The organism is Streptomyces sp. NPDC033845 (assembly GCF_055576225.1).
On the sequence record NZ_JBVIRI010000012.1, the window covers coordinates 1 to 113,201 of the forward strand.

Genomic DNA, 113,201 nt, shown 5'->3' on the forward strand with positions numbered 1-113,201 from the left:
CGGCGCGGGCCGCGCGGGCGGCGCGGGCCGCGCGGGCGGCGCGGGCCGCGCGGGCCGCGCCGCCCGCGCCACGGGTCCGGCTGCGCCGCGCGGGCCGGTACGGCCGGGGCCGGCCGGGGCCAGACCGGGCGGCAGGGGCCAGGCCGGTACGGCGCAGGCCAGGGCCGGCCGCCCGGGCCTGGCCTGGCCCCGGGCGAAGCCCGCTCCTGCCCGCTCCGGCGCGGGCGGCGCCGCCACGGGTCCGGCCGCGCCGCGCGGGCCGGTACGGCCCGGGCCAGGGCCGGCCGCCCGGGGCCAGGCCTGGCTTGGGCGAAGCCCGCTCGTGCCCGCTCCGGCGCGGGCGGCCCCGCCACGGGTCCGGCCGCCGGGGCCCCGGCCGGTACGGCCGAGGCCAGACCGGGCGGCCGGGGCCGGGCCGGTACGGCGCAGGCAGCGCGGGGCGTCGCAGGTGGCGCGGGGCCGCACGGGGTGGCGCCGCCGCAGGTCCGGCTGCGCCGCGCGGGCCGGTACGGCCGGGGCCGGCCGAGGCCAGGCCAGGCGGCAGGGGCCGGGCCGGTACGGCGCAGGCCAGGGCCGGGCGCCCGGGGCCAGGCCTGGCTTGGGCGAAGCCCGCTCGTGCCCGCTCCGGCGCGGGCGGCCCCGCCACGGGTCCGGCCGCCGGGGCCCCGGCCGGTACGGCCCGGGCCAGGGCCGGCCGCCCGGGCCTGGCCTGGCCCGGGCGAAGCCCGCTCCGGCGCGGACCGGCGCGGCGCGGGTCGGCGCCGCTAAGCGGGCCGGTTGCGGCGGGGGAGGACGCGTGAACCCACCACGCCCGGCGCCAAGGGCGCCGGGGTCGGGGGCTCTCCGGCGCCGGGGGCGGTCGACGGAGCCGACGGGCCCGGGGGCTCCGGGGACGGCGGGGCCGGTTGCGGCCCGGCCGGGGAGGCCGTCGCTGCGGCGGGAGCCCGCCGGGCCCGTACCGAGCCGGAGGCCGGGATCACCAGGCCGTGCACCGGGGCCCCCGGGCCGACGGGATGGGGGCCCGGGCCCGGAGCACCGGCGCCCGGGCCGAAGGCCTCGGGAGCCGGGCCACGGCCGGAGGCCCGGGTGGCCGCGCCCTGCCACGGGGCCTCTGGGCCGGAGGCCTCGGAACCCGGGCCCTGCCCCGGGGTGGGCGGGCCGGAGGCCTGGGGGGCCGGGGCCATGGCCGCCTGGCCCGAGGCCTCGGGAGTCGGGCCCTGCCCCGGGGTGGCCGGGCCGGAGGCCCGCGTGGCCGGGCCGGGCCATGGGTTCTCCGGGGCGGAGGCCTGCATGGCCGGGGTCTGTGCGGGGGTGGCCGGGGTGGAGCCGGGGGGCTGGTCGGTGGTGGGGAAGGAGGGGATCAGGGTGCCCGAGGCCTTGCGGAGGGCGGCCCAGCGGAGTTCCCGGACCCCGCTGACGTGCCACGCCTCCCCGCCCACCGGCTCGGATCCGCCCACCGGCCCGGACCGCCACAGCTGCACCCCCACCGCCACCGGCACGGCGATCCCCACCGTCCACACGACGGCCGCCCCGCCCACCGTCCACCACACCGGCCCGAACCCGGCCAGCGCGCCACTGCCCAGCGGCCCCCCGGCGGCGCCGGCCAGCCCGCCCATCAGGGCCCCGCAGACCAGTCCGCCGAGGGCCGCGGTGAGCGCCGTCTCCCCGTACGAGACCTCGCGCGGGCGGCGTACCGCGAACCAGCCGACCACCAGGCCGGCGACCACCGGCACCGCCATCGCCGCCCAGGTCAGCGGGGTTCCCGGCCCGGCCGAGGGCAAGGCGGCGAGCAGCGGGAAGCGGGGCAGGGCGGGTGAGCCGGCGAAGGCCAGCGGGGTGGCGGTGGCTCCGGCGCCGAGGGCGAAGCCGGGCCCGAGCCCGTAGGCCGCACCCCACACCGCCGCGTTCGGCATCAGCGCGAGCGCCAGCAGCAGGACCGCGAACCGGCCGGACCACACGCCGGTCAGCTGGAGGAAGGACTGCTGGACGGCCATCGCGTGCCAGACCAGCGATCCGCCGACCAGCAGGGCCCCGCCGCCGACCAGGGTGAGCGCCCCCGCGCTGCCGGCGCGCAGCGCCAGCGCGTATCGGGGGCGCGTGAACATCTTCCGCGCGCCCCCCGGGATCAGGGACGGCAGCCAGGAGGGCGAGGCCGCCCACACCCCGGCCGCGGCGGCACCGGCCGCCACCAGCGGCACGTGCCAGGCCGCGCTCAGCGGGTCGGCCGGCATCGGCCCGCCCGCCGCGTAGACCGTGGCGGCGGCGCCCACCATCAGGTATCCGCAGGTCACCGCCGAGAACACGGCGCTGCCCGGCAGCCCGCCGTCCTCCACGGCGAGCCTGGCGGCGCGCCGGATCAGCAGCACCGGGAGCACGGCCAGCAGCAGCGGGGTCAGCCCGACCGGCGCGGGCACCCCGGACAGGGTGTCGTACCTGATCAGCTCGGTGCCGTGGGCGAGGAGCCACAGCCCGGCCGCCACATGGAGCGCACCGCCGGGTCCGCTGTCGGGGTAGGGGGAGCTGATCCACAGCACCATGACGAGCACGGCCAGGGAGCCGAGCCCGAGTCCGGCGGCCACGACGCCGCCCAGTACGCAGGCCGCGGCCGCCGGCGAACGGCGTCGGCCACCGGCCCGCAGGGGCGTCGGCAACGACGTCCCGCGTTCGGTCACTTGGGTCACCCCGCCATGGTCCCAACGACACGCGCTGTGGACGCGTAACAGGCGAATGACCGTGGTGTCGCCCAATATACGGTTATGTACTTTATTGCCCAGACCTGCCGGGGTGTGGCATGACCCAGAGCGTGGACACGGCCGCGGAGCCGGCTGCCCTCCCGTCGCCCAAGGAACGCCGCAGACTGCGCGAATCCGGTGAGCTGACCCATGACGAGGTCGCGGCGGCGGTCGGGGTCACCGCGAGTACGGTCCGGGCCTGGGAGTCCGGCCGGTCGGACCCCCGGGGCCGCAAGCGCGAGGCGTACGCCAAGCTGCTGGCGGACCTCCGCAACCCGCCCGCCGCCGCCCCCGGAGCCGACCCGGGGACCGCGCCGGAGGACGCCCCGGACGCGGCCCCGGATCCCGGTGCGAAGGCGGCCGGCCCGGCGGCCGGTGAGCCGAAGACCCGGAAGGACGGGGCCGCACCCGCCACCGGTACCGGACGGGCCCTCACCAGGGGCGGCGCCCCCCAGCCCGCCCCGACGGCCGGCACCCGCCCCAGGACCGGCGCCAAGCGCCCGCCCTCGCCCCCGGCCGCCGAACCGGCGGCCCGCCCCGCCGCCACCCCCACTCCGGCCCCGGCCCCGGCCCCGGCCGCGACACCGGCCGCGACAGCGGCCCCGTCACCAGCAGCCTCCGCGCAGGTCACGCCCACGCCCCAGCAGCCCACGGCCCAGCAGTCCACGGCCGGGGAACCCCCGAGCGACCAGCAGGCGGCCGGGGCGCAGGCCGCCGACGAGCAGGCGGCCGAGCCGGAGGTGGCGGCGGCGGCCGTCAGCGCCGTACAGGCCTTCGACGCGCTCCACCAGTGGGCGGCCCCGGCCCTGCTCCGCCAGGCCTATCTGCTCACCGGCCACCGCGTGCTCGCCGAGGAGGCCGTGGATCGGGCGTTCCAGCGAGCCTGGGACCGCTGGCCTGAGGTCGCCACCGACCCCGACCCGATCGGCTGGGTGCGGGCGGCGGTGCACGAGTACGCGCTCTCCCCCTGGCACCGGTTCCGCCGCGCCCCCAAGCAGCCCGACCGGCCCCCCGCCGACCCGGCGGACCGCGAGCTGCTGTCCGCGATGCTCGCCCTGTCCCCCGGCCACCGCCGGACGGTCCTGCTCTACGACGGCGTGGGCCTGGACCTGCCCGACACCGCGGCCGAGACCGAGGCCAGCACCCCCACGGCCGGCAACCGGCTGCTGCACGCGCACACGGACCTCGCCGCCCGGCTTCCGGAGCTGGCCGAGGTGCCGCCGGAGCGGCTGTCGGCGGTGCTGCGCGACCGGCTGGGCGCGCTCGTCCCGGCGGTCCGGCTGGAGCCGCGCCCGCCGGCCCAGGTCCGGCGGGCGGGCGAGCGGCGGGGCCGGTTCTGGACCCGCGCGGCCCTGGCCCTGACGGCGGTGATCGCCGCGGCCACCGCGTACACCGCGGTCACCGCCCCGACCCGGTACATCCCGCACGAGGCGCCCGGCTCCAGCGTCTCCGGCGTACCGCCGCTCCCCGGCCCGCAGCGGCTCAGCGAGGAGTCCCGGCAGCTCCGGGAACGGCTCCGGTCCGTCCAGGACGCGGGCCCGGAGCGGCTGGTCCCCCGGACCGGCTGACCCCCGGACGCGCGAACGGGCGTGGCCCGCGACCCCCTCGGGGGTCGCGGGCCACGCCCGTGTTCACCGTGGTGCCGGCGAGATCAGCCGTTCAGGATCTCGCGGGCCAGCTTGGCGGTCTCGGTCGGCGTCTTGCCGACCTTCACGCCGGCGGCCTCCAGGGCTTCCTTCTTGGCCTGTGCGGTGCCGGAAGAGCCGGAGACGATCGCGCCCGCGTGACCCATCGTCTTGCCCTCGGGGGCGGTGAAGCCCGCGACGTAGCCGACGACCGGCTTGGTGACGTTCTTCGCGATGAAGTCCGCCGCACGCTCCTCGGCGTCGCCGCCGATCTCGCCGATCATGACGATGAGCTCGGTCTCCGGGTCGGCCTCGAAGGCCTCCAGGGCGTCGATGTGCGTGGTGCCGATGACCGGGTCGCCACCGATGCCGACGGCGGAGGTGAAGCCGATGTCACGGAGCTCGTACATCATCTGGTAGGTCAGCGTGCCCGACTTGGACACCAGACCGATCTTGCCGGGCTTGGTGATGTCGCCCGGGATGATGCCGGCGTTGGACTGGCCGGGGGTGATCAGACCCGGGCAGTTCGGGCCGATGATCCGCGTCTTGTTGCCCTTGGCGGTGGCGTAGGACCAGAAGGCGGCGGAGTCGTGCACCGCGATGCCCTCGGTGATGACCACGGCGAGCGGGATCTCGGCGTCGATCGCCTCGACCACGGCGGCCTTGGCGAAGGCCGGCGGGACGAAGAGGACGGAGACGTTGGCGCCCGTCTTCTCCATCGCCTCGGCGACCGAGCCGAAGACCGGGACCTCGGTGCCGTCGAAGTCGACGGTGGTGCCGGCCTTGCGCGGGTTCACGCCGCCGACGATGTTGGTGCCGTCAGCCAGCATCAGCTTGGTGTGCTTCATGCCCGTGGCACCGGTCATGCCCTGGACGATGACCTTGCTGTCCTTGTTGAGGAAGATAGCCATGTGAGTCTGTGACCTCTGCCCTTACTTCGCAGCCGCGAGCTCGGCGGCCTTGTCGGCCGCACCGTCCATGGTGTCCACGCGCTGGACCAGCGGGTGGTTGGCGTCCGACAGGATCTTGCGACCCAGCTCGGCGTTGTTGCCGTCGAGACGGACGACGAGCGGCTTGGTGACCTCTTCGCCCTTGTCCTTGAGCAGCTGGAGCGCCTGGACGATGCCGTTGGCGACCTCGTCGCAGGCGGTGATGCCGCCGAAGACGTTGACGAACACGGACTTGACGTCCGGGTCGCCGAGGATGATCTCCAGGCCGTTCGCCATGACGGCGGCGGAGGCGCCACCGCCGATGTCGAGGAAGTTGGCCGGCTTGACGCCGCCGTGGTTCTCGCCCGCGTACGCGACCACGTCGAGGGTGCTCATCACGAGACCCGCGCCGTTGCCGATGATGCCGACCTCGCCGTCGAGCTTGACGTAGTTGAGGCCCTTCTCCTTGGCGGCGGCCTCCAGCGGGTTCGCGGCCGCGTGGTCCACGAACTCCTCGTGGCCGGGCTGCCGGAACTCGGCGTTCTCGTCCAGCGAGACCTTGCCGTCGAGGGCGATGACCTCGCCGGAGGCGACCTTCGCGAGCGGGTTGACCTCGACCAGGAGGGCGTCCTCGGCGATGAAGGTGTCCCACAGGGTCACCAGGACCTCGGCGACCTTCTCGGCGACCTCGGCCGGGAACTTCGCCAGGGCGACGATCTCGCGGGCCTTCTCGATGGTCACGCCCTCGTTGGCGTTCACCGGGACCTTGGCGAGCTTCTCCGGGGTCTCCTCGGCGACCTGCTCGATGTCCATGCCGCCCGCGACCGAGGCCATGGCCAGGAAGGTGCGGTTGGTGCGGTCGAGCAGGTAGGAGACGTAGTACTCCTCGACGATCTCGGGAGCGGTCTCCGCGATCATCACCTTGTGGACCGTGTGGCCCTTGATGTCCATGCCCAGGATGTCCGTCGCGCGGGCGACGGCCTCGTCCGGGGTGGCGGCCAGCTTCACGCCACCGGCCTTGCCGCGGCCACCGACCTTCACCTGCGCCTTGACGACCGACTTGCCGCCCAGCCGCTCGGTGGCCTCGCGAGCCGCCTCAGGCGTGTCGATGACTTCACCGGCCAGCACCGGTACACCGTGCTTGGCGAAGAGGTCCCTCGCCTGGTACTCGAACAGGTCCACGCGCGTCCGTCCCTTGTCTTCAAAGATTCGCAGTGATCGCGGTTGTCTGCGTGGGCGTGCCGCGCGGGCAACGTGACGGCGCTGTCACAAGGGGAGCGCACACGGTGACCGTGGACGCGGCATGTCCGTCCCGCAGGTTATCCCCGTGGGCCGTTGGTCCCTAAATCGCAGATCACACCTGAGCGGTGATACCTGTCACAGATCGCCTCACGGCCGGGGCGCCACTTCGTGCGATCTCACCAACTCATGAATCCCTGAACGCGGACACGGCACGCCTGCGCTGGCTGTCGTGGGAGCGGACCACCAGGAGCCGGTCGGCGCCCGGGACGGCGTACATGGCGCGGATGTCCCCGCGGTCCTCCACCTCCTTCGGGAAGTGCCGGTCGTCGACCTTGCCGCCGCTCTCCAGGTCGAGGCGGTGCAGGTCCTGGCCGTCCACCCGGCGGCCCTTGGTCAGCAGGACGCTGACCCGGTCCCCGGCGGCCGCGACCGCCTCCACCTCCTCGCCCCGGTACCCCCGGGACCACTTCACCTCGCCGGTGGCGAGGTCGAAGGCGGTCAACCGGTCGCGGGCGGCCCCCTGGTGCGGGATGCGGGCGACGGTGACGAGGACGCCCCCGTGCACCACGGCGAGCGCCGCGTCCCGCTCCCCGGTGGCCAGGGTGCCGTGGTCCCCCTCGATGTCGATCCGGGTGGCGGGCCGGCCCGACCGGTCGAAGCCCAGGTAGGCGTGGAGGCCGCGGGCCGCCGGGTCGCCGACCCGGAGCAGCAGCGGATCCGCGGACATCACCCGGTAGCCCGCCCGTGCGCCCGCCCCGGACTCGGCGACCCAGCGCACCCTGCCGTCCGCCGCACCGAAGGCCGCGACCCGAAGCGCCCCCGCCCGCCCGGCGGGCCACGAGGCCCCGGCGGGCCCGGCGGCCGAGGCGGCTCCGGCGACGCCGGGCGCCGGGGCGGCCGGAGCGGGCGGGGCGGCCGGAGCGGGCGGGGCGGCCGGGCATCTCAGGACCGCAGTGACCTGGGTGCCGGCGGCGGCCACGGCGGACGGCTCGCAGCCGGCCGGGACGGGCGCGAGCCAGCGCCGCTCACCGGTCCTCGGGTCCAGGCCCCGCAGCACCTCCCGGCCGGAGGCCCGGTCGAGCACCACCGCGACACCGGCCCCGGCGGCCACCGACCCGGCCTCCCGGACCGGGGCCACCGGGGTGCTCCACAGCTCCCGGCCGTCGGACAGATCGACCCCGGCCGCACGGGCCGGCACCTTCCCGGGATCGCGGGGATCGAAGCCCGCCCCGGCGAGCAGCAACACGGCCACCCCGCCCTCCGCCCGGCTGGACACGGTGGCTATCCGCTCGCTCCCCGGCACCCGGTACAGCCAGCGCCTCCTGCCGTCGGCCAGGGCGAACCCGGCCACCTCGTCGTACCGGGCCCGGACCAGCGTGTCCCCGGCCAGCCAGGAGCCGTTGCCGTACGGAGCCCCCGTCCGGTCGTACGGCGCCTGCCACACCACCCGGACGCTCTGACCGGGGAAGTAGCCGAGCAGCGCGGCGCATCCGGCCCCGAGGCCGCCGATCAGCGCGGCCACCACCAGTCCCAGGACCGCCCCGGTCCGCCAGGCCCGCGCCCTGCCGGTCGTCACCGCCATCAACTGCTCCCCCCGTGGCCACATTTGATCGATCCGTCAGGCTACGGGAAGCTCTCTCCGCTCGATCGCGGCCGCCAGCACCTCCGGGAACCGGTCGGGGGTGCAGGCGAAGGCGGGCGCCCCGAGGGCGGCCAGGGCGGCCGCGTGCTCCCGGTCGTAGGAGGGGGCTCCCTCGTCGGAGAGCGCGAGCAGGGCCACGAACCGCACCCCGGAGGCCTGCATCGCCGCGACCCGTCGGAGCATCTCGTCGCGGATGCCGCCCTCGTAGAGATCGCTGATCAGGACCACGACGGTGTCCGCGGGCCGGGTGATCTTCGTCTGGCAGTAGGCGAGGGCGCGGTTGATGTCGGTGCCGCCGCCCAGCCGGGTGCCGAAGAGCACGTCCACCGGATCCTCCAGCCGGTCCGTCAGGTCCACCACCGAGGTGTCGAAGACGACCAGCCGGGTGGCGAGCGACCGCATGGAGGCGAGCACCGCGCCGAACACCGAGGCGTAGACCAAGGAGGCGGCCATCGAACCCGACTGGTCGATGCAGAGGACCACCTCCTTGCGCACCGCCCGGCCGGCCCGGCCGTAGCCGACCAGCCGCTCGGGGACGACGGTGCGGTGCTCGGGCAGGTAGTTCCTCAGGTTGGCCCGGAGGGTGCGGTCCCAGTCGATGTCCCGGTGCCGGGGCCGGCTGATCCGCGCCGACCGGTCCAGGGCTCCCGTGAGGGTGGTGCGGGTGCGGCTGGCGAGCCGCCGCTCCAGCTGCTCGACCACCCGGCGCACCACGGCCCGGGCGGTCTCCCGGGTGGTCTCCGGGATCGCCTTGCCGAGCGAGAGCAGGGTGCCGACCAGGTGCACGTCCGGTTCCACGGCCTCCAGCATCTCCGGCTCCAGCAGCAGGGCGGACAGTCCGAGCCGGTCGATGGCGTCGCGCTGCATCACCTGGACCACCGGGGCGGGGAAGTAGCCGCGGATGTCACCGAGCCAGCGGGCCACCGAGGGGGCCGAGGCGCCCAGTCCCGCCGACCGCTCCCCCGGCCGGCCGGCCGGGCCGCCGGGCGCGCCGTCATAGAGCGCGGCCAGCGCCGCGTCCATGCCCGCGTCCCGGCCGGTCAGGGCGCGGCCGGTGCCGTCCGCCTCCCCTCCGCCGAGGACCAGCCGCCACCTCCGCAGCCGCTCCCCGTCCCCGCCCGCCGTGCGATCCTCGCGATCCGTGCGGTCCGTCGTGGCCGTCATCGGTGCCTCCCCCTGTGTGGCTCGTGGCTCGTGGCTCGTGTGGTGTGTGGTGCGGTCAGCCGGTCGCGCCGAGGAGCAGCCGGACCAGCGGGACCACGGCGGCCGCCCGGGCCTCGTCCAGTTCCGGGCCGAAGCCCTCCGGGGCCTCGCCGGAGCCGGGGCCGGGCCGGCCGCGGCCGGGCCCCCGCCGGACCAGCTCGCCCAGCGAGCGCCGCGCCCCCGGCTCGTATCCGCCGAACGTCCGCCGCAGCAGCGGGAGGACGTCCTCGAAGGCGCTCGCCGGTATGCCCGTGAGCCAGTCGTCGATCAGACCGAGCAGCCGGTCGTCGTGCAGCAGCAGGGTGCCGCCGCCGGTGCCGCCGGCGAAGCCCTCGATCCAGCCGGCCGCGGCGGCGGGACCCGCCGCCGGGGAGAGCGCCAGGCCCATCAGCCGGGCGGTGTCCCCGGGGGTCAGCCGGCCCTCGTCCAGCAGCAGCCGGGCCGCCCGGCCGCGGATCTGCCCGGGGACCCGCTCCCGGCCGGCCAGGGTGCGCAGCACCCCCGCCCAGCGCTCCCCCAGGGCCGGGCCCCCGTCACCGTCGTCCAGCAGGGCGACCGCCCCGTGCACGGCGTCCAGATGGCCGCGCAGTTCGGCCGCGGCCTCGCCGTCGAGTCCGGCCGAGCAGGCGGGCGGCAGGGCCACGCAGATCCGTTCGGCGATTCCCTTCGCGACGGTGCCGAGCGCGGCCGTGTCGGTGCCGCGGACGTCCCCGTACCGCAGGGAACGGGCCAGTGCGGGCAAGGCCTTGGCCAGCCGGGCCACGTCGGTGTCCAGGGCGGCCCGGTCGGCGAGGGCCCGCAGCACGGCGGGCAGGGCCTCGGACAGCCCGGCCAGCAGGCAGTGTTCGGCGAGGGCGGTGACCTCGCCGAGTTCCCCGGCGGCGGCCGCGTCCGACTCCGCCCTGGCGGTGGCGGCGGCCGGGACGGTGTTGCCCCAGACGGCGGCCTCGGCCACCCGCACCGACAGTTCGGGCTCCCAGCACAGCCGCCAGGTCTCCCGGAAGGTGCCGGTGCCGCCCCGGGAGGCGGTCGGTGTGCCCCAGCCGATGCCGAGCAGCCGCAGCCGGTGCAGCAGCAGGCTCCTGGCCGCGTCGGTGTCCTTGCGGAGGTCCAGCTCCAGTTCCCGCTCGCGGGCCTCCGGTTTGAGCCGCAGGGAGCGCTGGAGGCGGTTGAGGTCGCGCTGGAGCGGGACGGTGGGCGCGCTCTCGGGGACCTCGCCGAGGACCTCGCCGACCACCAGCCGGTCCTCGATCAGGCCCAGCGGGACGTCGGAGCCGTCGCACATCACGGCCCGGGCGGCCTCCAGGGTCTCGGCGAGGCCGGCCAGCGGTCGGCCCCGGATCGCGGCCAGGGTCCCGGCGAGCCGGACCGCCTCGATCACATGGGCCGGGGAGACCGGCTTGTCGGCCTCCCTCAGCAGTCTGGCGATCCTGGTGAGCCAGCGCTCCACGGGCCGGTCGGGGGCGTCGAAGAGATGGGCGTACCAGCCGGGCGAGGTGATGCCCGCCCCGTATCCGCCGGCCCGGGCCAGCCTGCGGTGGGTCCAGGGGACCCAGGCGGTCTCCACCTTCGTCCGGGGCAGTCCGGAGAGCAGGGCCCGGTCGGCGGCCGCGGTGGTCCGGGCGCGCAGCGCGGGGACGTGCCAGGCCCCGCAGACCACGGCGATCCCGGTGCCGAACTCCCGGGTGGCGGCCCGGAGCCTCTGCCGCATGTGGGCCTCGCGGAGCAGGTCGCGGGGCCGGCCGCCGTCCCCGTGGGCCTCGCGGAGGGCCGTCATCGCCTCGGCGATCGCCTCGAAGGGGGCCAGCGGGTCGGCGGGGCCGGTGCCCCGGTGCTCGACCACGTCCTCCCACCAGCGTTCGGGGTCCTCGTATCCGGCGGTCCCGGCCAGGACGGCGAGCGGGTCCAGCCGCACCGGGGCGGTTCCGCCCGGGCCGTCGGGTCCCTCGTCGGGCCCTGCCGGGCCGGCCTGCGGCTCCTCGGCCAGGGTGTGGGCGGCGGGCAGGTCGATGAAGCGGACCGGGACCCCGGCCCCGACCGCCCAGCGGATCGCCACCCATTCGGGGGAGAACGCGGCGAGCGGCCAGAACGCGGCCCGGCCCGGGTCGGCGGCGGCGTGGGCGAGCAGGGCGACCGGCGGGCGCAGTCCGGGGTCGGCGGCCGTGGGGATCAGGGCGTCCGCTTCGGGCGGGCCCTCGATGAGGACGGCGGCCGGGCGGGCGGCGTCCAGGGCGGCGCGGACGGCGCGGGCCGAGCCGGGTCCGTGGTGGCGGACCCCGAGGAGCAGCGGTCCGCCGGGCGGCGCGGTCATGCGCTCACCTCGCGGCAGGCGCGGTAGAAGTCCTTCCAGCCCTCCCGCTCCCGGACGACGGTCTCCAGATACTCCTGCCAGACGACCCGGTCGGCGGCCGGGTCGCGGACCACGGACCCGAGCAGTCCGGCGGCCACGTCGGAGGGCCGCAGGACCCCGTCGCCGAAGTGCGCGGCGAGCGCGAGTCCGCCGGTGACCACGGAGATGGCCTCGGCGGTGGACAGGGTGCCGCTGGGCGACTTGACCTTGGTCCGGCCGTCGTCGGTGACGCCCTCGCGGAGCTCCCGGAAGACGGTGACCACCCGGCGGATCTCGTCCAGGCCCTCGGGGGCGGCGGGCAGCTCCAGGGCGCGGCCGAGCTGTTCGACCCGGCGGGCCACGATGTCGACCTCGGCCTCGGCGGTGGCGGGCAGCGGCAGGACCACGGTGTTGAAGCGGCGGCGCAGCGCGCTGGAGAGTTCGTTGACCCCGCGGTCCCGGTCGTTGGCGGTGGCGATCAGGTTGAACCCGCGGACCGCCTGCACCTCCGAGCCCAGTTCGGGGATGGGCAGGGTCTTCTCGGACAGGACGGTGATCAGGGTGTCCTGGACGTCGGCCGGGATCCGGGTCAGTTCCTCGATCCGGGCGGTCATGCCCTGGGCCATGGCCCGCATCACGGGGCCGGGCACCAGGGCCTCCCGGTCCGGGCCGTGGGCGAGCAGCCGGGCGTAGTTCCAGCCGTACCGGATGGCTTCCTCGGGGGTGCCGGCGGTGCCCTGGACGAGCAGGGTGGAGTCCCCGCTGACGGCGGCGGCGAGGTGTTCGGAGACCCAGGTCTTGGCGGTGCCGGGGACGCCGAGCAGGAGGAGGGCGCGGTCGGTGGCGAGGGTGGTGACGGCGACCTCGACGATCCGGCGGGGGCCGACGTACTTCGGGGTGATGGCGGTGCCGTCGTCGAGGGTGCCGCCGAGCAGATAGGTGGAGACGGCCCACGGGGACAGCTTCCAGCGGGGCGGCCGGGGCCGGTCGTCCTGGGCGGCCAGGGCTTTCAGTTCATGGGCGAAGGCGTCCTCGGCGTGCGGGCGCAGCGGTTCGGTCCCGGTGCCGTTCTCGGTCGTGCTCATGGGTCCCCCTCCGGACTCGGCAGCCCGGTCCGGCTGCTGTCTCCCACCGTGCACCACCCCACTGACAACAGCCGCTGCTGTGGGTGTCGTTGCTGGTCAGAGCGATTGTCAGTGGGGATCCCTACGGTGGTTCCCATGACTGAGCAGGGGGTCCGCTGGACGGCGGAACAGGTACTGGCTCTGGCTCCTGACGAGGCGTCACGCAAGGCGGGGGGCAGGCTCGGCGCGGCGGCTCCGTGGTCCCGGACCGGAGCTTCCGCTTCCGGTTCTTTGTGGGGGTGGTGCGAGGGCAGCGGGAGCACTCCGTACCGGACGGTGGTGGACCTGACCGGGCCGGCGTACTCCTGCTCCTGCCCGAGCCGGAAGTTCCCCTGCAAGCACGCCCTGGGGCTGCTGCTGCTCTGGGCCGCCGAGGGGCTGGGGGAGCCCGCCGGGGTGCCGGACTGGGCGGAGCAGTGGCTGGCCGGCCGGGCCGAGCGGGCGGCCGCGGCGGCGGCCCCCGCGCCGGCCGTCGCCGACCCGGAGGCGGCCCGGAAGCGGGCCGAGCGGCGGGCCGCCCGGATCGGCGCCGGGGTCTCGGAACTGGAGCGCCGGCTGGCCGACCTGCTGCGCGGCGGCCTGGCCGGCCAGGAGCAGTCGGGATACGCCCCCTGGGAGGAGACCGCGGCCCGGATGGTCGACGCCCAGGCCCCCGGACTGGCCGCCCGGGTGCGCGAGTTGGGGACCATCCCCAGTTCCGGTCCGGGCTGGCCGGGCCGGATGCTGGAGGAGTGCGCGCTGCTCCACCTGCTGGACCGGGCCTGGCTGGGGGTGGCCGACCTGCCCGCCCCGCTCGCCGCCACCGTCCGCACCCGGGTGGGCCTCCCGGCGGCCGCGGAGGGGACGGCCACGGCGGGGGCGGCCGGGGCCGCGGGGGCGGCCACGGTCCGGGACCACTGGCTGGTCCTCGCCCAGTACGACACGGCCGCCGCCGACGGCCGGCTGACCACCCGGCGGATCTGGCTGCGCGGCCTGGAGAGCGGACGGACCGCTCTGGTACTGGACTACGGCCCGCCCGGCAGGCCGCCCCGGCTGGCCCTGCCGGTCGGGCTGGCGGTGGCGGCGGAGGCCCGGTTCCGGCCCGGGTCGGCGGGACTGCGGGCCGACCTCGGGGAGCGGTCCGCAGCCCCGGCCCCGCAGGCCGGACCGCCGCCCGGGGTGAGCGCGGGCACCGCCCTCGACGGGTACGGCGCGGCCCTGCGCGAGGACCCCTGGCTGGAGTCCTGGCCGGTGGTGCTGGGTCCGGTGGTGCCGGTCCCGGGCGAACCGGGCTGGCAGCTGGCCGACGCCGACGGCCGGGACGCCCTGCCCGTGCGCCTCGCCGGGGGGCGGGAGCGATCGGGCCTGTGGCGGCTGGCCGCACTGTCCGGGGGCGGGCCGGTGACGGTGTTCGGGGAGTGCGGTCACCGGGGGTTCGTGCCGTTGACGGCCTGGCAGGAGGGGAGGGGGGAACCGGTATCGCTGGCGTGAGCGAGGACAACCACGCGACCTGAGGACCGAGGGGCTCCGCCCCGGTCCCGCGGAGGGGGCGGGACCGGGGCGGCACCGGCGACAGTGGGAGGGGAACCCATGAACGACCCGGAGGAACGGCACGGGACGGACGAATGGCGGGACTGGGAGGGACTGGTCGGCGCCGCGCTGCTGGGCACCGACCGCAGACGCGGCGGCGGCCCGGGGGAACTGCTCGCCGAGGCCGCGGTGCGGACGGTGCGGCGGCGGGCCGGACTGCGGCCGGCCGTGGCGGGGGCCCGGCCGGAGCCGGCCGGGGCCGACCCCCGGCCGGAGCCGCCCGAGCCGGCCCGGCTCCGGCTGGCCCAGCTGCTGGCCGGCCGGGGCGGGGCGGGGGCCCGGCGGGGTTCGGCCCCCGATCTGACCGAGTTGCTGCCCCAGTGGCTGGCCGCCGCGGGCCGGCACGGCTACCGGGCCCCGGCCGCCCTGCTGCCCGCGCTGCTGGACGCGGCCCGGGCCCGTACCGATCTGCGGCCGCAGGCGCTGGCCCTGGCCGGGCCCCGGGGGCGCTGGCTGGCCCGGCTCAACCCGGACTGGCGGTTCGCGCTGCGCGGCGGGGCCGGCGGCCCGGAGCTGCCCGACCCCGGGGACCGGGCGGCGGTCTACCTCCTCTGGGAGGAGGGCCTGTTCGCCGAGCGGGTGGCCCTGCTGACCACCGTCCGGGCGGCGGACCCGGGAGCCGCCGCCGACCTGCTGGCGGCCACCTGGCCGGCCGAACGGGCCGAGGACCGGCTGCTGTTCCTGGACTCGCTGCGGGCGGGGCTCTCCGAGCGCGACGAGCCGTTCCTGGAGAAGGCGCTGGGAGACCGCAGCCGCAATGTGCGGGCGCTGGCCGCGGAACTCCTGTCGGCGCTGCCCCGGTCCGCGCTGGCCGGCCGGATGGCGGAGCGGGCCCTGGCCTGCGTGGGCCCGGAAGGGGTGGTCCCGCCGGCGGTCTGCGACGCGGAGATGGAACGGGACGGGGTGATCAGGCGCCCGCCGGCCGGTCGGGGCGAACGCGCCTGGTGGCTCGGCCAGTTGGTGGAGGCGGCCCCGCTGCACCGCTGGTCCGGGCGGTTCGGCGGCCTGGGTCCGGCGGAGATCGTGGCGGCACCGGTGGCCGAGGGCTGGGCGGAGGAACTGCATGCCGCCTGGTGCCGGGCGGCCGTCCGGCAGCGGGATCCGGCCTGGTCCCGGGCCCTGCTGGGCGCACCCGCCGACCCCCCGGCGGCCGGCCCCGGCACCGCCTCGCTGGCCGAGCGGGCCAAGCTGCTGGAGACCCTGGAGGAAGGGGAACGCGCCTCCTGGGTGGCGGGGTTCATACGGGCGCACGGACTGTCGGAGGCCTTCCAGCTGCTCGGGGTCTGCTCGGTCCCCTGGGCCGGGGAGCTGGGCCGGGCGGTGGTCGACGCGCTGGAGCGGGCCCGGGAGGCGGGCGGCTATCCGTGGAGCTTCAGCGGAGTGATGGGACTCGCGGAGCGCTGCCTGGACCCGGCGGAGGCCGGCCGGCTGGAGGCGGCCCTGCCGCCCGCCCCCGAGGACCCGGCGGCGGGCGGCGCGGAGGCGTACTGGTCGGAGGCCTTCCAGCGGCTGCTGGCCACACTCCGGCTCCGCGCCGCCATGTTCTCCGAACTGGCCCCACCGGGACCGTGATCCGCGCCCTGCCGCACCCGGACGGGCGGGGCGGCGGCGGCCGTGCGAAGATCCCCGGCCATGGACACGCGAGACGGCACGGGAGCAGTCGGCGGTACGGGGGCGGGGGGCGGGGAGGAACGGCCGGTGGCGCTGGTCACCGGGTCCGCCTCGGGGATCGGGGAGGCGGTGGCCCGCCGGCTGGCGGCGGACGGGATGCGGGTCGTCGTGCACTCCCGGCAGAGCACCGCGGCCGGGGAGGCCCTGGCGGCCGAGCTCGGCGGGACCTATCTGCGGGCGGACCTGGCGGTGGAGGAGGAGGCCCGCGGACTGGTCGAAGCCGCGCTCGCCCGCTTCGGGCGGCTGGACGTCCTGGTGAACAACGCGGGCATCAGCCGGCCCATCCCGCACGAGGACCTGGCTGCGGCCACCCCGGCCGCCTGGCGGGAACTGCTGGAGGTCAACCTGATCGCCCCCTGGGTGCTCTGCACCGCCGCCCTGCCCGCGCTGCGCCGGGCACCGGCCGGCGGCAGCATCGTGAACATCACCAGCCATGCCGGAGTGCGCCCCAAGGGATCCTCCGTCCCCTACGCGGCGAGCAAGGCCGCCCTGAACCACGTGACCCGGCTGCTCGCGGCCGCGCTGGGCCCCGAGGTGCGGGTCAACGCGGTCGCGCCCGGGCTGGTGGACACCCCCATGACCAAGGACTGGACGGCGGTCCACGCCCTGTGGCGGGACCGGGCGCCGATGCGCCGCCCGGCCCGGCCCGCCGATGTGGCCGACCTGGTGGCCTCGGTGATCGCCAACGGCTACCTGACCGGCGAGGTCATCATCCTCGACGGCGGGCTGAACCTGACCTGATCAGGCCCGGCAGGCCTGATCAGGCCTGCCGGACATGGGCGTTGACCCAGTCCACGATGGCGGTGGTGGTGGCGCCGGGGGTGAAGATCTCGGCGACGCCCTTCTCCTTCAGCGGGGCGATGTCGTCCTCCGGGATGATCCCGCCGCCGAAGACCTTGATGTCCTCCGCGTCCCGCTCCTTCAGGAGCTCCAGCACCTTGGCGAACAGGGTGTTGTGGGCGCCCGAGAGGATGGACAGCCCGATGGCGTCGGCGTCCTCCTGGATGGCGGTGTCCACGATCTGTTCGGGGGTCTGGTGCAGGCCCGTGTAGATGACCTCCATGCCCGCGTCGCGCAGCGCACGCGCGATCACCTTCGCGCCGCGGTCGTGGCCGTCGAGACCCGGCTTCGCCACCACCACACGGATCGGACCGGTCACACCCATCGCACTGCCTCCCGAGTGAACGAACGTTAAGTACAGCATCCCGCACGACACCGTTTCGCGGTCAACCAGGAGGGGGAAATCACAGAGCAGGCACCGTACGGGGTGCAGCGCCACCGTGCCGACAGCCGCCCGGCACGGTGGAGCTGTCGGCGCATCGCGGGGAGGGCTTCTCATGGGGCTCTCCTTCCCGCACGCCCTCGCCCTCCCGGTGTCCGGTGCCGCGCTGCGGGCCGCCGCGCTGGAACTGCTGGTGCTGGCCGGCCATCTGCTGCTCTACCCCACCGGGATCCGGCAGGAGGCAGTGACCCCACCGGAGCCGGAACCGGACCGCGCCACCGGGGCATCCCGGACCCGGACACCCGCCCTGCTGCTGCACGGGTTCGCGGACAACCGGTCGGTGTTCGTCCTGCTGCGGCGCGCCCTGGCCGGACCCGGCGGGCGCCGGGTGGAGACGCACAACTACTCCCCGATGACCCTGGATCTGCGGGCGGCCGCCCGGGACCTGGGCCGGCGGGTCGAGGAGCTGTGCGCCCGCACCGGCCGGGACCGGATCGATCTGGTGGGGCACAGCCTCGGCGGTCTGATCGCCCGCTACTACGTGCAGCGCCTCGGCGGGGACTCCCGGGTGCGGATCCTGGTCACCCTCGGCACCCCGCACTCGGGCACCACCGTCGCCCCGTTCATGGACGCGCACCCGGTGGTCCGGCAGCTGCGTCCGGAGTCGGCGGTGCTGGCGGAGCTCCGGGCTCCCGCTCCCGGCTGCCGGACCCGGTTCGTCGCCTTCTGGAGCGAGTTCGACCGGATCACCGCGCCGGCCGCCTCGGCCCGTCTCGACCATCCGGATCTGATCGTGGAGAACGTGCAGGTCACCGGTATCGGGCACCTGGCCATGCCGGCCCATCCCACGGTGATCGCAGCGGTCCGCCGGGCCCTGGACGGACCCCTCCGGGCCCCCTCCGAGGCACGGAAGCCGGCCTCCGGAACCGCCTCCGGATCCACCTCCGTCGCCTGAACCACGGGCCACCGAGAGTCGAACGGATTTCGAACTCAAGGCCAAGGGTCTCCCTCCGGCCGACCGAAAGGCGGCCGAATGCCCGGTTCCTGAGGGGACGGAAGCCGTCGAAGATTGTCGTCGCTGGTGACCGCCGGGTACAGTCACGCCACTGCTCTCCTCCGGGGTCTCAAACCCCCGGCCACCCAGGCCCCCCACTGCCGAGGCGAAAGAGAAGTTGGTGAACGACCGCCCCTCGTCGGGCCAGTACCCGGATAACGGTTACGACGGCCTTACCACCACCACTTTCGCTGGTGACAGCTCGTACGCTTCCTTTGAAACGCAGGCTCAGGGGTTCGGCCCCATGGGCGGGTTCGCCCCGTACGCCGCCTCCTACGAGGCCACCGGGAGCTACGACACCACCGCCTGGGCCTCGGCCGCCTCGGCCATCCCCACGCAGTCGGTCCCGCAGGACGCCACCGGTCAGTGGTACGCCCCGGAGCAGGCCGCGGCAACCGAATATCCGGCGCACACCGGATACTCCGCCCCCGCCGCGCCCTCCGCCTACGGCGAGTACACCGGATACCCTGAGTACCAGCCGGTCCAGACCGACCCCCTCGGCCACGAGAGCCACGAGGGCTACGACCTCTACGGCAACTCCGCCGACCAGAGCGGCCACTGGGCCCTGCCCGGCTACGGCACCGCCGCCCTCGGCACCGAGACCGGCGCCTACGACGCCACCGCCTGGAACACCGCCGCCCCGGAGTACCCGCTCGCGCAGGAGTACACCTACCAGCAGGACTCCTACCAGCAGGACGGCTACCAGCAGGAGGCCTACCCGGCGGCCGAGACCGCCGAGGACACCGCCGCCGCCCCCACCCCGACCGCCGTCTTCGAGGTCATCACCCCCGAGCAGGACCAGCGGTTCGAGCAGGACGGGCGGTTCGAGCCGTACGAGGAGTACGAGCCGGACCCGGACCCGGCGGCCGGGACCCTGCACGCCGCCGAGACCCAGACCATGCCGCAGCAGCCGGCCGCGGACGAGCCCGGGCCGGCCCCGGTGCCGCGCGCCGCCCGCCGGGCCGCCGGCAAGAACGGCAGTGCCAAGAGCGGTGGCGGGAAGAGCGGTGGCGTCGGCCGTTCCGCCGCCCCGGTGGCCGGCGGCGGCCGTCGCCGCACCCCGGTGAAGGCCAAGCGTTCCGCGCTGCTGACCGTGGCCGTGCCCTCGGCCTGTGTGATGGGTGTCGCGGGTGTCGCCGCCGCCTCCGTCGGCGGTCTGACCGGTGGCGCCGACAAGCCCGGCGACGAGATCGTCACCGCCTCCGCGCCCGACCCGGCCTCCATCAAGCCGCTCGCCGCGAACAACAAGCTCGACACCCAGCTCGCCGCGCTCAGCGCTGACGCCGGGGACTTCGCGGACCGGGCCAGCCGCACCCAGGAGCGGATCGACCTCCGGGTGCGCCAGGAGGTGGAGCGCAAGAAGCGGGCGGAGGAAGCGGCCCGCAAGGAGGCGCTCCGGCCCAAGTTCGCGCTCCCGGTCAAGCGGCACGGTCTGAGCGCCGGGTTCGGCCAGTCCGGCGGCATGTGGATGTCCGTGCACACCGGCATCGACTTCCCGGTCGGCTACGGCACCCCCGTGATGGCGGCCACCGACGGCACCGTGCGCACCCAGTTCAACAGTGCCTACGGCAACATGGCCATAGTGACCTCACCCGACGGCACCGAGACCTGGTACTGCCACCTCAGCAGCACCAAGATCCGCTCCGGCAAGGTGCAGGCCGGCGATGTCATCGCCTACTCGGGCGACTCCGGCAACTCCACCGGCCCGCACCTGCACTTCGAGGTGCGGCCCGGCGGCGGGGCCGCCATCAACCCCGCCACCTGGCTGCGCAGCCACGGCCTGAACCCGAACTAGGCCGTCTCCTCTAGAGCTTCTCGACCGGCGCGTAGCGCAGCAGCAGCCGCTTCGGCTTCTCGTCCCCGAAGTCCACGGTGGCCTGCGCGTCCGCGCCCGCTCCCCGGACCTCCATGACCGTGCCCAGACCGAACTGGTCGTGGGTGACCCGGTCCCCCACCGCCAGCGCGATCACCGGCTTGTCGGCGGTCCGGCGGGTGGCGAAGCCGGAGGGACCGGACTTGGTCCGCGAGGAGGACAGGAACGCCTCCGGGGAGGTCCCGAACGAGGACCTGCCGGTCCCGGAGCCGGAGCCGCGGCCGCCGGTGATCGGGCCGGCCGGCTTCTGCACCGCGCCGGTCCGCTTCCACGACAGGTACTGGTCGGGGATCTCCTCCAGGAACCGCGAGGGCGGGTTGTAGGAGGGGGTGCCCCAGGCGCTGCGCATGCTGGACCGGGTGAGGTAGAGCCGCTCGCGGGCCCGGGTGATGCCCACGTAGGCGAGCCGGCGCTCCTCCTCCAGTTCCTTGGTCTGGCCCAGGGCCCGCATGTGCGGGAAGACCCCGTCCTCCATGCCGGTCAGGAACACCACGGGGAACTCCAGGCCCTTGGCGGTGTGCAGGGTCATCAGGGTGATCACCCCGGTGCCCTCGGTGTCCTCGTCGGGGATCTGGTCGGAGTCGGCGACCAGCGCCACCCGCTCCAGGAACTCGGCCAGGGTGCCCGCGCCCTCGGCGCCGTCCTCGCTGCGGGCCTGCTCGAATTCGAGGGCCACGGCGGCGAGTTCCTGGAGGTTCTCGATCCGGGTCTCGTCCTGCGGGTCGGTGGAGGCCTGGAGTTCGGCCAGATAGCCGGTCCGCTCCAGCACCGCCTCCAGCACCACGGCGGGGCCGGCGCCGGAGTCCGCGATGGTGCGGAGCTCCTCCATCAGCACGTTGAACCGCTTGACCGCGTTGGTGGAGCGGGCGGCCATTCCGTACGCCTCGTCCACGCGGCGCAGCGCCTGCGGGAAGGTGATCCGCTCGCGCAGTGCCAGGGCGTCGACCATGGCCTCGGCGCGCTCGCCGATGCCGCGCTTGGGCACGTTGAGGATCCGGCGGAGCGGGACGTTGTCCTCCGGGTTGGCCAGCACCCGCAGATAGGCGAGGACGTCCCGGACCTCCTTGCGCTCGTAGAACCGGACGCCGCCGACCACCTTGTAGGGCAGGCCGACCCGGATGAAGATCTCCTCGAACACGCGGGACTGGGCGTTGGTGCGGTAGAAGATCGCCACGTCGCCGGCCTTGGCGTCGCCGGCGTCGGTGAGCCGGTCGATCTCCTCGGCGACGAACTGGGCCTCGTCGTGCTCGGTGTCGGCCACGTATCCGGTGATCCCGGCGCCGGTGCCGGCCTGGGTCCACAGGTTCTTGGCGCGGCGGTTCTCGTTGCGCTCGATGACGGCGTTGGCGGCGGAGAGGATGGTCTGGGTGGAGCGGTAGTTCTGCTCCAGCAGGATGGTGGTGGCGTCCTGGTAGTCCTCCTCGAACTGGAGGATGTTGCGGATGGTCGCCCCGCGGAAGGCGTAGATCGACTGGTCGGCGTCGCCCACCACGCACAGTTCGGCCGGCGGCAGGTCCGGGTATCCGGTGCCGACGAGCTCGCGGACCAGGGTGTACTGGGCGTGGTTGGTGTCCTGGTACTCGTCGACCAGGACGTGCCGGAAGCGGCGGCGGTAGTGCTCGGCCACCTCGGGGAAGGCCTGGAGCAGGTGCACCGTGGTCATGATGATGTCGTCGAAGTCGAGGGCGTTCGCCTCGCGGAGCCGCCCCTGGTAGAGGGCGTAGGCCTGGGCGAGGGTCTTCTCGAAGCCGTCGGCGGCCTGGCCGGCGAAGGCGTCCTCGTCGATCAGCTCGTTCTTCAGGTTGGAGATCTTGGCGTTGAACGACTTCGGCGGGAACTTCTTCGGGTCGAGGTCGAGGTCGCGGCAGACCAGGGCCATCAGCCGCTTGGAGTCGGCCGCGTCGTAGATCGAGAAGGAGGAGGTGAAGCCGAGCCGCTTGGACTCGCGGCGCAGGATCCGGACGCAGGCGCTGTGGAAGGTGGAGACCCACATGGCGTTGGCGCGCGGGCCGACCAGGTCCTCCACGCGCTCCTTCATCTCGCCGGCGGCCTTGTTGGTGAAGGTGATCGCGAGGATCTGGCCGGGGTGGACCCCGCGGGCGGCGAGCAGGTGGCCGATGCGGTGGGTGAGCACCCGGGTCTTGCCGGAGCCGGCGCCGGCCACGATGAGCAGCGGGGATCCCGCGTGGACCACGGCGGCGCGCTGCTGCTCGTTGAGCCCGTCGAGCAGGGTGGCCGGGTCGATGACGGGTTTGGGGGCGCCGTCCCGGTAGTACCGGTCGCCGCTCATGGGCGCGTCGAACCGGCCCCCGAAGAGGTCGTCCGCGCCCGTCTCGGGGGCGTGGTCCTCGGGCGGCGGGGGCGGCTCCTCGGGGGAGGGGGTGAGGTCCGCCAGGAAGCTGTCGTCAAAGAGGCTGCTCATCGCTTGACGAGTCTAGGGCTCGTCGCCGACAGCCGGGTCCGGCCGCCGGAATTCGGCCCCGTACCCTCGGGCGCATGGATGTCCTCATCAATGTCTTCGTCGGCCTGCACATCATCGGCATCGCCTCGCTGCTGGGCGGTTTCCTGACCCAGATGAAGGCCATGGGGGCGGGCACCGCCCGGTTCGTCCCCGCGATGCTGCACGGTGCGCTGACCATGCTGGTCACGGGTGTGGCGCTGGTCGGGTTCCGGGAGATGGACGGCGACCCGGTGAACAACGTCAAGGTGGGGGTGAAGCTCGCCCTGCTGTTCGTGATCCTCGCGCTGGTCTACGTGAAGCGGGACGAGGAGCGGGTGGAGAAGGGGCTGTTCGCCACGGTCGGCGGTCTGACCATGGTCAATATCTTTATCGCCGTCCTCTGGAACTGATCGGTCACATCCGATCAGTTCGGGGCATCTCGTCATCTCCCCGTTACCTTCGGGTTTAGCGTCCTCCCCCAAGACGAACGGAAGGACGCCCCCCGTGGCCAGTCATCGAAAGCCCAGGCAGCGCCCGCTCTCCGGCGGCACCCTCCGCAGGGCCGCCACCCTCGCCCTCGCGGGCGCTGCCACCGCCACCGCGTTCGAAGGGTCCTCCCACGCGGAGCCCCGGCTCACCCCGGCCCAGGTCAAGGCCGAGGTGGACCGGCTCTACGAGGAGGCCGAGGCCGCGACCGAGCGGTACAACGGGGCGAAGGAGAAGACCGACCGGGCCGAACGGTCCCTGACCGTGCTGCGCGAGCGCACCGCCCGCAAGACCGACCGGCTCAACACCGCCCGCAACGCCCTGGGCTCGCTCGCCGCCTCCCAGTACCGCACCGGCGCCCTCGGCCCGGCCGTACAGCTGGCCCTGGCCGACGACCCCCAGGAGTACCTGGACCGGGCCGCCTTCCTGGCCCGCACCGGGGACCGCCAGGCCGCCGGGATCGCCGCCGTGCGCCGCCAGCTCGGCGAGGTCGAGGCCCTGCGCGCCCAGGCCGCCGCCCAGCTGGCCGAGCTCCGCGGGGAGCAGGCCCAGCTCGCCCGGCACAAGGCGGCGGTGGAGTCCAGGCTGACCGCCGCCGAACGCCTGCTGGCCCGGCTGACCGCCGAGGAACGGGCCGCCTACGAGGCGCAGGACCCCGACTCCGGCCCCGCCGCCCGGCCCGAACCCCCCGCGCCCCGGCCCGGCGCCACCCCGAAGGCCGACCCGGCCCCTCCCCCGGCACCCGGCGGCTCCCGGGCCGCCCGCGCGGTGTCCTTCGCCTACGGGGCGATCGGCAAACCGTACGTCTGGGGGGCCACCGGACCCGGGTCCTTCGACTGCTCCGGACTCACCCAGGCCGCCTGGCGGGCCGCCGGGGTGGCCCTGCCGCGCACCACCTACACCCAGATCAACGCCGGGCGCCGGATCAGCCGCAGCCAGCTCGCCCCGGGCGACCTGGTCTTCTTCTACTCCGGGATCAGCCATGTCGGGCTGTACATCGGCGGCGGCAAGATGATCCACGCCCCGCGCACCGGCTCCACGGTCCGGGTGGCCCCCATCGACTCCATGCCCTGGGCCGGAGCCTCCCGACCCGCCTGACGGGCGGGCGGGGTGCTCAGACCAGGCGGCGGGCCGTGGCCCAGCGGGTCAGTTCGTGGCGGTTCGACAGCTGGAGCTTGCGGAGCACCGCCGAGACGTGCGACTCCACCGTCTTCACCGAGATGAACAGCTGCTTGGCGATCTCCTTGTAGGCGTAGCCGCGGGCGATCAGCCGGAGCACCTCCCGCTCCCGCTGGGTCAGCCGGTCCAGGTCCTCGTCCACCGGCGGCGCGTCCGTGGACGCGAAGGCGTCCAGCACGAACCCGGCCAGCCGGGGCGAGAACACCGCGTCGCCCTCCTGGACCCGGAACACCGAGTCCACCAGATCGGCGCCGGTGATCGTCTTGGTGACGTAGCCGCGGGCGCCGCCCCGGATCACCCCGATGACGTCCTCCGCCGCGTCCGACACCGACAGCGCCAGGAAACGCACCGGGTCCACCGCGGCGGCCATCAGCGGGGCGCACCGCCGCAGCACCTCCACCCCGCCGCCGCCGGGCAGGTGCACGTCGAGCAGCACCACCTCGGGCCGGGTGGCGGTGATCACGGTCACCGCCTGGTCCACGTCGGCCGCCTCGCCGACCACCTCGACCCCGGTCCGGGCGGTCTCGCCGATCTCCGCCTGCACGCCGGTACGGAACATCCGGTGGTCGTCGACGAGCACCACCCGCACCCGTCGCTCCACTGCCGCCTCGCTCATTGCGTGCCCGCCCTCTCCATCTCCAGCTCGACTTCCGTACCCCCGCCGGCCGCGGACCGCAGCCGTGCGGTCCCGCCGTTGCGCTGCATCCGGCCGATGATCGACTCTCGCACGCCCATCCGGTCGTCCGGGACCGCGTCGAGGTCGAAGCCCGGCCCCCGGTCCCGTACGGACACGAACACCGTCCGGCCCTCCACCTCCGCGAACACCTGCACCGGCCCGCCCTCGCCACCGTACTTGGCCGCGTTCACCATCGCCTCGCGCGCGGCCTGCACCTGGGCGGCCAGCCGTTCGTCGAGCGGGCAGTCGCCGACCACCACCACCTCGATCGGGACCCCGTGGTGGTCCTCCACCTCGGCGGCGGTCCGCTTCACCGCCTCCGCCAGGGTGTCCGGCTCCTCCGCCTCCTCCTTGCCGGTGCCCTCCGGCCGGTACAGCCAGTTCCGCAGCTCCCGCTCCTGGGCCCGGGCCAGCCGCCGGACCTCCCCGGGGTCCTCGGCGTTCCGCTGGATCAGGGTGAGGGTGTGCAGCACCGAGTCGTGGACGTGCGCGGCGACCTCGGCCCGCTCCTGGGCCCGGATCCGCATCAGCCGCTCCTCGGACAGGTCCTGGGTCATCCGGATCAGCCAGGGGCCGGCCAGCAGCGCCACCCCGACCAGGACCGCCAGGGTGGCGGTCAGCACGTTCCCCAGCTGGGCGGCCGAGCCCCGGACCACGATGAACACCGTGAGCCCGACCCCGACCAGGGCCACCCCGGCGAACGCCCGGCCCACCTGGAGCAGCCGGGCGTTGCGGCCGGCCGCCGCCGTCCAGTGCGCCCGGCGGGCGTTGTCGGCCTGCCGCCACACCAGCACCACCCCGGCGCCGACCAGCAGGGTCGGCCACAGGTAGCGGCCGGACTCCCCGCCGACCTGCACCTTGGCGATGAAGATGGACACGCCGACGGCCAGCACCACCAGCGCCACGATCTGCCCGGTGTCCGGGCGGCGCAGCCGTCGACGGCCGTCGGCCAGGGTCTCGAAGAGGGTGCCCTCGGCGGGCTTCCCGCCGACCCCGAGCGGCACGAACACCCAGAACGCGGCGTAGAGCAGGACGCCCAGCCCGTCGCCGAAGACGAACAGGCAGAAGAAGGCCAGCCGGACCCAGATCACCGGCAGCCCGAGATGACCGGCGAGACCGCGGGCGACCCCGCCGAGCATCCGCCCGTCGGCACTGCGGTAGAGCTTGCGCTGCGGCTGCTCCTCGGCGTCCGACGGGTGCGGGGTACTGGCTGCTGCGACCACTGGCATGCTCCCGATGGTCACACGCGGGGGCGGGACGGGACATCAGGGCAGCCCCCCACTCCTCTCGGGGGTTTCTCAGGGTCGCGCCAGGGTCGGGCCGGATACCGGCCGGTCCGGGCGGCCGTCACCATGGACCCATGACCGACGTGCACACCCCCGCGCCCCCGGGGCCGGCCGGACCCCCGGCCGCCCCGGACGGCCGCCCCCCGCTGCGCCGCAGCAAGCGCGACAAGGTCCTGGCGGGCGTCTGCGGCGGACTGGGCCGGTACTTCGACCTCGACCCGGTGGTGTTCCGGGTGGTGCTCGGGGTCCTCGCCGTCACCGGCGGCCTCGGTCTGATCTTCTACGGGTTCGCCTGGCTGCTGCTCCCCGCCGAGGGGGAGGAGGACAACGAGGCGAAGAAGCTGCTCACCGGACGGGTCGAGGGCGGCACCCTGGCCGCCGTGCTGGCCGCGCTGGTCGGCTGCGCGGTGTTCCTGTCGCTGCTGGACAACAGCGGGCTGACCTTCTTCTCCGTCCTGGTGGTCCTGGCCGTGGCCGGTGCGGCCCGCTGGTCCCGGCGCCGCCGGACCGTGCCCGCGGCCGTCGCCGAACCGGCCCAGACCCGGTCGGCCGGGGCGGGCGAGGTGCCCCCCGAGACCCAGGCCCCGCCCACCCCCGGCGGCCCCTCCTGGTGGAAGGACCCGCTCAGCAAGGACGGGGCGCCGGGCAGCGGCTACCTGTGGGGGCCGGCCGGGGACTCCGCCGGAGCGGACACCGGCTCCGGACACGACAGCGGGGCGGCCGACCGCTGCCGGCCCGCCCGGCCCCGGCCGCGCGGCGGGATCGGCGGCCGCACCTTCGTGGCCGCGGTGGCGGCCGGCGCCGCCGGCACCTCCGCCGCCTGGCACGGCCATCCGCTCGGCCACGCCCTCCAGATCGGACTGGCCTGCGCGCTGGCCGTGTTCGGCCTGGGCCTGGCGGTCAGCTCCCTCCGCGGCCGGACCGGCTTCGGGACCGTACTGCTGTCCCTGCTGACCGCCGCCCTGCTGGCCGGGGCGGCCGCGCTGCCCCGGGACATCGGCACCGACATCCGGCGCACCGAGTGGCGGCCCGCCGCCGTCTCCGAGGTGAAGCCGGTCTACCGGGCGGACACCGGCATGGCCACCCTGGACCTCAGCCGGCTGGACGTGGCCAAGGGCAGCACCCTCTCGGTGACCGCCTCCCTGGACGCCGGGAAGCTCAAGGTGGTGCTGCCCCGCGAGGTCACCGCCCTCGCCGACGTCCGCGTCCGGGTCGGGGACATCCAGCTGCCCGGCGACCGGGCCGACCGGATCGAGGGGATCCGCGACCAGAGCAGGGCGGCGACCCTGCCGCCCGCCGCCGGCACCGAGGCCGGCGGCACGATCGAACTGCACCTGACGGCCGGTGTGGGACAGGTGGAGGTGGCCCGTGCGGCGTCATGAGTTCCAGCCCGGCCGGCTGATCGCCGGCCTGGTCCTGCTGGTGGCCGGAGCGCTCTACCTGCTGGACGCCACCGGCGAGGCCGACCTCGCCTGGTGGGTGATCGTCCCGATGACCGTGGGCGGACTCTCCCTCGCCGCCCTCGCCGGCCTGGTCACCTACGCGGTCCGGCGCGACCGCCGGGACCGGATCAGCCCGTCCAGCGACCAGTAGGCCGCCCCGGCCAGCACCAGCGGCAGCCAGGCGATCAGATAGACCAGGTCGTTGCCGTAGTAGTAGGGGGTGACCTGCCAGCTGACCGTCAGCCACAGGGACAGGCTGATCAGCGCCCCGCCGAGGGCAGCCACCCGGGTGAACAGCCCGGCCAGGGTGCCCAGTCCGACCAGCAGCTCCCCGATCGCCAGCACCACCGCGAAACCGGTCGGGGAGTTCAGCGCCAGGTCCACCAGCCCGGGGACCGCCGAGGTGTCCCGCACCCCGCGCATCAGGTCGCCGATCGACCCGGGGCCGGAATCGGAGAGGAACGCGGAGTCGGTGAGCTTGTCCAGACCCGCGTAGACGAAGGTCACGCCGAGGAAGACGCGCAGCGGCAGCAATGCGTACCGGGAGGCCTGCTCCCTGAGATCGTTTGGGGTCACGTCCCCATCTCTACCCCGTTCACTCCGCCACGTCGATGCCGCAGCGGTTGGATTCCACCCCCGCCGCCGTCACCACCTGGACGTCGACCCGCCCCGGCTCCACCTCGGCCGGCACCGGGACCACCAGCACCGTGTCGGAGGGGTTGGTGAAACCCCCCGCCACCGGGACCAGCGGAACGTGCACATGGACGGTGCCGATGCGTACCACCAGACGGGCCAGCATCTCCGGGGTGTGCGCGCCCGGCGGGACGAAACCCACCCCGCGGATCTCGATGTCGTCACCGGTGCGGACGGCCGCGTCCAGGTCCCCCGGCTCCCGGGTCCGGACCACCGACAGCACCAGCGGCCGGCTGCCCTCGGTGAACTTGGCGGCCAGATAGACGACCGCCGACAGGGCGACCAGCAGGGCCAGCGCCCAGGGCAGCCGCGGCAGCCGGTCGGGGAACCGGGCCAGCGACACCGCCGCGTAGGCCAGCACCACCGTGGACACCAGCACGTACTGGGCGTCCGGCAGACTGCCCCGGCCCGAGTCGTCGGTCAGCAGGTCGGCGCCGCGTGGCCGGTCGGCCGGCAGCTTCTGCAGCCGCTGCCGCAGGATGCGTGCCGCCACCACCCGGCGGACCAGCACGGCCGCCCCGGAGGTCAGCCCCACCACCGCCAGCAGCGGCAGCGCCCGCCACAGCTCCAGACCCGCGTACAGGGCGTCCCGTTCGGCCCCGGGCGCGGAGGCGGCCAGCCGGAGGGCCGGCAGCAGGGTGGCGAACGCGGTCAGCACCACCCAGGCGGCGGGCACCGTCTTGGAGGTGGACAGCCGGTTGTCCTCCCCCACCAGCGGGGCCAGCAGCCCGCCGCGCAGGCTCTGGGCGCGGGCCGCCGCGGTGAGCAGTCCGGCCAGCAGCAGCGCGGCCAGCAGTCCGGCGGTCCGGGCGGTGGACCAGCCGGTGCCCAGCGCGGTGCCGACCTGGACCACCAGCAGCACCCCGGCCGCGATCCACACGGTGAGCACGGCCCGCCGGGACAGCAGGTACAGCCAGGAGTGGCCGGCCTCCCGGCCCCGGTCGGCGACGGTCCGCGCGGACACGGTCAGCTCGTCCGACACCCACTGGCGGGAGGCCCCGGCCGAGCGGGCCACGGCGGCCGGCAGTCCCTCGCCGGCGGCGAACCCGTCCCGCTTCTCCTGGAAGGCGCGGGCCGCCCGGCGGTGGCCCTCGCGCGCCCCGTGCGGGCAGTCCTCGCAGGTACAGGCGCCGCCGTGGGTGGTGCGGTGGATCTCTTGGACAGCCACGAGCGTGCCGCCTCCCTGAACTTCTCAAACTCTGAACTACGGTGCGATGCCTGCGAATTGTGCACCACTGCGACAGTGCTCCGGTTTGCGCGCGATGTCAGAGCGGGTGAGGGGCCGTCCACGGTGTTGACGCGGCCGCGGCCTCCCGCTCCCGGAGCGGCTGGTAGCTCACCCAGGCCGCGAGGTCCGAACCGAACCGCTCCCGGGTCGCCAGGGCCGCCCGGTGGTCCACCGGCACCGGCTTCCCGGCCGCCCGCGCGAGCAGCTGCACCTGCGCGGCCCGCTCCGCCGCGACGAACCACCACACGGCCGCGTCCACCGACCCGCCGACCGTCAGCAGCCCCCGGTTCCGCAGGATCAGCGCCTTGTACGGGCCGAGGGCGCGGGCGGTCCGGTCCGGGTCCTCGGCCGGCCCGAACTCGTCGAGCAGCGCGTGGTCCTCGTAGAACGCGCAGGCCTCCTGGCTGACCGGGGCGAGGAGCTCCCCCAGCGCCGCCAGGGCCCGGCCGTGGGGGGCGTGGGTGCGGACCACCGACACCACCTCGGGGCGGGCCCGGTGGACCGCCGCGTGCACCGCGAACGCGAGCCCGTTGACCCGGCGGCCGCCCTCCCGGACCCGCCCGTCCCCGTCGACCAGCAGCAGGTCCGCCGCGGTCAGCCCGCCGAAGGCCCGGCCGAACGGGTTCACCCAGTAGCAGTCCTCGAACTCCGGGTCCCGGGCGGTGACGTGCCCGGACACCCCGTCCTCGAAGCCGAGCCGGGCCAGCACCCGCAGCGCCTGGGCCAGCCGCTCCTTGCGGTGCGCCCGCTCCTCGGCCGGGCCGGGGTGCACCGGGGGCAGGTCGAACCCCAGCCGTTCCACGGGCACCGGCTCCGGCGGTTCCGTCCGCTCCTGCATGGGCCCCTCCTTCGGTCGCGGCGGCAAGGTACCGGCGCCCCCGCGAACAGGCCAGAGGAACGACGGAGCCGCCGCCCCCGAAGTGGGGGGACGGCGGCTCCGGTTCAGGCCCGTGGGGCGGGGAGGACTACTCCCACTCGATGGTGCCCGGCGGCTTGCTGGTGCAGTCGAGGACCACCCGGTTCACGTCCGCGACCTCGTTGGTGATGCGGGTGGAGATGCGGGCGAGCACCTCGTACGGCATCCGGGTCCAGTCCGCCGTCATCGCGTCCTCGGAGGACACCGGCCGGAGCACGATCGGGTGGCCGTAGGTCCGGCCGTCGCCCTGCACGCCCACGCTGCGGACATCGGCGAGGAGGACCACCGGGCACTGCCAGATCTCGCGGTCCAGACCGGCCGCGGTGAGCTCGTGGCGGGCGATGGCGTCGGCCTCGCGGAGCAGGTCCAGACGCTCCCGGGTGACCTCGCCGACGATCCGGATGCCCAGGCCGGGGCCGGGGAACGGCTGGCGCTGGACGATCTCCTCGGGCAGGCCCAGCTCCTGGCCGACCATCCGGACCTCGTCCTTGAACAGCTGCCGCAGCGGCTCGACGAGCTGGAACTCCAGGTCCTCGGGCAGTCCGCCGACATTGTGGTGGGACTTGATGTTGGCGGTGCCGGTGCCGCCGCCGGACTCCACGATGTCCGGGTACAGGGTGCCCTGGACCAGGAACTCCACCGGGGTCTCGTCCGGGGCCTCGGCGACGATCTCGGCCTGGGCCTGCTCGAAGACCCGGATGAACTCCCGGCCGATGATCTTGCGCTTCTCCTCGGGGTCGGAGACCCCCTTGAGAGCGTCCAGGAAGCGCTCCTGCGCGTCCACCACCTTCAGCCGGACCCCGGTCGCGGCGACGAAGTCCTTCTCGACCTGCTCGGTCTCGCCCTTGCGCATCAGGCCGTGGTCCACGTACACGCAGGTCAGCTGGTTGCCGATGGCCTTCTGGACCAGGGCGGCGGCGACCGCGGAGTCCACGCCGCCGGACAGCCCGCAGATGGCGCGCTTGTCCCCGACCTGGGCGCGGATGGCCGCGATCTGCTCCTCGACGATGGACCCGGTGGTCCAGCTCGGGGCCAGTCCGGCGCCGCGGTAGAGGAAGTGCTCCAGGATCTGCTGGCCGTGCGTGGAGTGCATGACCTCGGGGTGGTACTGGACCCCGTACAGCTTCTTCTCGTCGTTCTCGAAGGCGGCGACCGGGACCACGCCGGTGGAGGCGGTGACGGTGAAGCCCTCGGGGGCGGCGGAGCAGGCGTCGCCGTGCGACATCCACACCGACTGGTTGTCCGGGGTGCCCTCGAAGAGGGTGGAGCCGGGCTTGCTGACGGCCAGCTGGGTGCGGCCGTACTCGCGGGCGCCCGTGTTGTCCACGGTGCCGCCGAGGGTGACGGCCATCAGCTGGAAGCCGTAGCACATGCCGAAGACGGGGACCCCGGCCTCGAACAGCGAGCGGTCGAGCCGCGGAGCGCCCTCCTCGTACACGGAGGACGGGCCGCCGGAGAGGATGATCGCCTTGGGGTTCTTGGCCAGCATCTCGGCGACGGGCATCGTGCTCGGCACGATCTCGCTGTAGACCCGGGCCTCACGGACGCGGCGGGCGATGAGCTGGGCGTACTGCGCGCCGAAGTCGACTACGAGGACGACGTCCGGCGCGGCGGAGGGTGCTACTGGCACGGGGCGGCCTTCCGGCGGAAAGGGTGGTGTTTTGTCGATTCTAACGGGGGAGCCGCGCCCCCTTTCGTCTCACCATCCGAACCCGGTTGACCGGGCGGGGGACAGAAGGCCCATAATGCTTCCGTGCGCAAGCAGCTGAGCTTCCTCTTTACCTATGGCACCGGCCGGTCCGGTCGCCATGGGTCATCGTGATGCTCGCCTGAGCCGCTGACTTCCCAGAGCGCCCCGGTCCGACAGGACCGGGGCGCTCCGCGTTTCCGCTCCTGCCGGCAGAACCACGAACCGTCGAGGAGAAACCATGAGCACCACCATCGCCGCCACCTCCCCCGAGCAGCTGATCGCCGGGTCCCGTGAGCGGATCGACGCCATCGACGACCGGATCATCGGGCTGATCCAGGAACGGATGGCGGTCTCGGCCGTCATCCAGGAGGCCCGGATCTCCTCCGGCGGGCGCCGGGTGCACCTCTCGCGCGAGATGGAGGTGCTCCAGCACTGGAGCGACGCCCTGGGCAAGCCGGGCACCGCCCTGGCCATGACCCTGCTGGAGCTGAGCCGCGGCCGGGTCTGACGGCGGGGTCCGCGGGCGCCCGTTCGTCACCCGTCCGGATCGTGACCGCCCCGGAGGGGCTTCGTTGGTGAGGTTGTCACGCGTGGCCCGTGACCGGACGGCAGGGGACAGCAGCCCGGTCATCTCATGAAGGACGGCCGGTTCCGGGGACGCCCGGGGCCGGCCGTTCCGCCGGACGCACCGGAACCGGAACACGAGGGCGGGACCGCACTCCCCCTCCGAGCGCGGTCCCGACGATCGCACCCAGATGACAGCCGGTCGGCCGTGAAGGTTGTACGGCCGACCGGGACTTCTCTTGTGACCTGTGTCACACACCTAGGGCCGGGGCTGCCGCTTCGGCGGGACCTCCGGGACGGCCAGGAACGGCAGCCGCAGCGCGCCGAACGCCTCCTTGGGCACCGCCGGGGAGGCCGGTTCCACCGCCGCGAGCCGGGCGTAGGCCTCGCCCTGGGCGGGCCGGGGGTCGGCCTCGCCCTTGTTCGGCCAGTAGGACATGGCCCGCTCGGCCTGCGCGGTGATGGTCAGCGACGGGTTCACCCCGAGGTTCGCCGAGATCGCCGAACCGTCCACCACCGAGATCCCCGGGTACCCGTACAGCCGGTGGTACGGGTCGACCACGCCCTCCGCCGCGGAGCCGCCGATCGGGCAGCCGCCCAGGAAGTGGGCGGTGAGCGGGGTGCCGGTCAGCTCCCCCACGTTGCTGCCGGGGAAACCGTTGATCTCCTCGGCGAGCAGGGTGGCCGTGAGGGTGGCCTCCTCGATCTGGGTGGGGTTGGGCGCGCCGTGCCCCTGCCGTGCGGTGAGCAGGCCCTTCCCCAGGCCGCCGGGCTTGCGGTAGGTGGTCAGCGAGTTGTCCACCGACTGCATGATCAGGCCGATGATGGTCCGCTCGGACCAGCGCCGGGTGGACAGCGAGCGCAGCAGTTGCAGCGGGTGGGCGGCGGTCCTGGCCAGCCAGGCGGCCACCCGGTGCTTGCTGTAGGGGACCTGGAGGATGGTCATGAACCCCATGGCGTTGGAGCCCTTGCCGTAACGGACCGGCTCGATGTGGGTGTCCCCGTTGGGGTGCACCGAGGAGGTGATGGCCACGCCCTTGGTGAAGTCCACCCGCCGGTCGCCGCCGTGCCTGCGGTGGTAGCGGCGGTCGTCGGTCTGGGCGCCGACCAGGCCCTCGGAGTTGGTGCGGGTCAGCTCGCCGAGCCGGTCGGACAGCCGGGGCAGTTCGCCCCGGTCCTTCATGGTGTGCAGCAGGGTCTGGGTGCCGTAGGTTCCGGCGGCGACCACGACCCGCGGGGCGCGCAGCACCTTCACGGGGCCGCGGCGGCGGCCGTCGGTGGGGACGGTCCGCACCCGGTAGCCGCCGTCGGGGTGCTCGGCCAGGGCGGTGACCGTGGTCATCGGGTGGATGACGGCGCCCGCGCGTTCGGCGAGGTACAGGTAGTTCTCGTTCAGGGTGTTCTTCGCGCCGTGCCGGCAGCCGGTCATGCACTCGCCGCACTCGGTGCAGGCCTTCCGGGTGGGTCCGGCCCCGCCGAAGTAGGGGTCGGGGGCCTCCCGGCCGGCCGCCGTGGTGGCGGTGCCCTCGGCGTCCTGCTCGTCGCCGAAGAAGACCGCGACCGGGGCAAGGTGGAAGCTGTCCGCGGCGCCCATCTTCTCCGCGACGGCCTTGAGGTGGACATCGGCGGCGGTCATCGTCGGGTTGAGCCGGACGCCGAGCATCCGCTTCGCCTGGTCGTAGTACGGGGCGAGCTCCTCGTGCCAGTCGGTGATGCCCGCCCACTGCCGGTCCTCGAAGAAGGCGGCGGGCGGCACGTACATGGTGTTGGCGTAGTTGAGGGAGCCGCCGCCGACCCCGGCGCCGGCCAGCACCATCACGTTGCCGAGCAGGTGGATGCGCTGGATCCCGTACAGGCCGAGCGCCGGGGCCCACAGATAGTTCCGCAGGTCCCAGCTGTTCTTCGGCAGGTCCTCCCGGGCGTACCGGCGGCCGGCCTCCAGCACGCCGACCCGGTAGCCCTTCTCGGTCAGCCGCAGTGCCGCGACCGACCCTCCGAAACCCGATCCGATGACGATGACGTCGTAGTCGTAGTCGTCACGGTCGTTGTCCTGGTGCTGGTGCTGGTGCTGGTCGAACGACACCGCTGTGCCTCCTGGGCTGACAGCTAACGCAGACGGAAGGACTTCATGAGCTTCAGGCCCCGGTTCATCAGGGCCGCGTACTTCTCGTCGTCCAGGCCCAGCGAGGGGGCCATCGGGAGCAGCCGCTGGTGGGCGACGGTCTGCGCCTCGGTGAACTTGAGGATGCCCTCGGAGCCGTGTCGGCGGCCGAGGCCGGACTCCTTCATGCCGCCCATCGGGGCCTGGGCGCTGCCGTAGGCCGGGGCGTACCCCTCGTTGATGTTGACGGTGCCGGTGCGGAGCCGGGTGGCGACGGCGTGGCCGCGCCGGGCGTCCTTGGTCCAGACGCTGGAGTTCAGTCCGTACGGGGTGGCGTTGGCCTCGGCGATGACGGCGTCCTCGTCGGTGAACCGGTAGACCGAGACGACCGGGCCGAAGGTCTCCTCGGCGCAGACCGCCATCGGGGCCTCGACCCCGTCGAGGATGGTCGGCTCGTAGAACAGCGGGCCGATGTCGGGGCGGGCGACCCCGCCGGCGACCAGGGTGGCGCCCTTGGCGACGGCCTGGTCCACGTGCCGGCGGACGTTCTCCAGCTGGCGCTCGCCGGCCAGCGAGCCCATGTCCGCGCCGTAGGCGAGGGAGGCGCCGAGCCGCATGGCCCTGGTGCGGGCGGCGAACCGCTCGACGAACTCGTCGGCGATCGAGGCGTGCACGTACAGCCGCTCGATGGAGATGCACAGCTGTCCGGCGGAGGAGAAGCAGGCCCGGACGGCGCCCTGGGCGGCCTTCTCCACATCGGCGTCGTGCAGCACCAGCATGGCGTTCTTGCCGCCGAGTTCCAGGGTGACCCCGACCAGCCGGTCGGCGGCGCCGCGGGCGACCTCGCGGCCGGTGCGGGTGGAGCCGGTGAAGGAGACGTAGTCGGCGTGCCGGACCACCTCGGGGCCGACCACCGGGCCCTCGCCGAGGACCACCTGGAAGACCTCGGCCGGCAGTCCGGCCTCGATCAGCAGTTCGCGGGCCCACAGGGCGGTCAGCGCGGTCTCGGTGTCGGGCTTCATCACCACGGCGTTGCCGGCCACGAAGGCGGGCAGGGCGTCGCCGACGGAGAGCTCCAGGGGGTAGTTCCAGGGGGCGATCTGCCCGATCACCCCGCGCGGCTGGCGCAGCTCGGTGACCTTGGTGAGGACGGGCACGGCGCCGGTGTGCCGGCGGGGGCCGAGGTAGGAGGGGGCCTTGCGCCCGTAGTGGCGGGCGGCGACGACCACCGCCATGACCTCTTCGTAGGCGTGCAGCCGGGCCTTGCCGGTCTCCAGCTGGATCAGGTCGAGGACCTCGGCCTGCCGGGCCAGCACCAGGTCGTGGAAGCGCAGCAGCACGGCGGCCCGGGCGCGGACCGGCAGGGCGGCCCAGGCGGGCTGGGCGGCCCTGGCCCGTCCGAAGGCGTCGGCGACGTCCTCGGCGGTGGCCTCGGGCAGGTCGGCCAGCTTGGCCCCGGTGAGCGGGGTGTGGTTGGCGGTGCGGCCGGACCCGTGGACTCCGCGGGTCAGCCGGGCGACCAGGTCGGGGGTCACCACGTCGGCGGCGGTGCGCGCGCCGGCCGGTGCCGCGGCGACCGGGTTGGTGGGAGCGGGGGGTGCCGGGGCGAGCGAATCCGTCATGCGGGTGAGCGTATTGCTCCCCGCACCGCTTTGGGTACCCATTGGTAACCACGAGATGAGTTTTCCGCCAGTGAACACTGGCGCGGTGGGGCGGGTCGGGTGCCGCGGCGGCCCGACCGGCCCCGTCAGCCCGCTCAGCCCGCCGGGGCGGGCTCCCAGCCGCTGAGCATGGTCTCGAACCGGGACCGGGTGGTGGACCAGCCCTCGGCGGGGCCGGTCATGTACAGGGCGTACTCGGTGCCGTCGGCCGCCACGTACATCTGGTCGACGGCCCGGCGCGGGCCCGGATGGTCGGTCCGCTCGGTCCAGGTGAACTCCCAGACGGCGGCGTCGGGGCGGCCCTGGAAGGCGTTCCGGCCCAGGGACAGCCGGTCGTAGCCGGGGAGCCGGGCGCGCAGGGACTTCTCCACGTCGAGCAGGTGCGCGACCGTGTCCGGGAAGTCCGGGGTGCGGTCGATGCTGATCCGGAGCCGGTGCCGGCCGCCGTCCGGGCTGTAGTCGATCTGCTGCTTGTCGGTGGTGCGCCGCCAGCCGTTCGGGACGAGCAGGGTGAACCCGGCCGGGTCGGTGACCCGGCGCCAGCCGTCCGGGACGGAGACAGGGCCGCCCGACCGCCCCTTGCCGTCACCCGGGGACGGGTCACCGCTCGCGGCCGCCCGGCCGTCGGTCTGTCCGGTCCCCTGCCCCTTCTCCCGGTCGAGGTACGTGACCACGCCGAACACCCCGCCACCGCCGAGCAGGGCCGCCACCAGGGCCACGGCGGCACCCCGCCGCAGCCGCCCGGCCCGGGAGCCGGCCGGGGGTGCCGGCCGCACGGGCGCGGGCATGGACATGGGCGCGGACATGGGCGCGGGGGCGGGCATCGGTGCCGTCATGGGTGTCGTCCCGGGATGCGGGGCGAGGTGCGGGGCGGGGTGCGGGGCGGGGTGCGGGGCGCCGAGGTGCTCCGGGGCACCGGCCCGCTCCTGGGCGGTGAAGCTCCGCGTCGGGACGTACGCCTGCGCGGCCCTCGGTTCGCGGCCCTCCATCGCCTCCAGCAGCATCCGCTCGGCCTCGCCGGCCGACGGCCGGCCCGCCGGGTCCTTGCACAGCAGCGCCGTGATCACCGGCCCCAGGGCGCCGGCCTGCCGGGGCGGCGGCGGCTCGTCGTTGACCACCGCCTGGAGGCTGGAGATCGGCGAGGTCCGCCGGAACGGGGACCGGGCCTCCACCGCCGTGTACAGGGTGGCGCCGAGCGACCACAGGTCGGAGGAGGGGTCGGGGGCGCCGCCGGTGACCCGCTCGGGGGCCAGGTAGTCGATGGAGCCGACGAGTTCGCCGGTCCGGGTGATCGAGGTGTCCCCCTCGATGGCCGCGATCCCGAAGTCGGTGAGCAGCACCCGGCCGTCCTTGGCGAGCAGCACGTTGCCCGGTTTCACGTCCCGGTGCAGCACTCCCACGGCGTGCGCGGCCCGCAGGGCCCCCAGGACGTGCAGGCCGATGCGGGCGGCCTCGCGGGGTTCGATGCGGCCGGCCGCCTTGGCGGCGTCGGCGAGGGAGGGCCCGTCGATGTACTCCATGACGATCCACGGACGGTCGTCGTGTTCGAGGACGTCGTGGACGGTGACCACGGCGGGATGGGCGATCCGGGCGGCGGCCCGCGCCTCCTTCTGGGTGCGGGCGTGCAGTACGGCCCGGTCGGCCTCCGCGACGTACAGACCGGCCGTCAGTTCCTTGACCGCCACCGTCCGGTGGAGCAGTTCGTCATGGGCCCGCCACACCTTTCCCATGCCGCCGCGGCCGATCGGCTCGGCGAGCCGGTACCGGTTCGCGAGTACGTCGCCTTCGCCTGTCCTGTGTTCCACGAAACCTCGCCGCTCTGTGCACTTCGGACGCCAGGTTACGGAGCGCGCGGGTATGGCCGGAACCAAGCGGGGTGAGTAGGGCCGCACTGTGACGCAATCGCCGTAATGACGGGCGGTCAGATGCGGTTCGTACGGCAGCCGGCCGGGGCCGGCGGGCCTCAACGCCCGGGAAGGTAACTCCCCGTGGCTCTCGCGTGCACCTCGGTGACCTTCTCCTGCCCGTCCTGCGGGCCGAGCACCATCACCACGTGGTAGCGGCCGCCCAGCGCCACCACGTGGTTGCGGACGAACAGACTGCGGCCGGTGGCGTCGGTCCAGGTGTAGGTGCCCTCGGCGGACAGCTTCTGCCCCACCCTGGTCTGCTTGGTGCCGGTGGAGGTGGCCCAGGTCGAGTACCGGAAGGGCTCCAGCTCGCGCTCCTTGTCCTTCTGGTAGGCGAGCGGGTCCGGATTGCCCTGGTAGGCGTCCCGGCCGGGGACGACGATCAGCTCGTAGTCCCCGTCGGAGTAACGGACCTGTCCGGCGTCGTTCTTGGCGCTCCGCTCCCAGCCGGCCGGGACCAGCACCTCGAAGCCCTCCGGGTCCTGGGCACTGGTGTAGCCGGCCGGGGCGGGGGCGCTGCTGCGGGTCGGGCGGTCGCCGGGTTCGGTGGAGGCCTGCGGATCGGGGGTGCTGCCGCCCCGGGTGGGCGCGCCCGAGCCGCCGGGCGTGGCGGCCGGTCCGGACGGCTGGGTGCCGGTGCGGGTCGGCCCGGGGCCCGGTCCGGCGCTGCCGACCGGCTCCTGGTTCGCGCCGGGCAGCAGGAACACGGCGTACGCGACCACTCCGGCGAGTCCGACCAGGACCCCGAGCAGCAGGTTGCGGCCGAGGGAGCCGGCCCGGCGGGGCCGTCGGGCCCCGGCCTCCTGGCGGTGCCTGCCGTGGTGGACCTCGGCGCGGCGGCGCACCGCGGGCAGCCGGGCCGGGTCGGCGGGCGGCAGCACCAGGGGCTCGCCGCCCTCCGGTTCGGGCGCGGACCGCACCAGGGAGCGGAGCCAGCCGCGGAGTTCCTCGAAGTCGGGTCGTTCGGTGGGGTCCTGGCGCAGCAGGGACTCCACCACGGGCCGCAGCGGCCCGCATTCCTCGGCGAAGGCGGGCGGCTCCACGCAGACCAGCTCGACGAGTTCGGCGGCGCTCTCCTCCGGGTAGGGGGCGTGCCCCTGCACGGAGCGGTAGAGCAGTGCGCCGAGCGCCCACAGGTCGGTGGCCGGGCCGACGGGTGCGGCCAGCTGCCAGGTGCCGTGCACCGGGCGGGCCTGCTCGGGCGCCCAGCGCTCGGTGACCGCTCCGACCACGGCGATCCTGGTCTGGCGGGCCCGTTCGGCGGCCAGCCCGCTGCCCGCCTTGCCCTGACCGCCCCAGGCCTCCCGGCCGGTGCGGTCAGACCGGTCGGAGCGGTCGGAGCGGTCGGACCCGTCAGGCCGGTCGGTGAACCCGGAGAGCTCGGGCCGCGGGTGGCCCGGCTGCGGGCCGGGGGCCTGCGCAGGCACCGGGGCCTGGTGCCGGAGCTGGGCCGCCTGCCATGAGCCGGAGTCGGGCCGCGGCCCGCCGGGCACGACGGCCTCTCCCGGGTGCTGCCCGGCCGGGTCGCCCGCGGGTGCGGTCCTGGGCGAGGGCAGCGCGGCCCGCCAGGCGTCCTGCCCCGTGGGCTCCGTGCCGCCGCCCGGCGCCGCCGGGGCGCCCTCGGCGCCCGGGAACTCGTGGGGGTGCTGGGCCGCCCGGGGCTGCCGGGGTTCGGCGGCGGTGTGCGCGGTGGCCTGCTGGTATCCCTGGGGAAGGGCGAGTTGGGCGGGCAGGGCCCGCCGGGCGTAGGGCAGCGGAGGCACGGCGATCGGACCGCCCCGGGTCTCCTCCCCGCCCGTCCCCTCGCCGTCGCCCCGGCCCTCGCCCGCCGCCGTCCCGCCCGGCTCCGGACCGGTGCCGCGGGCCGGGGCGGAGCCCTCGTGACCGGCGGGCGGCCGGTGGCCTTCGTCGACCCCGTGGCGGCTGTGCGTGCCGTCCGGCCCCTCCGGGGCGGCCGGCAGGTGCTCCGGGCCGGGGCCCGTGGCGCCGCCGGTGTCCTCGGGCCGGGTGTCCGGGGTGCGCGGGCCGGTCCCGTACGGGTACGAGTAGCCCTGCGGCAGCTTCGATCCGTGCGGCCTCGGCTCCGGCCCGGGGCCGGCCGCGGCCGCCGCGCGGCGCTCCTCGCTGACCCGGGCCGCGGCGGCCTGCGCCCCGGCCCGGTAGGCGGCGACGGCACCCGCCCGGGCGGCCGCCTTGAGGTCGGGCCGGTCCTCGCCCCGGAGCTGCCCGGGGGTGATGCGGTCCGCGTAGACGGGCCCCTGCCCGGTGTCGTCGGGCCGGCCGGCCCGCAGGGCGGCGGCACCGGTCCCCGGCCCCTCCCCGGTGCGCTCCGGCGGTCCGGCCGTCTCGGGAGCACCGCCGAAGGCCGCCCCGGGCGGCAGCGCCGCCCCGGGACCCGGCTGCCCGCCCGCGGGCGGATACCCCTCCGGCGGCCGGCCGGCGGCCCCGAGGGGCCCGGCCGGAGCGTCCCAGCCGGGCGCGCCCGGGGCACCCGGCACCGGCAGCAGGGCCGGCCCGGGCCGCTCGGCCGGATAGGCCTCCAGGGACGGATAGGGCCCGACGGAGCCCGGGTCAGTGATGGCGGCGGGGGCGTTCCAGAGCGGGCCGGGGCCGTCCGCGGGGGGGACCGGGTCGTAGCCGCAGAGGGCTTCCTCCGCCGCTCCGGCCGCCAGTCCGGTCAGGACGACCCGCCCGTCCTCGCAGACCAGCACGGTCCGCACGGTGATGTTCCGGTGCGTCCAGCCGTGCGCGTGCAGCACCCGCAGGGCGGTCAGCACGTCGGAGGCTACCTCCGCCGCCCGGTACGGGCTCAGCGGCTCCTCCGCTATCAGCGCGGCCAGCGACCGGGCGGGGACGAGTTCGCTGACGATCCACAGCGAGCCGTCCTCGGCGAACACGTCGAAGACCTGGTCGAGCCGGGGGTGGTCGGGGATCCGGGCCGCCGCCTGCGCGGCCTCGATGGCCCGGCGCACCGCGGGCAGTTCACCGGCGCCGCCCGGCCAGGGTCCCGGGCCGCGGCCGGCCGCCGGATGGCCGCCGTCGAGCAGTTCCGCGTCCACGACCTCGGGCAACGGAACCTGCCGGACCAGGACTTCCTGCCCGCTCCGGGTGTCGAAGGCCCGGGTCTCGATCAGCTCGTACTCGTCCGAGGGCGGCAGCGGCAGCCGGTAGCGGTCGGCGAGGATGCGCCCCGAGTAGTCGTCCACTCCGCCTCCCCCGAGCCGAATCCGCCGATGACCGGGGCATGTTCCCCCGCGGCCCCGCTGACACGATACGTCGCAGGACCCGCCCGCGTCCCGGACCTTGCGAGTCTCCCCCGCACGGTCCGGTCCCGCTCCCGGCCCGGTTCAGTCCTTGGGCTGGAAGGTGGCGAAGGCGGTGTTCCGGAGCTGGGTGCACTCCGGGCCGTTCCACTGGTCCGCCGCACAGGTGATCATGATGGCGTAGCCGTGGGTGTCGTCCACCTTGAAGCCCCGGTTCAGCACCCGGACCTTGGTGCCGCCCTGGGTCCGCTCGAACTCCCAGTCCGCGACGGTGGGATAGCCGCGGTACTGCACCGGCTTGATCCCTATCGTGTCGTAGTCCCGGCTGGTGACGGCGACGTTCTTCGCCAGGTCGAACCAGGCCTTGGCCGCGTTGTCGCCGGGCTTCGCGTTGAAGTCGACCTGGAGCCGCGGGAAGGAGTCGGTGTTCCGGGCGAACTTGACCCCCGACTTGACCCCGGCGATCCCTATGTTCCGGAAGTCCGAGGGCATCGCTATCTGGAAGTGGAACCCGGCTTCGGTGACCAGGGTGTATCCGGCGGGCAGTGCGGTGCCGCCGGGGATCTGGGAGCCGTTGCCCTGGGTGCCGGCCGTACCGGAGCCCTGCCCGGCCGAACCGGAACCCGAACCGGATCCGGAACCCGAGCCGGAACCCGAGCCCTGGCCGCCCGAGTCGGCGCCCTGGCCGGCGGGGCCGGAGCCGCCCGAGCCGCCGGAGGCGGAGTCCTGGCCCGCGGGGGGCGTCTTGCCGTCCTTGCCCTCGCTGCCTCCGGCCGAGGGCGAACCGGACACCTTGGGGTCCGGGTCCTTCCCCGCGCCGTCGCCCTTCGTGTCGTCGCCGCCGAGGGCCCAGACCAGCAGGGATCCCAGCACCGCCAGCACCACCACCAGGGCGGCCGCGCCCAGCACCAGGGTGCGGCGCGGGACCACGTCGGTGAGCGAGGCGATGACCGCCCCGGGCCGCTTTCCGGGTCCGGACCCGGTCGGGGAGCCGGTGACCACCGCGGTGTCGGCCCCGGTGGCCGGGGTCTTGGTCCCGGAACCGGACGGGGTGCCGCCCGCCGGTGCCTCGGCCGCGCTCGCGGCGGCCGCCGCCGCGGCGGCGGCGGCCGCCTTGCGGGCCGCCTTCAGGGCCTCCCGGGCCCGCTCCCGCTGTTCCCGCTCCCGCTTGGCGGCGGCCTTCGCCGCTGCCTTCTCGGCGGCCTTCTCCGCGGCCTTGTCCGCCGCGGCCTGGTCGGCGGCGGCCTTGGCGGCCGACAGGGAGATCACCCGGGTCTGGTCGCCCGCGGGCTTCGCGGGCGCCGGCTCGGGCGCGTTGACCACGGCGGCGAGCAGGGCCCGGGCCCCGGCGTCGTCGAGCCGCTGCTCGGGGTCGCGGACCAGCAGGCCGTAGATGACCTCGGTCAGCGGTCCGGCGTTCTTGGGCGGGTCGACCGGCTCGGTCATCACCGCGGTGAGGGTGGCGAGCGCCGACCCCTTGTCGTACGGGGGCACGCCTTCGACCGCCGCGTAGAGCAGTCCGCCGAGCGACCACATGTCGGCGGGCGGGCCGGGCTTCTGGCCGCGGGCGCGCTCCGGCGAGATGTAGGAGGGGGCGCCGACGAGCATGCCGGTGGAGGTGACCGAGGGGTCGCCCTCGACCTGGGCGATGCCGAAGTCGGTGAGCACGACCCGGCCGTTGTCGGAGATCAGGACGTTGGACGGCTTCACATCGCGGTGCAGGATGCCTTCGCCGTGCGCGGCCTTGAGCACGTCGAGGACGGCGAGGCCGACCTCGGCGGCCCGGCGGGGCGTCAGGGTGCCCTTGTCCCTGATGTATTCGGCCAGCGAGGAGCCCTCGATGAGCTCCATGACGATCCAGGGGCGGCCGTCCTCGTCGACCACGTCGTAGACGGTGACCGCGCCGCCGCTGCGGATCCGGGCGATCGCCTTCGCCTCGCGCAGGGTGCGGGTGATCAGCCGGCGCTTCTCGTCCTCGTCCACGCCGGAGCTGAAGCGGAGTTCCTTCACGGCGACGGTGCGGCCGAGGATCTCGTCCACGGCGCGCCAGACGGTGCCCATGCCGCCCTTGCCCAGGACCCGGTCCAGCCGGTATCGACGGGCCAGCAGGCGCCCCTCGTCCTCGGCCGTGTCCCCAGTGACCCCCTTGACGGCGGTCCCCGAATCCCCCTTGCCGCCCTGCCCCTTGACCAGCTTGGCCCCGCCCGCCTTCGGCGCGGCCACCACCGCCTCCGGCTCGGCACCGGCAGGCTCTTCGTCGGCGGCCTCGGCCTCGGCGTCGGCCTCGGCCTCGGCAGGCTCCGGCGCGACGGCCGCGGGCTCCGGTGCGGCGTCCGCGGGCTCGGCGGTGGCAGGCTCGGAACCGGGCTCAAGCGGAGCCGAGGGCCCCGGGTTGGCTATGTCCGGCTCCGTCGGCTTCGCCGACGCTGGCTCCGGGGGGCTGTTGTCGCCCTTGCCCCCACCGGAACCAGAGGGCGTGTGCTCCGGCTTCGACATGCGTCCCCTCTGCGATCGTGCCGCCCGCTCCGGCCGGCCCGGCATCCGCCGGGTCCCGACGTAACCCGCCCCGGCCGGACCCTCATTGTTGCTCACTCCGGGACGGACGGGCGCCGGGGGTCCACGGTTCCCCGGCGCCGCGGGAGCACGAATTCCGGACGCGGCTCACAACGGGACGATGTCAGGGGCTCCCAGCCGGGCCGCGTCCGCCGTCTGGTCGTCGGGCTGCCGCTGCGATTCCCGCTCCGCCTGCACCCGCTTCTCGTAGTGTTCGACCTCCCGGTCGATCTGCCCGCTGTCCCAGCCCAGCACCGGGGCCATCAACTCGGCGCATTCCCGGGCCGATCTGGTCCCCCGGTCGAAGGTCTCGATGGAGATCCGGGTGCGCCGGGTCAACACGTCGTCCAGATGCCTGGCCCCTTCGTGGGACGCGGCATAGACGATCTCGGCCCGCAGATAGTCGTCCGCCCCGGCCAGCGGCTCGCCCAGCCCCGGATCCTCCGCGATCAGCTCCAGCAGCTGTTCGGTCATCGAGCCGAACCTGTTCAACAGGTGTTCCACCCGCACCACATGAAGGCCCGTCCGGGCCGCGATCCTGGCCCGCGCGTTCCACAGGGCCCGGTACCCCTCGGCGCCGACCAGCGGCACGTCCTCGGTGACGCACTCCGCCACCCGCTGGTCCAGGCCGTGCACCGCCTCGTCCACCGCGTCCTTGGCCATCACCCGGTAGGTGGTGTACTTGCCGCCCGCCACGACCACCAGCCCCGGCACCGGGTGGGCCACGGTGTGCTCCCTGGACAGCTTGCTGGTGGCGTCGGACTCCCCGGCCAGCAGCGGCCTCAGCCCCGCATAGACCCCCTGGACGTCGTCCCGGGTGAGCGGCACCGACAGCACCGAGTTCACATGCTCCAGCAGATAGTCGATGTCGGCGCTGGAGGCCGCCGGATGCGCCTTGTCGAGGTCCCAGTCGGTGTCGGTGGTGCCGACGATCCAGTGCCGGCCCCAGGGGATGACGAACAGTACGGACTTCTCGGTACGCAGGATCAGCCCGCTGGTCGAGTGGATCCGGTCCTTCGGGACCACCAGGTGGATGCCCTTGGACGCACGGACGTGGAACTGGCCGCGCTCGCCGATCAGCGCCTGGGTGTCGTCCGTCCACACCCCGGTGGCGTTGACGATCTGCTTGGCGCGGATCTCGTACTCCCCGCCGCCCTCCACGTCCTGCACCCGGGCGCCGACCACCCGCTCGCCCTCCCGGAGGAACCCGATCACCCGGGCCCGGTTGGCGCAGTGCGCGCCGTATCCCGCGGCCGTCCGGACCAGGGTGGCGACATAGCGAGCGTCGTCCATCTGGGCGTCGTAGTACTGGAGGGCGCCGACCAGGGCGTCCTTGCGGAGGCAGGGAGCGACCTGGAGGGCCCGCCGGCGCGAGAGGTGCCGGTGCACGGGGAGTCCGCGGCCGTGCCCGCTGGACACCGACATCGCGTCGTACAGCGCGACGCCGGAGCCCGCGTAGAACCGCTCCCAGCCCTTGTGCTGGAGCGGATAGAGGAAGGGCACCGGTTTGACCAGATGGGGGGCGAGCCGCTCCAGCAGCAGGCCGCGCTCCTTCAGGGCCTCCCGCACCAGCGCGAAGTCGAGCATCTCCAGATAGCGCAGGCCGCCGTGGATCAGCTTGCTGGATCTGCTGGACGTGCCCGAGGCCCAGTCCCGCGCCTCCACCAGCCCGGTGGACAGCCCGCGGGTGACCGCGTCCAGCGCGGTGCCGGCCCCCACCACCCCAGCGCCCACCACCAGCACGTCCAGTTCCCGCTCGGCCATCCGGTCGAGCGCCTCGGCGCGCTGCGCCGGTCCGAGTGTCGCTGTCCTCACCGCTGCCTCCCGTCGGTGTGCGGGTCGCCCCGCTCACATCCCCCGTTGACCTCAGTCTGACCTCGCGCCCACACATCAGCCACCGCCTGTGGACAACACAACGGCGACCAGCGACCCCCAATGCGACACATCGGTCATATATACGCCTAGTCTGACATAGCGCCAGCTTCCCCTGTCCACAGGACTTGCGCGCACCACCCCCTCATGTCAGGGAAGGGACGGCACCGCCATGCCCGCAGATCTCGCCGTCATCGGACTCGGCCACCTCGGCCTGCCGCTCGCCCAGGCCGCCGTCGCCGCCGGAATCGAGACGGTCGGCTACGGCTGCGGCCCCGCCACCGACACCACCCTCACCGCAGCCGAGGTCCGCCGCATGTCGGCGGCCGGCTTCCGGGTCACCACCAACCCCGTAGAACTCGGCCGGGTCCGCACCGCCGTCATCTGCGCCCCCACCCAGCTGGGCCCGGACCGCGCCCTGGACCTGTCCTCGGTCGGCGAGGCCGCCCGGGCGCTGGCCGCCCGGCTGCGCCCGCACACCACCGTCATCCTCGAATCCGCCGCCCACCCCGGAGTCACCGAGGACTACCTGCGGCCGCTGCTGGAATCGGGCTCCGGCCTGCGGGCCGGCCGGGACTTCCACCTGGCCTACTCCCCCAGCCGCTTCGACCCGGGCAACCGCACCCACCACTTCGCCAACACCCCCAAGGTCATCGGCGGCCTCACCCCTGCCTGCACCGAGTCCGCGGCGGCCTTCTACACCCGGCTGACCGAGAAGGTGGTCCGCGCCCGGGGCCTGCGCGAGGCGGAGACCGTCCAGCTGCTGGAGACCAACTACCGGCACGTGAACATCGCCCTGATGAACGAGATGGCGGTGCTCTGCCACGACCTCGGCGTGGACCTGTGGGACGTGATCCGCTGCGCCGAGACCAAGCCGTACGGCTTCCAGGCCTTCCGCCCCGGCCCCGGGGTCGGCGGCCACGGCGTCCCGCTCGACCCCACCTACCTCCCGCACACCACCCGCACCCCCGGCCACCCGCTCCGCATGGTGGGCCTGGCCCAGGAGATCAACGACCGGATGCCGCAGTACGTGATCCAGCGTTGCGCCACCCTGCTGAACGAGCACGGGAAATCGGCCCGCGGCGCCCGGGTGCTGCTGCTCGGCGTCACCTACAAGCCCGACCTGGCCGACCAGGAGGGCTCCCCGGCCCGCGAGATCGCCAGCCGGCTGCTCGACCTGGGTGCCGTGATCAGCTACCACGACCCCTTCGTGCCGGGCTGGCGGGTGCGCGAGCAGCCGGTCCCGCGCGCGGACTCGCTCTACGAGGCCGCCGCCAACGCCGACCTCACGATCCTGCTCCAGCACCACCGGACGTACGACCTCCAGGGCCTGGCGGTCAAGGCCCAGCTGCTGCTCGACACCCGCGGCGCCAGCCCGGTCGGCGCCGCCCACCGCCTCTGACCCGGGTGTCGCAGCCGCCTGCTAGCCTGCGGCATCGCTTATCTCGCGCTTATGCCGCCTGTACGGGCGTGCCTCGGCGTGCCCGTTTCCGATCCCTTGGGGGGGATTCCCATGAGCCAGTCCTTCCAGCCGCCCGCGCCCGACTCCCTGACCCCGCCGCCGGCGGCCGCCCCGGTCCGCACCGGCAACCTCGGCCTCGGCCTGCTGGCCGCCCTCGTCACGGCCGTCGTATCCGCCGGCGTGTACGGCGGCATCATCGGCGCCACCAACCACCAGATCGGCTACGCGGCCCTCGGCGTCGGAGCCCTCGTCGGCTTCGCCGCGGGCAAGATCGGCGGCCACAACCCGCTGCTGCCGGTGGTCGCCGCCCTGCTCTCGCTGGCCGCCGTCTTCCTCGGCCAGATGTACGGCATCGTGCTGATCGGCGCCGACGAGGCGGGCGTGAGCACCGGCGAGGTGCTCGATCTCGGCTTCTCGGTGCTGCTGGACATCTGGAAGGAGGCCGCCGGCCCGATGGAGTTCCTGTTCTTCGGCATCGGCGGCTACGCGGCCTTCCAGACGGCCCGCAAGACCGGCGCCTGACGGCGCCGACCGGCACATGCCGAAGGGCCGGCTCCCCGCGCGGGGAACCGGCCCTTCGTACGTCCGTGCGGGGCCTCAGCGGCGGTGCTGGGAGTCCGCGACGGTGACCTCGACCCGCTGGAACTCCTTGAGCTCGCTGTAGCCGGTGGTGGCCATCGAGCGGCGCAGCGCGCCGAACAGGTTCATGGACCCGTCCGGGGTGTGCGAGGGACCGGTGAGGATCTCCTCGGTGGTGCCGACGGTGCCCAGGTCGACCTTCTTGCCGCGCGGCACGTCCTCGTGCACGGCCTCCATGCCCCAGTGGTGGCCCTTGCCGGGCGCGTCGGTGGCACGGGCCAGCGGGGAACCCATCATCACGGCGTCCGCACCGCAGGCGATGGCCTTGGGCAGGTCGCCGGACCAGCCCACGCCGCCGTCGGCGATGACGTGCACGTACCGGCCGCCGGACTCGTCCATGTAGTCGCGGCGGGCCGCGGCCACGTCCGCGACGGCGGTGGCCATCGGGACCTGGATGCCGAGCACGTTGCGGGTGGTGTGCGCGGCGCCGCCGCCGAAGCCCACCAGCACGCCGGCCGCGCCGGTCCGCATCAGGTGCAGGGCCGCGGTGTACGTGGCGCAGCCGCCCACGATGACCGGGACGTCGAGCTCGTAGATGAACTGCTTCAGGTTGAGCGGCTCGGCCGCGCCGGAGACGTGCTCGGCGGAGACGGTGGTGCCGCGGATCACGAAGATGTCCACGCCCGCGTCGACCACGGCCTTGGAGAACTCGGCGGTGCGCTGCGGGGAGAGCGCGGCGGCGGTGACCACACCGGAGTCGCGCACCTCCTTGATGCGCTGCCGGATCAGGTCGGCCTGGATCGGCGCGGAGTAGATCTCCTGGAGACGGCGGGTGGCGGTCTCCTCGTCCAGCGAGGCGATCTCGTCCAGCAGCGGCTGCGGGTCCTCGTGGCGGGTCCACAGGCCTTCGAGGTTCAGCACGCCGAGACCGCCGAGCTCGCCGATGCGGATCGCGGTCTGCGGGGAGACCACCGAGTCCATGGGGGCGGCCAGGAACGGGAGCTCGAAGCGGTAGGCGTCGATCTGCCAGGCGATCGAGACCTCCTTCGGGTCGCGCGTACGACGGCTCGGGACGATGGCGATGTCGTCGAACGCGTACGCCCTGCGGCCGCGCTTGCCGCGCCCGATCTCGATCTCAGTCACGTGTGGTGGCCTTTCCCTCTGGGTCTGCCCGTCCAGTATCCCCGAACCCCGGAGCCGCGCGTTCCCACCGACCACGGAACGGACGCCGGAGGGCGGGCCCGGTGGTCCGGGCCCGCCCTCCGGGTCGTACGACGCGCTCGCCGGGCCGGTCAGCCCTTGCGGGAGTAGTTCGGGGCCTCGACGGTCATCTGGATGTCGTGCGGGTGGCTCTCCTTGAGGCCGGCCGAGGTGATCCGGACGAAGCGGCCCCGGTCCTGGAGCTCGGGGACGGTGCGGCCGCCGACGTAGAACATCGACTGGCGCAGACCGCCGACCAGCTGGTGGACCACCGCGGAGAGCGGGCCGCGGTAGGGCACCTGGCCCTCGATGCCCTCGGGGATGAGCTTGTCGTCGCCGCCCACGCCCTCCTGGAAGTAGCGGTCCTTGGAGAAGGAGCGCTGGTCCCCGCGGGACTGCATGGCGCCCAGCGAGCCCATGCCCCGGTAGGACTTGAACTGCTTGCCGTTGATGAAGAGCAGTTCGCCCGGGGACTCCTCGCAGCCGGCCAGCAGCGAGCCGAGCATCACCGTGTCGGCGCCCGCGACCAGGGCCTTGGCGATGTCGCCGGAGTACTGGAGGCCGCCGTCGCCGATCACCGGGACGCCCGCGGCCTTGGCGGCGAGGGAGGCCTCGTAGATGGCGGTGACCTGCGGGACGCCGATGCCGGCGACCACCCGGGTGGTGCAGATGGAGCCGGGGCCGACACCGACCTTGATGCCGTCGCAGCCGGCGTCGATCAGGGCCTGGGCGCCGTCGCGGGTGGCGATGTTGCCGCCGATGACGTCCACCGAGGAGTTCGACTTGATCTTGGAGACCATGTCGCCGACCAGCCGCGAGTGGCCGTGCGCGGTGTCGACCACGATGAAGTCGGCGCCGGCCTCGATGAGCGCCTGGGCGCGCTCGTAGGCGTCGCCGGCCACGCCGACGGCGGCACCGACCAGCAGCCGGCCGTCCTTGTCCTTGGCGGCGTTGGGGTACTTCTCCGCCTTGACGAAGTCCTTGACGGTGATGAGGCCCTTGAGGATGCCCGCCTCGTCGACCAGCGGCAGCTTCTCGATCTTGTGGCGGCGGAGCAGCTCCATGGCGTCCACGCCGGAGATGCCGACCTTGCCGGTGACCAGCGGCATCGGGGTCATGACCTCGCGCACCTGGCGGTTGCGGTCCGACTCGAAGGCCATGTCACGGTTGGTGACGATGCCGAGCAGCTTGCCGGCCGGGTCGGTGACCGGGACGCCGGAGATGCGGAACTTCGCGCACAGTTCGTCGGCCTCGCGCAGGGTGGCGTCCGGGTGCACGGTGATCGGGTCGGTGACCATGCCGGACTCGGAGCGCTTGACCAGGTCGACCTGGTTGGCCTGGTCGGCGATGGAGAGGTTGCGGTGCAGCACGCCCACGCCGCCCTGCCGGGCCATGGCGATGGCCATCCGGGACTCGGTGACCTTGTCCATCGCGGCGGACAGCAGCGGGACGTTCACCCGCACGTTCCGGGAGATGAGGGAAGAGGTGTCGATCTCGTCCGGCGCCATGTCCGACGCGCCGGGGAGGAGGAGCACGTCGTCGTAGGTCAGCCCCAACGTCGCGAACTTGCCGGGTACTCCGTCTACGTCGCCGTTGACAGTCATGACACCTTCCCAGATGGTCTTGCTCAGCGCGGATGTCCATGCTAACGGGAGCGCGGGGCGTCTCATTCCACGATGAAGATCGACCGGGAGTTCTGTCGGTTCATACGAAGTTATCGCTCGGTCGAGGTCACTGCTCGGCGAGCGCACGCAGCCGGCTCAGCGCCCGGTGCTGGGCGACCCGGACCGCGCCGGGGGACATTCCGAGCATCTGCCCGGTCTCCTCGGCGGTCAGCCCGACCGCCACCCGCAGCACCAGCAGTTCCCGCTGGTTCTCCGGCAGGTTCGCGAGCAGTTTCTTGGCCCAGGCCGCGTCGCTGCTGAGCAGCGCCCGCTCCTCGGGGCCCAGCGAGTCGTCCGGCCGCTCGGGCATCTCGTCGGAGGGGACGGCCGTGCTCCCGGGGTGCCGCATGGCGGCCCGCTGGAGGTCGGCGACCTTGTGGGCGGCGATCGCGAAGACGAAGGCCTCGAAGGGCCGGCCGGTGTCGCGGTAGCGGGGCAGCGCCATCAGCACGGCGACACAGACCTCCTGCGCGAGGTCCTCGACGAAGTGACGCGCGTCGCCGGGGAGCCGGGAGAGCCGGCTGCGGCAGTAGCGCAGGGCGAGCGGGTGGACATGGGCCAGCAGGTCGTGGGTGGCCTGCTCGTCGCCCTCGACCGCGCGGCGCACGAGCGCGCTGACGGCCCCGGGACTGCCACCCTTGGCGGATCCCGCGGATCCCGCGGATCCCGCGGATCCGGTGGGGCCGGTGGCCGCGGGGGACCCCTGGGCCTCGTCGTCGCGCATCAATCCATGGTGCCTTGACGCCGGAGCGTTCGCGGCACCGTGGCCCGTGTTGTGCGTCGAAGCGTTATGAGCGGGCGCACCTGAACTCATGGCTTGAGCCCTCCCCTCCCGCTCGGCCGAATGGTCCCGGGGAAAGCTCCCCGCGGACTCCACATCTCCAAGCATGCGGCACGCCCTCAAGGATGCGGCATCGCGCACGAAGCGACACGTCCCCCGGATTGTGCCTCGCCAATCCCCGGCTGCGCACCGGATCGGACCGGACGGGCCGTCGCCGCCCCGTCCGCCGAGGGCGGACGGGGACCGCGGGGACGCCCGCCAGGGGGCGTCCGCGATCAGCGGACCAGGCCCCAGCGGAAGCCGAGCGCCACGGCGTGCGCCCGGTCCGAGGCGCCCAGCTTCTTGAAGAGCCGGCGCGCGTGGGTCTTGACGGTGTCCTCGGAGAGGAACAGCTCACGGCCGATCTCCGCGTTGGAGCGTCCGTGGCTCATGCCCTCCAGCACCTGGATCTCGCGCGCGGTGAGGGTGGGCGCGGCGCCCATCTCGGCCGAGCGGAGCCGGCGCGGGGCGAGACGCCAGGTCGGGTCGGCGAGCGCCTGGGTGACCGTGGCCCGCAGTTCGGCGCGCGAGGCGTCCTTGTGCAGATATCCACGGGCCCCGGCCGCGACCGCGAGGGCCACGCCGTCGAGGTCCTCGGCGACTGTCAGCATGATGATGCGGGCGCCGGGGTCGGCCGAGAGCAGTCGGCGGACCGTCTCGACTCCGCCCAGGCCGGGCATCCGTACGTCCATCAGAATCAGATCGGAGCGGTCGGCACCCCAGCGGCGGAGGACTTCCTCTCCGTTGGCGGCCGTCGTCACACGCTCGACGCCGGGCACGGTGGCCACAGCGCGACGGAGCGCCTCTCGGGCAAGCGGGGAGTCGTCGCAGACGAGGACGGAAGTCATGACCGCCCTCCGCAGCTGCTGATGCGCGTCACCTTGAGCCTCCAGGCTGGTACGTATCGTCACCTGTGCGGTCGATGCTCTCGGACACCTGTCCGGGAACTTCTTCTTTCAACCGCCTTCGCACTCTCAACGATGGTCACTCGAAAGAGTTACGGGTCGGACGGACACCTTCGGCACTCTACGTGAGGAAGCGAACACGACGCGGGCACCACGTGCCGCGTGTCCTCCATCTGGAGCTATGCCCTATTTGGCGGCTTTCCTTCCGTTTGGGCCGTGTCTGAGGCTAGATTCCCAATGAGTCATATTTACATCTACTCCGACAGTAGGTGTGGAGACATGGACCGTATCCGCCTCAGTACCGGCACCAAGAGGACTAGCAATGGCAGATTTCTCCCGCCTCCCCGGACCGAACGCCGACCTCTGGGACTGGCAGCTCCTGGCCGCCTGCCGCGGGGTCGACAGCTCCCTCTTCTTCCACCCGGAAGGCGAGCGGGGCGCGGCCCGGAGCGCGCGCGAGACCTCGGCTAAAGAGGTCTGCATGCGATGCCCGGTGCGCTCGGAGTGCGCCGCGCACGCTCTCGCCGTCCGCGAACCCTACGGAGTGTGGGGCGGCCTCACCGAGGACGAGCGCGAGGAACTGATGGGCCGCGCCCGGCACCGCCTCATCCCGGCCAGCAGCGTCACCGGACCGACCGCGCCGCACTGAGCGCCGTTCGGGGAAGCGCCCGGAGGAACGTTTCCCCGAACCGATCGAACCGATCGAACCGATCGGACCCACCGAACAGACCGCAGAGACAGCACAGACCGCACAGACCCGATCCGGGCCGTCGTCCCTCAGCGGGCGGCGGCCCGCTCCAGCTGGTCCAGGGTGGCCGCCACGGCCGGCACCCGGGCCAGGTCCGGCAGGGTGAGCGCCACCACCTCGCGCTCCACGGCCGGCTCCACCGCCACCGTCCGCGCGCCCTTGGCCCGGACGGACTCCACGGCCAGCTCGGGCAGTACCGCCACCCCGAGTCCGGCGCCGACCAGCCCCACCACGGCCGGGTAGTCGTCGGTCGCGAAATCGATGCTGGGGGTGAATCCGGCGCTCTCGCAGATGTCCACCAGATGGCGGCGGCAGCGCGGGCAGCCGGCGATCCACGGTTCCTCGGCCAGCTCGGCCATCCCCACCCGTTCGGCCCCGGCCAGCCGGTGGCCCTCGGGCACCAGCCCGACCAGCCGGTCGGTGAGCAGCGGTCGGACCACCAGGTCGTCCCACTCCCCCGCCTCGCCCGGCGCGGCGCCGTAGCGGAAGGCCAGCGCCACGTCGCAGTCGCCCTCGCGCAGCATCTGCACCGAACGCGGCGGCTCCGCCTCGACCAGCGAGATCCGGGTGCCGGGGTGCTGGGCGCGCATCGCGGCGAGGGCGGTGGGCACCAGGGTGGAGCTGCCGCTGGGGAAGGAGACCAGCCGCACCCGGCCGGCCCGCAGCCCGGCGATGGCGGCCACCTCCTCCTCGGCGGCGGTCAGCCCGGCCAGGATCCCGGCGGCGTGCCGGACCAGGGCGTCGCCGGCCTGGGTGAGCCGCATCTCCCGCCCGGCCCGGACCAGCAGCGGGGTGCCCGCCGACTGCTCCAGCGCCTTCATCTGCTGGGAGACGGCGGGCTGGGTGCAGCCCAGTTCACGGGCCGCGGCGGAGAAGGAGCCGGTACCGGCCACGGCGCGCAGGACCCGGAGATGACGTGCCTCGATCACCTGTCGAGCATAAGCCCCGCTTTGACGAACGGGCCGTTGTCGGCGCCCGCCTTTGACGGCCGACCGGGTGGGACACCCTCTACCGTTGACCCCATGCACCTGATCTCCCTGAACCTGGGCCGGGCGACGGCCGTGGACTACACCGACTCCGGGATCGGCGTGACCGGCATCGGCAAGCGCCCGGTGCCCGGGCCGGCCCGGGTCTTCTCCCCCGGCCCCAAGGGCACCGCCGGGTCCGGGGTGGAGGGCGACGAGATCTGTCAGCTCCGCCACCACGGCGGGGACCACCAGGCCGTCTACGCGTACGCCCGCGAGGACCTGGACTGGTGGGAGGGCGAGCTGGGGCGCGAGCTGACCCCGGGGCTGTTCGGCGAGAACTTCACCACCTCGGGCCTGGACGTCAACGGCGCCCTGCTGGGCGAGCGCTGGCGGGTCGGCCCGGACCTGCTGCTGGAGGTGGCCTCGGCCCGGATCCCGTGCCGGACCTTCCAGGGCGCGCTGGGCGAGCCGGGCTGGGTCAAGCGGTTCACCCAGGCCCGGCGGCCGGGCGCGTACCTGCGGGTGGTCGAGGAGGGGTCGGTCTCCCCGGGCGACGTGATCGAGCGGGTGCACCGGCCGGACCACGAGGTCACGGTGGAGTTCTGGTTCCGGGCCTTCACCACCGAGCGGGCCCTGCTGCCGCGCACCCTGGCGGCCGGTGCCGCGATGGAGCCGGAGGCGCACGAGGCGGTCCGTACGTACCTGGCCAAGTCCGGGAACCCGGCGCGGGGCTGACACCGCGTCGGTGCGGGTGCCGGGTGGCCGACACGATCCCGGCGACACGGACTAGGTTGCGCACATGACGACTGCGTTGATTACGGGATCCACGGCGGGCATCGGCGCCGCCTTCGCCCGGCGGCTCGCCGCCCAGGGGCACAACCTGGTGCTGGTCGCCCGCGACACCGAGCGGCTGGGCGTCCAGGCCACCGAGCTCCACGACCGGCACGGCATCGAGGCCGAGGTGCTGACCGCGGACCTGTCCACGGAGGAGGGCATCGGCGCGGTGGAGGCGCGGCTCTCGGACCGCACCCACCCGGTGGACCTGCTGGTCAACAACGCGGGCTTCGGCAACAAGGGCCGCTATCTGGACGTGCCCATGGCAGACGAGCTGACCATGCTGAAGGTGCATGTGGAGGCGGTGCTGCGGCTGACCTCGGCGGCCACCGGGGGGATGCGGGACCGCGGCCGCGGCGGGGTGATCAACGTGGCCTCGGTGGCGGCCTTCCTGCCCCGGGGCACGTACGGGGCCAGCAAGGCGTGGGTGGTCCAGTTCACCCAGGGGGCGGCCAAGGACCTGGCCGGTTCCGGGGTGCGGCTGATGGCGCTGTGCCCGGGGTTCGTGCGGACCGAGTTCCACGAGCGGGCCGGGATGGGCACGGACAACATCCCCAGCTGGATGTGGCTGGACGCGGACAAGCTGGTGGCCGACGCGCTGGCCGATCTGGCCCGCGGCCGGGCGGTGTCCATCCCGGACCCCCGGTACAAGGCGCTGATGGGGCTGGTGAAGCTCACCCCGCGCGGGCTGCTGGGCGGGGTGTCCTCCCGTACGGGGCGGAAGTACGGCCCCCAGTAGGACATCCGGGCGGCATCCGGGCGACATCCGGGCGGTTCCATACCCGCGCGTACGGAATAAAATGGACGCGCCCCATTCGCCCCGGACTCCCGGGAGACGGCCATGAATTTCGTACAGGTGATCGACTACGAGACGAGCCGGTTCGACGAGATGAGCGAGCTCGTCGACCGGTGGGCGGCGCAGACCAGGGGGCGGCGGACGGCCACGCACACCATGGTGGGCCGGGACCGGGAGGCCGCCACGCACTATGTGAACCTGATCGAGTTCCCCTCGTACGAGGAGGCCATGAGGAACTCCCGGCTCCCCGAGACCGACCGGATGTTCCGGGAGATGATGGCGCTCTGCGAGGGGATGCCGCGGTTCAGCAACCTGGACGTGGTCCGCGACGAACAGCTCAACAAGCACCTGGTGAACCGGGTGTTCGAGGAGGTCGTCGGCGAGGGCCGGATGGACGTCCTGGACGAGTGCTTCGCGGTGGACTACATCGACCACGACATCGGCCGGCCGGAGAGCACCGTGATCGGGCGGGAGGCCGCACGCGAGAACATGGCGCAGTGGACCGGGGCCTTCGACATGGCCATGGAGCCGCTGGCCCAGCCGGCCGAGGGCGAGTTCGTCACCACCGTGTGGGACTGGACCGGTGTGCACACCGGGGAGTTCATGGGGATGCCGCCGACCGGGAAGACCTGCCGGATGTCGGGCACCACCACCTTCCGCTGCGTGGACGGTGAGATCACCGAGGGCTGGTGGCACTACGACCTGGGAGGGCTGATGCGGCAGCTGGGCGTCACCGGCGCGACCGGCCCCGCGTCCTGAGCCGGACCGGCGCCCGGGCCGGGCACGCGGAAGGCCCCGCTCCGCGAGTGCGGGGCGGGGCCTTCCGGACGGGGAACCCGATCAGTGGCTGTGGCCGTGGCCGTGCCCGTGACCGTGGCCGTCGCCCTCTTCCTCGGCCGGCTTCTCGACGACCAGGGTCTCGGTCGTCAGCAGCAGCGAGGCGATGGAGGCGGCGTTCTCCAGGGCGGAGCGGGTGACCTTGACCGGGTCGATGACCCCGGCCTTGATCAGGTCGCCGTACTCGCCGGTGGCGGCGTTGAAGCCCTGGCCCTTGTCGAGCTCGGCGACCTTGGAGGTGATGACATAGCCCTCCAGGCCGGCGTTCTCGGCGATCCAGCGCAGCGGCTCGACGGCGGCGCGGCGGACGACGGCCACACCGGTGCCCTCGTCGCCGGTCAGGCCGAGGTTGCCCTCCAGGACCTTGACGGCGTGCACCAGGGCGGAGCCACCGCCGGAGACGATGCCCTCCTCGACCGCGGCGCGGGTCGCCGAGATGGCGTCCTCAAGACGGTGCTTGCGCTCCTTGAGCTCGACCTCGGTGGCGGCGCCGACCTTGATCACGCACACGCCGCCGGCCAGCTTCGCCAGGCGCTCCTGGAGCTTCTCGCGGTCCCAGTCCGAGTCGGTGGACTCGATCTCGGCCTTGATCTGGTTGACGCGGCCGAGGACGTCCTCGGAGGAGCCGGCGCCGTCCACGATCGTGGTGTCGTCCTTGGAGACGGTCACGCGGCGGGCGGAGCCCAGCACGTCCAGACCGGCCTGGTCGAGCTTGAGGCCGACCTCCTCGGCGATGACGGTGGCACCGGTGAGGGTGGCCATGTCCTGGAGCATCGCCTTGCGGCGGTCACCGAAGCCCGGGGCCTTGACGGCCACCGCGTTGAAGGTGCCGCGGATCTTGTTGACGACGAGGGTGGAGAGCGCCTCGCCCTCGACGTCCTCGGCGATGATCAGCAGCGGCTTGGAGCCACCCGCCTGGATGACCTTCTCCAGCAGCGGCAGCAGGTCCTGGATCGAGGAGATCTTGCCCTGGTTGATCAGGATGTACGGGTCGTCGAGGACGGCCTCCATACGCTCCTGGTCGGAGACCATGTACGGCGAGAGGTAGCCCTTGTCGAAGGCCATGCCCTCGGTGAAGTCGAGCTCCACTCCGAAGGTGTTGGACTCCTCGACGGTGATGACGCCGTCCTTGCCGACCTTGTCCATCGCCTCGGCGATGAGCTCGCCGATCTGGGCGTCCTGCGCGGAGAGCGCGGCCACGGCGGCGATGTCGGACTTGTCCTCGATCGGGCGGGCGGTCGCGAGGAGCTCCTCGGACACGGCCTTGACCGCGGCGTCGATGCCCTTCTTCAGGGAGGCCGGGGAGGCGCCGGCGGCGACGTTGCGCAGGCCCTCGCGGACCAGCGCCTGGGCCAGCACGGTGGCGGTGGTGGTGCCGTCGCCCGCGATGTCGTTGGTCTTGGTCGCCACCTCCTTGACGAGCTGGGCGCCCAGGTTCTCGTACGGGTCGTCGAGCTCGACCTCGCGGGCGATCGTGACACCGTCGTTGGTGATGGTGGGGGCGCCGAACTTCTTGTCGATGACGACGTTGCGGCCCTTGGGGCCGATCGTCACCTTCACCGTGTCGGCAAGCTTGTTGACGCCGCGCTCAAGGGCGCGACGGGCGTCCTCGTCGAACTTCAGGATCTTCGCCATGGGAGCGGTTCAGCCCTCTCGAAAAATCTGGTGTCTAACGAGCAGCGCCCCTAGCCGCCCGGCAAATCAGCGGGGTGACCAGGGGCGCAGCTCACAGCATTTTGATGCGGGGTGAATTACTTCTCGACGATCGCGAGGACATCGCGAGCCGAGAGGACGAGGTATTCCTCGCCGCTGTACTTCACCTCGGTGCCGCCGTACTTGCTGTACAGAACGATGTCGCCGACGGTGACGTCCAGCGGGAGACGCTGGCCGTCCTCGAAGCGACCCGGACCGACCGCGAGGACGACGCCCTCCTGGGGCTTCTCCTTCGCGGTGTCCGGGATGACCAGGCCGGAGGCCGTGGTCTGCTCGGCGTCGAGCGGCTGGACCACGATGCGGTCCTCAAGCGGCTTGATGGCAACCTTGGAGCTGGCGGTCGTCACGATCCGACCTCCCCCTTCGGAGATCTCACGGGGTTAACTGTCTGAGGTGGCGACCAGGTGGATCCGTCGTCGCGGGTGCCGGACCTGCCCGTCGCTGTGTTGGCACTCGCCGGTGGTGAGTGCCAGGCCCGAGACTATTCCGGCGATTAGCACTCGGTCAAGCGGAGTGCCAATTCAGGCCGGAGGGCGTTGCGGAATCCACCCTTCCCGGGGGCCGGGCGGCGGTGCGCCCGGGGCGTGGGTGGCGCAGGCCACCGGGCGCGGCGGAACCCCGGCCCCGGCCCGCGCGTCGTAGGGGATATGAAGATAAAGCCACCCAATGCCGAGCAGACCGGACGGAAGGGCTCCGCACCGTGCGGGGACTGAGGCCCTCGACGGTGCCGGGCGCCCGGCGCCGCACCGAGGCACTGCTGCTGGTCCTCGTGGTGGCGATCGCCGTCTTCGGCCACGCCAACGCGGGCCTGGCCATGAACGGCGAGCTGCCCGCCAACCTCAGCGGGTTCGCGATCAGCCTCTCGTTGCTCTCCCTGGTCGGACATCTGGGCGTCCGCCGGTTCGCCGCCTACGCGGACCCGCTGATCCTGCCGCTGGCCATGCTGCTGACCGGGATCGGGCTGGTGCTGCTGCACCGGCTCGACCAGTCGTACATCGAGCGGTACGGCGCCGAGGCCAACGCCCCGGGGCAGCTGCTGTGGACGGTGGTCGGGGTCGCCGCCTGCGTGCTGGTCGTGGCGCTGCTGAAGGACCACCGGCTCCTCCAGCGGTTCATCTACCTCACGATGGCCGTGGCGCTGGTCCTGCTGATCACCCCGGCGTTCATGCCGGCCGACACCTACGGCGCCAAACGGTGGATCTTCATCGGGCCGTTCTCGCTGCAGCCCGGCGAGTTCGTGAAGATCATGATCGCGGTGTTCTTCGCCGGATACCTGGTCGTCCACCGGGACACGCTGGCGCTCGCCGGACGCAAGTTCCTCGGCATGCGGCTGCCGCCGATGCGGCAGCTCGGACCCATCGTCACGGTGTGGATCGTGGCCATGCTGGTCCTGGTCTTCGAACGCGACCTCGGCACCTCGCTGATCTTCTTCGGGGTGTTCGTGGTGATGCTGTACGTCGCGACCGAGCGCACCAGCTGGATCGTCTTCGGCGTCCTGATGGCCGCCCTGGGCGCCTTCGTCGTCGGCTCGACCGAACCGCACGTGAAGAACCGGGTCCAGGCCTGGCTGCAACCCATGGCGATCTTCCTGCCGGAGGAGCAGCGGCCCAAGGGACTCACCTCGGACCAGTCCGCCCAGGCCCTGTTCAGCTTCGGCACCGGCGGGATCTCCGGCACCGGCCTCGGCCAGGGCCATCCCGAGCTGATCCAGTTCGCCGGCCGCTCCGACTTCATCCTGACCACGGTCGGCGAGGAACTCGGACTGGCCGGGGTGATGGCGATCCTGATCCTCTACGCCCTGCTGGTCCAGCGCGGCCTGCGGATGGCCCTGGGCGCCCGCGACCCGTTCGGCAAACTGCTGGCCGTCGGCCTGTCGGCCGCGCTGGCGCTCCAGGTGTTCGTGGTGGCGGGCGGTGTGACGGGCCTGATCCCGCTGACCGGCAAGGCGCTGCCGTTCCTGGCCAAGGGCGGCTCCTCGCTGCTGGCCAACTGGATCATGATCGCCCTGCTGCTGCGCATCAGCGACAGCGCGGAACGCCAGCGCGAGGCGGACTCCCGCCCGGCGGACGGTGTCACGGCCGAGCCGGAACCGGTCGGGGTGGCCGCTGCGGCGGGGGCCCCGCCGGGGCGGGGGTAGCAGCGGGGGCTACAGGTAGTCCTCCAGGCGGCCGATCCGGAAGCCCTGTTCCTGGATGCGGCGCAGCATGCGGGTGGTCATCTGGGTCTCCGTGCTGCCCTTGAGTTCGGCGGGGCCGCGGAAGTGGGCCAGGATGATGTCGCCGGGGCGGAGGGCGGAGCCCTCGGCGTACTGGAGGTCGTGTATCTGCATCGACACCCGCCACAGCACCAGCGCCCGGGCGCCGCAGTCCTTCGCGGCCCGCAGGGTGCGGTCGTCGTAGTTGCCGTAGGGCGGGCGGAACAGGCCGGGGGCGGTGCCGAAGCGGGCGTGCAGGCGGTCGCGCTGGCCGCATATCTGGGCCTTCTGCGCCTCGTACGGCAGGGTCCTGAGGTTCGGGTGGGTCAGCGTGTGGTTGTTGATCTCGCTGCCGTTGCCCTGGTCGCGGAGCCGGGCGAAGTGGCCGTAGTCGGAGGAGGCCACGCTGTCCGTGAGGAACATGCTGATCGGGAGCCGGAGTTCGGCGGTGAGCCGGAGGAACTCGGGGTCCTTCTCGGCGCCGTCGTCGAAGGTGAGGAAGACGGTCCTCTCCCCCGCCGGCACGGGTATTCGGTCCACCACCGGCACCCTCCCGGGCGCCGCCTTCGGCAGGTTCGCCTTCCGGGCCGGGGCGGGCGCGAACTCCAGCGGCCGGGAGAGTCCCCAGTGCCTGTACGCGTCGCCGGGCCCCGGCGGGGCCGTCGGGCGGGCCGAGGGGGGCCGGGGGGACGGGGAGGCCGGGGCGCTGCCGCCCTGGACCTCCTCCGTCGCCTTCCGGCCGAGCCGTTCGATCGGGTCCACGCTCTCCCCGCACCCCGCCAGGGAGAGCGCGAGCGCGCCGGCCGCCAGAAGTCCGGCCGTCAGCCGGCGCGCGCTGATCACAGGTAGTCCTCCAGGCGGGCCACGGCGTATCCCTTGTCCGTGACGGTCTTCATGACCTGACGGATCATGTCAGGCATGGTGCCCTTCCAGTCCTCGCGCCCCCGGAAGTGGGTGAGGATGATGTCACCGGGGTGGATGTCGCGGTCCCACTCGCGGTAGTCCATCTTGTCCGGGAAGACCTCGGCGTTCCACAGCGGGACGTGCTTGATGCCGCAGGACTTGGCGGCGCGCAGGGTGTCCTCGTTGTAGTTGCCGTACGGCGGCCGGAAGACGGTGGGCCGCTTGCCGAACTGGCGCTGGATGGTGTCCTGCTGGCCGCAGATCTCCTGGCGCTGCTTCTCGTAGGAGAGCGCGGGCATGTAGCGGTGGTTGAGGGTGTGGTTGTTGAGGGTGACGCCGGCCTTCTGCATCTGCTGGAAGTACGGGTAGTCGTCCCGCACCAGGTAGTCGCTGAGGAAGGCCGTGTAGGGCAGGTCGAGTTCCTTCATCATCTTCAGGAACTCGGGGTCCTTCTCCGCCCCGTCGTCGATGGTCAGGAAGACGACCTTCTCCTCGGTGGGGACGGTGGTGAACACCGGCGGGAGGTCCTCCTGGCCGTCCACCTCGAAGCCGTCGCGGGTCCCGATCTCCGGCTTGGCCGCGGGGGCGGCCGGGGCGGTCAGCGGGGTCCGGGCGAGGCCCCACCGCTTGGCCGCGGCGATACGGGCCTGCTGCTTCTGCCTGGCCAGGGCGGCCGGGCTGAGGGGGGCGGCGGCGGCGCCCGCCTCGCCGCCCTTCTTGGGCTGGGCCGGTGCGCCGGTGTCCCCGGAGCTGCCGCAGGCGGTGCCGAGGGCGGCGACCAGCACCGCGGCCAGCGCCACCCCGAACCGGCCGCGGGTCCCGGCGAACGCCTGGGTCTTTTTTCCGTTTTTTCCTACTAGCTGCATAGCTGGGGATATTGTCATCGCACACCACGGGGTCCCGGACGACACCTCGGCCGGATCCGCACCTTCCACCGGCTGGCGCACAATGAGCCGGTGGACCACCGAGATTTCGCCGCCCTGCTCACCCCCGAAGGCCGCGCCCTGCTGGACTCCCTGCGCGACCACGACCCGGCCCGGGAGCTCGCCCTCGCCACCCGGCTGCGCCGGGACCACCCGGCCGGGCTGGTCTCCGCCGCGCTGGGGCAGGCCCGGCTGCGGCAGCGCGCGGTGGCCAAGTTCGGTGCCGAGGACGCGTACCGGATGTTCTTCACCCCCGGCGGGGTCGAGATGGCCACCCGGGCGAGCGTGGCCGCGTACCGCGCCGAGCGCTTCTCCGCCCTCGGGGTGCGCAGCCTCGCGGACCTCTGCTGCGGGATCGGCGGGGACGCCGTCGCGCTGGCCCGGGCCGGCATCCGGGTGCTCGCCGTGGACCGGGACCCGCTGACGGCGGCGGTGGCCCGCGCCAACGCCGAGGCCCTGGGGCTGGCCGGGCTGATCGAGGTGGTCGAGGCGGACGTGACGGAGGTGGACACCTCCGACTACGACGCGGTCTTCCTGGACCCGGCCCGGCGCGGCGGCCGTGGCCGGACCTTCGACCCCGAGTCCTACTCCCCGCCGCTCTCCTGGGCGACGGCGAAGGCCCGGTCGGCCCGCCACGCGGCCGTCAAGATCGCCCCCGGGATCCCGCACGAGGCCGTCCCCGCCGAGGCGGAGGCCGAGTGGATCTCCGACCAGGGCGATGTGAAGGAGGCCGTGCTCTGGTTCGGCACCCGGCCGGGGGCGGTGCGCGCCACGCTGCTGCCCGGTCCCCGGTCGCTGTGCCCGGAGGCGCCGCTGCCGGACCCGGCGGCCGGGCCGGTCGGCCGCTGGCTCTACGAGCCGGACGGGGCCGTCATCCGCGCCCATCTGGTGGCCGAGGTGGCCGCCGAGCTCGGCGGCCGGCTGATCGACCCGACCATCGCCTACATCACCGCGGACGAGCTGCGGCCGACCCCGTACGCCACCGCGTACGAGATCACCGATGTGCTGCCCTTCGGGCTGAAGCGGCTCAAGGCGCTGCTGCGCGAGCGCGAGGTCGGGGTGCTGACCGTGAAGAAGCGGGGGTCGGCGATCGAGCCGGAGGAGCTCCGGAAGAAGGTCAAGCCGCAGGGGCGGAACTCGGCGACGGTGTTCCTCACCCGGGTGGCCGGGGCCCCGTCCATGCTCATCGGGTCGCCCGCCGCCCGGGCCCGGTGAGGGTGCGCACCGCCCACCGGTAGTGCGCGGCGGCCTTCCCGGCGCCGAGCAGCCCGGTGATCCAGAGGATCGTCCCGAGGCCCATGAGGTAGGCGACCTCCCCGTACGTCTCCCCGCCCGGCCGGGCCGAGGCGGCGGAGCCGAAGGACACCCACAGGCCGAGGGCGCAGAGCACGAAGGAGCTGAGCAGCCAGCCCAGGCTGCGGCCGGGGGCCCGCAGCCGGGCGTCCGCCGCCGGGTCGCGGCCGGCCGGTCCGGGGTCCGAGTCGGCCCAGGCGTGCAGGAGTTCGCGGACCTCGCGGTCCCGGCGGGCTCCCCAGGCGAGCCAGAAGGAGGCGGGGACCAGCACGCCGAGGCCGAGGGCGGCGAAGACGGCGCCGATCAGGGTGCCGAGGCCGTCGGCCTGCTCGAAGGACATCAGGGCCATGCCGAGGAAGGACCAGCCGAAGGCGAACACGGCGGCCGCGGACCACAGCAGCAGCAGCCGGGTGACGCCCAGGCTGTGCCGGGCGAGTTCGCCCAGGAACCGGGCCCGGTCCGCCCGGAGCGCGGCCTCGTCGTACCAGGCCCGCAGGTGCGCGGGCGGCGGCGGGGGCGGCAGGTCACGGCGAGGCATGCGCATGACCATAGCGGGAGCCCGCCGCAGGACCGGCGGACTCCTCCGGGACCGCGTCAGGTCACCGACTCGAAACGCCAGCGGTGCACCGGGCGGGTGATCAGGTCCGGGGCCGGCTCGGGGAGTTCGGGGAGCTCGGCGGCCAGGGACTCCGCCTCCCACCAGGTGATGACCAGCACCCGGTCCTGCGGGGCCCGGAACACCTCGCGGCGCAGCGGTTCGCTCGCCAGGACCCGGGAACGGGCCCATTCGAGCAGCTCGTTGCCCCGCCCGGCGGTGGCCCGGGCCTCCCACATCAGCGCGACGGTGGTGCTCACGGGTACAGGTTGTCCTTGCTCAGCTCGTGCACGTGGTCGTGGTCGTGGGTGTGGCCGTGCCCGTGGGTGTGCCCGTGGCCGTGGGTGTGCGAGGTGCCGGGGACGTGCGGTTCGGTGACGGGGAGGGAGGAGTCCGCGGAGAGGTCCCAGTCCGACGGCGGCCGGTTGCGGGCCACCATCTCGGCGCCCAGCGCGGCCACCATCGCCCCGTTGTCGGTGCAGAGCTTGGGCCGCGGCACCCGCAGGACGATCCCGGCGGCGTCGCAGCGCTCCTGCGCCAGGGCCCGCAGCCGGGAGTTGGCCGCGACCCCGCCGCCGATCATCAGATGGTCCACGCCCTCGTCCTTGCAGGCCCGGACGGCCTTGCGGGTGAGCACGTCGACCACGGCCTCCTGGAAGGAGGCGGCCACGTCGCGGACCGGCACCTCCTCCCCGGACTTCCGCTTGGCCTCGATCCAGCGGGCCACGGCGGTCTTCAGCCCGGAGAAGGAGAAGTCGTACGCCGCGTCGCGCGGGCCGGTCAGTCCGCGCGGGAAGGCGATGGCGGTCGGGTCGCCCTCGCGGGCCAGCCGGTCGATGACCGGTCCGCCGGGGAAGCCCAGCTGGAGCACCCGGGCGATCTTGTCGAAGGCCTCGCCGGCCGCGTCGTCGATGGTGGCGCCCAGCGGCCGGACGTCGGAGGTGATGTCCGGGGCCAGCAGCAGCGAGGAGTGGCCGCCGGAGACCAGCAGGGCCATGGTCGGCTCCGGCAGCGGCCCGTGCTCCAGCTGGTCCACGCAGATGTGCGAGGCCAGGTGGTTCACGCCGTAGAGCGGCTTGCCGAGGGCGTAGGCGTAGGCCTTGGCCGCCGAGGTGCCGACCAGCAGGGCGCCGGCCAGGCCGGGTCCGGCGGTGACGGCGATGCCGTCCAGGTCGCGGGCGGAGACCCCGGCCTCCTTCAGGGCCCGCTCGATGGTGGGGACCATCGCCTCCAGATGGGCGCGGGAGGCGACCTCGGGGACCACTCCGCCGAAGCGGGCGTGTTCGTCGACGCTGGAGGCGACCGCGTCGGCGAGCAGGGTGGTGCCCCGGACGATGCCGACGCCGGTCTCGTCGCAGGAGGTCTCGATGCCGAGGACGAGGGGTTCGTCAGCCATGGTTCTCACTTCGCACGGAAACGGAGCTTGCGGGGTCGGACAGGCGCATCACGAGCGCGTCCACGTTGCCGGGCTGGTAGTAGCCGCGGCGGAAGCCGATGGGTTCGAAGCCGAACCGTTCGTAGAGCCGCTGGGCGCGGGTGTTGTCCACCCGGACCTCCAGCAGGACCTCGGCGCATTCGAAGGCGGTGGCGGCGCGCAGCAGATCGGTGAGCAGCCGGGCGCCGAGCCCGGTCCCCCACTGGTCGCGGGCGGCCGCGATGGTCTGTACGTCGCCGAGGTCCCCGGCGGCGGCCAGCCCGGCGTAGCCGACCAGGCGGCCGGTGTCCCGCTCCTCGGCGACCACGTAGCGGCGGGTGGCGCGCGGGCCGCGGGCGTGGGCCAGCTCGGACCAGAACATGCCGGCGGACCAGGCGTCCTCGGGGAACAGCTCGTGTTCCAGTTCCAGCACCGGCTCGATGTCCCACCAGCGCATCTCGCGCAGCGCCACCTCGGACGGGCCGGGGACGGACGCTCCGGGGCCGGACACTTCGGGGACGGACGCTTCGGCGGCGGTCACTGGGGGGTGACCACCTTGTAGTTCTTCGGGACCTGCGCGTCGGGGCGGCGCAGGTAGAGCGGGACCGGCGGCAGGAAGGCGTCCTCGCGGCCGGCCGCGAGGAGTTCGGCGGCCAGGGCGGCGAGGGCGGCGGCGGACTGGTGCTCGGGGCCGCGCGCGTCCGGGAACACCTCGGGGTAGAGGAGGGCGCCGGCGCCGACCGCGGGCAGTGCGGCGACCCGTTCGGCGATGTCGGCGGGCCGGTCCACGGCGGGGTCGCCGACCCGGGTGCGCGGGTCCTCGTACCGGGCCCAGTAGACCTCCTTGCGGCGGGCGTCGGTGGCGACCGTGAAGGGGCCCTCGATGCCGGCCGCACCGGCGGCGTACGCGAGTCCGTCCAGGGTGCACAGTCCGTGGACCGGGACCCCGAGGACGGAGGCGAAGGCGGCGGCGGTGACCAGGCCGACCCGCAGTCCGGTGTAGGGGCCGGGGCCGGTGCCCACGACGATGCCGGTCACGGCGTCGAGTTTCAGGCCCGCCGCGGCGAGGACCGCGTCCACCGAGGGCAGCAGCAGCTCCCCGTGGCGGCGGGCGTCCACCTCGTTGGACTCGGCGAGGACGGACTCGCCGTCGTGGAGGGCGACGGTGACGGCGGGCGTGGCGGTATCTACTGCGAGCAAGAGCACGCGAACAGCCTACGACTCCGGGGACGGCGGCCGCCCGCGCCCGTTGCGCCCCGATCCCCGGGGCCCCGGCTGCTACCTTCGACCCAGGTCTGGATCAGGGGAAGCACGGGAGGCGGAGCAAGGTGGCAAGCAGAAGCTCGGGAATCGTGGCCGGGCTCACCGCGGCGGCCGTCGCGGCGGTCGGCTTCCTCGCCTACCAGGCCCAGGCCAGCGCGCCCGCGCGGCCCGCCGTCCAGGCCCAGCAGCCGAAGACCCCGCCGGCCACGGCCCCGCAGGACCCGGCCAAGCCGGTGGCGGTGCCGCCGGATTCGGGCCTCGGCAAGCGGGTGGTCTACTCGGTGGGCCAGAAGCGGGTCTGGCTGGTGGAGGCCCCGGGCGCCACCGGGGCCGCGGCGCGGCCGAAGAGCTTCCTGGTGAAACCGAGCACGGTCCACCCCAAGCCGGGCAGCTATGTGGTCACGTCCCGGTCGGGCGCGGTCACCGGTTCGGACGGGGTGCCGATCGAGCACGTCGTGCGGTTCACCAGCAGCAAGGGGACCGTCATCGGGTTCAGCGCCCGGGTGGACGGGGAGCTGCCGGAGCCCGATCCGAAGAAGCGGACCGGCGGCATCCGGATGAGCCGGGCCGACGGGGACCTGATGTGGGCCTTCGCCACGGTGACCGCCAAGGTGGTCGTGGTCCCGTAGCGGGCGCACCGGCGCCGCGAGCACCCGTGGCGCCGCCATCACCCGTACGGAGGAGTCCGCCGCGCTCAGGCCGCGGCGGCGGGTCCGTCCGGGTCCGCCGCGGGGCCGCCGTCCCGGGGCGCGGGGGTGGTCTTCGGGGGCGTGGACACCGCGCTGGCCGCCGCGCCGGCGGCGAGCAGGGCCTGCATCGTCAGCCCGAAGGGGACGAGGGCGGGGCCGGGGCGGCGGGGCGCTTCCCCCCGGTCTGCTGCCGACGTGGCCGACATGGCTGCCTCCTGCATCCTGCGTCCGGATACACCGAAGTTAGGTAGCCCTAACCCTGTTCGCTACCATGTCACCACGCGCCCCGGCACCCGCGCAATATGTTCCCGACGAGTTGTCGGTACCTTTCCCGGCCGAGCGGCCGCGGAGACCGGCCTCAGGCCGTCTCGGTGAGCGCGGCCAGCTGGTCCGCGTCCCAGCGCGCGCCCACGCCCCGGACCGTCACCTCGCGGACGTCGTCCAGCACCTCCTCGTGGCCCACCGCCCGCGCGATCACCACGTGCAGCCGGTCCTCCGACAGCTCCTCCACCTTGCCGTCGCCCCACTCGACCACCACCACCGACTCGGGCAGCGACACGTCGAGGTCCAGGTCCTCCATCTCGTCCAGCCCGCCGCCGAGCCGGTACGCGTCCACGTGCACCAGGGCCGGACCCCCGACCAGCGAGGGATGGACCCGGGCGATCACGAAGGTCGGCGAGGTCACCGCCCCGCGCACGCCCAGCCCCTCGCCCAGTCCACGGGTCAGGGTGGTCTTGCCCGCGCCGAGTTCGCCGGTGAGCAGGACCAGGTCCCCGGGGCGCAGCAGGCCGGCGATGCGCCGGCCCAGGTCCTGCATGCCCTCCGGGGAGTCGACGGTCAGCCCGACCGTGGCGGTGTCGGCGGTGGTGTCGGCGGTGGTGTCTGCGGTGCCGTCGGCGGTCTCAGCCGCCCGGGTGTGCGGTGCTTCCATGGGAGCCAACGGTAGTGGCTCCGGGCACCGCGCCCGCCCGCTCCAGCAGGTCCAGCAGCAGCCCGGTGACGGTCTCCGGATGCTCCAGCATCAGCAGGTGGCCGGTGTTCTCCAGCACCACCAGCTCGGCGTCCGGGAGTTCGGCCTTGATGGCCTCGCTGTGCTCCGGCGGGGTGATCATGTCCCGGTCCCCGGCGACCACGGTCACCGGCAGTCCGGCGAAGGCCCCCAGCGCGGCCGACTTGTCATGGGCCGAGAACGCCGGGAAGAACTCGGCGACCACGTCGATGGGGGTGGCCTCGATCAGCCGCTCGGCGAACCGGGCCACCCCCGGGTCCACGTCCCGGGACCCGAACGAATAGCGCTTGATCATCCCGGCGAACAGGTCGGCGGTGGCCCGGCGCCCCCGCTCCACCAGCTCCACCTGGGAGCCGAGCGCGCGCAGCACCCCCGGCAGCACCCGGCGCACCGCGCCCATGCCCAGCGCCGGAAGTCCGTAGGTGACCTCGTCGAGCCGGCCCCCGGAGGTGCCGGCCAGCAGGACCCCGGTCACCCGTTCCCGGACCAGCTCGGGGAACTGGTCGGCCAGCGCCATGATCGTCATACCGCCCATGGAGTGCCCGACGAGCACCAGCGGGCCCTCGGGCGCGGCCGCGTCGATAACCGCCTTCAGATCGCGGCCGAGCTGGTCGATGGTGACCGGCTCGCCGTCCGCCTGGGCCAGCCCCCGGTCCGAACGGCCGTGGCTGCGCTGGTCCCAGTACACCGAGCGGACCACCCCGCGCAGGGCGGCCCGCTGGAAGTGCCAGGAGTCCTGGCTGAGGCAGTAGCCGTGGCAGAAGACCACCGTCACCGGGGCGGCCGCCCGGTCCCGGCGCAGCGGGCGCCGGCGGCGGGGCTCGGCGGGCGGTTCGTCCACCTCGTAGTGGAGTTCGGTGCCGTCCTCGGCGCGGGTGGTGCCCTCCCGGCCGCGCAGCGAGCCGTACGGGCCGGTGGCGTCCAGGGCCACCCGGGCCTTCATCCGGATGCCGCGGCCCACCGTCAGCCGCTCCACCGCGACCCCGGCGGCCGCGCCCGCGGCCATGACCCCTATCGCGGCGCCCGCCCAGCCGGCCTTCCGCCAGTTCTCGCCCACGCCGCCCGTCCTCACTCGGCCGTGATCAGCCGTTGCGGTACACCCGGGGCACTCGCCCACCGATACGGGTGACGATCTCATACGCGATCGTGTTCGCCGCTTGAGCCCAGTCCTCGGCGGTGGGTTCGCCCTGCTCACCGGTGCCGAAGAGGACCGCCTCGTCGCCGGCCCGGACCCCGTGCCCGCCGCCGCCGAGGTCCACCACGAACTGGTCCATGGCCACCCGCCCGGCGGCGGTGCGGACCTTCCCGCCCACCAGGACCGGGCCGCGCCCGGAGGCGTGCCGGGGGATGCCGTCGGCGTAGCCGGCCGGGATCAGCGCGAGGGCCGTCCCGGCGGAGGTGGTGTAGTGGTGACCGTAGCTGACGCCGTGTCCGGCCGGCACGTCCTTCACCAGGGCCACCGAGGCCTTCAGGGTCATCGCCGGGCGCAGCCCCAGCTGGGCGGAGGTGCCCAGCTCGGGGGCCGGGGACACCCCGTAGACGGCGAGGCCGGTGCGGACCAGGTCGAAGTGGCTCTCCGGGAGGGTCAGGGTCGCGGGCGAGTTCGCGATGTGCCGGACCTCGGGGTCCACGCCCTCCTTCTCGGCGTACGCCAGCATGTCGCGGAACGCGGTGAGCTGCAGCTGGATCGAGGGATGGCCGGGCTCGTCGGCGCAGGCGAAGTGCGACCACAGCCCGGTGACCGTGACGGTGCCCTCGGCCTGCGCGGCGACGGCCGCGCCGACCAGTTCGGCCCAGTCGGCGGGCTGGCAGCCGTTCCGGCCGAGGCCGGTGTCCGCCTTCAGATGGATCCTGGCCGTACGCCCGGCCGCACGGGCGGCGGCCCGCACCTCCTCCAGGGCCCACATCCCGCTGACCGACACGTCCACGTCGGCCTCGACGGCCTCCCGCCAGGGGCCGCCGGGGGTCCACAGCCAGCACATGATCCGCCCGGTGATCCCGGCGGCCCGCAGTTCGAGGGCCTCCTGCGGAGTGGCGGTGCCCAGCCAGGCCGCCCCGGCCTCCCGGGCGGCGCGGGCACAGCGGACGGCACCGTGCCCGTACGCGTCCGCCTTGACGACGGCCATCAGCTCGGACCGGGGCGCCCGGTCGCGCAGGGCGCGGACGTTGTCCCGTACGGCGTCCAGGTCGATCTCGGCGTGCACCCGCAGTCTCTCGTTCATCGGGCTCAGTCTCTCAGACCCCCTCGCCCGCCCCCGGCCGCCGGACCCCCGCGCGCCCCTGGCCAGCACCGACCGTCCCGTACCTGTGTCACCTCGCGGGCCGGGTCAGGACAGGCCGCGCCAGGCCCTCGGCAGGGCCAGGGCCACCTCGTGGGCGGTGGTGGGGGCGCCCTCGGCGGCCAGCGAACCGGCCCGCCCGTGCAGATGGGCGGCCACCGCCGCCGCGTCGAAGGCGTCGAGGCCGGCCGCCAGCAGGGCGCCCGCCAGCCCGGACAGCACATCGCCGCTGCCCGCCGTCGCCAGCCACGGCGTGCCGGTCCGGTTGACCCGGACCGGGCGGGCCGGGTCCGGATCGCAGACCAGGGTGCCCGCGCCCTTCAGCAGCACCGTCGCCCCGTACCGGTCCGCCAGCTCCCGCACCGCCGCCAGCCGGGCCGCCTCCACCCGCTCCCGCGCCACGCCCAGCAGCGCGGCCGCCTCCCCCGCGTGCGGGGTCAGCAGGGTCGGCGCGGTCCGTGCCCGGACCGCCTCCGGGGTCAGCCCGCGCAGCCCGTCCGCGTCCACCAGCAGCGGCACGTCCGGGTCCGGCAGGGTCACCGGACCGGACCCCAGACCCGGACCGAGCACCCAGGCCTGCACCCGGCCCGCCCCGATCAGCACCTCCGGATAGCGGGCCAGCACCGCCTCGGACGCCGGCCCCAGATAGCGGACCGCGCCCGCGCCCCCGCGCAGCGCCCCGGCCACGGCCAGCACGGCCGCCCCCGGGTACTGCGCGGACCCGGCCGCCACCCCGACCACCCCGCGCCGGTACTTGTCGCTCGCCGCGGTCGGCGACGGCAGCAGCCCCCGCACCTCCGCGTCCTCCAGCGCCTCCAGCGCGGGCGGGCCCAGATACGGCCCCAGACCGATGTCCACCAGACGGACCTCCCCGGCCCGGGAGGCGCCCGGTTCCACCAGCAGCCCCGGCTTGTACGCGCCGAAGGCCACCGTGAGCTCCGCGGTCACCGCCGGCCCCGCGAGCTCCCCGGTGTCCGGGTCCACCCCGCTCGGCAGGTCCACGGCCACCACCGGCACCCCGGCCGGCAGCGCCGCCACCAGCGCGGCCGCGGCCGGCCGCAGCCCGCCCCGGCCACCGATCCCGACCAGGGCGTCCAGCACCAGATCGGCCCGCTCCGGCACCCGCTCCGCCACCCGGCCGCCGGCCCGCAGCAGCGCCGCCAGCCCGGCCGGATGCATCCGGGCCGGATCCACCGGCACCGCCCGCACCGCCGCACCGCGGCGGGCCAGCAGCGCCCCCGCGAACAGGGCGTCGCCGCCGTTGTCCCCGGACCCGACCAGCAGCACCACCCGCGCCCCGGACACCTTCCCCAGCCGGCCCGCGCAGACCGCGGCCAGCCCGGCCGCCGCCCGCCGCATCAGGGAGCCCTCCGGGAGCAGCGCCATCAGCTGCCGCTCGGCGGCCCGTACCTCCTCGGCCCGGTACGCGCTGCGCATCCGCTCAGCCCTCCGCGATGACCACGGCGGAGGCCACCCCCGCGTCATGGCTGAGCGAGATGTGCCAGCCGGCCACGCCCAGTTCGGCCGCCCGGGCCGCGATCGTCCCCTTCACCCGCAGCCGGGGCCGGCCGCTGTCCTCCACGTACACCTCGGCGTCCGTCCACAGCAGCCCGGCCGGCGCGCCGAGCGCCTTCGCCAGGGCCTCCTTCGCCGCGAACCGGGCGGCGAGCGAGGCGATACCGCGCCGCTCCCCGCTCGGCAGCGTCAGCTCCGAGTCGACGAACAGCCGGCGCGCCATGCCGGGTGTCCGCTCCATCGCGGCCCCGAAACGGTCGATCGCCGCCACGTCGATCCCCACGCCGATGATCACAGCAGCCCAAGCCCCTCTGTTCCCGCGCCTGTTACCGCGCCCGATCCCTCTCCGGTACCGCCGGCTATTCGACGGTGACGGACTTGGCGAGGTTACGCGGCTGGTCGACCTCGTTGCCGCGCGCGGTCGCCAACTCGCAGGCGAACACCTGGAGCGGAACCGTGGCCACCAGCGGCTGGAGCAGGGTCGGGGTGGCCGGGATCCGGATCAGATGGTCGGCGTACGGCGCCACCGCCTCGTCCCCCTCCTCCGCGATCACGATGGTCCGGGCCCCGCGCGCCCGGATCTCCTGGATGTTCGACACGATCTTGTCGTGCAGCACCGAACGGCCCCGCGGCGACGGCACGACCACCACCACCGGCAGGTCCTCCTCGATCAGCGCGATCGGCCCGTGCTTCAGCTCGCCCGCCGCGAAGCCCTCGGCGTGCATGTACGCCAGCTCCTTCAGCTTGAGCGCGCCCTCCAGCGCCACCGGATAGCCCACGTGCCGGCCCAGGAACAGCACGGTGTCCTTGTGCGCCAGCGACCGCGCCAGCTCCCGCACCGGCTCCATGGTCCCCAGCACCTCGTCCACCGCGCGGGCGATGTCCGACAGCTCGCGGACCACCGCCCGGATCTCGTCGCCCCACTTGGTGCCGCGCACCTGCCCCAGGTACAGCGCCACCAGGTAGCAGGCCACCAGCTGGGTCAGGAACGCCTTGGTGGAGGCCACCGCCACCTCCGGACCGGCGTGCGTGTACAGCACCGCGTCCGACTCCCGGGGGATGGTCGAACCGTTGGTGTTGCAGATCGCCAGCACCTTGGCACCCTGCTCACGGGCGTGCCGCAGCGCCATCAGCGTGTCCATGGTCTCGCCCGACTGCGAGATCGCGACCACCAGGGTGCGCTGGTCGAGGATCGGGTCCCGGTAGCGGAACTCGCTGGCCAGCTCCGTCTCGCAGGGGATCCGGGTCCAGTGCTCGATCGCCAGCTTGGCGATCATGCCCGCGTGGTAGGCCGTACCGCAGGCCACGATCACCACCTTGTCGACCTCCCGGAGCACCGACACCGGGATCCGGACCTCGTCCAGGGTCAGCGAACCGCTCCCGTCGATCCGCCCCAGCAGGGTGTCGGCCACCGCCTTCGGCTGCTCGGCGATCTCCTTGAGCATGAAGTAGTCGTAGCCGCCCTTCTCGGCCGCCGAGGCGTCCCAGTCCACGTGGTACGCCCGCACCTCGGCCGGCGCACCGGCGAAGTCCGTCACCGTCACCCCGTCCCGCCGCAGCTCCACCACCTGGTCCTGGCCCAGCTCGATCGCGGACCGGGTGTGCGCGATGAACGCGGCCACGTCCGAGGCGAGGAAGTTCTCCCCCTCGCCGACCCCGACCACCAGGGGGGAGTTCCGGCGCGCCCCGACCACCACGTCGGGCTCGTCCGCGTGCACCGCGACCAGGGTGAACGCCCCGTCGAGCCGCCGGCAGACCTGCCGCATCGACTCGGCGAGGTCCCCGCTGGCCGAGAAGGCCTCCGACAGCAGGTGCGAGACCACCTCGGTGTCCGTGTCGGAGTCCAGCCGGTGCCCGCGCTCGGCCAGTTCGGCGCGCAGCGCCGCGAAGTTCTCGATGATGCCGTTGTGGACCACCGCGACCCGGCCCGCGTTGTCGAGGTGGGGGTGGGCGTTGAGGTCGGTCGGCCCGCCATGGGTCGCCCACCGGGTGTGCCCGATCCCGGTCGAACCGGCCGGGATCGGCCGTCCGACGAGTTCCTTCTCCAGGTTGACCAGCTTCCCGGCCTTCCTGACGGAGGCCAGCCCGCCGTCCGCGAGGACGGCGACCCCGGCCGAGTCGTAGCCGCGGTACTCCAGCCGCTTGAGTCCGGCGATGACCACATCGAGCGCCGACTGCGCTCCCACGTAACCCACAATTCCGCACATAGGCGGCAGCGTACGCCCGGGAACCGCTCCTGCCCGGTAGCCGAACAAGACGAAAACCCCGCCCCGGCGATTCCACCGGGACGGGGCCGGGCCGCATGCCCGCGGGCCCGGGTCAGCCCAGCTTCTTGGTCTGGGCGTCGATCAGGGCCTTCGGCTGCTTGGTCTCGCCGACGCCGACCGTGGAGATCCCGGCCAGGGTGTTGCCCTTGCGGACCAGCACCAGCTGGGTGACGAGCTTGTCCTCGCCCTCGCCGACGGTCACCGTGTACGCGGCGGCCTCGTCGCCACCGGTCACGGCGGGGCCCGGGGCGATCGAGGTGACCTTGGAGGACTCCCCGCCGAGGGTGGCCGTGTAGCCGCCCGCGCAGGCGGTGGCGGCGGTCCGGACGGAGGCCAGGGCCTCCTCCGCGCCCTTGCCGTCGTACGAGGCGAGGTTGACGGCGCTGACCGAGGTCCCGGCCAGCGCGTCCATGGCGGCCTTGGCCTTCTCCTCCGCCGAGGCGTTGGCGTCGGGGGCCTTGGGAACGCCGGTGGCGCGGGTGCGGGCCGTCCCGGAGGGGGTGCCGATGTCGCCGAAGGACTGGGCCGCCACCAGCACCTTGCACTCGGGCTTGTCGCTGGTCGCGGCCTTGCTCGCGGCGACGTCGGCCTGGCCGGCCGGCTGGAACTTGTACTCGGCGGTGTCCGCCTGCGCGACGATCACCGAGGCGAGCTCCGCGTCGGTCCTGCCCTTGGCGCCGGAGTCGGCGGCCGGCGCGGACGCCGAGGCGGAGGCCTTCGTGTCGTCCTTGGCGGCGTCCTTGCCGGAGTCGCCGTCGGAGCCGCCGCAGGCCGTGGCCAGCAGGGCGAGGGAGACGGCGGAGGCGGACAGCACGGAACGGCGGAGCAGGGTGTTGCGCATGGGACGGATTCCCCCTGGGGAAGGTGATGGACTGACGCTGATCTGCCGCCGGACCGGCGCGGGACACCGGCCGCCGGGGCACAGTTGATCAATGTACGAGTCGGGCTCCCCCGGCACCCGCGAATATCCCGATCGTGACAGCTGCGATACGCGCCCTCCGCCCAATCGAGACCGGACCCGGCACAACCCCGCGGCCACGTGACCGACCCCACCATCCACAACCGGCCCGCACCCCCGACAATGGCGGTGTGATCACTTCGCCGCCACGAAGCGCACCCGGCAGGGGCCATCGCACCGCCGATGTCTCGCCGTACCTGGACCTCACCCGCGCCGAATGGAGCGCCCTGCGCGAACGGACCCCGCTGCCGCTGACCGCCGACGAGGTGGAACGGCTGCGCGGTCTGGGCGACGTCATCGACCTGGACGAGGTCCGCGACGTCTATCTGCCGCTGTCCCGGCTGCTGAACCTCTACGTGGGCGCCACCAGCAATCTGCGCGGCACCCTGAACACCTTCCTCGGCGACGCCGGGAACGGCCACGGCGAGCAGCCCGGAACCCCGTTCGTGATAGGGGTGGCCGGTTCGGTCGCCGTCGGCAAGTCCACCGTGGCCCGTCTGCTCCAGGCCCTGCTGGCCCGCTGGCCCGAGCACCCGCGGGTGGAGCTGGTCACCACCGACGGGTTCCTGTATCCGATGAAGGAGCTCCAGGAGCGCGGGCTGCTGTCCCGCAAGGGTTTCCCCGAGTCCTACGACCGGCGGGCCCTCACCCGCTTCGTCGCCGACATCAAGGCCGGCAAGGACGAGGTCACCGCGCCCGTCTACTCGCACCTGATCTACGACATCGTGCCGGGCGAGCGGCTGGTGGTGCGCCGCCCCGACATCCTGATCGTGGAGGGGCTGAACGTGCTCCAGCCCGCCCTGCCGGGGAAGGACGGCCGGACCAGGGTCGGGCTCGCCGACTACTTCGACTTCAGCGTCTACGTGGACGCCCGGCCGGAGGACATCGAGCGCTGGTACCTGAACCGGTTCCGCAAGCTGCGCGAGACGGCGTTCCAGAACCCGTTCTCCTACTTCCGGAAGTACACCCAGGTCTCCGAGGAGGAGGCCCTGGAGTACGCGCAGACCATGTGGCGGACCATCAACCGGCCCAATCTGCTGGAGAACGTGGCCCCCACCCGCGGCCGGGCGAACCTGATCCTGCGCAAGGGTCCCGACCACAAGGTCAGCAAGCTGAGCCTGCGGAAGCTCTAGCGGGGGCCTGCGGCCCGTAGGGTGCGGGCATGCTGCATCTGCGGATGATCATCCCGCCGGACCGGACCGACCAGGTCGTCAAGGCGGTCACGGCGACGGTCGGCACCACCCATCTGGTGGTGCTGCCGGGCGCGGCCCGTGTCCCCGAGGGCGACCTGGTGCTCTGCGACGTCGCCCGGGAGGCGGGGGACGAGCTGTTGCGGCGGCTGCGGGAGCTGGGGATCGACCGGGACGGCTCCATCGCCGTGGAGGACATCGACCTCTCGCTGTCCCGGCGGGCGGACGCCGCCGAGAAGGAGGCGCCCGGGGAGCCGGCCGACGCGGTGATCTGGGAGCAGCTGACCGAGGCCACCCACGAGGAGTCCACCCTCACGATCACCTACGCGGCGTTCATGGTCCTCGCGACGATGATCGCGGCCTGCGGTGTGGCGCTGGACAACGCGATCCTGATCGTGGGCGCGATGGCGGTGGGCCCGGAGTTCGGGCCGCTCGCCGGGATCTGCACGGCCGTGGTGCGGCGGGCCCCCCGGCTGGCGGCGCGCTCGCTGATCGCGCTGGTGGTCGGGTTCGCCGTGGCGATCGCCGCGACCACCCTGTTCAGCCTGGTGATGGACGCCCTGGGGCTGTTCGAGGAGGGCATGCTGGACGATCCGCGGCCCAACACCAGCTTCATCTGGCAGCCGGACCTGTTCTCCCTGGTGGTCGCGGTGCTGGCGGGGGTCGCCGGGATCCTGTCCCTCACCTCGGCGAAGGCGGGGGCGCTGGTCGGGGTGGCCATCTCGGTGACCACGGTGCCGGCCGCCGCCAACGCGGCGGTGGCGCTGGGCTACGGGGACCTCGGCCAGATGTGGGGTTCGGGGGTGCAGCTGGCGCTCAACCTGACCGGGATCATCGTGGCCGGGGTGCTGACCCTGTACGCGCAGAAGCTGCTCTGGCGCACCCAGCGCGGCCGGTGGCTGCGCCGGGCCAAGGCCTGACCGGGGGCCGGGGCCCGGGGGACGGCCGGCCGGGGACGGGCGAGGGCCCTGCCGCGGCCGGCGGCAGGGCCCTCGTCGACGTACCGGTGCCGGTTATCCGAGCGCGGACTTCACCACGTCGGCCAGCCGGCCGGCGATCGAGCGGGCCTGCTCGATGTCGGCGGCCTCCACCATCACCCGGACCAGCGGCTCGGTGCCGGAGGGGCGGAGCAGTACCCGCCCGGTGGTGCCGAGCTCGCGTTCCGCCTCGGCGACCGCGGCGGCCAGCTCGCCGGAGGTGGCGACCCGGGAGCGGTCCACGTCCGGGACGTTGACCAGGACCTGGGGCAGCCGGCGCATCACCGCGGCCAGATCGGCCAGCGGGCGGCCGGTGGCGGCGATCCGGGCGGCCAGCATGAGGCCGGTGAGGGTGCCGTCGCCGGTGGTGGCGTGGTCCAGGATGATCACGTGCCCGGACTGCTCGCCGCCCAGGGCGTAGCCGTTCTCCTTCATCGACTCCAGCACGTAGCGGTCGCCGACGCCGGTCTGCACCACCTGGATGTCCTCGGACTCCATGGCCAGCTTGAAGCCCAGGTTGGACATCACGGTGCCGACCACGGTGTTCTTGCGGAGCTGTCCGGCCTCCCGCATGGCGAGCGCCAGCACGGCGAGGATCTGGTCCCCGTCGATCTCCTGGCCGGCCGCGTCCACGGCGAGGCAGCGGTCGGCGTCGCCGTCGTGGGCGATGCCCAGGTGGGCGCCGTGCTCGACCACGGCCTGCTTCAGCGGTCCGAGGTGGGTGGAGCCGCAGCCGTCGTTGATGTTGAGGCCGTCCGGCTCGGCGCCGATGGTGACGACCTCGGCACCGGCCCGGGCGAAGGCCTCCGGGGAGACCCGGGCGGCGGCGCCGTGCGCCTCGTCCAGGACGATCTTCAGTCCGTCCAGCCGGTTGGGGAGGACGGCGATGAGGTGGGCGATGTACTTGTCGAAGCCCTCGTCGTAGTCGCTGACGCGGCCGACCCCGGCGCCGGTGGGGCGCTCCCACGGGGCACCGGTGCGGTGCTCCTCGTAGATGGACTCGATCTTGTCCTCCAGCTCGTCGGCGAGCTTGTGGCCGCCCCGGGCGAAGAACTTGATGCCGTTGTCGGGCATGGCGTTGTGGCTGGCGGAGAGCATCACGCCGAGGTCGGCGCCCAGCGCACCGGTGAGATACGCCACCGCCGGGGTGGGCAGCACACCGACGCGCAGGACGTCCACGCCGGCGCTGGCGAGCCCGGCGACGACGGCGGCCTCCAGGAACTCGCCGGAGGCCCGGGGGTCCCGGCCGACCACCGCGGTGGGGCGGTGCCCCTCGAAGGTGCCCGCTTCCGCGAGCACATGGGCTGCCGCCACGGAGAGGCCGAGCGCCAGCTCGGCCGTCAGATCCGCGTTGGCGACACCGCGTACACCGTCTGTGCCGAAGAGTCGTCCCACTATTGTCCTCCGAGTTCGCGCTATGACCGCATGTGATCGCTTGTGGCCGCTTGTAACAGTTGTACGCCGCTTGTGGCGATAAACGAACCGCCCCGGCAGCACAGAGCGTGCCGCCGGGGCGGTTTCGTGCAGAGCAGCAGGCGGAGATTAACGCTTGCTGTACTGCGGAGCCTTACGGGCCTTCTTGAGACCGGCCTTCTTGCGCTCGACCGCACGGTCGTCGCGGGAGAGGAAGCCGGCCTTCTTCAGCGCCGGGCGGTTGTTGTCCACGTCCGCCTCGTTCAGCGCACGGGCCACACCGAGGCGCAGGGCGCCGGCCTGGCCGGACACGCCGCCACCCGCGATGCGGGCGATGACGTCGTAGCGGTTGTCGAGTTCGAGCACCTTGAAGGGCTCGTTGACTTCCTGCTGGTGCACCTTGTTGGGGAAGTAGTCCTCAAGGGTGCGACCGTTGATCTTCCACTTGCCGGTGCCCGGAACGATCCGGACGCGGGCGATGGCGTTCTTGCGACGGCCCAGGCCGGCGGCCGGCTGGGGGTCGCCGAAGCGACCGGCAAGGGACTCGGAGGTGTAGTCGCCCTCAACGGCTTCCACAGACTCGGTGGTGTACTCCTCGACGTTGCCCTCGAACTCGTCGACGGGGGTCGTCTCGGCGGTGGTCTCGGCCACGATGCTCCTCAGAATTTTCTACGTCTTGGGGGTGGCCGGAACTACTGCGCGACCTGGGTGATCTCGAACGGCACCGGCTGCTGGGCAGCGTGCGGGTGCTGGTCGCCCGAGTAGACCTTCAGCTTCGAGAGCATCTGACGGCCCAGGGTGTTCTTGGGGAGCATGCCCTTGACGGCCTTCTCCACGGCCTTCTCCGGGTTGTCCGCGAGGAGGTCGGAGTAGCGGACGGCACGGAGACCGCCCGGGAAGCCGGAGTGGCGGTACGCCATCTTCTGGGTCGCCTTGTTGCCGGACAGGTGGACCTTGTCGGCGTTGACGATGATGACGAAGTCGCCCATGTCCATGTGGGGGGCGTAGGTCGGCTTGTGCTTACCCCGGAGGAGGGCAGCGGCCTGGGTCGCCAGACGGCCGAGGACAACGTCCTGGGCGTCGATGACGAGCCACTGGCGCGAGATGTCGCCGGGCTTGGGGCTGTACGTACGCACGGTTCGTAGCCTTCGCTTCTTCAGTGATGGGTCCTGACAAGGGTCACCACGGAACGATCACGACAGCCCTGGTTCACAACGGGGACGCAACCCGTGTGCACCGCTGGTCATCGGCCCCGGTGGACCGGCGTAAGGGCCCTTTCACGTGAGAATGAACAAGCCAATACGCATAACGAACCAGCAGAATACCCGTGCACACCCGGACGGGTCAAAACGCCGACCGTGAACCCGCCTCGGCGGACTCCCCGGCGGACCCTTCGGGGCGCACCGATCCTGCAGTTCGTACGGGCCCCAGGCTACCCCGGCCGGGCCTCGCACAGCCACCCGTCAGGGTCACCGCCAGCACACACAGCGTGAAACAGTCCTTGAAGGCCCGCCGTTCACCGGTGAAGAACCAGTTCCACGGCATCCCCAGCAACTGCGGCACCACCGCCACCCAGAACCAGGGCGAACGCGGGGCCGAACCCGGCCGCACCACCGACACCAGCAGCAGCGGCAGCACCACCAGCAGGTAGTGGTCGAAGGACGGCCGCGACACCAGGAATGCGGCGAGCATCACCATGCAGGCCGTCTCCGCCAGCCGCAGCTCGCCCCCGTCCGGCTCCAGGGCGGCCGGCCGCCGCCAGCGCCTCCACACCGCCCACAGACCCGCCAGCGCGGCCGTCCCGGCCACCGCCACCGCCACCGCCTCCGGCACCCCCAGCCGGGGCAGCACCGCGATCGGCGAGGCGTCCCAGGGCAGCGCGTAGGAGTCCTGGCCCTTCAGCAGGAACGGCAGCGTCCTGGTGAAGAACAGCGAGGGACTGGGCATGGCCAGCGCACCGGCCAGCGACAGCCCCAGCGGCACCAGCACCGCCACCGCCAGCCCCCGCCACCGCCGGGCCAGCAGGAACACCAGCAGCACCGGCACCAGCATCGGCTTCGCCGCGACCGCCAGCCCGACCACCGCCCCGGCCGCCACCCAGCGGCCGCGGTGCGCCAGCAGCAGCGCGGCGGGCAGCGCCGCCGCCGACACCGCCGTCCAGTTCCCGATCAGCACCATGTTCGCGTACGGCTTGAAACCGACCGCGAAGGCCCCGAACCCCAGCACCGCCAGCCGCGACACCACCGGAACCGAGAACAGCCGCAGCGCACACCACCAGCCCAGCGCCACCAGCGCGGACATCACCACCGGCAGCAGCCAGCGCAGCACCGGCACCGGCAGCAGCGCCTCCGGCACCGCCAGCAGCACCGCGCTCGGCAGGTACAGGAACCGCTTGTCCTCGTACGGCGACCCGCCCTCCAGCAGGGTGTCCGCGGCCTTCACCACGAAGGCGTTGTCCGAACCCCAGTTGGGCCGGAGACTGCTCGACACGCACACCCACAGCACCGCGGCCAGCGCCACGGCCTGCCAGGGCCGCGACGCCGGCCGCAGCAGCCACTCCAGCAGCCGCGCCCCCCACCGCTCCACGACCACCACCGGGCCGCCCTCAGCGCTCGCGCTGGACGCGCCGCTCGTCCCAGACCGGCTCGGCGGTCTCCCGCACCACCCCGTCCGAACCGAACACCAGGTACCGGTCGAAGGTCTTCGCGAACCAGCGGTCGTGCGTCACGCACAGCACGGTGCCGTCATAGGCCTCCAGACCGTCCTGGAGCGCCTCCGCGGACTCCAGGTCCAGGTTGTCCGTCGGCTCGTCCAGCAGCAGCGCGGTGGTGCCCGCCAGCTCCAGCAGCAGGATCTGGAAACGCGCCTGCTGACCGCCCGACAGCTTCTCGAACGGCTGCTCGCCCTGCCGCTCCAGCTCGTACCGGCGCAGCGCCCCCATCGCCTGCCCCAGCGGCTTCGCCGCCTCCGTCCACAGGATGTCCACCAGGGTCCGGCCGAACAGCTCCGGATGCGCGTGGGTCTGCGCGAAATGACCGGGGACCACCCGGGCGCCCAGCTTCCAGGCACCCGTGTGCTTCACGTCCTCACCCGCCAGCAGCCGCAGGAAGTGGGACTTCCCGGAGCCGTTCGACCCCAGCACCGCCACCCGCTCGCCGTAGAACACCTCCAGCGAGAACGGCTTCATCAGCCCGGTCAGCTCCAGGTTCTCCACCGTGAGCGCCCGCACCCCGGTCCGGCCGCCCTTCAGCCGCATCCTGATGTCCTGCTCCCGCGGCGGCTCCGGCGGCGGACCGGCCTCCTCGAACTTCTGGAAGCGCGTCTGCATCGCCCGGTAGCGGGAGGCCATGTCGGGGCTGCTCGCCGCCTGGTTCCGCAGCCGCAGCACCAGCGCCCGCAGCCGGGCGTGCTCCTCGTCCCAGCGCCGCTTGAGCTCCTCGAACCGCGCGAAACGCTCCTTGCGGGCATCGTGGTAGGTGTCGAAACCACCACCGTGCACCCACACGTCGGTGCCCGTCGGACTCGGCTCCAGACTGACGATCTTCTCCGCCGCCCGGGACAGCAGCTCCCGGTCGTGCGACACGAACAACACCGTCTTGCGGGTGGCCTTCAGCTGGTCCTCCAGCCACCGCTTCCCCGGCACGTCCAGGTAGTTGTCCGGCTCGTCGAGCAGCAGGCACTCGTCCGGACCGCGCAGCAGCGCCTCCAGCACCAGCCGCTTCTGCTCACCGCCCGACAGCGTCCGCACCTCCCGGAACTGCGCCCGGTCGTACGGCATCCCGAGGGCCGCCGTGGTGCAGACGTCCCACAGCGTCTCCGCCTCGTACCCCTGCACGTCCGCCCAGTCGCTCAGCGCCTGCGCGTACGCCATCTGGGCCGACTCGTCGTCCACCGTCATGATCAGGTGCTCGGCCCGGTCCACCGCCCTCGCCGCCTCCCGGAGCCGCGGCTGCGCCACCGACACCAGCAGGTCGCGGACGGTGGTCTCGTCCCGCACCGAACCCACGAACTGGGACATCACCCCGAGGCCGCCGCTGACGGTGACCCCGCCGCCGTGCGGCTGGAGCTCCCCGGACAGCAGCTTGAGCAGGGTGCTCTTGCCGGCCCCGTTCGCCCCGACCAGGGCGACCACCGACCCCTCCCCCACCCGGAAGGAGACGTCGGGGAGCAGTACCCGCCCGTCGGGAAGGTAGTACTCCAGATGGCCGGCTTCGAGATGTCCCATGCGGGGCATTCAACCGCCCCGCACCTCCCCCGCCCAAACGGATTCCCGGCCACCGCCGTCCGGGCCGGCCGGCTCAGCCCTCCCGGCGCTTCCTGGACAGGGCCCACAGGGCCGTGCCGACCAGCACCGCGGTGGCCCCGACCCCGCCGACGAGCACCGCGGCGGAACCGGTCGCGGCCAGCCCGCCGGTCCCCCCGTCACCGGACGGCGGCCGCACCGACCCGCTGCCGGTCGGCACCGGGGTCGGGGACGGCCCCGGGGCGGTCGTGACCGTGGGCGCCGCGGAGGCCGTGGGGCTCGGCGAGGCAGAGGGGCCGCCGGACGGGGAGCCGGACGGGCTCCCGGACGGACCGCCCGTCGCGGTGGCCGAGGGCCCCGCGGAAGGACTCCCCGTCGGACGCGGCCCGGCACTCCCCGACGGCTTCGGGGACGGACCCCCGGTCGGCCCGGGGCCGGGCTCGCCCCCGGTGACCGTGATGGTCACCCTGGCGCTGTTGTTGGCCGGGGTCCGGTCCCACTGCTCCAGCGGGTACTGACCGGGCTCCCGGGCACCCACCGGGGTCCGCGGAAGGGGATCGAAGCGGAACACCCCCTCGTACTCGCCGGGCCGCACCCACGGGGCGATCCGGAAGGTGGCGCCCACCGGCCCGCTGCCCACCGCCAGCCGCTGCCCGGCCGGCGGGCAGTTCCAGCGGGTCGGCCCCTGCCGCACCACCGGGTCGCAGTCCCCCTTGACGTAGCTGAACCCGTCCGGCAGCAGGAACTCGGTGCTCGCCACCCGGAACGCCGGGTCCTCGGTGTGGATCGCCCCCGGGCCCCGGTTGTGCCAGCGCGGGGTCAGCCGCACCTCCGTGCCCGGCGCGCCGGACGCCCGGGCACCGGTCACGCTCAGGTCCGGCCGGCCGGCCGGCACCTCCAGCGCCAGCTCCTCCACCGGGGGCCGCCGGTCCAGGACCTCCTCGGTGGCCGCCATCCGCAGCTCCGGACCGGTCCCCGGACGCCACTTCGCCTTCGGATGGCGGTCCCGCTCCGCCGGCCCGTCCGGATACACCGAGACCACGTGCCGGGCCCGCCAGGCGTCCGGCCGGACCGACAGCTCCAGCCCCTCCGCCAGCCGGTAGGCGGTGCCCGGCAGGAACGGCCCGGTGAAGGTGCAGGCCTGCACCTCGCGCAGGGACACCGGGTCCCGGTCGTAGGCGCAGTTCGAGAACCGCGACCAGCCGTAGGTCAGACCGGGCCCGGTCTCCACGTACATCCGGACCGCCGCCACCGGGGCGTCCCCACCGTTGGTGAACCCGAAGCGCAGCACATGCCGCCCCCCGGCCTTCAGCTGGGTGGGGACGGTGTACCCGCCCAGCTGGAGCCCGGCCGGGACCGGCGGCGGCTCCCCCTGAGCCGGAGCCGTCCCGAACAGGACCAGGGCCCCGGCCGCCGCCACCGTCCACACGCGCATCATCGATTCGTCCCCCGTCGTCGTCCGTCCCCGGATCAGACCAACGGGCCGCCCCCGGGTTGCCCGGGAACAAGATCACGAATCAGCAACACCCCGGCGCGGCCGGACCCGCGCCCGGCAGCGTCCGCATGTTCCGGGCCTGCCGGCTGCGCTCCGCCAGCAGCTCGTCCGCCGGATAGCCGACCTCCTCCAGGGTCAGCCCGTGCGGCTTCACCACATGCACCGAGGAGTCCCGCACCCCGGCGGCCAGCACCTTCCCCGGCCACTCCACCGGCCGGTGCCCGTCGCCCACGTGCAGCAGCGCGCCCACCAGCGAACGCACCATGTTGTGGCAGAAGGCGTCGGCCCGCACGGTCGCCGTGACGATCCCGTCCTCGGCCCGCTCCCAGCTCAGCCGCTGGAGGGTGCGGATGGTGGTCGCCCCCTCCCGCTTCTTGCAGTACGCGGCGAAGTCGTGCTCGCCCAGCAGCGCCTTGGAGGCCTCGTTCATCGCCGCCACGTCCAGCGGCCAGTCGTGCCACAGCACGTGCCCCCGGCGCAGCGGGTCCACCCCGCCCTTCCGGTCCCCCACCCGGTACGCGTAGCGGCGCCAGACCGCCGAGAACCGCGCGTTGAACCCGGCCGGGGCCTCGGCCACCCGCCACACCCGCACGTCCTGCGGAAGCCGCCCGGCCAGCCGCCTCAGCAGCACCTCCCGGTGCTCCTCCCACACCTCGGCGGCCAGGTCCAGATGCGCCACCTGCCCGCGCGCGTGCACCCCCGCGTCGGTCCGGCCGGCCACCGTCAGCTCCACCGGCTCGGCCAGCCGCATCACGGTCCGCAGCGCGGACTCCAGCTCGCCCTGCACCGTCCGCCGCGTGGTCTGCTTCGCCCAGCCGGAGAACTCCTTGCCGTCGTAGCTCAGGTCCAGCCGCACCCGGACGAACCCGGGCTCCACCTCGTCACCCACGTGACCGATCCTCTCCACACACCGAAAACGCGCCCGAAAACGCGCCCGAAAAGACGGAACGGGCCCGCCCCACGAGGGGACGGACCCGTTCCAGGCCCGAACGATCAGACCGCGGAGGCTCAGGCCTCCTTGGTCTCCTCGGCCGGCGCCTCGGCCTCGGAGTCCGCGGACTCCACAGACTTGGCCTCGGCCTCCTTCACCGCACGCTTGGTGGCGGCCTCGGCCTCACCGGTGGCCTGCTGCGCCACGGTCAGCGCCTCGACCAGCTCGATGACGGCCATCGGGGCGTTGTCGCCACGACGGTTGCCGACCTTGGTGATGCGGGTGTAACCACCGGGGCGGTTCTCGTAACGCGGAGCGATCTCGGTGAAGAGCGTGTGCACGATGCTCTTGTCGGTGATCGTCTGGAGAACGAGGCGACGGTTGTGGATGTCGCCCTTCTTCGCCTTGGTGATCAGACGCTCGGCGACCGGACGCAGGCGGCGGGCCTTGGCCTCGGTCGTGGTGATGCGGCCGTGCTCGAACAGCGACTTCGCGAGGTTCGCGAGCAGCAGCTTCTCGTGCGCGGCGGAACCGCCGAGGCGGGCGCCCTTCGCGGGACGGGGCATGGTGATTCTCCTCTGTGCTGCACCGGCCGTGTCAGGTACCGGTGGCAGTCCCTACCGGCGGTCGCCGGAGGGTGTGCGGGGCGGGCCGGAACGCACCCCGCAAGCCTTGACTAGTACTGCTCGGTCTCGACGAAACCGGCGTCCGCGTCGTCGTCGGCGCCGAAGGCGTCGGCGGCGGCGGTCGGGTCGAATCCGGGCGGGCTGTCCTTGAGCGCCAGGCCCATGCCGGCCAGCTTCGCCTTGACCTCGTCGATCGACTTCGCACCGAAGTTGCGGATGTCGAGCAGGTCCGCCTCGGAGCGGGCGACGAGCTCACCCACGGAGTGGATGCCCTCGCGCTTGAGGCAGTTGTAGGAGCGGACGGTGAGTTCCAGCTCCTCGATCGGCAGCGCCAGGTCGGCGGCCAGGGCGGCGTCCGTCGGGGACGGGCCCATGTCGATGCCCTCGGCGTCGATGTTGAGCTCGCGGGCCAGACCGAACAGCTCGACCAGGGTCTTGCCGGCGGACGCCATGGCGTCGCGCGGGCGCATGGCCTGCTTGGTCTCGACGTCGACGATCAGCTTGTCGAAGTCGGTGCGCTGCTCGACTCGGGTCGCCTCGACCTTGTAGGTGACCTTGAGCACCGGGCTGTAGATGGAGTCGACCGGGATGCGGCCGATCTCCTGGCCCAGCTGCTTGTTCTGGACGGCGGAGACGTAGCCGCGACCGCGCTCGACGGTCAGCTCCATCTCCAGCTTGCCCTTGCCGTTGAGCGTGGCGAGGACCAGGTCCGGGTTGTGCACCTCGACACCGGCCGGGGGCGCGATGTCGGCAGCGGTGACCAGGCCGGGACCCTGCTTGCGCAGGTACATCACGACCGGCTCGTCGTGCTCCGAGGAGACGACCAGCTGCTTGATGTTGAGGATGAGGTCGGTGACGTCCTCCTTGACGCCCGGCACGGTGGTGAACTCGTGCAGGACACCGTCGATGCGGATGCTGGTGACAGCGGCACCCGGGATCGAGGAGAGGAGCGTACGGCGCAGGGAGTTGCCGAGGGTGTAGCCGAAGCCCGGCTCCAGGGGCTCGATCACGAACCGGGAGCGGTACTCGTCGACGACCTCTTCGGTCAGCGAAGGACGCTGAGCGATAAGCATGTCTTCATTCCTTCAGTCGTGGACGCCCACTATTTGACGTCCGACCAGAACTACAAGGGTACGGGCGGCACGTCCCCTTCGAGGGGGGACGTACCGCCCGGACACTCAAGAACGCACAAGGTGCGTCCGCTGCGTCAGACCGAGGTCAGACGCGGCGGCGCTTCGGCGGGCGGCAGCCGTTGTGCGGGGTGGGGGTGACGTCCTGGATCGAGCCGACCTCAAGGCCGGTGGCCTGGAGGGAGCGGATCGCGGTCTCACGGCCGGAGCCGGGACCCTTGACGAAGACGTCGACCTTGCGCATGCCGTGCTCCTGCGCGCGGCGGGCGGCCGACTCGGCGGCCATCTGCGCGGCGAAGGGGGTGGACTTGCGCGAGCCCTTGAAGCCGACGTGGCCGGCGGAGGCCCAGGAGATCACGTTGCCGGACGGGTCCGTGATCGAGACGATGGTGTTGTTGAACGTGCTCTTGATGTGCGCGTGCCCGTGAGCGACGTTCTTCTTTTCCTTGCGGCGCACCTTCTTGGCAGCGCCCTGACGACCCTTGGGGGGCATCTCTTACTCCTACAGGGAGGTGGTCGGTCCTACAGCGCAAGACCGCTGGAAAGCGTGTCCGCTGAGGACTACTTCTTGCCCGGCTTCTTCTTGCCGGCGATCGCGCGACGCGGGCCCTTGCGGGTACGGGCGTTCGTGCTGGTGCGCTGACCGTGCACCGGCAGGCCACGACGGTGGCGAATACCCTGGTAGCACTGGATCTCGATCTTGCGGCGGATGTCGCCCTGGATCTCGCGGCGGAGGTCACCCTCGGTGCGGAGGTTGGCGTCCACGTACTCGCGGATCTTGACCAGGTCCTCTTCGGCGAGGTCGCGAACACGGGTGTTCGGGTTCACGCCGGTCGACTCGAGGATCTCCTTGGACCGGGTGCGCCCGATACCGAAGACGTAGGTGAGTGCGATCTCCACACGCTTTTCGCGCGGGATGTCAACACCGGAAACGCGTGCCATTCAATGGCTCCTGTGTGTTCGGGGGTCTTCCGCAAAGCCACTCCCGGCAGCCGTATGAGGTACCAACCGGGTCCCCGGCCCCCGCCGGAGGTGCCGCCGACCCCGAAGGGGCTGGGCGGGCTCTGCGTATGTACGTATTTACGTGCGTCGCGCGAAGAACTGCGAAATTGCAGGTCGGTCGGCGTGCGTCAGCCCTGGCGCTGCTTGTGGCGCAGGTTGTCGCAGATGACCATGACCCGACCGTGACGGCGGATCACCTTGCACTTGTCGCAGATCTTCTTGACGCTCGGCTTGACCTTCATGTGTCTGAGGTTCTCCGGGTCAGTGCCACCACCCCGCCGTAAGAGCGGGGTACGGGGACAAGATCTACTTGTATCGGTAGACGATCCGGCCACGCGTCAGGTCGTAGGGAGAGAGCTCCACCACGACCCGGTCATCCGGGAGGATACGGATGTAGTGCATCCGCATCTTTCCGCTGATGTGCGCGAGGACCTTGTGACCGTTCTGGAGCTCCACCTTGAACATCGCGTTCGGGAGGGACTCGATCACGGTGCCCTCGATCTCGATGGCACCTTGCTTCTTGGCCACGCTTCGCCTTTCGAATCGGCTACCTTGATCAGCTCCCTGCTTCGCATGCGGACATGCGGGTGCAAAGGAGCCGACGAGTCAGTCTACGTCAGGGCACCCAGAAAGACGAATCCGGAAAGTGTGCCCCACACCCTAGATCCTTAACCAGGGGGCCGGGTCAGCCCAGCGGGTCCGGGGCCGTGGTGACGCCGTACTCGGCGAGCTTCGCCTTGCCGCAGTCCGGGCTGGTCAGCACGATCGGCCCCTCCTCGGTCAGGGCGACCGAGTGCTCCCAGTGCGAGGACCAGGTGCCGTCGGTGGTGATGACCGTCCAGTCGTCGGCCAGCACCTCGGTCTCGGCGGTGCCCAGCGAGACCATCGGCTCGATGGCCAGGCAGAGGCCCGGCACCAGCTTGATCCCCTTGCCGCGCTTGCGCGAGACGTAGTTCAGCAGGTGCGGGTCCATGTGCATCTCGGAACCGATGCCGTGGCCGCCGTAGTCCTCGATGATCCCGAACCGGCCCAGGCTGTGGTCACCGGTGGCCGGCCGCGGCTGCCGCTTGATGTACGTCTCGATCGCGCGGGAGATGTCCACCAGCCGGTTGCCCAGCCGCATGGCCGCGATGCCGGCCCACATGGACTCCTCGGTCACCCGGGACAGCTCCACCAGCTCCGGGGCGTGCCCGGTGCCCACGAAGGCCGTGTAGGCGGCGTCCCCGTGCCAGCCGTCCACGATGGCGCCGGCGTCGATGGAGATGATGTCCCCGTCCTTGAGGACCGTCTTGTCGTCCGGGATGCCGTGGACGACGACCTCGTTCGCCGAGGTGCAGATGGTGGCGGGGAAGCCGCCGTACCCGAGGAAGTTCGACTTGGCGCCGTGGTCGGCGATCACCTTGCGGGCGACCATGTCCAGATCCCGCGTGGTGGCACCCGGCACCGCGGCCTCACGGGTGGCCGCGTGGATGGCGGCGACGACCAGCCCCGCCTCGCGCATCTTCGCGATCTGCTCCGGGGTCTTGATCTGGACCATGCCTGCCTTGCCTCTCGTACGGGACGTCTCTGTTCAACACTACGGCGCTCAACACCACGGCCGCGGCGTCCTGGGGACACCGCGGCCGTGTGTACTGCCCGGATCGGCTACCGGACTACTTCTTCAGGGCTTCCATCGCACGCTGGGTGATCTCGTCCACCTTGCCGAGCGCGGAGATCGTGACCAGCAGGCCCTGGGCCTTGTAGTAGTCGATGATCGGCTCGGTCTGGGTGTGGTAGACCTCCAGGCGGCGGCGGACCGTCTCCTCGGAGTCGTCACCGCGCTGGTACAGCTCGCCACCGCAGGTGTCGCAGACACCCTCGGTCTTCGGCGGGGCGTACGCCACGTGGAAGACGTGCTTGTCCTCGTTGCGGCAGAGGCGGCGGCCGGCGATCCGCTTGACCACCTCGTCCTCCTCGACCTCCAGGTCGAGGACCGCGTCCAGCTTCATGCCCTCGGACTTCAGCATCACGTCGAGGGCCTCGGCCTGCGACACGTTGCGGGGGAAGCCGTCGAGCAGGAAGCCGTTCACGGCGTCCGGCTGCTCCATGCGGTCCTTGGCCATGCCGATGGTGATCTCGTCGGGGACGAGGTCGCCGGCGTCCATGAAGGCCTTGGCCCGCTTGCCCAGGTCAGTGCCCTGGCTGATGTTGGCGCGGAAGAGGTCGCCCGTGGAGATGTGCGGGATCGACAGGTTCTTGGCGAGGTACGCGGCCTGCGTACCCTTGCCCGCACCCGGAGGCCCGACGAGGACGATTCGCATCAGCGGAGGAACCCTTCGTAATTGCGCTGCTGGAGCTGGCTCTCGATCTGCTTCACGGTTTCCAGACCCACACCCACGATGATCAGGATGCTCGTCCCGCCGAACGGGAAGTTCTGGTTCGCCCCGAAGCCGGCCAACGCCATCGTCGGCACAAGAGCGATGAGACCCAGGTACAGCGACCCCGGCCAGGTGATCCGGTTGAGCACGAAGCTCAGGTACTCGGCGGTGGGTCGACCGGCCCGGATGCCCGGGATGAAGCCACCATACTTCTTCATGTTGTCGGCGACTTCCTCCGGGTTGAACGAGATCGCCACGTAGAAGAAGGCGAAGAACACGATCAGGAGGAAGTACATGGAGATGTGGAAGGGGGCGTTCGTGTCCGCGAGATTCCGCTGGACCCAAGCGGCCCACGGCGCCGTGGAACCGCTGAACTGCACGACCAGAGCCGGGATGTACAGCAGCGAGGAGGCGAAGATGACGGGGATGACACCCGCCTGGTTCACCTTGAGCGGGATGTAGGTGGACGTGCCCCCGTAGGCGCGACGGCCGATCATCCGCTTCGCGTACTGCACCGGGATGCGGCGCTGGGCCTGCTCGACGAAGACCACCAGGGCGACCATGGCGAGACCGACGAGGATCACCACGCCGAACTCCACCCAGCCGTCGGCGATCTTGCCTTCGAGCTTGATCTGCCACAGGGCGCCGATGAAGCCCGCGGCGATCGAGATGAACATCAGGATCGACATGCCGTTGCCGATGCCGCGGTCGGTGATGAGCTCACCGAGCCACATGACCGCGGCGGTGCCGGCGGTCATGGTGACCACCATGACGACGGTCGTGAAGATCGAACGGTCGGGAACGATCTGTCCGGCGACCTGACAGCCCTGGAACAGGGCCCCACTACGCGCCGTGGCCACGAGGCCGGTGCCCTGAAGGATCGCGAGCGCGATGGTCAGGTAGCGCGTGTACTGCGTGATCTTCGCCGTGCCGGACTGACCCTCCTTCTTGAGGTTCTCCAGCTTCGGGATGACCACGGTCAGCAGCTGCAGGATGATGCTCGCCGTGATGTAGGGCATGATGCCGAGCGCAAAGATCGTGATCTGCAGCAGTGCACCACCGCTGAACATGTTGACCAGACCGAACAGCCCGCTGTTGGAGCCCTTCGCCTGGTCGACACAGAACTGAACGTTCTCGTAGCTCACGCCGGGTACCGGGATGTGGGACCCGAGTCGATACAGCACGATGATGCCGAGCGTGAAGAGCAGCTTCTTGCGCAGGTCGGGCGTCTTGAACGCCCGGGCGAACGCGGTGAGCACGGTGCCTCCTGCGACCCCCGCGCTACTGCGTCAGAGGTGACGGTCTAAGGATTCGAGGTATACGACAAAGCTAAAGGTGCAGGCCACCTTACCGGCGACAGGCCCCCCCATGGAACGACCAACCGGGGATGCCCCATATGTGAGGCATCCCCGGTCGATTTCACTCTCTATGAGCCACCGGACTCGTCTCAGACGAGCTCGGTGACGGTGCCGCCCGCAGCGGCAATCTTCTCCTTGGCGGAGCCGGAGACGGCGTCAACCGAAACCTGCAGCGCCACGGAGATCTCGCCCTGGCCCAGGACCTTGACGAGGCTGTTCTTGCGAACAGCACCCTTCTCGACGAGACCGGCCACGGTGACCTCTCCACCCTCGGGGTAGAGCTCGGCCAGCTTGGCCAGGTTCACGACCTGGAACTCCGTGCGGAACGGGTTCTTGAAGCCCTTGAGCTTCGGGAGACGCATGTGGAGGGGCATCTGCCCACCCTCGAAGCGCTCCGGGATCTGGTAACGGGCCTTCTGGCCCTTCGTACCACGACCGGCCGTCTTACCCTTCGACGCCTCACCACGACCGACACGGGTCTTCGCGGTCTTGGCACCGGGGGCGGGACGGAGGTTGTGGGCCTTCAGCGGGCTGTTCTCAGCCATGATTAGTCAACCTCCTCAACCGTCACGAGGTGGCGGACGGTGTGCACCATTCCGCGGAACTCGGGGCGGTCCTCCTTGACGACGACGTCGTTCAGGCGCTTGAGCCCGAGCGAACGCAGCGTGTCGCGGTGGTTCTGCTTGCTACCGATGTACGACTTCGTCTGCGTGATCTTGAGGCGGGCCATCAGACACCCGCCCCGGCACGTGCACGAAGGAGAGCCGCGGGGGCGACGTCCTCAAGGGGCAGACCACGGCGAGCCGCGATCTCCTCGGGACGCTGCAGGCCCTTGAGGGCCTCCACGGTCGCGTGCACGATGTTGATCGCGTTGTCGGAGCCGAGCGACTTCGACAGGATGTCGTGAACGCCGGCGCACTCCAGAACGGCGCGCACCGGGCCACCGGCGATAACACCGGTACCGGGGGAAGCAGGCTTCAGCAGGACAACGCCGGCCGCCTTCTCGCCCTGGATCGGGTGCGGGATGGTGCCCTGGATGCGCGGAACCTTGAAGAAGTTCTTCTTGGCTTCCTCGACACCCTTGGCGATGGCCGCGGGAACTTCCTTGGCCTTGCCGTAACCGACACCTACGGTGCCGTCACCGTCGCCCACCACGACCAGCGCGGTGAAGCTGAAGCGGCGACCACCCTTGACAACCTTGGCGACGCGGTTGATCGCGACAACGCGCTCAACGTAAGCGGTCTTCTCGGCGGCAGGGCCACCGTCGCGACCCTTCCGGTCCCGCCGCTCGCCGCCACCGGCACCGCTTCCGCGGCGCTGGGGTCCAGCCATTGGATTACCTCTCTCTGTTACGTCCGTGAGTCCCGGAACCGGGGCTTAGAACTTCAGCCCGGCTTCGCGGGCGGCGTCAGCCAGAGCGGCAATGCGCCCGGCGTATCGGTTGCCACCGCGGTCGAACACGACGGTCTCGACACCCGCGGCCTTGGCACGCTCGGCAACGAGCGCGCCGACAGCCTGGGCCTGGGCGCTCTTGTCGCCTTCGCCACCGCGGATCGAGGCGTCCAGGGTCGACGCGGACGCCAGGGTGTGGCCCTGGAGGTCGTCGATGACCTGCGCAACGATGTTGCGGTTGGAACGCGTCACGACGAGGCGCGGACGCTCCGCCGTACCCGAGACGTTCTTGCGGATGCGGATGTGCCGGCGGGCCTTGGCGGCGCGCTTGTACGCGTCGCCCTTGGCGATCTTCACACCGTATGCCATGGCTACTTACCAGCCTTTCCGACCTTGCGGCGGATGACCTCGCCGGCGTACTTGACACCCTTGGCCTTGTACGGGTCGGGCTTCCGCAGCTTGCGGATGTTGGCGGCGACCTCGCCGACCTTCTGCTTGTCGATGCCCTCGACCGAGAACTTGGTGGGCGACTCGACCTTGAAGGAGATGCCCTCGGGCGCCTCGATCAGGATCGGGTGGCTGTAACCAAGCTGGAACTCCAGGTTGGAGCCCTTCGCGGCGACGCGGTAACCGACACCGCTGATTTCGAGCGCCTTGACGTAACCCGCGGTCACGCCGGTGATCATGTTCGCCACCAGCGTGCGGGACAGGCCGTGCAGGGCCTTGTTCTGACGCTCGTCGTTGGGGCGGGTGACGTTCAGGACGCCGTCCTCACCCTTGACGATCTCGATCGGCGCAGCGACGGTGTGCGTGAGGGAACCCTTGGGGCCCTTCACGGCGACCGTCTGGCCGTCGATGGTGACGTCCACACCGGCGGGAACCTGGATGGGGAGCTTGCCGATTCGCGACATTGCTTTTCCTCCGTTCCCGACTACCAGACGTAGGCGAGGACTTCCCCACCTACGCCCTTCTTGCCTGCCTGCTGGCCGGTCAGGAGACCGTGCGACGTGGAGATGATCGCCACGCCGAGGCCGCCGAGGACCTTGGGCAGGTTGGTGGACTTCGCGTACACGCGCAGACCGGGCTTGGAGATCCGCTTGATGCCCGCGATGGAGCGCTCACGGTTCGGCCCGAACTTCAGCTCGAGGACGAGGTTCTTGCCGACCTCGGCGTCCTCGACCTTCCAGCCGGTGATGAAGCCCTCCTGCTGGAGGATCTCCGCGATGTGCGACTTGATCTTGCTGTGCGGCATCACGACGGTGTCGTGGTACGCCGAGTTAGCGTTACGCAGACGCGTGAGCATGTCTGCGATCGGGTCAGTCATGGTCATGAAGTGGCCTTCGGCCTCTCTCGCCGGGGTTTCCTGTATGCGCCATCCCTCTCCCCACTCAGAGGCGGGACGGGTGCGGCGCGGGGACCTACGGCGTAGTAAGTCGTTATGGGCGGCGGACGCCCAACCACACAAGCCTAAGGCATGCGCGGCCGGGCATCCGCCGTCCAGATGCTTACCGAGAGTGCCTGGTACTCCTCAAGTCCTTGCGGACGAGAGGGATTACCAGGAGCTCTTGGTCACGCCCGGCAGCTCGCCACGGTGAGCCATCTCACGAAGGCACACGCGGCACAGGCCGAACTTGCGGTACACGGAGTGGGGACGACCGCAGCGCTGGCAGCGGGTGTAGCCACGCACACCGAACTTGGGCTTGCGGGCAGCCTTCGCGATGAGAGCCTTCTTCGCCATCTCGCTTACGCCTCCTTGAAGGGGAAGCCGAGGTGACGAAGGAGGGCGCGGCCCTCGTCGTCGTTGGTCGCCGTGGTGACCACGGTGATGTCCATACCCCGGGTACGGTCGATCTTGTCCTGGTCGATCTCGTGGAACATGACCTGCTCCGTGAGACCGAAGGTGTAGTTGCCACGGCCGTCGAACTGCTTCGGCGACAGACCACGGAAGTCACGGATACGCGGCAGCGCGAGCGACAGCGTACGGTCCAGGAACTCCCACATGCGGTCACCGCGGAGGGTGACGTGGCAGCCGATCGGCTGACCCTCGCGCAGCTTGAACTGCGCGATGGACTTGCGGGCCTTGGTGACGGCCGGCTTCTGACCCGTGATCGTGGTGAGGTCGCGGATGGCGCCGTCGATCAGCTTGGAGTCGCGGGCGGCGTCGCCCACACCCATGTTGACCACGATCTTCACGAGGCCGGGGATCTGCATGACGTTCTCGTAGGAGAACTCCTCACGCAGCTTGCCCGCGATGTCCTCGCGGTACTTCGTCTTGAGTCGCGGAGTGGTAGCCATCAGATGTCCTCACCCGTCCGCTTGGCAACGCGGATCTTGTTGCCCTCGTCGTCGAAGCGGAAACCGACGCGGGTGACGACCTTCTGGCCGTCCTTCTCCACAACCAGCTGGACGTTGCTGACGTGGACCGGCGCCTCGGTGATCACGATGCCACCGGACTGCGAGCCACCAGCGGTCTGACCGGCCTTGGTGTGCTTCTTGACCCGGTTGACACCCTCGACCAGGACGCGGTTGTCGGCGGGGAAGGCCGCGATGACCTTGCCCTGCTTGCCCTTGTCCTTACCGGTGATGACCTGAACCAGGTCGCCCTTCTTGATCTTCATGCTTACAGCACCTCCGGCGCGAGCGAGATGATCTTCATGAACTTCTTCTCGCGCAGCTCACGGCCCACCGGGCCGAAGATACGGGTGCCGCGAGGGTCGCCGTCGTTCTTCAGAATGACAGCGGCGTTCTCGTCAAAGCGGATGTACGAGCCATCCTGGCGGCGACGCTCCTTGACGGTCCGAACGATGACCGCCTTGACGACGTCACCCTTCTTCACGTTGCCACCGGGGATCGCGTCCTTGACGGTGGCGACGATGACGTCACCGATGCCGGCGTAGCGGCGACCGGAACCACCGAGAACACGGATGCAAAGGATCTCCTTGGCACCAGTGTTGTCGGCGATACGCAGTCGCGACTCCTGCTGGATCACGTGTATCTCCTGTTTGTCTGCCGGTTCCCGGCGGGGGCGCCGCTCCGAAGAGCGGCGGCCCCCACCGAGCCTGGCGGAACGAACCTGAGGGGCCCCTGAACTTCTTGCTCAGGGCCTCAGATAATTACTTGGCCTTCTCGAGGATCTCGACGATGCGCCAGCGCTTGCTCGCCGACAGCGGACGCGTCTCCATGATGAGGACGCGGTCGCCGACGCCGGCAGCGTTCTGCTCGTCGTGCGCCTTGAGCTTGTTCGTACGGCGGATGACCTTGCCGTACAGGGCGTGCTTGACGCGGTCCTCGACGGCGACGACGACGGTCTTGTCCATCTTGTCGCTGACGACCAGACCCTCACGGGTCTTGCGGAAACCGCGCTCGGTGGTCTCAGTCACGTTCTTCTCGCTCATCAGGCGTTCTCCACCGTCTCGATACCGAGCTCACGCTCGCGCATCAGGGTGTAGATGCGAGCGATGTCCTTACGGACGGACTTGAGCCGGCCGTTGTTCTCCAGCTGACCCGTGGCCGCCTGGAAGCGAAGCTTGAACAGCTCTTCCTTGGCCTCGCGCAGCTTGCCAACGAGCTCCTCGTTGCCGAGCTCACGCAGCTCGGACGCCTGGGTTCCCGTCGCCATCACGACTCACCTGCCTCGCGCCGAACAATCCGGCACTTCATCGGAAGCTTGTGAGCAGCGCGGGTGAGCGCCTCACGAGCAATCTTCTCGTTCGGGTAGGACAGCTCGAACATGACCCGGCCCGGGTGCACGTTCGCGATCCACCACTCGGGAGAACCCTTACCGGAACCCATGCGGGTCTCGGCCGGCTTCTTCGTCAGCGGACGGTCCGGGTAGATGTTGATCCAGACCTTGCCGCCACGCTTGATGTGGCGGGTCATCGCGATACGAGCCGCCTCGATCTGGCGGTTCGTCACGTAGGCCGGGGTCAGCGCCTGGATGCCGTACTCACCGAACGTGACCTCAGTACCACCCTTGCTCATACCGCTGCGCTTGGGGTGGTGCTGCTTGCGGTGCTTGACCCTACGAGGGATCAGCATGTCGGTCAGGCCTCCGTTCCGGTGCTCTCGGCCGGAGCGGCGGCGGGGGCGTCGGCCTTGGGGGCCTCGGCACCAGCAGCCTGCTGCGGCTTGCGGCCACCACGGCCGCCGCGCTCGCCACCACGGCCACCACGGCCAGCGGGACGGTCGCCAGCGCCACCCGCGCCACGGGCCGGGCGGTTACCCGCACGGGCCGCGGCGTTCTCGGCGCGAACCTCGGCGATGTTCTTGACGTCGCCCTTGTAGATCCAGACCTTCACGCCGATGCGGCCGAAGGTGGTCTTGGCCTCGAAGAAGCCGTAGTCCACGTTCGCGCGGAGGGTGTGCAGCGGCACACGGCCTTCGCGGTAGAACTCGGAGCGGGACATCTCGGCGCCGCCGAGACGACCGCCACACTGGATCTTGATGCCCTTGGCGCCGGCCTTCATGGTGCCCTGCATGCTCTTGCGCATGGCACGACGGAAGGAGACGCGGGAGGAGAGCTGCTCGGCGACGGCCTGGGCGACCAGCTGCGCATCGGTCTCGGGGTTCTTGACCTCGAGGATGTTCAGCTGGACCTGCTTGCCCGTGAGCTTCTCGAGGTCGCCGCGGATGCGGTCGGCCTCGGCGCCGCGGCGGCCGATGACGATGCCGGGACGAGCGGTGTGGATGTCCACACGCACGCGGTCACGGGTGCGCTCGATCTCCACCTTCGAGATGCCGGCGCGCTCCATGCCGGACGTCATCATCCGACGGATGGCGACGTCTTCCTTGACGTAGTCCTTGTACAGCTTGTCGGCGTACCAACGCGACTTGAAGTCGGTGGTGATGCCGAGCCGGAACCCGTGCGGGTTTACCTTCTGGCCCATTACCGGGAACCTTCCTTGCTGCTGACGACCACGGTGATGTGGCTGGTCCGCTTGCGGATCCGGTAGGCACGGCCCTGCGCACGCGGACGGAACCGCTTCAGGGTCGGGCCCTCGTCCACGTACGCCTCGCTGATGACCAGCGTGGAGGCGTCCGGGTGGTTGTAGTTGTGTGCGGCGTTGGCAATGGCGCTGTCCAGCACCTTGCCGACCGGCACGCTCGCGGCCTGCGGGGCGAAACGCAGGACCGCCTGAGCCTCCGTGGCATCCATGCCACGGATAAGGTCCACCACGCGGCGGGCCTTCATGGGCGTGACGCGGATGTACCGCGCCTGGGCCCTGGCTTCCATGGTTGTCCCTTCGGTGTAAGTCATAGTCGTAACCACCCCGCCTTTAGCGGCGCTTCGACTTCCGGTCGTCCTTGACGTGGCCGCGGAAGGTGCGAGTCGGCGAGAACTCGCCGAGCTTGTGGCCGACCATCGACTCGGTGACGAACACCGGGACGTGGGTCTTGCCGTTGTGCACCGCGATGGTGTGACCCAGCATGCTGGGGATGATCATCGAGCGACGGGACCAGGTCTTGATGACGTTCTTGGTGCCGGCTTCGTTCTGGGCGTCCACCTTCTTTACGAGGTGGTCGTCGACGAAGGGCCCCTTCTTGAGACTGCGCGGCATCTAAACCCGCTCCTAGCGCTTCTTGTTCGTCTTGCGGCGGCGGACGATGTACTTGCTCGAAGCCTTCTTCGGCGAGCGAGTACGACCCTCCTTCTGACCCCACGGGGAGACCGGGTGGCGACCACCGCTGGTCTTGCCCTCACCACCACCGTGCGGGTGGTCAACCGGGTTCATCGCGACACCGCGGACGGAGGGGCGAACGCCCTTCCAGCGCATGCGGCCGGCCTTGCCCCAGTTGATGTTCGACTGCTCGGCGTTGCCGACCTCGCCGACCGTGGCGCGGCAGCGCGCGTCGACGAGACGGATCTCGCCGGACGGCATGCGGAGGTGGGCCATGGTGCCCTCCTTCGCCAGCAGCTGCACGGAGGCACCGGCCGAGCGGGCGAACTTGGCGCCGCCACCGGGACGGAGCTCGATCGCGTGGATCGTGGTACCGACCGGGATGTTGCGGAGCGCCAGGTTGTTGCCGGGCTTGATGTCGGCCGTCGGGCCGTTCTCAATCCGGTCACCCTGCTTCAGCGACTTCGGCGCGATGATGTAGCGCTTCTCGCCGTCGGCGTAGTGCAGCAGCGCGATGCGCGCGGTGCGGTTCGGGTCGTACTCGATGTGCGCGACCTTGGCCGGCACGCCGTCCTTGTCGTGACGACGGAAGTCGATCACGCGGTAGGCGCGCTTGTGTCCACCACCCTGGTGGCGAACGGTGATCCGACCGGTGTTGTTACGGCCGCCCTTGCTGTGCAGGGGGCGAACCAGCGACTTCTCCGGCGTGGACCGCGTGATCTCGACAAAGTCGGCGACGCTGGAGCCACGACGGCCCGGGGTCGTCGGCTTGTACTTGCGGATACCCATTTCTCAGTCCTCGTCCGATTCCGGACGACTAGACCTCCGCTAGGAGGCCTGGCCGCCGAAGATGTCGATACGGTTGCCCTCGGCAAGGGTCACGATGGCGCGCTTGGTGTCCGCGCGCTTGCCGAAACCGGTCTTGGTGCGCTTGCGCTTACCCTGACGGTTGATCGTGTTGACCCCGGTGACCTTGACCGAGAAGACCGCTTCCACGGCCTGCTTGATCTGGGTCTTGTTGGCGCCGGGCGCGACGATGAACGTGTACTTGTTCTCGTCCAGCAGCGCGTAGCTCTTCTCCGAGACGACCGGCTTGATCAGCAGGTCGCGCGGGTCGGTGAAGGTCTTGCTGGTAACGGTCGCCTCAGACATCAGGCGTCGCTCCCTTCGGTCTCGTCGTTCCGGCCAGAAGGCGCGCCGGACACGAAGGACTCGAAAGCGGTCTTGGTGAAGACCACGTCGTCAGAGACGATCACGTCGTACGTGTTCAGCTGGCCCGGCTCCAGGATGTGAACCTGGGGCAGGTTGCGGGCGGACAGCCACGCGGCCTCTTCGGAGCGGTCGACGACCAGGAGCAGGTTCTTGCGCTCCGAGATCTTGCCGAACAGCGTCTTGGCAGCCTTGGTGGAGGCGGCACCCTCGACCACGTCGGTGACGACGTGGATGCGGGAGTGACGCGCACGGTCCGAGAGGGCACCGCGGAGGGCGGCGGCCTTCATCTTCTTCGGGGTCCGCTGCGAGTAGTCACGCGGCTGAGGGCCGTGGACGACGCCACCGCCGACGAACTGCGGAGCGCGGGTGGAACCCTGACGCGCGCGGCCGGTGCCCTTCTGGCGGTACGGCTTGCGGCCACCACCACGGACTTCGCCACGACGCTTGGTCTTGTGCGTGCCCTGACGGGCAGCGGCCAGCTGGGCGACGACGACCTGGTGGATCAGCGGAACGCTGGTCTTCGCGTCGAAGATCTCCGCGGGGAGCTCGACGGTACCGGCCTTGTCGCCTGCCGGCGAAAGGATGTCAATGGTGCTCATTACCTCAAGCCCCCTTGGCCGCGGTACGGACCAGGACGAGGCCGCCGTTCGGACCGGGGACCGCGCCCTTGATGAGCAGCAGACCCTTCTCCGCGTCAACCGCGTGGATGGTCAGGTTCTGGGTGGTGACGCGCTCGTTACCCATGCGACCGGCCATGCGCATGCCCTTGAAGACACGCCCAGGGGTGGCGCAGCCACCGATCGAACCGGGGGAGCGGTGCTTGCGCTGCACACCGTGACCGGCGCCGAGGCCCCGGAAGTTGTGCCGCTTCATGACACCGGCGAAGCCCTTGCCCTTGCTGTTGCCCGTGACGTCAACCTTGACGCCGGACTCGAACACCTCAGCGGTGATCTCCTGGCCGAGCGTGTACTCGCTGGCGTCGGAGGTGCGGAGCTCCACCAGGTGGCGGCGGGGGGTCACGTCGGCCTTGGCGAAGTGGCCCTTGAGGGGCTTGTTCACCTTGCGCGGGTCGATCTCGCCGAAGGCGATCTGGACCGACTCGTAGCCGTCGATGTCGTTCGTACGGACCTGGGTAACGACGCAGGGTCCGGCCTTGACCACGGTCACCGGGACGACACGGTTGTTCTCGTCCCAGACCTGGGTCATGCCGAGCTTCTCGCCCAGGACGCCCTTGATCTGCTTTGCCATCTTCTCGACGCCTCTCAGAGCTTGATCTCGATGTCGACGCCGGCCGGAAGGTCCAGGCGCATCAGCGAGTCAACGGTCTTGGGCGTCGGGTCGAGGATGTCGATCAGGCGCTTGTGCGTGCGCATCTCGAAGTGCTCGCGCGAGTCCTTGTACTTGTGCGGCGACTTGATGACGCAGTACACGTTCTTCTCAGTGGGCAGCGGCACCGGGCCTGCGACCGACGCACCAGTGCGGGTCACCGTCTCGACGATCTTCTTCGCCGAGGAGTCGATGACCTCGTGGTCGTAGGCCTTGAGCCGGATGCGGATCTTCTGTCCCGCCATGGCTACTCAGTAGTCCTTTGTCTAGTAACAACGCTCTGGTACTCGGTCGGCTTGCGCTCTCGCGCCGCTTCCCTCCGACCCACGCGGTCGGGCGTGTCGCACTCCCGCTACAGAAAATCCCCATACGGAAATTCCCTGCTCTGAGGGTCTGCGATCCTTTCCCGGATCACGCTTCGGGGGAGAAACACCCACCGAGTGCCTGGTGAGGGCCCCGCCCACGCTTCCCGGAAGATTCCCGTACGTCCGCCCCATTGCTGCCCCGAGGGACAGATAAAGGCGACGAGTACTGTGGGACTCGCTTCCGGTCCTCCCGGCGGGAGGCGCGCAGCATTGGCACTCAACCGAGCAACCCCGACAGTCTGCCATACGAGACACGTAATGCGCCAATCGGGGCCGTAGACAATACCCCCCACGGGGTAAGCGTCAAACTCGGCCCACCACCCCCGCCCGCCCCGCCCCCCGCCCTCAACTCCGGCTCGCCGTCCCGCACTCCGGCGGCTGTTCGACGATGGGCCGGCGCCGCGGCCGGGCGCTCACCGCGCTTCCCGGACCCCGCCAGGGGCTTGGCCGGCGGCAGCACGATCCCGGCGGCCCAGCGGGCCGCCGGGGCCGCCGGGCCGCCGGGAAACGCGAAGGGCCCCGTCCCCCCACCGAAGCGGGGGGACGGGGCCCTTCAAGCAGCTCTGGAAGAGCTACCAGGTCGTATCAGACCCGAGCAAGCCGGAGCTTACTTGGTGATCTTGACGACCTGGCCGGCGCCGACGGTCCGGCCACCCTCGCGGATGGCGAACTTCAGGCCCTCTTCCATGGCGACGGGCTGGATCAGCGAGACGGTCATCTCGGTGTTGTCGCCCGGCATGACCATCTCGGTGCCCTCGGGGAGGGTCACGACGCCGGTCACGTCCGTGGTACGGAAGTAGAACTGCGGGCGGTAGTTGTTGAAGAACGGGGTGTGACGACCACCCTCGTCCTTCGACAGGATGTAGGCCTGGGCCTCGAACTCGGTGTGCGGCGTGACCGAACCGGGCTTGATGATGACCTGGCCGCGCTCGACGTCCTCGCGCTTGATGCCACGGAGGAGCAGACCGACGTTCTCACCGGCCTGGCCCTCGTCGAGCAGCTTGCGGAACATCTCGATGCCGGTGACCGTGGTGGTGGTCTTGGCTTCCTTGATGCCGATGATGTCGACGGTCTCGTTGACCTTCAGGACACCGCGCTCGATACGGCCGGTGACGACCGTACCGCGACCGGTGATCGTGAAGACGTCCTCGACGGGCATGAGGAACGGCTTCTCGGTGTCACGCGGGGGGGTCGGGATGAACTCGTCCACGGCCTTCATGAGACCGAGGAGCTTCTCGCCCCACTCCTTGTCGCCCTCAAGCGCCTTGAGCGCCGAGACCTGCACGACCGGGACGTCGTCGCCCGGGAAGTCGTACTCGGAGAGCAGCTCGCGAACCTCGAGCTCGACGAGCTCCAGGATCTCCTCGTCGTCCACCATGTCGGCCTTGTTCAGGGCGACGACGATGGAGGGGACGCCGACCTGGCGGGCCAGGAGCACGTGCTCCTTGGTCTGCGGCATCGGGCCGTCGGTGGCGGCGACCACGAGGATGGCACCGTCCATCTGCGCGGCACCGGTGATCATGTTCTTGATGTAGTCCGCGTGACCGGGGCAGTCGACGTGGGCGTAGTGACGGTCCTCGGTCTGGTACTCGACGTGCGCGATCGAGATGGTGATACCGCGCTGGCGCTCCTCAGGAGCCTTGTCGATCTGGTCGAAGGCCGAGGCCTCGTTCAGGTCCGGGTACGCGTCGTGCAGCACCTTGGTAATGGCGGCCGTGAGGGTCGTCTTACCGTGGTCAATGTGACCGATGGTGCCGATGTTGACGTGCGGCTTAGTCCGCTCGAACTTCGCCTTCGCCACGGGGGTCCTCCTGGAGAGTGGTTCTGTACGCCTTACTCATCGGCGCCAGGTGATCTTTGCTGGGATGCCGGCCGCCCCGGGGCAACGGGAGGGTTGCTCCTGTTGCCCCAGAGGCTGCCGGTGACAAGCCTAAAGCGTGTACTCGGAAGAGTTACTCGCCCTTGGCCTTCGCGATGATCTCCTCGGCGACGTTCCGGGGAACCTCGGCGTAGGAGTCGAACTGCATCGAGTAGCTGGCGCGACCCGAGGTCTTGCTGCGGAGGTCGCCGACGTAGCCGAACATCTCCGAAAGGGGCACGAGGCCCTTCACGACGCGGGCGCCGTGACGCTCCTCCATGGCCTGGATCTGGCCACGGCGAGAGTTGATGTCACCGATGACATCGCCCATGTAGTCCTCGGGCGTGGTGACCTCGACGGCCATCATCGGTTCGAGCAGCACGGGGTTGGCCTTCCGGGCACCTTCCTTGAACGCCTGCGAACCGGCGATCTTGAAGGCGAGCTCGGAGGAGTCGACCTCGTGGTAGCCACCGTCGAGCAGGATGACGCGGACGCCGGTCATCTCGTACCCGGCCAGGATGCCGAACTGCATGGCCTCCTGCGCACCCGCGTCCACCGAAGGGATGTACTCCTTCGGGATGCGGCCACCGGTGACCTTGTTCACGAACTCGTACGCCGGACCGTCGGTCTCGGTGATGGGCTCGATCGCGATCTGCACCTTGGCGAACTGACCGGTACCACCGGTCTGCTTCTTGTGCGTGAAGTCGATGCGCTCGACGGCCTTGCGGATCGTCTCGCGGTAGGCGACCTGCGGCTTGCCGACGTTCGCCTCGACCTTGAACTCACGCTTCATACGGTCGACCAGCACCTCAAGGTGCAGCTCGCCCATACCGCCGAGGATGGTCTGACCGGTCTCCTCGTCCGAGTGAACGTGGAAGGAGGGGTCCTCCTCCGCGAGACGCTGGATGGCGACACCCAGCTTCTCCTGGTCACCCTTGGACTTGGGCTCGATCGCGACCTGGATGACCGGAGCCGGGAAGTCCATGGACTCCAGGATCACGGGCGCCTTGTCGTCGCACAGCGTCTCACCGGTGGTGGTCTGCTTCAGGCCCATCACGGCGACGATGTCGCCGGCGCCCACCGCGTCGATCTCCTCACGCTTGTTCGCGTGCATGCGGTAGATCTTGCCGATGCGCTCCTTCTTGCCCTTCACGGAGTTCAGCACCGCGGTGCCGGCTTCCAGGCGGCCCGAGTACACCCGGACGAAGGTGAGCTTACCGAGGTGCGGGTCGCTCATGATCTTGAAGGCGAGCGCGGCGAGGGGCTCCTCGTCGGACGGCTTGCGCTTCACGACCACCTCGGCGTCCCGGACGTCGTGGCCCTCGATGGCCTCGATGTCCAGGGGCGAGGGCAGGTAGCGCACCACGGCGTCGAGCAGGGGCTGGACGCCCTTGTTCTTGAACGCCGTACCGCAGAACACCGCGGTGATGGTGGCGCCGTCGCCCTTGCCGGAACCGATGATGATGCGGCGGACGGCGGCGTGCAGCTGCTCCACGGACGGCTCGTCGCCGTTCAGGAAGAGCTCCATGATCTCGTCGTCGTTCTCGGCGACGGTCTCGATGAGCTTGCCGCGCCACTCTTCGGCGGCCTCGGTGTGCGTGGCGGGGATGTCGACGATGTCGTACATCTCGCCCTTGGTCGCCTCGGCGGACCAGACGAACGCCTTCATGGTGACGAGGTCGACGACACCCTGGAAGTCGGCCTCGGCACCGATCGGGAGCTGCATGACGATCGGAACCGCGCCCAGGCGGTCCTCGATCATCTGCACGCAGCGGTGGAACTCGGCGCCGGTGCGGTCCAGCTTGTTGACGAAGCAGATGCGCGGCACGCCGTAGCGGTCGGCCTGACGCCAAACGGTCTCGGACTGCGGCTCCACACCGGCGACACCGTCGAACACGGTGACGGCACCGTCGAGGACGCGGAGCGAACGCTCCACCTCGACCGTGAAGTCCACGTGACCCGGGGTGTCGATGATGTTGATGGTGTGGTCGACGTCTTCGAGCGGCCAGTGGCAGGTCGTCGCGGCAGACGTGATCGTGATGCCGCGCTCCTGCTCCTGCTCCATCCAGTCCATCGTGGCAGCGCCGTCGTGGACTTCACCGATCTTGTAAGAGACACCGGTGTAGAACAGGATGCGCTCGGTGGTGGTCGTCTTGCCCGCGTCGATGTGGGCCATGATGCCGATGTTGCGCACCTTGGCCAGGTCAAGCGAAGTGGTAGCCATATCGGCTCAGTCTTCTCTCGGTCTCGATGTGGGTTGGGACTACCAGCGGTAGTGCGCGAAGGCCTTGTTGGACTCGGCCATCTTGTGCGTGTCCTCACGCTTCTTGACGGCCGCACCGAGGCCGTTCGAAGCGTCGAGGAGCTCGTTCATCAGGCGCTCGGTCATGGTCTTCTCGCGACGGGCGCGGGAGTAGCCCACGAGCCAGCGGAGGGCCAGGGTCGACTGGCGACCCGGCTTGACCTCGACGGGGACCTGGTAGGTCGCGCCACCGACACGGCGGGACTTGACCTCAAGCGACGGCTTGACGTTCTCCAGCGCGCGCTTCAGCGTGATGACCGGGTCGTTGCCGGTCTTCTCGCGGAGGCCTTCCATGGCGCCGTAGACGATGCGCTCGGCGGTGGAGCGCTTGCCGTCCAGCAGGATCTTGTTGATCAGCGAGGTGACCAGAGGAGAGCTGTAGACCGGGTCGATGATGACCGGGCGCTTCGGGGCGGGGCCCTTACGAGGCATTCTTACTTCTCCTTCTTGGCGCCGTAGCGGCTGCGGGCCTGCTTGCGGTTCTTGACAGCCTGGGTGTCAAGCGCACCGCGGATGATCTTGTAACGAACACCCGGCAGGTCCTTCACACGGCCACCACGCACGAGCACGATCGAGTGCTCCTGCAGGTTGTGTCCCTCGCCCGGAATGTAAGCGGTGACCTCGATGCCGGAGGTCAGACGCACACGCGCGACCTTACGGAGCGCCGAGTTCGGCTTCTTCGGGGTGGTCGTGAACACACGCGTGCAGACGCCACGGCGCTGGGGCGAGGCCTCAAGCGCGGGCGTCTTCGTCTTCTCGACCTTGTCCTGCCGGCCCTTCCGGACCAGCTGCTGGATCGTAGGCACTACTTCTCCGGTTTCTGTGTGCCGATCGTAAAACTAACCTGGAACTTCGCCGACCCACGCGGTCGGGTGTGTCGGACCCGGGAGAGCCCCGCCAGTCGACGGGATCGTCCTCGGATCGCGGTGGCCGCTACGGCTCCCTGTGCGGTTGGTGGACACGCACTGGAGCCCAGGCACACCCCAGGCACAAGGTCTGAGCGTACCTACCGCATCCACTCCGGTCAAAACAAATGCCCGGAGCCCCAAGGGGGCCCGGTTCCGCCTTCCGGACGGCTGCCTAAACTATCCGAACAGGCCATCGTACCGATTTTCAGGGAGCACCACATTGGCGAGCCGGATCAAGCGGCTGTACGCACCCCTGCTCGCCTTCGCCCTCACCTCGGCCGCGTTCTGCACGGCATGGGCACTGCGCGGCACCTTCCCCTTCGGGAACACGGGGCGGGCCATCAACGACCAGGCCAACCAGTACGTGCCCTTCCACCGGGCGCTCTGGGACCTGGTGCACGGCCAGGCGGCCGGTGACGCGCTCTTCACCTGGCGGGGAGCCTTCGGACAGCAGTTCCTGTCCGACTACTACACCTATCTCGGCAATCCGTTCTCCTGGCTGGTCACCCTGGTGCCCCGGGCCCACGTCGACCTGGTGGTCTTCGCGATGACCCCGCTCACCATGGGGCTCGCGGCCGCGCTGATGGCCGTCTACCTGGGCCGGCTGGTCCCGGGCCCGTGGTGGCAGCGCGGGGTGCTGGGCGCGACCTACGGGCTCTGCGGCTGGGCGCTCAGCGACGCCTCGTACATCCCGATGTGGCTGTGGGGCCTGGTGGCCCTGCCGCTGCTGGGCATCGCCGTGGAGTGGTGCCTGGAGCAGCGCCGCTGGCCGGCCGTCGCCCTGCTGGTGGCGCTGGCCTGGATGGGCAACTTCTACACCGCGATGATGGCCACGATGGCCGCCTGCGTGCTGCTGGGCATCCGTCTCATCACCCGGGACATGACCGGCCGGGACCGGCTGCGGGCGGTGTTCCGGGCGGCCACCGCGGCCGGCACCGGCATCCTGCTCACCCTGCCGCTGCTGCTGCCGTCCTTCCTCTCCAGCGGGGCCGCCCAGCCCACCAAGGCGGGCGAGTTCGACCCGCAGCGGCTGGACGTGTTCCTCACCGGGATGCTGCCGGCCACCCATCTGTGGGGCGGCCGGCCGCGCCTCTACATCGCCTCGCTGGGCCTGATCCTGGCGGGGTCCTTCCTCCTCAACAGCTCCATCGCCAGGAGGACCCGGCTGGTCTGGGGGCTGGCCGTGGTGCTGGTGGCGGCCTCGTTCCAGTTCCCGCCCACCCAGTACGTCTGGCACGGGCTGGCGGTGCCGAACGGTAACCCGTACCGCGAGGCCTTCGTGTTCAGCGGGATGCTGGTGGTGCTGGCCTGGATGGCGCTGGCCAACCGGCCCCGCCCGCTGCACCTGGCGATCACCGCCGGCGCGCTGGTGCTGCTGACCTTCCTGCTCCGCGGCACCGACGACTTCGCGGTGGAGACCTGGTACGCGGTCCTCGGCGGCGGCGCGCTGTCGCTGCTGGCGCTGCTGCTGCTCGGGCTGGGGCTCGGCGGGAGCGGGAGCCGCCGGCGGTACCTGGTGCCGGTGGCCGCGGTGCTGATGGTCGGCACGGTGTTCGCCGAGTCCACCCTGGCCGCGTACAACGCGGACGAGAAGCGGGCCCGCGAGCGCTGGGCCAAGCCGGCCGTCACCTCGAACCAGTCGATCGCCAACCACCTCGACGCCGTCCGGTCCGTGGACGGCTGGCCCGCATACCGGACCGACTCGGGGAAGCCGCAGACCTCGTACAACGACGCGCTGGCCCTCCAGTCCGAGGGGCCGCAGTACTACAGCAGCTATCTGCCCGAGGTCACCTACCAGGCCCTGGAGCCGCTCGGCTACGGCTACAAGAACGACGGCCGGACCTTCTTCGGCGCCGACAACCCGGTCCTCGACGCCATCTTCTCGATCGGCGCCCGGGTCAGCCCGGTCCCCGGCCAGAAGAACGCCTGGGCCGGCCGCACCTTCCCCGCTCCCCCGCTGGTGACCCTCCGGGACAAGCCCTTCAGCTCCCCCGCCCCGGCCGGCACCGTCTGGGCCGAGCAGGAGGACGTGCTGGGCCGCGCGGTCTACCGGGTCCCGGCCACCACCCGCACCGGCACCGACGCCTCCCGGACCTACACGGCCAGCTGCCGGGCCGGCTCCGAGGCCTACTGGTACTCCCCCGCCCTGAACGGCACCCTCGGCCACGCCGGCACCAGCCGGACCCTGGAGGACAAGCAGAGCGGCATCCTGAAGCTGGGCCCGGTCCCGGCCGACGGCACGGTGGAGGTCACGGTACGGACCAGGAGCACCGCGGCGGCCCCCGAGCACCCGATCGGCTGCCTGGACCGGCCCGCCCTGGACCGGGCCGTCCGGGACCTCACCGCCACCGGCGCCACCGGGGTCGAGGCCGGCGGCCACACCATCGAGGCCACCCTGCCCGCGGGCAGCACCGGCACCGCGGTGTTCGCGATGACCGCGGTCCCCGGCTGGCAGTGCTCGGCCCCGCTGAAGGAGTTCCACGGCCTGGTGGCCGTGGAACTCCCCGCGGGCACCGACAAGGTCTCCTGCACCTTCACCCCCAAGGGCTTCGTCCCCGGCCTCGCGGCCGCCGCCCTGGCCCTCCTCACCCTGATCACCGTCACCGCCGTCGCCCGCCGCCGCACCACCCGCGGCTGAGACTGCCCCGGGTCCCGGGAACGAAGAAGCCCCCCGCCGCTCCTCTCGGAGCGGCGGGGGGCTTCTTCGTAGAGCCTTCGACCCTTAGCCGTTGTACGGGCCGTAGTCGTAGTCCTCCAGCGGGACGGCCTGGCCGGAGCCGGTGCCGAAGGGCGAGTAGTCGATGTCGTCGTAACCGACGGCCGAGTACATCGCGGCCTTGGCCTCCTCGGTGGGCTCGACCCGGATGTTGCGGTAGCGGGACAGACCCGTACCGGCCGGGATGAGCTTACCGATGATGACGTTCTCCTTGAGGCCGATCAGGGAGTCGGACTTGGCGTTGATCGCCGCGTCCGTCAGCACCCTGGTGGTCTCCTGGAAGGACGCCGCCGACAGCCAGGACTCGGTCGCGAGCGAGGCCTTGGTGATACCCATCAGCTGCGGACGGCCGGAGGCGGGGTGACCGCCCTCGGTGACCACACGACGGTTCTCGGTCTCGAACTTCGACCGCTCGACGAGCTCGCCCGGCAGCAGCTCCGCGTCGCCGGACTCGATGATCGTCACGCGGCGCAGCATCTGCCGGATGATGATCTCGATGTGCTTGTCGTGGATCGACACGCCCTGCGAGTTGTAGACCTTCTGGACTTCGCCGACCAGGTGGACCTGGACCGCGCGCTGGCCGAGGATGCGCAGCACGTCGTGCGGGTTGGTGGCACCCGCGGTGAGCTTCTGGCCCACCTCGACGTGGTCGCCCTCGTGGACCTCGACGCGCGCACGCTTCGAGATCGGGAACGCGGTCTCGTCCGAACCGTCATCGGGGGTGATGACGATCTTCTTGGTCTTCTCGGTCTCCTCGATCCGCACGCGGCCGGCGGCCTCGGAGATCGGGGCGACACCCTTCGGGGTACGGGCCTCGAAGAGCTCGACCACACGGGGCAGACCCTGGGTGATGTCGTCACCGGCCACACCACCGGTGTGGAAGGTACGCATCGTCAGCTGGGTACCGGGCTCACCGATGGACTGGGCGGCGATGATGCCGACCGCCTCACCGATGTCGACCAGCTTGCCGGTGGCCAGCGAGCGGCCGTAGCAGAAGGCACAGGTGCCGACCGCGGACTCGCAGGTCAGGACCGAGCGGGTCTTGACCTCCTCGACGCCGTTGGCGACCAGGGCGTCGATGAGCACGTCGCCGAGGTCCACGTTGGCCGGCGCGATGACCTTGCCGTCGATGACGACGTCCTCGGCCAGCATGCGGGCGTACACGGAGGTCTCGACGTCGTCGGCCTTCCGCAGGACGCCGTCCTCGCCGCGGACGGCGATCTTCAGCTTCAGACCGCGCTCGGTGCCGCAGTCCTCCTCGCGGATGATCACGTCCTGCGAGACGTCCACCAGACGACGGGTCAGGTAACCCGAGTCGGCGGTACGCAGGGCGGTGTCGGCCAGACCCTTACGGGCACCGTGCGTGGAGATGAAGTACTCCAGCACCGACAGGCCCTCACGGAACGAGGCCTTGATCGGACGCGGGATGGTCTCGTTCTTCGCGTTCGACACCAGACCACGCATACCGGCGATCTGCCGCATCTGCATCATGTTTCCTCGGGCACCCGAGTCAACCATCATGAAGATGGGGTTGGTCTTGGGGAAGTTCGCGTTCATCGCCTCGGCGACCTCGTTGGTCGCCTTGGTCCAGATCGCGATGAGCTCCTGCGTGCGCTCGTCCTTGGTGATCAGACCGCGCTCGTACTGCTTCTGGACCTTCTCGTCCTGCGCCTCGTAGCCCGCGACGATGGCCTTCTTGGCCTCGGGCACGACCACGTCGGAGATGGCCACGGTGACGCCGGAGCGGGTCGCCCAGTGGAAACCGGACGCCTTCAGGTTGTCGAGCGTCGCCGCCACGATGACCTTGGGGTAGCGCTCCGCCAGGTCGTTGACGATCTCGGAGAGCTGCTTCTTGCCCACCGAGTAGTCGACGAACGGGTAGTCCTCGGGCAGCAGCTCGTTGAAGAGCGCACGGCCCAGCGAGGTCTTCAGACGGAAGCTGTCGCCCGGCTGGAACTCCTGCTCACCCTCCTCGGCGACCGGGGGGACCCAGCCGCGCGGCGGAATGGTGCCGACGGGGAAGCGGATGTCGACCTGCGACTGCAGGGCGAGCTCGCCGGCGTCGAACGCCATGATCGCCTCGGCGGTGGAGCCGAAGGACCGGCCCTCGCCCTTGGTGTCACGGAGGTCGCCGTCGGTGGTCAGGAAGAACAGACCGAGGACCATGTCCTGGGTCGGCATCGTGACCGGGCGGCCGTCGGCCGGCTTCAGGATGTTGTTCGAGGACAGCATCAGGATGCGGGCCTCGGCCTGCGCCTCCGCGGAGAGCGGCAGGTGCACGGCCATCTGGTCACCGTCGAAGTCCGCGTTGAACGCGGTGCAGACGAGCGGGTGGATCTGGATGGCCTTGCCCTCGACCAGCTGGGGCTCGAAGGCCTGGATGCCGAGGCGGTGCAGGGTGGGCGCACGGTTCAGCAGCACCGGGTGCTCGGCGATGACCTCTTCGAGGACGTCGTACACCACGGTGCGGCCGCGCTCGACCATCCGCTTGGCGCTCTTGATGTTCTGCGCGTGGTTCAGGTCGACCAGGCGCTTCATCACGAACGGCTTGAAGAGCTCCAGCGCCATGGCCTTCGGCAGACCGCACTGGTGCAGCTTCAGCTGCGGACCGACGACGATCACGGAACGCGCGGAGTAGTCCACGCGCTTGCCGAGGAGGTTCTGACGGAATCGACCCTGCTTGCCCTTGAGCATGTCGCTCAGGGACTTCAGCGGACGGTTGCCGGGACCGGTGACCGGGCGACCGCGACGACCGTTGTCGAAGAGGGCGTCCACGGCCTCC

The 113,201-nt window shown here is 72.2% G+C and carries 107 protein-coding genes and 1 pseudogene (1 of these 108 running past the window's edge); 23 read left to right on the forward strand and 85 right to left on the reverse strand.

The window, feature by feature from the left end:
• Positions 1-764: 764 nt before the first annotated feature.
• Complete coding sequence (locus ACZ50K_RS24370) at positions 765-2,681, reverse strand: cell division protein PerM (protein WP_468906690.1); 1,917 nt, start codon at positions 2,679-2,681, stop codon at positions 765-767.
• 110 nt (positions 2,682-2,791) lie between these two features.
• On the opposite strand from ACZ50K_RS24370, the gene ACZ50K_RS24375 reads away from it, so the two are divergent.
• A complete protein-coding gene (locus ACZ50K_RS24375; RefSeq protein ID WP_468906693.1) occupies positions 2,792-4,300 on the forward strand; it encodes a helix-turn-helix domain-containing protein in 1,509 nt (502 codons plus the stop codon).
• Positions 4,301-4,383: 83 nt separating this feature from the next.
• On the opposite strand, the gene sucD is transcribed toward ACZ50K_RS24375, so the two are convergent.
• The 6 genes from sucD to ACZ50K_RS24405 all read right to left on the reverse strand — a co-directional run bounded on the left by sucD (position 4,384) and on the right by ACZ50K_RS24405 (position 12,787).
• Positions 4,384-5,268, reverse strand: a complete 885-nt coding sequence (sucD, locus tag ACZ50K_RS24380) for a succinate--CoA ligase subunit alpha (RefSeq protein ID WP_468906695.1) — start codon at positions 5,266-5,268, stop codon at positions 4,384-4,386.
• A 21-nt stretch (positions 5,269-5,289) separates the two neighbouring features.
• Complete coding sequence (gene sucC / locus ACZ50K_RS24385; protein WP_468906698.1) at positions 5,290-6,468, reverse strand: ADP-forming succinate--CoA ligase subunit beta; 1,179 nt, start codon at positions 6,466-6,468, stop codon at positions 5,290-5,292.
• 244 nt (positions 6,469-6,712) lie between these two features.
• A complete protein-coding gene (locus tag ACZ50K_RS24390) occupies positions 6,713-8,110 on the reverse strand; it encodes an outer membrane protein assembly factor BamB family protein (RefSeq protein ID WP_468906700.1) in 1,398 nt (465 codons plus the stop codon).
• A gap of 36 nt (positions 8,111-8,146) precedes the next feature.
• Complete coding sequence (locus ACZ50K_RS24395) at positions 8,147-9,334, reverse strand: vWA domain-containing protein (protein ID WP_468906702.1); 1,188 nt, start codon at positions 9,332-9,334, stop codon at positions 8,147-8,149.
• Between the two features lie 55 nt (positions 9,335-9,389).
• Positions 9,390-11,684 (reverse strand): DUF5682 family protein, encoded by a 2,295-nt coding sequence (locus ACZ50K_RS24400; RefSeq protein ID WP_468906705.1) that lies wholly within the window; start codon positions 11,682-11,684, stop codon positions 9,390-9,392.
• Positions 11,681-12,787, reverse strand: a complete 1,107-nt coding sequence (locus ACZ50K_RS24405; RefSeq protein WP_468906708.1) for an ATP-binding protein — start codon at positions 12,785-12,787, stop codon at positions 11,681-11,683. Before ACZ50K_RS24405 ends, ACZ50K_RS24400 begins: the two co-directional genes overlap by 4 nt.
• A 135-nt stretch (positions 12,788-12,922) precedes the next feature.
• On the opposite strand from ACZ50K_RS24405, the gene ACZ50K_RS24410 reads away from it, so the two are divergent.
• From ACZ50K_RS24410 to ACZ50K_RS24420, 3 genes are all read left to right on the forward strand, one after another.
• The gene (locus ACZ50K_RS24410) at positions 12,923-14,296 is read left to right on the forward strand and encodes an SWIM zinc finger family protein (RefSeq protein ID WP_468906710.1); all 1,374 of its coding nucleotides are present in this window, start codon (positions 12,923-12,925) and stop codon (positions 14,294-14,296) included.
• A gap of 99 nt (positions 14,297-14,395) precedes the next feature.
• Positions 14,396-15,967 (forward strand): DUF5691 domain-containing protein, encoded by a 1,572-nt coding sequence (locus tag ACZ50K_RS24415; protein WP_468906713.1) that lies wholly within the window; start codon positions 14,396-14,398, stop codon positions 15,965-15,967.
• Between the two features lie 60 nt (positions 15,968-16,027).
• Entirely contained in the window at positions 16,028-16,807 is a 780-nt protein-coding gene (locus tag ACZ50K_RS24420) for an SDR family NAD(P)-dependent oxidoreductase (protein ID WP_468906715.1), read from the forward strand.
• Positions 16,808-16,826: 19 nt separating this feature from the next.
• On the opposite strand, the gene ACZ50K_RS24425 is transcribed toward ACZ50K_RS24420, so the two are convergent.
• Positions 16,827-17,231, reverse strand: a complete 405-nt coding sequence (locus ACZ50K_RS24425; RefSeq protein WP_468906716.1) for a cobalamin B12-binding domain-containing protein — start codon at positions 17,229-17,231, stop codon at positions 16,827-16,829.
• 172 nt (positions 17,232-17,403) lie between these two features.
• Between ACZ50K_RS24425 and ACZ50K_RS24430 the strand changes: the two genes are divergently transcribed.
• On the forward strand, positions 17,404-18,243 hold the full coding sequence (locus ACZ50K_RS24430; RefSeq protein ID WP_468906718.1) for an esterase/lipase family protein: 840 nt from the start codon (positions 17,404-17,406) through the stop codon (positions 18,241-18,243).
• Positions 18,244-18,586: 343 nt separating this feature from the next.
• The gene (locus ACZ50K_RS24435) at positions 18,587-20,137 is read left to right on the forward strand and encodes a M23 family metallopeptidase (RefSeq protein WP_468906720.1); all 1,551 of its coding nucleotides are present in this window, start codon (positions 18,587-18,589) and stop codon (positions 20,135-20,137) included.
• A 10-nt stretch (positions 20,138-20,147) separates the two neighbouring features.
• Here the strand turns inward: ACZ50K_RS24435 and pcrA are convergent, their stop codons facing one another.
• Positions 20,148-22,637, reverse strand: coding sequence for a DNA helicase PcrA (gene pcrA / locus ACZ50K_RS24440; RefSeq protein WP_468906722.1), 2,490 nt, complete (start codon positions 22,635-22,637; stop codon positions 20,148-20,150).
• A gap of 74 nt (positions 22,638-22,711) precedes the next feature.
• Here pcrA and ACZ50K_RS24445 point away from each other — a divergent pair, with 74 nt between their 5' ends.
• Together ACZ50K_RS24445 and ACZ50K_RS24450 are read left to right on the forward strand one after the other, a co-directional pair.
• Positions 22,712-23,065, forward strand: coding sequence for a hypothetical protein (locus ACZ50K_RS24445; protein ID WP_468906724.1), 354 nt, complete (start codon positions 22,712-22,714; stop codon positions 23,063-23,065).
• A 94-nt stretch (positions 23,066-23,159) separates the two neighbouring features.
• Complete coding sequence (locus ACZ50K_RS24450) at positions 23,160-24,239, forward strand: C40 family peptidase (RefSeq protein WP_468906727.1); 1,080 nt, start codon at positions 23,160-23,162, stop codon at positions 24,237-24,239.
• Between the two features lie 16 nt (positions 24,240-24,255).
• On the opposite strand, the gene ACZ50K_RS24455 is transcribed toward ACZ50K_RS24450, so the two are convergent.
• Together ACZ50K_RS24455 and ACZ50K_RS24460 are read right to left on the reverse strand one after the other, a co-directional pair.
• Positions 24,256-24,936 carry a LuxR C-terminal-related transcriptional regulator gene (locus ACZ50K_RS24455; protein ID WP_468906729.1) on the reverse strand — a complete coding sequence of 227 codons (681 nt, stop codon included), beginning with the start codon at positions 24,934-24,936 and terminating at the stop codon, positions 24,256-24,258.
• Positions 24,933-26,225: an ATP-binding protein gene (locus ACZ50K_RS24460; RefSeq protein WP_468906732.1), complete on the reverse strand. Its 1,293-nt coding sequence runs from the start codon at positions 26,223-26,225 to the stop codon at positions 24,933-24,935. Before ACZ50K_RS24460 ends, ACZ50K_RS24455 begins: the two co-directional genes overlap by 4 nt.
• Positions 26,226-26,356: 131 nt before the next feature.
• Here ACZ50K_RS24460 and ACZ50K_RS24465 point away from each other — a divergent pair, with 131 nt between their 5' ends.
• Together ACZ50K_RS24465 and ACZ50K_RS24470 are read left to right on the forward strand one after the other, a co-directional pair.
• Positions 26,357-27,664, forward strand: a complete 1,308-nt coding sequence (locus tag ACZ50K_RS24465; protein ID WP_468906735.1) for a PspC domain-containing protein — start codon at positions 26,357-26,359, stop codon at positions 27,662-27,664.
• A complete protein-coding gene (locus tag ACZ50K_RS24470) occupies positions 27,651-27,875 on the forward strand; it encodes a hypothetical protein (RefSeq protein ID WP_468906737.1) in 225 nt (74 codons plus the stop codon). The genes ACZ50K_RS24465 and ACZ50K_RS24470 overlap by 14 nt, the downstream gene beginning before the upstream one ends.
• On the opposite strand, the gene ACZ50K_RS24475 is transcribed toward ACZ50K_RS24470, so the two are convergent.
• From ACZ50K_RS24475 to guaA, 4 genes are all read right to left on the reverse strand, one after another.
• Positions 27,821-28,300: a DoxX family protein gene (locus ACZ50K_RS24475; RefSeq protein WP_468906739.1), complete on the reverse strand. Its 480-nt coding sequence runs from the start codon at positions 28,298-28,300 to the stop codon at positions 27,821-27,823. The two genes, ACZ50K_RS24470 and ACZ50K_RS24475, sit on opposite strands and share 55 nt — an antisense overlap.
• 19 nt (positions 28,301-28,319) lie before the next feature.
• Positions 28,320-29,585, reverse strand: coding sequence for a hypothetical protein (locus ACZ50K_RS24480; RefSeq protein ID WP_468906741.1), 1,266 nt, complete (start codon positions 29,583-29,585; stop codon positions 28,320-28,322).
• Between the two features lie 97 nt (positions 29,586-29,682).
• On the reverse strand, positions 29,683-30,483 hold the full coding sequence (locus ACZ50K_RS24485; protein WP_468906743.1) for a class II aldolase/adducin family protein: 801 nt from the start codon (positions 30,481-30,483) through the stop codon (positions 29,683-29,685).
• Between the two features lie 127 nt (positions 30,484-30,610).
• On the reverse strand, positions 30,611-32,191 hold the full coding sequence (gene guaA / locus ACZ50K_RS24490) for a glutamine-hydrolyzing GMP synthase (protein ID WP_468906746.1): 1,581 nt from the start codon (positions 32,189-32,191) through the stop codon (positions 30,611-30,613).
• Between the two features lie 268 nt (positions 32,192-32,459).
• On the opposite strand from guaA, the pseudogene ACZ50K_RS24495 reads away from it, so the two are divergent.
• A pseudogene (locus ACZ50K_RS24495) lies at positions 32,460-32,759 on the forward strand (chorismate mutase); the annotation flags it as partial.
• A gap of 315 nt (positions 32,760-33,074) precedes the next feature.
• Here ACZ50K_RS24495 and ACZ50K_RS24500 read toward each other — a convergent pair.
• The 6 genes from ACZ50K_RS24500 to ACZ50K_RS24525 form a co-directional block, all read right to left on the reverse strand.
• Positions 33,075-34,898: a GMC oxidoreductase gene (locus ACZ50K_RS24500; RefSeq protein WP_468906749.1), complete on the reverse strand. Its 1,824-nt coding sequence runs from the start codon at positions 34,896-34,898 to the stop codon at positions 33,075-33,077.
• 23 nt (positions 34,899-34,921) lie between these two features.
• Entirely contained in the window at positions 34,922-36,538 is a 1,617-nt protein-coding gene (locus tag ACZ50K_RS24505) for a succinic semialdehyde dehydrogenase (RefSeq protein ID WP_468906751.1), read from the reverse strand.
• 134 nt (positions 36,539-36,672) lie between these two features.
• Positions 36,673-38,382 (reverse strand): serine/threonine-protein kinase, encoded by a 1,710-nt coding sequence (locus tag ACZ50K_RS24510; protein ID WP_468906754.1) that lies wholly within the window; start codon positions 38,380-38,382, stop codon positions 36,673-36,675.
• Between the two features lie 158 nt (positions 38,383-38,540).
• Positions 38,541-41,690: a protein kinase gene (locus ACZ50K_RS24515; protein WP_468906756.1), complete on the reverse strand. Its 3,150-nt coding sequence runs from the start codon at positions 41,688-41,690 to the stop codon at positions 38,541-38,543.
• Positions 41,691-41,831: 141 nt separating this feature from the next.
• Positions 41,832-44,243, reverse strand: a complete 2,412-nt coding sequence (locus ACZ50K_RS24520) for a serine/threonine-protein kinase (RefSeq protein WP_468906758.1) — start codon at positions 44,241-44,243, stop codon at positions 41,832-41,834.
• Positions 44,244-44,408: 165 nt separating this feature from the next.
• Entirely contained in the window at positions 44,409-46,115 is a 1,707-nt protein-coding gene (locus ACZ50K_RS24525) for a glycerol-3-phosphate dehydrogenase/oxidase (protein WP_468906761.1), read from the reverse strand.
• Positions 46,116-46,344: 229 nt separating this feature from the next.
• On the opposite strand from ACZ50K_RS24525, the gene ACZ50K_RS24530 reads away from it, so the two are divergent.
• Together ACZ50K_RS24530 and ACZ50K_RS24535 are read left to right on the forward strand one after the other, a co-directional pair.
• Positions 46,345-47,574 (forward strand): nucleotide sugar dehydrogenase, encoded by a 1,230-nt coding sequence (locus ACZ50K_RS24530; RefSeq protein ID WP_468906764.1) that lies wholly within the window; start codon positions 46,345-46,347, stop codon positions 47,572-47,574.
• 111 nt (positions 47,575-47,685) lie between these two features.
• Entirely contained in the window at positions 47,686-48,156 is a 471-nt protein-coding gene (locus tag ACZ50K_RS24535; RefSeq protein WP_468906767.1) for a hypothetical protein, read from the forward strand.
• Between the two features lie 75 nt (positions 48,157-48,231).
• Here ACZ50K_RS24535 and ACZ50K_RS24540 read toward each other — a convergent pair whose 3' ends face one another.
• The 4 genes from ACZ50K_RS24540 to ACZ50K_RS24555 form a co-directional block, all read right to left on the reverse strand.
• Complete coding sequence (locus tag ACZ50K_RS24540; protein WP_468906770.1) at positions 48,232-49,356, reverse strand: GuaB3 family IMP dehydrogenase-related protein; 1,125 nt, start codon at positions 49,354-49,356, stop codon at positions 48,232-48,234.
• 149 nt (positions 49,357-49,505) lie between these two features.
• On the reverse strand, positions 49,506-51,017 hold the full coding sequence (gene guaB / locus ACZ50K_RS24545) for an IMP dehydrogenase (protein ID WP_468906772.1): 1,512 nt from the start codon (positions 51,015-51,017) through the stop codon (positions 49,506-49,508).
• Between the two features lie 127 nt (positions 51,018-51,144).
• Positions 51,145-51,801 (reverse strand): sigma-70 family RNA polymerase sigma factor, encoded by a 657-nt coding sequence (locus ACZ50K_RS24550; RefSeq protein WP_468906774.1) that lies wholly within the window; start codon positions 51,799-51,801, stop codon positions 51,145-51,147.
• Positions 51,802-52,133: 332 nt separating this feature from the next.
• Entirely contained in the window at positions 52,134-52,745 is a 612-nt protein-coding gene (locus tag ACZ50K_RS24555; RefSeq protein WP_003948568.1) for a response regulator transcription factor, read from the reverse strand.
• A 379-nt stretch (positions 52,746-53,124) separates the two neighbouring features.
• On the opposite strand from ACZ50K_RS24555, the gene ACZ50K_RS24560 reads away from it, so the two are divergent.
• Positions 53,125-53,451: a WhiB family transcriptional regulator gene (locus ACZ50K_RS24560; protein WP_468906776.1), complete on the forward strand. Its 327-nt coding sequence runs from the start codon at positions 53,125-53,127 to the stop codon at positions 53,449-53,451.
• Positions 53,452-53,579: 128 nt separating this feature from the next.
• Here the strand turns inward: ACZ50K_RS24560 and ACZ50K_RS24565 are convergent, their stop codons facing one another.
• The gene (locus tag ACZ50K_RS24565; protein ID WP_468906777.1) at positions 53,580-54,479 is read right to left on the reverse strand and encodes a LysR family transcriptional regulator; all 900 of its coding nucleotides are present in this window, start codon (positions 54,477-54,479) and stop codon (positions 53,580-53,582) included.
• Between the two features lie 93 nt (positions 54,480-54,572).
• Here ACZ50K_RS24565 and ACZ50K_RS24570 point away from each other — a divergent pair, with 93 nt between their 5' ends.
• From ACZ50K_RS24570 to ACZ50K_RS24580, 3 genes are all read left to right on the forward strand, one after another.
• Positions 54,573-55,253: an MOSC domain-containing protein gene (locus ACZ50K_RS24570; protein WP_468906779.1), complete on the forward strand. Its 681-nt coding sequence runs from the start codon at positions 54,573-54,575 to the stop codon at positions 55,251-55,253.
• A 64-nt stretch (positions 55,254-55,317) separates the two neighbouring features.
• Complete coding sequence (locus ACZ50K_RS24575; protein WP_468906781.1) at positions 55,318-56,091, forward strand: SDR family NAD(P)-dependent oxidoreductase; 774 nt, start codon at positions 55,318-55,320, stop codon at positions 56,089-56,091.
• A gap of 102 nt (positions 56,092-56,193) precedes the next feature.
• Positions 56,194-56,907: an ester cyclase gene (locus tag ACZ50K_RS24580; RefSeq protein ID WP_468906783.1), complete on the forward strand. Its 714-nt coding sequence runs from the start codon at positions 56,194-56,196 to the stop codon at positions 56,905-56,907.
• Positions 56,908-56,988: 81 nt separating this feature from the next.
• On the opposite strand, the gene groL is transcribed toward ACZ50K_RS24580, so the two are convergent.
• Together groL and groES are read right to left on the reverse strand one after the other, a co-directional pair.
• Positions 56,989-58,620, reverse strand: a complete 1,632-nt coding sequence (groL, locus tag ACZ50K_RS24585) for a chaperonin GroEL (RefSeq protein WP_468906785.1) — start codon at positions 58,618-58,620, stop codon at positions 56,989-56,991.
• Positions 58,621-58,736: 116 nt separating this feature from the next.
• Positions 58,737-59,045: a co-chaperone GroES gene (gene groES / locus ACZ50K_RS24590; RefSeq protein ID WP_030011064.1), complete on the reverse strand. Its 309-nt coding sequence runs from the start codon at positions 59,043-59,045 to the stop codon at positions 58,737-58,739.
• A gap of 353 nt (positions 59,046-59,398) precedes the next feature.
• On the opposite strand from groES, the gene ACZ50K_RS24595 reads away from it, so the two are divergent.
• Complete coding sequence (locus tag ACZ50K_RS24595) at positions 59,399-60,835, forward strand: FtsW/RodA/SpoVE family cell cycle protein (RefSeq protein WP_468906787.1); 1,437 nt, start codon at positions 59,399-59,401, stop codon at positions 60,833-60,835.
• Positions 60,836-60,844: 9 nt separating this feature from the next.
• On the opposite strand, the gene ACZ50K_RS24600 is transcribed toward ACZ50K_RS24595, so the two are convergent.
• Together ACZ50K_RS24600 and ACZ50K_RS24605 are read right to left on the reverse strand one after the other, a co-directional pair.
• Complete coding sequence (locus ACZ50K_RS24600) at positions 60,845-61,735, reverse strand: polysaccharide deacetylase family protein (RefSeq protein ID WP_468906790.1); 891 nt, start codon at positions 61,733-61,735, stop codon at positions 60,845-60,847.
• Entirely contained in the window at positions 61,732-62,661 is a 930-nt protein-coding gene (locus ACZ50K_RS24605; RefSeq protein WP_468906793.1) for a polysaccharide deacetylase family protein, read from the reverse strand. The genes ACZ50K_RS24600 and ACZ50K_RS24605 overlap by 4 nt, the downstream gene beginning before the upstream one ends.
• A 90-nt stretch (positions 62,662-62,751) precedes the next feature.
• Here ACZ50K_RS24605 and ACZ50K_RS24610 point away from each other — a divergent pair, with 90 nt between their 5' ends.
• Positions 62,752-63,933, forward strand: coding sequence for a class I SAM-dependent methyltransferase (locus ACZ50K_RS24610; protein ID WP_468906795.1), 1,182 nt, complete (start codon positions 62,752-62,754; stop codon positions 63,931-63,933).
• Here ACZ50K_RS24610 and ACZ50K_RS24615 read toward each other — a convergent pair.
• From ACZ50K_RS24615 to tsaB, 5 genes are all read right to left on the reverse strand, one after another.
• Positions 63,902-64,549: a hypothetical protein gene (locus ACZ50K_RS24615; protein WP_468906797.1), complete on the reverse strand. Its 648-nt coding sequence runs from the start codon at positions 64,547-64,549 to the stop codon at positions 63,902-63,904. The genes ACZ50K_RS24610 and ACZ50K_RS24615 overlap by 32 nt on opposite strands.
• Before the next feature lie 56 nt (positions 64,550-64,605).
• Positions 64,606-64,845, reverse strand: coding sequence for a hypothetical protein (locus ACZ50K_RS24620; RefSeq protein ID WP_468907254.1), 240 nt, complete (start codon positions 64,843-64,845; stop codon positions 64,606-64,608).
• A 17-nt stretch (positions 64,846-64,862) separates the two neighbouring features.
• On the reverse strand, positions 64,863-66,002 hold the full coding sequence (tsaD, locus tag ACZ50K_RS24625; protein ID WP_468906799.1) for a tRNA (adenosine(37)-N6)-threonylcarbamoyltransferase complex transferase subunit TsaD: 1,140 nt from the start codon (positions 66,000-66,002) through the stop codon (positions 64,863-64,865).
• On the reverse strand, positions 65,995-66,477 hold the full coding sequence (gene rimI, locus ACZ50K_RS24630) for a ribosomal protein S18-alanine N-acetyltransferase (protein ID WP_468907256.1): 483 nt from the start codon (positions 66,475-66,477) through the stop codon (positions 65,995-65,997). Before rimI ends, tsaD begins: the two co-directional genes overlap by 8 nt.
• Positions 66,478-66,557: 80 nt before the next feature.
• Complete coding sequence (tsaB, locus tag ACZ50K_RS24635; RefSeq protein ID WP_468906802.1) at positions 66,558-67,226, reverse strand: tRNA (adenosine(37)-N6)-threonylcarbamoyltransferase complex dimerization subunit type 1 TsaB; 669 nt, start codon at positions 67,224-67,226, stop codon at positions 66,558-66,560.
• 122 nt (positions 67,227-67,348) lie between these two features.
• On the opposite strand from tsaB, the gene ACZ50K_RS24640 reads away from it, so the two are divergent.
• Positions 67,349-67,912, forward strand: coding sequence for a hypothetical protein (locus tag ACZ50K_RS24640; protein WP_468906805.1), 564 nt, complete (start codon positions 67,349-67,351; stop codon positions 67,910-67,912).
• Between the two features lie 65 nt (positions 67,913-67,977).
• Here the strand turns inward: ACZ50K_RS24640 and ACZ50K_RS24645 are convergent, their stop codons facing one another.
• From ACZ50K_RS24645 to ACZ50K_RS24680, 8 genes are all read right to left on the reverse strand, one after another.
• A complete protein-coding gene (locus ACZ50K_RS24645) occupies positions 67,978-68,178 on the reverse strand; it encodes a hypothetical protein (protein ID WP_468906807.1) in 201 nt (66 codons plus the stop codon).
• A 152-nt stretch (positions 68,179-68,330) separates the two neighbouring features.
• On the reverse strand, positions 68,331-68,903 hold the full coding sequence (tsaE, locus tag ACZ50K_RS24650; RefSeq protein WP_468906810.1) for a tRNA (adenosine(37)-N6)-threonylcarbamoyltransferase complex ATPase subunit type 1 TsaE: 573 nt from the start codon (positions 68,901-68,903) through the stop codon (positions 68,331-68,333).
• The gene (locus ACZ50K_RS24655; protein WP_468907257.1) at positions 68,875-69,987 is read right to left on the reverse strand and encodes an alpha/beta fold hydrolase; all 1,113 of its coding nucleotides are present in this window, start codon (positions 69,985-69,987) and stop codon (positions 68,875-68,877) included. The genes tsaE and ACZ50K_RS24655 overlap by 29 nt, the downstream gene beginning before the upstream one ends.
• A gap of 76 nt (positions 69,988-70,063) precedes the next feature.
• A complete protein-coding gene (alr, locus tag ACZ50K_RS24660) occupies positions 70,064-71,203 on the reverse strand; it encodes an alanine racemase (protein ID WP_468906813.1) in 1,140 nt (379 codons plus the stop codon).
• Between the two features lie 105 nt (positions 71,204-71,308).
• Positions 71,309-72,697 carry an NAD(P)H-hydrate dehydratase gene (locus tag ACZ50K_RS24665; protein ID WP_468906816.1) on the reverse strand — a complete coding sequence of 463 codons (1,389 nt, stop codon included), beginning with the start codon at positions 72,695-72,697 and terminating at the stop codon, positions 71,309-71,311.
• Between the two features lie 4 nt (positions 72,698-72,701).
• On the reverse strand, positions 72,702-73,070 hold the full coding sequence (locus tag ACZ50K_RS24670; RefSeq protein ID WP_468906818.1) for a holo-ACP synthase: 369 nt from the start codon (positions 73,068-73,070) through the stop codon (positions 72,702-72,704).
• A gap of 64 nt (positions 73,071-73,134) precedes the next feature.
• Positions 73,135-74,982 (reverse strand): glutamine--fructose-6-phosphate transaminase (isomerizing), encoded by a 1,848-nt coding sequence (gene glmS / locus ACZ50K_RS24675; RefSeq protein ID WP_468906820.1) that lies wholly within the window; start codon positions 74,980-74,982, stop codon positions 73,135-73,137.
• Between the two features lie 112 nt (positions 74,983-75,094).
• Positions 75,095-75,883: a hypothetical protein gene (locus ACZ50K_RS24680; protein ID WP_468906823.1), complete on the reverse strand. Its 789-nt coding sequence runs from the start codon at positions 75,881-75,883 to the stop codon at positions 75,095-75,097.
• 248 nt (positions 75,884-76,131) lie between these two features.
• Here ACZ50K_RS24680 and coaA point away from each other — a divergent pair, with 248 nt between their 5' ends.
• Together coaA and ACZ50K_RS24690 are read left to right on the forward strand one after the other, a co-directional pair.
• Entirely contained in the window at positions 76,132-77,133 is a 1,002-nt protein-coding gene (gene coaA, locus ACZ50K_RS24685) for a type I pantothenate kinase (RefSeq protein WP_468906825.1), read from the forward strand.
• Between the two features lie 29 nt (positions 77,134-77,162).
• Positions 77,163-78,110, forward strand: a complete 948-nt coding sequence (locus ACZ50K_RS24690) for a DUF389 domain-containing protein (protein WP_468906828.1) — start codon at positions 77,163-77,165, stop codon at positions 78,108-78,110.
• Between the two features lie 93 nt (positions 78,111-78,203).
• Here ACZ50K_RS24690 and glmM read toward each other — a convergent pair whose 3' ends face one another.
• The 41 genes from glmM to rpsL form a co-directional block, all read right to left on the reverse strand.
• A complete protein-coding gene (glmM, locus tag ACZ50K_RS24695) occupies positions 78,204-79,562 on the reverse strand; it encodes a phosphoglucosamine mutase (RefSeq protein ID WP_468906830.1) in 1,359 nt (452 codons plus the stop codon).
• Between the two features lie 147 nt (positions 79,563-79,709).
• A complete protein-coding gene (gene rpsI / locus ACZ50K_RS24700; protein ID WP_468906833.1) occupies positions 79,710-80,231 on the reverse strand; it encodes a 30S ribosomal protein S9 in 522 nt (173 codons plus the stop codon).
• Positions 80,232-80,272: 41 nt separating this feature from the next.
• Positions 80,273-80,716: a 50S ribosomal protein L13 gene (gene rplM, locus ACZ50K_RS24705; protein ID WP_468906835.1), complete on the reverse strand. Its 444-nt coding sequence runs from the start codon at positions 80,714-80,716 to the stop codon at positions 80,273-80,275.
• A gap of 208 nt (positions 80,717-80,924) precedes the next feature.
• Positions 80,925-82,172, reverse strand: coding sequence for a glycosyltransferase family 87 protein (locus ACZ50K_RS24710; RefSeq protein ID WP_468907259.1), 1,248 nt, complete (start codon positions 82,170-82,172; stop codon positions 80,925-80,927).
• Positions 82,173-82,185: 13 nt separating this feature from the next.
• Positions 82,186-83,805, reverse strand: coding sequence for an ABC-F family ATP-binding cassette domain-containing protein (locus ACZ50K_RS24715; protein ID WP_468906837.1), 1,620 nt, complete (start codon positions 83,803-83,805; stop codon positions 82,186-82,188).
• Between the two features lie 73 nt (positions 83,806-83,878).
• On the reverse strand, positions 83,879-85,261 hold the full coding sequence (locus ACZ50K_RS24720) for a hypothetical protein (protein WP_468906839.1): 1,383 nt from the start codon (positions 85,259-85,261) through the stop codon (positions 83,879-83,881).
• A gap of 79 nt (positions 85,262-85,340) precedes the next feature.
• The gene (gene truA, locus ACZ50K_RS24725) at positions 85,341-86,207 is read right to left on the reverse strand and encodes a tRNA pseudouridine(38-40) synthase TruA (protein WP_468906841.1); all 867 of its coding nucleotides are present in this window, start codon (positions 86,205-86,207) and stop codon (positions 85,341-85,343) included.
• Between the two features lie 119 nt (positions 86,208-86,326).
• Positions 86,327-86,815 carry a 50S ribosomal protein L17 gene (gene rplQ / locus ACZ50K_RS24730; protein ID WP_468906843.1) on the reverse strand — a complete coding sequence of 163 codons (489 nt, stop codon included), beginning with the start codon at positions 86,813-86,815 and terminating at the stop codon, positions 86,327-86,329.
• 110 nt (positions 86,816-86,925) lie between these two features.
• Positions 86,926-87,948, reverse strand: a complete 1,023-nt coding sequence (locus ACZ50K_RS24735; RefSeq protein WP_010473911.1) for a DNA-directed RNA polymerase subunit alpha — start codon at positions 87,946-87,948, stop codon at positions 86,926-86,928.
• Between the two features lie 145 nt (positions 87,949-88,093).
• Entirely contained in the window at positions 88,094-88,498 is a 405-nt protein-coding gene (rpsK, locus tag ACZ50K_RS24740; RefSeq protein WP_003956432.1) for a 30S ribosomal protein S11, read from the reverse strand.
• Positions 88,499-88,566: 68 nt separating this feature from the next.
• Positions 88,567-88,947 carry a 30S ribosomal protein S13 gene (gene rpsM, locus ACZ50K_RS24745; RefSeq protein ID WP_468906845.1) on the reverse strand — a complete coding sequence of 127 codons (381 nt, stop codon included), beginning with the start codon at positions 88,945-88,947 and terminating at the stop codon, positions 88,567-88,569.
• Between the two features lie 188 nt (positions 88,948-89,135).
• Positions 89,136-89,249 (reverse strand): 50S ribosomal protein L36, encoded by a 114-nt coding sequence (rpmJ, locus tag ACZ50K_RS24750; protein ID WP_003956441.1) that lies wholly within the window; start codon positions 89,247-89,249, stop codon positions 89,136-89,138.
• A 64-nt stretch (positions 89,250-89,313) separates the two neighbouring features.
• On the reverse strand, positions 89,314-89,535 hold the full coding sequence (gene infA / locus ACZ50K_RS24755) for a translation initiation factor IF-1 (RefSeq protein ID WP_003956442.1): 222 nt from the start codon (positions 89,533-89,535) through the stop codon (positions 89,314-89,316).
• Positions 89,536-89,692: 157 nt separating this feature from the next.
• The gene (map, locus tag ACZ50K_RS24760) at positions 89,693-90,544 is read right to left on the reverse strand and encodes a type I methionyl aminopeptidase (RefSeq protein WP_468906847.1); all 852 of its coding nucleotides are present in this window, start codon (positions 90,542-90,544) and stop codon (positions 89,693-89,695) included.
• Positions 90,545-90,659: 115 nt separating this feature from the next.
• Positions 90,660-91,307 carry an adenylate kinase gene (locus ACZ50K_RS24765; protein ID WP_468906850.1) on the reverse strand — a complete coding sequence of 216 codons (648 nt, stop codon included), beginning with the start codon at positions 91,305-91,307 and terminating at the stop codon, positions 90,660-90,662.
• A complete protein-coding gene (gene secY / locus ACZ50K_RS24770; RefSeq protein WP_468906853.1) occupies positions 91,307-92,623 on the reverse strand; it encodes a preprotein translocase subunit SecY in 1,317 nt (438 codons plus the stop codon). Before secY ends, ACZ50K_RS24765 begins: the two co-directional genes overlap by 1 nt.
• Before the next feature lie 188 nt (positions 92,624-92,811).
• On the reverse strand, positions 92,812-93,267 hold the full coding sequence (gene rplO / locus ACZ50K_RS24775; RefSeq protein ID WP_468906855.1) for a 50S ribosomal protein L15: 456 nt from the start codon (positions 93,265-93,267) through the stop codon (positions 92,812-92,814).
• Positions 93,268-93,269: 2 nt separating this feature from the next.
• The gene (gene rpmD, locus ACZ50K_RS24780; RefSeq protein ID WP_005313525.1) at positions 93,270-93,452 is read right to left on the reverse strand and encodes a 50S ribosomal protein L30; all 183 of its coding nucleotides are present in this window, start codon (positions 93,450-93,452) and stop codon (positions 93,270-93,272) included.
• Positions 93,452-94,054, reverse strand: a complete 603-nt coding sequence (gene rpsE / locus ACZ50K_RS24785) for a 30S ribosomal protein S5 (RefSeq protein WP_048476518.1) — start codon at positions 94,052-94,054, stop codon at positions 93,452-93,454. The genes rpmD and rpsE overlap by 1 nt, the downstream gene beginning before the upstream one ends.
• Positions 94,055-94,099: 45 nt before the next feature.
• On the reverse strand, positions 94,100-94,483 hold the full coding sequence (gene rplR / locus ACZ50K_RS24790; RefSeq protein ID WP_030026334.1) for a 50S ribosomal protein L18: 384 nt from the start codon (positions 94,481-94,483) through the stop codon (positions 94,100-94,102).
• Positions 94,484-94,485: 2 nt separating this feature from the next.
• On the reverse strand, positions 94,486-95,025 hold the full coding sequence (gene rplF, locus ACZ50K_RS24795; protein ID WP_468906859.1) for a 50S ribosomal protein L6: 540 nt from the start codon (positions 95,023-95,025) through the stop codon (positions 94,486-94,488).
• A 20-nt stretch (positions 95,026-95,045) separates the two neighbouring features.
• On the reverse strand, positions 95,046-95,444 hold the full coding sequence (gene rpsH, locus ACZ50K_RS24800; RefSeq protein ID WP_067163170.1) for a 30S ribosomal protein S8: 399 nt from the start codon (positions 95,442-95,444) through the stop codon (positions 95,046-95,048).
• Between the two features lie 222 nt (positions 95,445-95,666).
• The gene (locus ACZ50K_RS24805) at positions 95,667-95,852 is read right to left on the reverse strand and encodes a type Z 30S ribosomal protein S14 (protein WP_003948630.1); all 186 of its coding nucleotides are present in this window, start codon (positions 95,850-95,852) and stop codon (positions 95,667-95,669) included.
• Between the two features lie 5 nt (positions 95,853-95,857).
• Positions 95,858-96,409, reverse strand: a complete 552-nt coding sequence (gene rplE, locus ACZ50K_RS24810; protein ID WP_030298216.1) for a 50S ribosomal protein L5 — start codon at positions 96,407-96,409, stop codon at positions 95,858-95,860.
• A complete protein-coding gene (gene rplX / locus ACZ50K_RS24815) occupies positions 96,409-96,732 on the reverse strand; it encodes a 50S ribosomal protein L24 (RefSeq protein ID WP_468906862.1) in 324 nt (107 codons plus the stop codon). The genes rplE and rplX overlap by 1 nt, the downstream gene beginning before the upstream one ends.
• A 2-nt stretch (positions 96,733-96,734) precedes the next feature.
• Positions 96,735-97,103 (reverse strand): 50S ribosomal protein L14, encoded by a 369-nt coding sequence (gene rplN, locus ACZ50K_RS24820; RefSeq protein ID WP_008739701.1) that lies wholly within the window; start codon positions 97,101-97,103, stop codon positions 96,735-96,737.
• 124 nt (positions 97,104-97,227) lie between these two features.
• The gene (gene rpsQ / locus ACZ50K_RS24825; RefSeq protein ID WP_352214014.1) at positions 97,228-97,509 is read right to left on the reverse strand and encodes a 30S ribosomal protein S17; all 282 of its coding nucleotides are present in this window, start codon (positions 97,507-97,509) and stop codon (positions 97,228-97,230) included.
• Positions 97,509-97,733, reverse strand: a complete 225-nt coding sequence (rpmC, locus tag ACZ50K_RS24830) for a 50S ribosomal protein L29 (RefSeq protein ID WP_468906864.1) — start codon at positions 97,731-97,733, stop codon at positions 97,509-97,511. The genes rpsQ and rpmC overlap by 1 nt, the downstream gene beginning before the upstream one ends.
• Entirely contained in the window at positions 97,733-98,152 is a 420-nt protein-coding gene (gene rplP, locus ACZ50K_RS24835) for a 50S ribosomal protein L16 (protein WP_468906866.1), read from the reverse strand. The genes rpmC and rplP overlap by 1 nt, the downstream gene beginning before the upstream one ends.
• A 5-nt stretch (positions 98,153-98,157) precedes the next feature.
• On the reverse strand, positions 98,158-99,000 hold the full coding sequence (gene rpsC / locus ACZ50K_RS24840; RefSeq protein WP_468906869.1) for a 30S ribosomal protein S3: 843 nt from the start codon (positions 98,998-99,000) through the stop codon (positions 98,158-98,160).
• Positions 99,000-99,347, reverse strand: coding sequence for a 50S ribosomal protein L22 (gene rplV / locus ACZ50K_RS24845; protein WP_007265904.1), 348 nt, complete (start codon positions 99,345-99,347; stop codon positions 99,000-99,002). The genes rpsC and rplV overlap by 1 nt, the downstream gene beginning before the upstream one ends.
• A 43-nt stretch (positions 99,348-99,390) precedes the next feature.
• Entirely contained in the window at positions 99,391-99,672 is a 282-nt protein-coding gene (gene rpsS / locus ACZ50K_RS24850) for a 30S ribosomal protein S19 (protein ID WP_007265903.1), read from the reverse strand.
• 12 nt (positions 99,673-99,684) lie between these two features.
• On the reverse strand, positions 99,685-100,521 hold the full coding sequence (gene rplB, locus ACZ50K_RS24855; protein ID WP_069921522.1) for a 50S ribosomal protein L2: 837 nt from the start codon (positions 100,519-100,521) through the stop codon (positions 99,685-99,687).
• A gap of 39 nt (positions 100,522-100,560) precedes the next feature.
• A complete protein-coding gene (rplW, locus tag ACZ50K_RS24860) occupies positions 100,561-100,884 on the reverse strand; it encodes a 50S ribosomal protein L23 (RefSeq protein WP_468906872.1) in 324 nt (107 codons plus the stop codon).
• Entirely contained in the window at positions 100,884-101,543 is a 660-nt protein-coding gene (gene rplD / locus ACZ50K_RS24865) for a 50S ribosomal protein L4 (protein ID WP_468906874.1), read from the reverse strand. Before rplD ends, rplW begins: the two co-directional genes overlap by 1 nt.
• Before the next feature lie 4 nt (positions 101,544-101,547).
• A complete protein-coding gene (gene rplC, locus ACZ50K_RS24870) occupies positions 101,548-102,192 on the reverse strand; it encodes a 50S ribosomal protein L3 (RefSeq protein ID WP_007265899.1) in 645 nt (214 codons plus the stop codon).
• Between the two features lie 14 nt (positions 102,193-102,206).
• A complete protein-coding gene (gene rpsJ, locus ACZ50K_RS24875) occupies positions 102,207-102,515 on the reverse strand; it encodes a 30S ribosomal protein S10 (protein WP_003948644.1) in 309 nt (102 codons plus the stop codon).
• 727 nt (positions 102,516-103,242) lie between these two features.
• Positions 103,243-104,436, reverse strand: a complete 1,194-nt coding sequence (gene tuf, locus ACZ50K_RS24880; protein WP_468906877.1) for an elongation factor Tu — start codon at positions 104,434-104,436, stop codon at positions 103,243-103,245.
• A gap of 151 nt (positions 104,437-104,587) precedes the next feature.
• Positions 104,588-106,717, reverse strand: coding sequence for an elongation factor G (gene fusA, locus ACZ50K_RS24885; protein ID WP_468906880.1), 2,130 nt, complete (start codon positions 106,715-106,717; stop codon positions 104,588-104,590).
• A 39-nt stretch (positions 106,718-106,756) separates the two neighbouring features.
• Positions 106,757-107,227, reverse strand: coding sequence for a 30S ribosomal protein S7 (rpsG, locus tag ACZ50K_RS24890; protein WP_053731192.1), 471 nt, complete (start codon positions 107,225-107,227; stop codon positions 106,757-106,759).
• A gap of 2 nt (positions 107,228-107,229) precedes the next feature.
• The gene (gene rpsL, locus ACZ50K_RS24895; protein WP_007265893.1) at positions 107,230-107,601 is read right to left on the reverse strand and encodes a 30S ribosomal protein S12; all 372 of its coding nucleotides are present in this window, start codon (positions 107,599-107,601) and stop codon (positions 107,230-107,232) included.
• A 322-nt stretch (positions 107,602-107,923) separates the two neighbouring features.
• Between rpsL and ACZ50K_RS24900 the strand changes: the two genes are divergently transcribed.
• A complete protein-coding gene (locus ACZ50K_RS24900; RefSeq protein WP_468906883.1) occupies positions 107,924-110,341 on the forward strand; it encodes a YfhO family protein in 2,418 nt (805 codons plus the stop codon).
• Positions 110,342-110,425: 84 nt separating this feature from the next.
• Here the strand turns inward: ACZ50K_RS24900 and ACZ50K_RS24905 are convergent, their stop codons facing one another.
• On the reverse strand, positions 110,426-113,201 hold the 3' portion of the coding sequence (locus tag ACZ50K_RS24905; protein WP_468906886.1) for a DNA-directed RNA polymerase subunit beta'. 1,124 nt of this gene lie beyond the right edge of the window; only the last 2,776 of its 3,900 coding nucleotides appear in the window; its start codon lies beyond the right edge, outside the window; it ends in the stop codon at positions 110,426-110,428.

Excerpts from the sequence above, each read along its gene's own strand:
- rplV (WP_007265904.1), bottom strand. The coding sequence starts at position 99,347 with ATGGAAGCCAGGGCCCAGGCGCGGTACATCCGCGTCACGCCCATGAAG.
- rpmC (WP_468906864.1), bottom strand. The coding sequence starts at position 97,733 with ATGGCGACGGGAACCCAGGCGTCCGAGCTGCGTGAGCTCGGCAACGAG.
- rplP (WP_468906866.1), bottom strand. The coding sequence starts at position 98,152 with ATGCTGATCCCTCGTAGGGTCAAGCACCGCAAGCAGCACCACCCCAAG.
- ACZ50K_RS24615 (WP_468906797.1), bottom strand. The coding sequence starts at position 64,549 with ATGCCTCGCCGTGACCTGCCGCCCCCGCCGCCGCCCGCGCACCTGCGG.
- rpsC (WP_468906869.1), bottom strand. The coding sequence starts at position 99,000 with ATGGGCCAGAAGGTAAACCCGCACGGGTTCCGGCTCGGCATCACCACC.
- rplD (WP_468906874.1), bottom strand. The coding sequence starts at position 101,543 with ATGAGCACCATTGACATCCTTTCGCCGGCAGGCGACAAGGCCGGTACC.
- ACZ50K_RS24415 (WP_468906713.1), top strand. The coding sequence starts at position 14,396 with ATGAACGACCCGGAGGAACGGCACGGGACGGACGAATGGCGGGACTGG.
- ACZ50K_RS24425 (WP_468906716.1), bottom strand. The coding sequence starts at position 17,231 with ATGGGTGTGACCGGTCCGATCCGTGTGGTGGTGGCGAAGCCGGGTCTC.
- ACZ50K_RS24680 (WP_468906823.1), bottom strand. The coding sequence starts at position 75,883 with ATGCGCAACACCCTGCTCCGCCGTTCCGTGCTGTCCGCCTCCGCCGTC.
- ACZ50K_RS24520 (WP_468906758.1), bottom strand. The coding sequence starts at position 44,243 with ATGTCGAAGCCGGAGCACACGCCCTCTGGTTCCGGTGGGGGCAAGGGC.
- rpsH (WP_067163170.1), bottom strand. The coding sequence starts at position 95,444 with ATGACCATGACTGACCCGATCGCAGACATGCTCACGCGTCTGCGTAAC.
- guaB (WP_468906772.1), bottom strand. The coding sequence starts at position 51,017 with ATGACTGTCAACGGCGACGTAGACGGAGTACCCGGCAAGTTCGCGACG.
- ACZ50K_RS24395 (WP_468906702.1), bottom strand. The coding sequence starts at position 9,334 with ATGACGGCCACGACGGACCGCACGGATCGCGAGGATCGCACGGCGGGC.
- ACZ50K_RS24530 (WP_468906764.1), top strand. The coding sequence starts at position 46,345 with ATGCCCGCAGATCTCGCCGTCATCGGACTCGGCCACCTCGGCCTGCCG.
- ACZ50K_RS24455 (WP_468906729.1), bottom strand. The coding sequence starts at position 24,936 with ATGAGCGAGGCGGCAGTGGAGCGACGGGTGCGGGTGGTGCTCGTCGAC.
- ACZ50K_RS24560 (WP_468906776.1), top strand. The coding sequence starts at position 53,125 with ATGGCAGATTTCTCCCGCCTCCCCGGACCGAACGCCGACCTCTGGGAC.
- rpsS (WP_007265903.1), bottom strand. The coding sequence starts at position 99,672 with ATGCCGCGCAGTCTCAAGAAGGGGCCCTTCGTCGACGACCACCTCGTA.
- ACZ50K_RS24375 (WP_468906693.1), top strand. The coding sequence starts at position 2,792 with ATGACCCAGAGCGTGGACACGGCCGCGGAGCCGGCTGCCCTCCCGTCG.
- ACZ50K_RS24400 (WP_468906705.1), bottom strand. The coding sequence starts at position 11,684 with ATGACCGCGCCGCCCGGCGGACCGCTGCTCCTCGGGGTCCGCCACCAC.
- ACZ50K_RS24645 (WP_468906807.1), bottom strand. The coding sequence starts at position 68,178 with ATGTCGGCCACGTCGGCAGCAGACCGGGGGGAAGCGCCCCGCCGCCCC.
- rplF (WP_468906859.1), bottom strand. The coding sequence starts at position 95,025 with ATGTCGCGAATCGGCAAGCTCCCCATCCAGGTTCCCGCCGGTGTGGAC.
- rplC (WP_007265899.1), bottom strand. The coding sequence starts at position 102,192 with ATGGCAAAGCAGATCAAGGGCGTCCTGGGCGAGAAGCTCGGCATGACC.
- fusA (WP_468906880.1), bottom strand. The coding sequence starts at position 106,717 with ATGGCTACCACTTCGCTTGACCTGGCCAAGGTGCGCAACATCGGCATC.
- groL (WP_468906785.1), bottom strand. The coding sequence starts at position 58,620 with ATGGCGAAGATCCTGAAGTTCGACGAGGACGCCCGTCGCGCCCTTGAG.
- ACZ50K_RS24405 (WP_468906708.1), bottom strand. The coding sequence starts at position 12,787 with ATGAGCACGACCGAGAACGGCACCGGGACCGAACCGCTGCGCCCGCAC.
- pcrA (WP_468906722.1), bottom strand. The coding sequence starts at position 22,637 with ATGAGCAGCCTCTTTGACGACAGCTTCCTGGCGGACCTCACCCCCTCC.
- rpsG (WP_053731192.1), bottom strand. The coding sequence starts at position 107,227 with ATGCCTCGTAAGGGCCCCGCCCCGAAGCGCCCGGTCATCATCGACCCG.
- ACZ50K_RS24390 (WP_468906700.1), bottom strand. The coding sequence starts at position 8,110 with ATGGCGGTGACGACCGGCAGGGCGCGGGCCTGGCGGACCGGGGCGGTC.
- rpmD (WP_005313525.1), bottom strand. The coding sequence starts at position 93,452 with ATGGCCCGCCTCAAGATCACGCAGACGAAGTCGTACATCGGTAGCAAG.
- ACZ50K_RS24655 (WP_468907257.1), bottom strand. The coding sequence starts at position 69,987 with ATGGCCGCGGGCGCGGCCGCCGGGGTCGCGGTGGAGCGGCTGACGGTG.
- ACZ50K_RS24605 (WP_468906793.1), bottom strand. The coding sequence starts at position 62,661 with ATGCAGCTAGTAGGAAAAAACGGAAAAAAGACCCAGGCGTTCGCCGGG.
- ACZ50K_RS24580 (WP_468906783.1), top strand. The coding sequence starts at position 56,194 with ATGAATTTCGTACAGGTGATCGACTACGAGACGAGCCGGTTCGACGAG.
- rplX (WP_468906862.1), bottom strand. The coding sequence starts at position 96,732 with ATGAAGATCAAGAAGGGCGACCTGGTTCAGGTCATCACCGGTAAGGAC.
- ACZ50K_RS24430 (WP_468906718.1), top strand. The coding sequence starts at position 17,404 with ATGGGGCTCTCCTTCCCGCACGCCCTCGCCCTCCCGGTGTCCGGTGCC.
- sucD (WP_468906695.1), bottom strand. The coding sequence starts at position 5,268 with ATGGCTATCTTCCTCAACAAGGACAGCAAGGTCATCGTCCAGGGCATG.
- ACZ50K_RS24550 (WP_468906774.1), bottom strand. The coding sequence starts at position 51,801 with ATGCGCGACGACGAGGCCCAGGGGTCCCCCGCGGCCACCGGCCCCACC.
- rpsQ (WP_352214014.1), bottom strand. The coding sequence starts at position 97,509 with ATGAGCGAGAAGAACGTGACTGAGACCACCGAGCGCGGTTTCCGCAAG.
- ACZ50K_RS24715 (WP_468906837.1), bottom strand. The coding sequence starts at position 83,805 with ATGGGACATCTCGAAGCCGGCCATCTGGAGTACTACCTTCCCGACGGG.
- ACZ50K_RS24420 (WP_468906715.1), top strand. The coding sequence starts at position 16,028 with ATGGACACGCGAGACGGCACGGGAGCAGTCGGCGGTACGGGGGCGGGG.
- ACZ50K_RS24665 (WP_468906816.1), bottom strand. The coding sequence starts at position 72,697 with ATGCGCAGCGCGTACCGGGCCGAGGAGGTACGGGCCGCCGAGCGGCAG.
- glmS (WP_468906820.1), bottom strand. The coding sequence starts at position 74,982 with ATGTGCGGAATTGTGGGTTACGTGGGAGCGCAGTCGGCGCTCGATGTG.
- ACZ50K_RS24555 (WP_003948568.1), bottom strand. The coding sequence starts at position 52,745 with ATGACTTCCGTCCTCGTCTGCGACGACTCCCCGCTTGCCCGAGAGGCG.
- ACZ50K_RS24765 (WP_468906850.1), bottom strand. The coding sequence starts at position 91,307 with ATGCGAATCGTCCTCGTCGGGCCTCCGGGTGCGGGCAAGGGTACGCAG.
- rplR (WP_030026334.1), bottom strand. The coding sequence starts at position 94,483 with ATGGCATACGGTGTGAAGATCGCCAAGGGCGACGCGTACAAGCGCGCC.
- ACZ50K_RS24575 (WP_468906781.1), top strand. The coding sequence starts at position 55,318 with ATGACGACTGCGTTGATTACGGGATCCACGGCGGGCATCGGCGCCGCC.
- rimI (WP_468907256.1), bottom strand. The coding sequence starts at position 66,477 with ATGCGCTGGTGGGACATCGAGCCGGTGCTGGAACTGGAACACGAGCTG.
- ACZ50K_RS24805 (WP_003948630.1), bottom strand. The coding sequence starts at position 95,852 with ATGGCGAAGAAGGCTCTCATCGCGAAGGCTGCCCGCAAGCCCAAGTTC.
- ACZ50K_RS24445 (WP_468906724.1), top strand. The coding sequence starts at position 22,712 with ATGGATGTCCTCATCAATGTCTTCGTCGGCCTGCACATCATCGGCATC.
- rpsM (WP_468906845.1), bottom strand. The coding sequence starts at position 88,947 with ATGGCACGCGTTTCCGGTGTTGACATCCCGCGCGAAAAGCGTGTGGAG.
- rpsE (WP_048476518.1), bottom strand. The coding sequence starts at position 94,054 with ATGGCTGGACCCCAGCGCCGCGGAAGCGGTGCCGGTGGCGGCGAGCGG.
- rpsJ (WP_003948644.1), bottom strand. The coding sequence starts at position 102,515 with ATGGCGGGACAGAAGATCCGCATCCGGCTCAAGGCCTACGACCACGAG.
- ACZ50K_RS24505 (WP_468906751.1), bottom strand. The coding sequence starts at position 36,538 with ATGACGGATTCGCTCGCCCCGGCACCCCCCGCTCCCACCAACCCGGTC.
- ACZ50K_RS24535 (WP_468906767.1), top strand. The coding sequence starts at position 47,686 with ATGAGCCAGTCCTTCCAGCCGCCCGCGCCCGACTCCCTGACCCCGCCG.
- rplE (WP_030298216.1), bottom strand. The coding sequence starts at position 96,409 with ATGGCTACCACTCCGCGACTCAAGACGAAGTACCGCGAGGACATCGCG.
- ACZ50K_RS24485 (WP_468906743.1), bottom strand. The coding sequence starts at position 30,483 with ATGCAGGAGCGGACGGAACCGCCGGAGCCGGTGCCCGTGGAACGGCTG.
- ACZ50K_RS24735 (WP_010473911.1), bottom strand. The coding sequence starts at position 87,948 with ATGCTTATCGCTCAGCGTCCTTCGCTGACCGAAGAGGTCGTCGACGAG.
- rpmJ (WP_003956441.1), bottom strand. The coding sequence starts at position 89,249 with ATGAAGGTCAAGCCGAGCGTCAAGAAGATCTGCGACAAGTGCAAGGTG.
- ACZ50K_RS24620 (WP_468907254.1), bottom strand. The coding sequence starts at position 64,845 with ATGTGGGAGGCCCGGGCCACCGCCGGGCGGGGCAACGAGCTGCTCGAA.
- ACZ50K_RS24410 (WP_468906710.1), top strand. The coding sequence starts at position 12,923 with ATGACTGAGCAGGGGGTCCGCTGGACGGCGGAACAGGTACTGGCTCTG.
- rplQ (WP_468906843.1), bottom strand. The coding sequence starts at position 86,815 with ATGCCCCGTCCCGCGAAGGGCGCCCGCCTCGGCGGTTCCGCCGCGCAC.
- rpsK (WP_003956432.1), bottom strand. The coding sequence starts at position 88,498 with ATGCCCCCCAAGGGTCGTCAGGGCGCTGCCAAGAAGGTGCGCCGCAAG.
- ACZ50K_RS24570 (WP_468906779.1), top strand. The coding sequence starts at position 54,573 with ATGCACCTGATCTCCCTGAACCTGGGCCGGGCGACGGCCGTGGACTAC.
- ACZ50K_RS24435 (WP_468906720.1), top strand. The coding sequence starts at position 18,587 with ATGGGCGGGTTCGCCCCGTACGCCGCCTCCTACGAGGCCACCGGGAGC.
- ACZ50K_RS24465 (WP_468906735.1), top strand. The coding sequence starts at position 26,357 with ATGACCGACGTGCACACCCCCGCGCCCCCGGGGCCGGCCGGACCCCCG.
- ACZ50K_RS24690 (WP_468906828.1), top strand. The coding sequence starts at position 77,163 with ATGCTGCATCTGCGGATGATCATCCCGCCGGACCGGACCGACCAGGTC.
- rplO (WP_468906855.1), bottom strand. The coding sequence starts at position 93,267 with ATGGCTGAGAACAGCCCGCTGAAGGCCCACAACCTCCGTCCCGCCCCC.
- rplW (WP_468906872.1), bottom strand. The coding sequence starts at position 100,884 with ATGTCTGAGGCGACCGTTACCAGCAAGACCTTCACCGACCCGCGCGAC.
- map (WP_468906847.1), bottom strand. The coding sequence starts at position 90,544 with ATGGTCCAGATCAAGACCCCGGAGCAGATCGCGAAGATGCGCGAGGCG.
- ACZ50K_RS24460 (WP_468906732.1), bottom strand. The coding sequence starts at position 26,225 with ATGCCAGTGGTCGCAGCAGCCAGTACCCCGCACCCGTCGGACGCCGAG.
- rplB (WP_069921522.1), bottom strand. The coding sequence starts at position 100,521 with ATGGGTATCCGCAAGTACAAGCCGACGACCCCGGGCCGTCGTGGCTCC.
- alr (WP_468906813.1), bottom strand. The coding sequence starts at position 71,203 with ATGAACGAGAGACTGCGGGTGCACGCCGAGATCGACCTGGACGCCGTA.
- ACZ50K_RS24720 (WP_468906839.1), bottom strand. The coding sequence starts at position 85,261 with ATGATGCGCGTGTGGACGGTGGCGGCGGCCGGGGCCCTGGTCCTGTTC.
- tsaD (WP_468906799.1), bottom strand. The coding sequence starts at position 66,002 with ATGGCTGACGAACCCCTCGTCCTCGGCATCGAGACCTCCTGCGACGAG.
- tsaE (WP_468906810.1), bottom strand. The coding sequence starts at position 68,903 with ATGGAAGCACCGCACACCCGGGCGGCTGAGACCGCCGACGGCACCGCA.